The sequence below is a fragment of the Algibacter sp. 2305UL17-15 genome, from assembly GCF_040720935.1.
GTDB lineage: Bacteria > Bacteroidota > Bacteroidia > Flavobacteriales > Flavobacteriaceae > Jejuia.
Genome location: NZ_JBFDAE010000006.1, coordinates 57,672 through 173,014 on the forward strand (window position 1 = coordinate 57,672; position 115,343 = coordinate 173,014).

88 protein-coding genes and 1 tRNA gene (2 of these 89 cut by a window edge) are annotated in these 115,343 nt (G+C 34.7%); 40 read left to right on the forward strand and 49 right to left on the reverse strand.

Going from position 1 to position 115,343, the window contains the following annotated elements:
* From murG to mraZ, 9 genes are all read right to left on the reverse strand, one after another.
* Window positions 1–601, reverse strand: partial view of an undecaprenyldiphospho-muramoylpentapeptide beta-N-acetylglucosaminyltransferase gene (gene murG, locus ABXQ82_RS08040; protein ID WP_367057518.1) — the 5' portion only. 503 nt of this gene lie to the left of the window's left edge; the window shows 601 of its 1,104 coding nt (coding positions 1–601); the start codon lies at window positions 599–601; the stop codon falls past the left edge of the window.
* 55 nt (window positions 602–656) lie between these two features.
* On the reverse strand, window positions 657–1,850 hold the full coding sequence (locus ABXQ82_RS08045) for an FtsW/RodA/SpoVE family cell cycle protein (protein ID WP_367058019.1): 1,194 nt from the start codon (window positions 1,848–1,850) through the stop codon (window positions 657–659).
* Window positions 1,851–2,006: 156 nt separating this feature from the next.
* Complete coding sequence (gene murD, locus ABXQ82_RS08050; protein WP_367058022.1) at window positions 2,007–3,323, reverse strand: UDP-N-acetylmuramoyl-L-alanine--D-glutamate ligase; 1,317 nt, start codon at window positions 3,321–3,323, stop codon at window positions 2,007–2,009.
* Window positions 3,324–3,467: 144 nt separating this feature from the next.
* Window positions 3,468–4,703: a phospho-N-acetylmuramoyl-pentapeptide-transferase gene (gene mraY / locus ABXQ82_RS08055; RefSeq protein WP_367057521.1), complete on the reverse strand. Its 1,236-nt coding sequence runs from the start codon at window positions 4,701–4,703 to the stop codon at window positions 3,468–3,470.
* 169 nt (window positions 4,704–4,872) lie between these two features.
* Window positions 4,873–6,336 carry a UDP-N-acetylmuramoyl-L-alanyl-D-glutamate--2,6-diaminopimelate ligase gene (locus tag ABXQ82_RS08060; RefSeq protein WP_367057524.1) on the reverse strand — a complete coding sequence of 488 codons (1,464 nt, stop codon included), beginning with the start codon at window positions 6,334–6,336 and terminating at the stop codon, window positions 4,873–4,875.
* Window positions 6,333–8,288 (reverse strand): penicillin-binding protein, encoded by a 1,956-nt coding sequence (locus ABXQ82_RS08065; protein WP_367058024.1) that lies wholly within the window; start codon window positions 8,286–8,288, stop codon window positions 6,333–6,335. Before ABXQ82_RS08065 ends, ABXQ82_RS08060 begins: the two co-directional genes overlap by 4 nt.
* A gap of 72 nt (window positions 8,289–8,360) precedes the next feature.
* Window positions 8,361–8,681, reverse strand: coding sequence for an FtsL-like putative cell division protein (locus ABXQ82_RS08070; protein WP_367057527.1), 321 nt, complete (start codon window positions 8,679–8,681; stop codon window positions 8,361–8,363).
* A gap of 59 nt (window positions 8,682–8,740) precedes the next feature.
* Entirely contained in the window at window positions 8,741–9,646 is a 906-nt protein-coding gene (gene rsmH / locus ABXQ82_RS08075) for a 16S rRNA (cytosine(1402)-N(4))-methyltransferase RsmH (RefSeq protein ID WP_367057530.1), read from the reverse strand.
* Window positions 9,624–10,091 (reverse strand): division/cell wall cluster transcriptional repressor MraZ, encoded by a 468-nt coding sequence (gene mraZ, locus ABXQ82_RS08080; RefSeq protein ID WP_367057533.1) that lies wholly within the window; start codon window positions 10,089–10,091, stop codon window positions 9,624–9,626. Before mraZ ends, rsmH begins: the two co-directional genes overlap by 23 nt.
* A 304-nt stretch (window positions 10,092–10,395) precedes the next feature.
* On the opposite strand from mraZ, the gene ABXQ82_RS08085 reads away from it, so the two are divergent.
* From ABXQ82_RS08085 to ABXQ82_RS08095, 3 genes are all read left to right on the forward strand, one after another.
* On the forward strand, window positions 10,396–11,160 hold the full coding sequence (locus ABXQ82_RS08085) for an alpha/beta hydrolase (RefSeq protein ID WP_367057536.1): 765 nt from the start codon (window positions 10,396–10,398) through the stop codon (window positions 11,158–11,160).
* A gap of 80 nt (window positions 11,161–11,240) precedes the next feature.
* Window positions 11,241–11,840, forward strand: a complete 600-nt coding sequence (gene yihA / locus ABXQ82_RS08090) for a ribosome biogenesis GTP-binding protein YihA/YsxC (protein WP_367057539.1) — start codon at window positions 11,241–11,243, stop codon at window positions 11,838–11,840.
* Between the two features lie 273 nt (window positions 11,841–12,113).
* Entirely contained in the window at window positions 12,114–13,328 is a 1,215-nt protein-coding gene (locus tag ABXQ82_RS08095) for a tRNA modification GTPase (protein WP_367057542.1), read from the forward strand.
* 10 nt (window positions 13,329–13,338) lie between these two features.
* On the opposite strand, the gene ABXQ82_RS08100 is transcribed toward ABXQ82_RS08095, so the two are convergent.
* Together ABXQ82_RS08100 and ABXQ82_RS08105 are read right to left on the reverse strand one after the other, a co-directional pair.
* A complete protein-coding gene (locus tag ABXQ82_RS08100) occupies window positions 13,339–14,433 on the reverse strand; it encodes an ABC transporter permease (RefSeq protein WP_367057545.1) in 1,095 nt (364 codons plus the stop codon).
* 15 nt (window positions 14,434–14,448) lie between these two features.
* Window positions 14,449–16,584 (reverse strand): carboxy terminal-processing peptidase, encoded by a 2,136-nt coding sequence (locus ABXQ82_RS08105; RefSeq protein WP_367058027.1) that lies wholly within the window; start codon window positions 16,582–16,584, stop codon window positions 14,449–14,451.
* A gap of 173 nt (window positions 16,585–16,757) precedes the next feature.
* Between ABXQ82_RS08105 and surE the strand changes: the two genes are divergently transcribed.
* Genes surE through ABXQ82_RS08125 form a run of 4 tightly spaced genes read left to right on the forward strand, consistent with a single transcriptional unit; the run spans window position 16,758 to window position 19,536 of the window.
* The gene (surE, locus tag ABXQ82_RS08110) at window positions 16,758–17,552 is read left to right on the forward strand and encodes a 5'/3'-nucleotidase SurE (RefSeq protein ID WP_367057547.1); all 795 of its coding nucleotides are present in this window, start codon (window positions 16,758–16,760) and stop codon (window positions 17,550–17,552) included.
* The gene (locus ABXQ82_RS08115) at window positions 17,553–17,834 is read left to right on the forward strand and encodes a hypothetical protein (RefSeq protein ID WP_367057550.1); all 282 of its coding nucleotides are present in this window, start codon (window positions 17,553–17,555) and stop codon (window positions 17,832–17,834) included.
* A gap of 11 nt (window positions 17,835–17,845) precedes the next feature.
* Window positions 17,846–18,958: a lipid-A-disaccharide synthase gene (lpxB, locus tag ABXQ82_RS08120; RefSeq protein WP_367057553.1), complete on the forward strand. Its 1,113-nt coding sequence runs from the start codon at window positions 17,846–17,848 to the stop codon at window positions 18,956–18,958.
* Between the two features lie 8 nt (window positions 18,959–18,966).
* On the forward strand, window positions 18,967–19,536 hold the full coding sequence (locus tag ABXQ82_RS08125; protein WP_367057556.1) for a C40 family peptidase: 570 nt from the start codon (window positions 18,967–18,969) through the stop codon (window positions 19,534–19,536).
* A gap of 1 nt (window position 19,537) precedes the next feature.
* Here the strand turns inward: ABXQ82_RS08125 and ABXQ82_RS08130 are convergent, their stop codons facing one another.
* Window positions 19,538–21,685, reverse strand: a complete 2,148-nt coding sequence (locus ABXQ82_RS08130; protein ID WP_367057559.1) for a T9SS type B sorting domain-containing protein — start codon at window positions 21,683–21,685, stop codon at window positions 19,538–19,540.
* A gap of 133 nt (window positions 21,686–21,818) precedes the next feature.
* On the opposite strand from ABXQ82_RS08130, the gene ABXQ82_RS08135 reads away from it, so the two are divergent.
* A complete protein-coding gene (locus ABXQ82_RS08135) occupies window positions 21,819–23,858 on the forward strand; it encodes a ComEC/Rec2 family competence protein (RefSeq protein WP_367057561.1) in 2,040 nt (679 codons plus the stop codon).
* Between the two features lie 26 nt (window positions 23,859–23,884).
* On the opposite strand, the gene ABXQ82_RS08140 is transcribed toward ABXQ82_RS08135, so the two are convergent.
* From ABXQ82_RS08140 to ABXQ82_RS08155, 4 genes are all read right to left on the reverse strand, one after another.
* Window positions 23,885–24,433, reverse strand: coding sequence for a thioredoxin fold domain-containing protein (locus ABXQ82_RS08140; protein ID WP_367057564.1), 549 nt, complete (start codon window positions 24,431–24,433; stop codon window positions 23,885–23,887).
* 87 nt (window positions 24,434–24,520) lie between these two features.
* Window positions 24,521–26,290: a peptide MFS transporter gene (locus ABXQ82_RS08145; RefSeq protein WP_367057567.1), complete on the reverse strand. Its 1,770-nt coding sequence runs from the start codon at window positions 26,288–26,290 to the stop codon at window positions 24,521–24,523.
* An 11-nt stretch (window positions 26,291–26,301) separates the two neighbouring features.
* A complete protein-coding gene (locus ABXQ82_RS08150; RefSeq protein WP_367057570.1) occupies window positions 26,302–27,705 on the reverse strand; it encodes a peptide MFS transporter in 1,404 nt (467 codons plus the stop codon).
* A 34-nt stretch (window positions 27,706–27,739) separates the two neighbouring features.
* The gene (locus ABXQ82_RS08155) at window positions 27,740–29,956 is read right to left on the reverse strand and encodes a S9 family peptidase (RefSeq protein WP_367057573.1); all 2,217 of its coding nucleotides are present in this window, start codon (window positions 29,954–29,956) and stop codon (window positions 27,740–27,742) included.
* 239 nt (window positions 29,957–30,195) lie between these two features.
* On the opposite strand from ABXQ82_RS08155, the gene ABXQ82_RS08160 reads away from it, so the two are divergent.
* A complete protein-coding gene (locus ABXQ82_RS08160) occupies window positions 30,196–31,512 on the forward strand; it encodes a hydroxymethylglutaryl-CoA reductase, degradative (protein WP_367057576.1) in 1,317 nt (438 codons plus the stop codon).
* Window positions 31,513–31,582: 70 nt separating this feature from the next.
* The gene (locus ABXQ82_RS08165) at window positions 31,583–32,551 is read left to right on the forward strand and encodes a GYDIA family GHMP kinase (protein ID WP_367057579.1); all 969 of its coding nucleotides are present in this window, start codon (window positions 31,583–31,585) and stop codon (window positions 32,549–32,551) included.
* Between the two features lie 357 nt (window positions 32,552–32,908).
* Here ABXQ82_RS08165 and ABXQ82_RS08170 read toward each other — a convergent pair whose 3' ends face one another.
* The 7 genes from ABXQ82_RS08170 to ABXQ82_RS08200 form a co-directional block, all read right to left on the reverse strand.
* A complete protein-coding gene (locus ABXQ82_RS08170) occupies window positions 32,909–35,044 on the reverse strand; it encodes a peptidylprolyl isomerase (RefSeq protein WP_367057582.1) in 2,136 nt (711 codons plus the stop codon).
* A 193-nt stretch (window positions 35,045–35,237) separates the two neighbouring features.
* On the reverse strand, window positions 35,238–36,527 hold the full coding sequence (locus ABXQ82_RS08175) for a hemolysin family protein (protein WP_367057585.1): 1,290 nt from the start codon (window positions 36,525–36,527) through the stop codon (window positions 35,238–35,240).
* Entirely contained in the window at window positions 36,528–36,716 is a 189-nt protein-coding gene (locus ABXQ82_RS08180) for a hypothetical protein (protein ID WP_367057588.1), read from the reverse strand.
* Window positions 36,717–36,787: 71 nt separating this feature from the next.
* Window positions 36,788–37,339 (reverse strand): LPS export ABC transporter periplasmic protein LptC, encoded by a 552-nt coding sequence (lptC, locus tag ABXQ82_RS08185; protein WP_367057591.1) that lies wholly within the window; start codon window positions 37,337–37,339, stop codon window positions 36,788–36,790.
* 6 nt (window positions 37,340–37,345) lie between these two features.
* Window positions 37,346–38,719, reverse strand: a complete 1,374-nt coding sequence (locus tag ABXQ82_RS08190; RefSeq protein ID WP_367057594.1) for a tetratricopeptide repeat protein — start codon at window positions 38,717–38,719, stop codon at window positions 37,346–37,348.
* Window positions 38,720–38,737: 18 nt separating this feature from the next.
* The gene (locus ABXQ82_RS08195) at window positions 38,738–40,039 is read right to left on the reverse strand and encodes a hypothetical protein (protein WP_367057597.1); all 1,302 of its coding nucleotides are present in this window, start codon (window positions 40,037–40,039) and stop codon (window positions 38,738–38,740) included.
* Entirely contained in the window at window positions 40,039–40,767 is a 729-nt protein-coding gene (locus ABXQ82_RS08200) for a type III pantothenate kinase (protein ID WP_367057600.1), read from the reverse strand. The genes ABXQ82_RS08195 and ABXQ82_RS08200 overlap by 1 nt, the downstream gene beginning before the upstream one ends.
* A 154-nt stretch (window positions 40,768–40,921) precedes the next feature.
* On the opposite strand from ABXQ82_RS08200, the gene ABXQ82_RS08205 reads away from it, so the two are divergent.
* Window positions 40,922–40,994 (forward strand) — tRNA-Phe (locus ABXQ82_RS08205).
* Window positions 40,995–41,426: 432 nt separating this feature from the next.
* Here ABXQ82_RS08205 and ABXQ82_RS08210 read toward each other — a convergent pair.
* From ABXQ82_RS08210 to ABXQ82_RS08240, 7 genes are all read right to left on the reverse strand, one after another.
* On the reverse strand, window positions 41,427–42,473 hold the full coding sequence (locus ABXQ82_RS08210) for a glycosyl hydrolase 53 family protein (protein ID WP_367057603.1): 1,047 nt from the start codon (window positions 42,471–42,473) through the stop codon (window positions 41,427–41,429).
* Between the two features lie 64 nt (window positions 42,474–42,537).
* Window positions 42,538–44,868: a glycoside hydrolase family 2 TIM barrel-domain containing protein gene (locus tag ABXQ82_RS08215; protein ID WP_367057606.1), complete on the reverse strand. Its 2,331-nt coding sequence runs from the start codon at window positions 44,866–44,868 to the stop codon at window positions 42,538–42,540.
* Between the two features lie 111 nt (window positions 44,869–44,979).
* Window positions 44,980–45,648: a T9SS type A sorting domain-containing protein gene (locus ABXQ82_RS08220; protein ID WP_367057609.1), complete on the reverse strand. Its 669-nt coding sequence runs from the start codon at window positions 45,646–45,648 to the stop codon at window positions 44,980–44,982.
* A 201-nt stretch (window positions 45,649–45,849) separates the two neighbouring features.
* The gene (locus tag ABXQ82_RS08225) at window positions 45,850–48,294 is read right to left on the reverse strand and encodes a glycosyl hydrolase 53 family protein (RefSeq protein WP_367057612.1); all 2,445 of its coding nucleotides are present in this window, start codon (window positions 48,292–48,294) and stop codon (window positions 45,850–45,852) included.
* Window positions 48,295–48,317: 23 nt separating this feature from the next.
* Window positions 48,318–49,811: a RagB/SusD family nutrient uptake outer membrane protein gene (locus ABXQ82_RS08230; RefSeq protein WP_367057615.1), complete on the reverse strand. Its 1,494-nt coding sequence runs from the start codon at window positions 49,809–49,811 to the stop codon at window positions 48,318–48,320.
* Window positions 49,812–49,824: 13 nt separating this feature from the next.
* Complete coding sequence (locus ABXQ82_RS08235; RefSeq protein ID WP_367057618.1) at window positions 49,825–52,935, reverse strand: TonB-dependent receptor; 3,111 nt, start codon at window positions 52,933–52,935, stop codon at window positions 49,825–49,827.
* 159 nt (window positions 52,936–53,094) lie between these two features.
* Complete coding sequence (locus ABXQ82_RS08240; protein WP_367058029.1) at window positions 53,095–57,156, reverse strand: two-component regulator propeller domain-containing protein; 4,062 nt, start codon at window positions 57,154–57,156, stop codon at window positions 53,095–53,097.
* A 438-nt stretch (window positions 57,157–57,594) separates the two neighbouring features.
* Between ABXQ82_RS08240 and ABXQ82_RS08245 the strand changes: the two genes are divergently transcribed.
* The 20 genes from ABXQ82_RS08245 (at window position 57,595) to ABXQ82_RS08340 (ending at window position 80,778) form a co-directional block, all read left to right on the forward strand.
* Window positions 57,595–61,002 carry a HEAT repeat domain-containing protein gene (locus ABXQ82_RS08245; RefSeq protein WP_367057621.1) on the forward strand — a complete coding sequence of 1,136 codons (3,408 nt, stop codon included), beginning with the start codon at window positions 57,595–57,597 and terminating at the stop codon, window positions 61,000–61,002.
* 15 nt (window positions 61,003–61,017) lie between these two features.
* Complete coding sequence (locus ABXQ82_RS08250; protein ID WP_367057624.1) at window positions 61,018–62,025, forward strand: TRAP transporter substrate-binding protein; 1,008 nt, start codon at window positions 61,018–61,020, stop codon at window positions 62,023–62,025.
* Between the two features lie 3 nt (window positions 62,026–62,028).
* Window positions 62,029–62,493 carry a TRAP transporter small permease subunit gene (locus ABXQ82_RS08255; RefSeq protein WP_367057627.1) on the forward strand — a complete coding sequence of 155 codons (465 nt, stop codon included), beginning with the start codon at window positions 62,029–62,031 and terminating at the stop codon, window positions 62,491–62,493.
* Window positions 62,490–63,764, forward strand: coding sequence for a TRAP transporter large permease (locus ABXQ82_RS08260; RefSeq protein ID WP_367057631.1), 1,275 nt, complete (start codon window positions 62,490–62,492; stop codon window positions 63,762–63,764). Before ABXQ82_RS08255 ends, ABXQ82_RS08260 begins: the two co-directional genes overlap by 4 nt.
* Window positions 63,765–64,118: 354 nt before the next feature.
* Complete coding sequence (locus tag ABXQ82_RS08265; RefSeq protein WP_367057634.1) at window positions 64,119–65,933, forward strand: class I SAM-dependent DNA methyltransferase; 1,815 nt, start codon at window positions 64,119–64,121, stop codon at window positions 65,931–65,933.
* On the forward strand, window positions 65,933–66,925 hold the full coding sequence (locus tag ABXQ82_RS08270) for a PDDEXK nuclease domain-containing protein (RefSeq protein ID WP_367057637.1): 993 nt from the start codon (window positions 65,933–65,935) through the stop codon (window positions 66,923–66,925). Before ABXQ82_RS08265 ends, ABXQ82_RS08270 begins: the two co-directional genes overlap by 1 nt.
* Window positions 66,918–68,216: a restriction endonuclease subunit S gene (locus ABXQ82_RS08275; protein ID WP_367057640.1), complete on the forward strand. Its 1,299-nt coding sequence runs from the start codon at window positions 66,918–66,920 to the stop codon at window positions 68,214–68,216. The genes ABXQ82_RS08270 and ABXQ82_RS08275 overlap by 8 nt, the downstream gene beginning before the upstream one ends.
* An 84-nt stretch (window positions 68,217–68,300) precedes the next feature.
* Window positions 68,301–68,696, forward strand: coding sequence for a GxxExxY protein (locus ABXQ82_RS08280; protein ID WP_367057643.1), 396 nt, complete (start codon window positions 68,301–68,303; stop codon window positions 68,694–68,696).
* 16 nt (window positions 68,697–68,712) lie between these two features.
* The gene (locus ABXQ82_RS08285) at window positions 68,713–69,726 is read left to right on the forward strand and encodes a virulence RhuM family protein (RefSeq protein WP_367057646.1); all 1,014 of its coding nucleotides are present in this window, start codon (window positions 68,713–68,715) and stop codon (window positions 69,724–69,726) included.
* The gene (locus tag ABXQ82_RS08290; RefSeq protein ID WP_367057649.1) at window positions 69,719–72,736 is read left to right on the forward strand and encodes a type I restriction endonuclease; all 3,018 of its coding nucleotides are present in this window, start codon (window positions 69,719–69,721) and stop codon (window positions 72,734–72,736) included. Before ABXQ82_RS08285 ends, ABXQ82_RS08290 begins: the two co-directional genes overlap by 8 nt.
* A gap of 386 nt (window positions 72,737–73,122) precedes the next feature.
* The gene (locus tag ABXQ82_RS08295) at window positions 73,123–73,458 is read left to right on the forward strand and encodes an arsenosugar biosynthesis-associated peroxidase-like protein (RefSeq protein ID WP_367057652.1); all 336 of its coding nucleotides are present in this window, start codon (window positions 73,123–73,125) and stop codon (window positions 73,456–73,458) included.
* Window positions 73,459–73,512: 54 nt separating this feature from the next.
* Window positions 73,513–73,635: a hypothetical protein gene (locus ABXQ82_RS08300; RefSeq protein WP_367057655.1), complete on the forward strand. Its 123-nt coding sequence runs from the start codon at window positions 73,513–73,515 to the stop codon at window positions 73,633–73,635.
* 195 nt (window positions 73,636–73,830) lie between these two features.
* On the forward strand, window positions 73,831–74,895 hold the full coding sequence (gene arsS, locus ABXQ82_RS08305; protein ID WP_367057658.1) for an arsenosugar biosynthesis radical SAM (seleno)protein ArsS: 1,065 nt from the start codon (window positions 73,831–73,833) through the stop codon (window positions 74,893–74,895).
* Window positions 74,896–74,937: 42 nt separating this feature from the next.
* Window positions 74,938–75,432 (forward strand): rhodanese-like domain-containing protein, encoded by a 495-nt coding sequence (locus ABXQ82_RS08310; protein WP_367057661.1) that lies wholly within the window; start codon window positions 74,938–74,940, stop codon window positions 75,430–75,432.
* Entirely contained in the window at window positions 75,425–76,054 is a 630-nt protein-coding gene (locus tag ABXQ82_RS08315; protein WP_367057664.1) for a TIGR04282 family arsenosugar biosynthesis glycosyltransferase, read from the forward strand. Before ABXQ82_RS08310 ends, ABXQ82_RS08315 begins: the two co-directional genes overlap by 8 nt.
* Window positions 76,047–76,859: a purine-nucleoside phosphorylase gene (locus ABXQ82_RS08320; RefSeq protein WP_367057667.1), complete on the forward strand. Its 813-nt coding sequence runs from the start codon at window positions 76,047–76,049 to the stop codon at window positions 76,857–76,859. The genes ABXQ82_RS08315 and ABXQ82_RS08320 overlap by 8 nt, the downstream gene beginning before the upstream one ends.
* A 348-nt stretch (window positions 76,860–77,207) precedes the next feature.
* Entirely contained in the window at window positions 77,208–78,179 is a 972-nt protein-coding gene (gene arsM / locus ABXQ82_RS08325) for an arsenosugar biosynthesis arsenite methyltransferase ArsM (RefSeq protein WP_367057670.1), read from the forward strand.
* A 51-nt stretch (window positions 78,180–78,230) separates the two neighbouring features.
* Entirely contained in the window at window positions 78,231–79,115 is an 885-nt protein-coding gene (locus ABXQ82_RS08330; protein WP_367057673.1) for a sterol desaturase family protein, read from the forward strand.
* A 14-nt stretch (window positions 79,116–79,129) separates the two neighbouring features.
* On the forward strand, window positions 79,130–80,020 hold the full coding sequence (locus ABXQ82_RS08335; protein ID WP_367057676.1) for a DUF547 domain-containing protein: 891 nt from the start codon (window positions 79,130–79,132) through the stop codon (window positions 80,018–80,020).
* A 56-nt stretch (window positions 80,021–80,076) separates the two neighbouring features.
* Entirely contained in the window at window positions 80,077–80,778 is a 702-nt protein-coding gene (locus tag ABXQ82_RS08340) for a TIGR04283 family arsenosugar biosynthesis glycosyltransferase (RefSeq protein WP_367057679.1), read from the forward strand.
* Here ABXQ82_RS08340 and ABXQ82_RS08345 read toward each other — a convergent pair.
* Window positions 80,775–81,506: a metallophosphoesterase family protein gene (locus tag ABXQ82_RS08345; RefSeq protein WP_367057682.1), complete on the reverse strand. Its 732-nt coding sequence runs from the start codon at window positions 81,504–81,506 to the stop codon at window positions 80,775–80,777. The two genes, ABXQ82_RS08340 and ABXQ82_RS08345, sit on opposite strands and share 4 nt — an antisense overlap.
* A 173-nt stretch (window positions 81,507–81,679) precedes the next feature.
* Here ABXQ82_RS08345 and ABXQ82_RS08350 point away from each other — a divergent pair, with 173 nt between their 5' ends.
* Window positions 81,680–85,132 (forward strand): pyruvate carboxylase, encoded by a 3,453-nt coding sequence (locus ABXQ82_RS08350; RefSeq protein ID WP_367057685.1) that lies wholly within the window; start codon window positions 81,680–81,682, stop codon window positions 85,130–85,132.
* Window positions 85,133–85,183: 51 nt separating this feature from the next.
* Here ABXQ82_RS08350 and ABXQ82_RS08355 read toward each other — a convergent pair whose 3' ends face one another.
* From ABXQ82_RS08355 to ABXQ82_RS08375, 5 genes are all read right to left on the reverse strand, one after another.
* The gene (locus ABXQ82_RS08355; RefSeq protein ID WP_367057688.1) at window positions 85,184–86,443 is read right to left on the reverse strand and encodes a POTRA domain-containing protein; all 1,260 of its coding nucleotides are present in this window, start codon (window positions 86,441–86,443) and stop codon (window positions 85,184–85,186) included.
* A complete protein-coding gene (locus ABXQ82_RS08360; RefSeq protein ID WP_367057691.1) occupies window positions 86,440–87,171 on the reverse strand; it encodes a hypothetical protein in 732 nt (243 codons plus the stop codon). Before ABXQ82_RS08360 ends, ABXQ82_RS08355 begins: the two co-directional genes overlap by 4 nt.
* Complete coding sequence (locus ABXQ82_RS08365; RefSeq protein WP_367057694.1) at window positions 87,164–88,150, reverse strand: glycoside hydrolase; 987 nt, start codon at window positions 88,148–88,150, stop codon at window positions 87,164–87,166. The genes ABXQ82_RS08360 and ABXQ82_RS08365 overlap by 8 nt, the downstream gene beginning before the upstream one ends.
* Window positions 88,151–88,225: 75 nt before the next feature.
* Window positions 88,226–89,128: a hypothetical protein gene (locus tag ABXQ82_RS08370; protein WP_367057697.1), complete on the reverse strand. Its 903-nt coding sequence runs from the start codon at window positions 89,126–89,128 to the stop codon at window positions 88,226–88,228.
* 96 nt (window positions 89,129–89,224) lie between these two features.
* Complete coding sequence (locus ABXQ82_RS08375) at window positions 89,225–89,938, reverse strand: DUF547 domain-containing protein (RefSeq protein WP_367057700.1); 714 nt, start codon at window positions 89,936–89,938, stop codon at window positions 89,225–89,227.
* Between the two features lie 204 nt (window positions 89,939–90,142).
* On the opposite strand from ABXQ82_RS08375, the gene ABXQ82_RS08380 reads away from it, so the two are divergent.
* The 5 genes from ABXQ82_RS08380 to ABXQ82_RS08400 all read left to right on the forward strand — a co-directional run bounded on the left by ABXQ82_RS08380 (window position 90,143) and on the right by ABXQ82_RS08400 (window position 96,038).
* Window positions 90,143–91,507, forward strand: coding sequence for an FAD-dependent oxidoreductase (locus ABXQ82_RS08380; RefSeq protein WP_367057703.1), 1,365 nt, complete (start codon window positions 90,143–90,145; stop codon window positions 91,505–91,507).
* Window positions 91,508–91,517: 10 nt separating this feature from the next.
* Complete coding sequence (locus ABXQ82_RS08385) at window positions 91,518–93,140, forward strand: 4Fe-4S dicluster domain-containing protein (protein WP_367057706.1); 1,623 nt, start codon at window positions 91,518–91,520, stop codon at window positions 93,138–93,140.
* Window positions 93,141–93,385: 245 nt separating this feature from the next.
* Complete coding sequence (locus ABXQ82_RS08390) at window positions 93,386–93,862, forward strand: hypothetical protein (protein WP_367057709.1); 477 nt, start codon at window positions 93,386–93,388, stop codon at window positions 93,860–93,862.
* Window positions 93,859–94,548 carry a glycosyltransferase family 2 protein gene (locus tag ABXQ82_RS08395; protein ID WP_367057712.1) on the forward strand — a complete coding sequence of 230 codons (690 nt, stop codon included), beginning with the start codon at window positions 93,859–93,861 and terminating at the stop codon, window positions 94,546–94,548. Before ABXQ82_RS08390 ends, ABXQ82_RS08395 begins: the two co-directional genes overlap by 4 nt.
* Window positions 94,548–96,038: a cellulose synthase family protein gene (locus tag ABXQ82_RS08400; RefSeq protein ID WP_367057715.1), complete on the forward strand. Its 1,491-nt coding sequence runs from the start codon at window positions 94,548–94,550 to the stop codon at window positions 96,036–96,038. Before ABXQ82_RS08395 ends, ABXQ82_RS08400 begins: the two co-directional genes overlap by 1 nt.
* 10 nt (window positions 96,039–96,048) lie before the next feature.
* Here ABXQ82_RS08400 and ABXQ82_RS08405 read toward each other — a convergent pair whose 3' ends face one another.
* Together ABXQ82_RS08405 and tnpA are read right to left on the reverse strand one after the other, a co-directional pair.
* Entirely contained in the window at window positions 96,049–100,797 is a 4,749-nt protein-coding gene (locus ABXQ82_RS08405; RefSeq protein ID WP_367057718.1) for a RecQ family ATP-dependent DNA helicase, read from the reverse strand.
* A gap of 1,054 nt (window positions 100,798–101,851) precedes the next feature.
* On the reverse strand, window positions 101,852–102,316 hold the full coding sequence (tnpA, locus tag ABXQ82_RS08410) for an IS200/IS605 family transposase (RefSeq protein ID WP_367057721.1): 465 nt from the start codon (window positions 102,314–102,316) through the stop codon (window positions 101,852–101,854).
* Window positions 102,317–102,429: 113 nt separating this feature from the next.
* On the opposite strand from tnpA, the gene ABXQ82_RS08415 reads away from it, so the two are divergent.
* Window positions 102,430–103,926 (forward strand): mannosyltransferase, encoded by a 1,497-nt coding sequence (locus ABXQ82_RS08415; protein WP_367057724.1) that lies wholly within the window; start codon window positions 102,430–102,432, stop codon window positions 103,924–103,926.
* A gap of 35 nt (window positions 103,927–103,961) precedes the next feature.
* Here the strand turns inward: ABXQ82_RS08415 and ABXQ82_RS08420 are convergent, their stop codons facing one another.
* The 8 genes from ABXQ82_RS08420 to ABXQ82_RS08455 form a co-directional block, all read right to left on the reverse strand.
* A complete protein-coding gene (locus tag ABXQ82_RS08420) occupies window positions 103,962–104,342 on the reverse strand; it encodes a hypothetical protein (protein ID WP_367057727.1) in 381 nt (126 codons plus the stop codon).
* A gap of 174 nt (window positions 104,343–104,516) precedes the next feature.
* Window positions 104,517–104,738, reverse strand: coding sequence for a hypothetical protein (locus ABXQ82_RS08425; protein WP_367057730.1), 222 nt, complete (start codon window positions 104,736–104,738; stop codon window positions 104,517–104,519).
* A 20-nt stretch (window positions 104,739–104,758) separates the two neighbouring features.
* Complete coding sequence (locus ABXQ82_RS08430) at window positions 104,759–105,079, reverse strand: hypothetical protein (RefSeq protein ID WP_367057733.1); 321 nt, start codon at window positions 105,077–105,079, stop codon at window positions 104,759–104,761.
* A 45-nt stretch (window positions 105,080–105,124) separates the two neighbouring features.
* Window positions 105,125–106,651, reverse strand: coding sequence for a bifunctional GNAT family N-acetyltransferase/carbon-nitrogen hydrolase family protein (locus tag ABXQ82_RS08435; RefSeq protein WP_367057736.1), 1,527 nt, complete (start codon window positions 106,649–106,651; stop codon window positions 105,125–105,127).
* 2 nt (window positions 106,652–106,653) lie between these two features.
* Complete coding sequence (locus ABXQ82_RS08440) at window positions 106,654–107,631, reverse strand: deoxyhypusine synthase family protein (RefSeq protein WP_367057739.1); 978 nt, start codon at window positions 107,629–107,631, stop codon at window positions 106,654–106,656.
* Entirely contained in the window at window positions 107,618–108,553 is a 936-nt protein-coding gene (gene speB, locus ABXQ82_RS08445; protein ID WP_367057741.1) for an agmatinase, read from the reverse strand. Before speB ends, ABXQ82_RS08440 begins: the two co-directional genes overlap by 14 nt.
* A gap of 1 nt (window position 108,554) precedes the next feature.
* Window positions 108,555–110,024, reverse strand: a complete 1,470-nt coding sequence (locus ABXQ82_RS08450; RefSeq protein WP_367057743.1) for an arginine decarboxylase — start codon at window positions 110,022–110,024, stop codon at window positions 108,555–108,557.
* Between the two features lie 674 nt (window positions 110,025–110,698).
* A complete protein-coding gene (locus ABXQ82_RS08455) occupies window positions 110,699–111,130 on the reverse strand; it encodes a nuclear transport factor 2 family protein (protein WP_367057746.1) in 432 nt (143 codons plus the stop codon).
* 217 nt (window positions 111,131–111,347) lie between these two features.
* Between ABXQ82_RS08455 and ABXQ82_RS08460 the strand changes: the two genes are divergently transcribed.
* Window positions 111,348–111,626, forward strand: coding sequence for an STAS domain-containing protein (locus tag ABXQ82_RS08460; RefSeq protein ID WP_367057749.1), 279 nt, complete (start codon window positions 111,348–111,350; stop codon window positions 111,624–111,626).
* A gap of 143 nt (window positions 111,627–111,769) precedes the next feature.
* Complete coding sequence (locus ABXQ82_RS08465) at window positions 111,770–112,048, forward strand: STAS domain-containing protein (protein ID WP_367057752.1); 279 nt, start codon at window positions 111,770–111,772, stop codon at window positions 112,046–112,048.
* Here the strand turns inward: ABXQ82_RS08465 and ABXQ82_RS08470 are convergent, their stop codons facing one another.
* From ABXQ82_RS08470 to ABXQ82_RS08480, 3 genes are all read right to left on the reverse strand, one after another.
* Window positions 112,049–113,149: a DUF4407 domain-containing protein gene (locus tag ABXQ82_RS08470; protein WP_367057755.1), complete on the reverse strand. Its 1,101-nt coding sequence runs from the start codon at window positions 113,147–113,149 to the stop codon at window positions 112,049–112,051.
* Between the two features lie 144 nt (window positions 113,150–113,293).
* Window positions 113,294–114,034: a TlpA disulfide reductase family protein gene (locus ABXQ82_RS08475; RefSeq protein ID WP_367057758.1), complete on the reverse strand. Its 741-nt coding sequence runs from the start codon at window positions 114,032–114,034 to the stop codon at window positions 113,294–113,296.
* Window positions 114,035–114,044: 10 nt separating this feature from the next.
* Window positions 114,045–115,343: the 3' portion of a M56 family metallopeptidase gene (locus tag ABXQ82_RS08480; RefSeq protein ID WP_367057761.1), read on the reverse strand. 939 nt of this gene lie beyond the right edge of the window; the window shows 1,299 of its 2,238 coding nt (coding positions 940–2,238); its start codon lies off the right edge, out of view — the gene reads right to left on this strand; it ends in the stop codon at window positions 114,045–114,047.

Consider the following 115,343-nt stretch of genomic DNA (forward strand, 5'->3'; position numbering starts at 1 on the left):
CTAAAACCAACAACGTATATTTCCCATGTTTTAAATCGAAATGATTTTTAGCTTCAACTGTTTTTTCGTCAATGCTCAACAAATCTTGTCGTACAGGGTTTCCAGTAATTTTAATTTTTTCCTTTGGAAAAAACCGTTCTAATCCTTTATAAGCTACACATATTTTATGTGCTTTTTTTGACAATAATTTATTGGTAATTCCAGGATATGAATTTTGTTCTTGTATCAACGTTGGAATATTTTTTGAAGCTGCCACATATAGTAACGGTCCGCTTGCAAAACCACCAGTTCCAATGGCCACATCTGGCTTAAAAGATTTCACAATCTTACGGGCTTTCCAAAGACTACTTATCAATTTAAACGGAAACATTAAGTTTTTTAATGTCAAATTTCTTTGGATTCCAGTAATCCAAAGCCCTTTGATATCATATCCAGCTTGCGGTACTTTCTCCATCTCCATTCTATCTTTAGCACCGACAAACAAAAATTTAGCTTCAGGGTATTTTGACTTTAACGCATTGGCAATAGCAATCGCAGGATAGATATGACCACCAGTGCCACCTCCTGATAAAATGATGTTATATTGCTTTGATTCTGCCACTAATGCTACTTTATTATATTAATACCTACAAGGTTTTAAAAACCTCGCAGGATAATTATATTGCTTCCGAAAGGATTTCCAACGGATTGTCTTCATTTATCTCTTGTTCTTTTATTTCTTCTCTTCTTGCACTTACGCTTAATATGATTCCTAATGCTAAACAAGTCATCCAAATAGATGTTCCTCCACTACTTATAAGCGGTAATGTTTGCCCCGTTACCGGAAATAATTCTACTGCCACAGCCATATTTATTAATGCCTGAAATACAATAGGCAAACCAACACCTAATACCAACAATTTACCAAAAACCGAATCGGATTTTTGCGCCACAATAACCACTCTAAACAGCAACCATAAATACATAAGCATTATTAAGAACCCTCCAATTAAGCCATATTCTTCTATAATTATTGCAAAAATAAAATCGGATGATGATTGTGGTAAAAAGTTTTTCTGAACACTTTTACCAGGGCCTACACCATAAACACTTCCTGTTGCAATTGCTATTTTAGCTTTTTCTATTTGATAATCGGCTTCGGTATCTTCTCCGTTTGCGAAGTTTTTAATTCTATTTTCCCAAGTATTAACTTTTACCCTTAAAGGTCCATTCGTCATTTTAGCAACTAACACAAAGAATGTTAATGCTACCAATCCAGACCCTAATATTATTGCTAAATATTTTATGGGATAGCCGCCCAAAAATACCAACACCAAAACCATGGTAAATATGATGGCTGTGGTAGAAAAATTTGAAGGCAAAATCAATGCTAAAATTAGAAAAACAGGCATCCATAATGGCACTATTGAAGACTTAAACGTAATCTCTTTATCCTGCATTTTAGATAAATAACGCGCCACATACACCATTAAAACTACCGCTGCAAAGGTTGACGTTTGAAACGACATGTTCACAAACGGTATTTGAATCCATCTACTTGCACTTGCGCCCTCAACTGTTGTGCCTTGTAAAATTGTAATGGTCAATAACACCAATACAATAGGAATCATAACCAACGATAAGCCTCTAAAATAGCGATACGGAATTTTATGAACCCCATACATTATAAAAAACCCTAGCACCAAATGCACAAAATGTTTTATTAAAAGTGTAAACGTATTGCTCCCTCCAGCTTTATAAGCTAAATTGCTTGCAGCACTATAGACCGGTAAAAACGATAGAATAGCCAATAGTGCCACTATTGCCCAAATTAACCGGTCTCCTTTTATGTTTTTAAATATTTGCTGCATCCTATCTGTTCTTTCGGACATTTTAACTCACTAATTATTACTTTTTTTTGTTGATTCGTTGAATCTTAGATTTCCCGAAGGGAAGAATTTGCTATTTTAATTATTATTTAATTTCCACATCAGTTTCTTCCCTATGGGAAGATTAAGATGGGCTTTTTACAAATTTCTTACTGCATTTTTAAACTGACGTCCTCTATCTTCATAATTTTCAAACAAATCAAAACTTGCGCAAGCAGGAGATAACAATACATTATCGCCCGCCTCAGCAACTTTATAAGCAATTTTAACAGCTTCGCTCATAAATTGTGTTTCGATGATGATATCTACCATATTTCCAAATTCGTTCATTAACTTTTCGTTATCAACACCTAAACAAATAATAGCTTTTACTTTTTCGTTTACAAAAGGGAACAACTCCCTATAATCGTTGCCTTTATCAACACCTCCAACAATCCAAACCGTGGGCGCATCCATACTTTCCAAAGCATAATATGTAGCGTTTACGTTTGTAGCTTTAGAATCGTTTATATACTGTACTTTATTAATTTTAAGCACTTGCTCAAGTCTGTGTTCAACCCCTTGAAAGTTCTCTAAACTCTCACGAATGGTTTGCTTTCTTATTTTCAACAAATGGGCTACCGTTGAAGCGGCCATTGCGTTTTTAATATTGTGTTTCCCTTCTAAGGCTAAATTAGTAGTTGGCATAATTATCTGGTTATTATCTATCGTTATTATTAGTTTGTTGTTTTCAAAATAGGCACCGTTTTCAATCTTTTTTTCTAATGAAAATGGCAATACTGTGGCTTGAACGGGATTGGTTTTCAAATGATTAGTAATCACTTCATCATCTGCATCATAAATCAAATAATCATCTTTAGTTTGATTCATTGCTATTCTGAATTTAGATCTGATATAATTTTCAAATTGATAATCATATCTATCTAAATGATCTGGTGTAATGTTGAGCAATACTGCTATTTTCGGTTTAAAATCGACACTATCATCTAATTGAAAACTGCTGATTTCCAAAACGTAATTCTCATGATCCTTTTCAAGGATTTGTTTTGCAAAACTATCGCCGATGTTACCCGCCAAACCAACATTCAATGCACCCTTTAATATATGATGCGTCAAGGTTGCTGTGGTTGTTTTCCCGTTACTACCCGTAATTCCAATTAACGTTGCATCCGTAAATTTTGAAGCAAATTCAATTTCTGAAACAATTGCAATGCCTTTATTTCTAATTGCTTTTACCAAAGGCACCTTATCAGGAATCCCAGGGCTTTTCATCACAACATCGGCATTTAAAATTTTAGCTTCTGAATGTTGACCTTCCTCCCACTCAATCTCATTATGTATAAGAACTTCTTTATATGATGCTTTTATTTTCCCTTTATCGGAAACAAAAACAGTATAGCCTTTTGCTTTTCCTAAAAGTGCTGTACCCACTCCGCTTTCTCCACCGCCCAATATGACTAAAAAGCCTCCTCCAACTCCTCCAAAGGAGGAGCGCTTCTTACTCGGTTGCTTTTCTTTTGTATTCAATTACTCTTTCTTTTTAGGAGATTCCCGTCCCTGCCTGCCAGCAGGCAGATTCGCGGGAATGACAAAAATTTATTATCTAATTTTCAATGTTACTATTGTTATAATCGCCAATAGGATACCTACAATCCAAAAACGCGTTACTATCTTACTTTCGTGATAACCTAGTTTTTGATAATGGTGATGTAACGGCGACATTTTAAAAATGCGTCGCCCCTCGCCATATTTCTTTTTAGTGTATTTAAACCAACTTACCTGCATAACCACGGATAGATTTTCTGCTAAAAAAATACCACACAATAAAGGAATCAACCATTCTTTTCTAACTGCAATTGCAATAACAGCGATGATTCCTCCAATGGTTAAACTCCCTGTATCTCCCATAAACACTTGTGCTGGATATGTGTTATACCATAAGAAACCAATTAAAGCACCCACAAATGCAGCGATATAAATTGTAATTTCTTCTACCCTTGGGATGTACATGATATTGAGATAATCTGAAAAAATGATGTTACCAGAAACCCATGCAAAAATCCCCAAAGTGAGTACTATAATGGCAGAAGTTCCTGCTGCCAGCCCATCGATACCATCAGTAAGATTTGCACCGTTAGAAACTGCGGTGATTATAAAAATGACGGCTAGAATAAAAATTACCCACGCGTATTTTTCCAATTCTGGACTTATCCAAGTAATTAAGTCGGCATAATCAAACTCGTTCCCTTTTACAAATGGAATTGTTGTTTTGGTTGATTTCTCTTCAGGTTTAAATTCTTTTACACGAAAAGTATTTTGAAACATTACTTGTTCCTGTTGCGCAACTGGCAGCTCTTCTTTTATAGTTACTTCAGAATGAAAAAAGAAAGTAGCACCGACAATTACACCAAGCCCAATTTGCCCAAGTACTTTAAACCGACCTTTCAGACCATCCTTGTCGTTTCTAAATTTTTTAATATAATCGTCCAAAAACCCGATGATGCCCATCCAAATTGTAGTTACAATAAGCACTATGACATAGATATTATCAAGCTTTGCCAATAAGAATACAGGGATTAAAGTTGCTAGAATAATAATGAGCCCACCCATAGTTGGTGTACCTGCTTTTTCTACTTGTCCATCTAACCCTAAATCCCGTATGGTTTCACCCATTTGTTTTCTTTGCAGAAACCGAATAATGCGCTTTCCGTAAATTGTAGAAATCAACAACGACAGAATCATTGCCAAAGCAGCCCTAAATGTTAAGAACCCAAAAAGCGTAGCTCCAGGGAATTGGAATTGTTTTTCTAAATATTCAAATAGATAATAAAGCATTTATACTTTTATTTAATGAAATTCTTCGACAAGCTTCACTTACTACTTTCAATGAAAATATATTTCCATTTTAGTAATGCCCTGCATAAAATTATCATATTGTTTTTTACTTCCATCTTCGGTCTTCCGCCTTCCGTCTTCGGTCTTCGGACTTCGGTCTTCCAACTTCTCACTTTTGTAATTGTTTTAAAAATTCTTCTACTGTTTTATAATCATCAAAATCGAAACGCTCTCCTTTAATTTCCTGATAGGTTTCATGACCTTTTCCTGCTATTAAAATGATGTCGTTTGCCTCAGCTAATTGACAGGCTGTTTTTATAGCCTGTTTTCTATCTAATATTGTTAAGGTCTTTTTGAAATTTTGTGGGGCCACGCCTTTTTCAATGTCTTCTAAAATCGTTTCAGGCGATTCGCTTCTAGGATTATCACTTGTAAAAATGACTTTCGTACTTAATTCTGAAGCAATATGTCCCATTTTAGGACGCTTCGTTTTATCTCTATCGCCGCCACACCCTACAACCGTAATTAACGATTCGTTTTTGGTTCGAATACTATTTATCGTTTCCAAAACATTTCTCAATGCATCGGGGGTGTGTGCATAATCTACAATAGCAGTAATTTTTTCATCTGAAACCAAATATTGAAAACGCCCACTAACGCTTTTCAATTCACTTATTAAACGAAGAATCTCTACTTTTTCTAGTCCTAATAATTCCGCGGTAGCGTAAATCGCTAAAACATTATAAGCATTGAAATTTCCTATTAAACGCGTCCAAACTTCATTGCCACCAACTGATAACAACAAGCCACTAAATTCATTCTCTAAGATCTGCGCTTTATAATCTGCATAGCTTTTAAGCGCATAAGTGTATTTTTTTGCCACAGTATTTTGCAGCATCACTAATCCGTTTTTATCATCAGTATTTGACAATGCAAAAGCATGACGCCCTAAGCCATCAAAAAATGCTTTTTTAACATCTCTATATTCAGCAAACGTGTTATGATAATCTAAATGATCGTGAGAAAGATTTGTAAACACACCACCCTCGAAACGCAGACCTTCCGTTCTACTTTGATGAATGCCATGGGAACTCACTTCCATAAAGCAGAATTCCACACCAGCATCATTCATCATCTTCAAATACCTGTTTATGGTTATGGAATCCGGTGTGGTATGTGTTGCTTTATACTCAACATTATCCACCATTATTTTTACTGTTGAAAGCAATCCAACTTTATAACCTGCATTTTTAAAAAGTTGATACAATAATGTAGTAACCGTAGTTTTTCCGTTAGTTCCTGTTACACCAACAAGCTTCAAATTATCCGATGGGGAGTCGAAATAATTCGAAGCCATAATTGCTAGTGCTTTGTTTGAGTAGTCAACTTCTATATATGTTATATTATCTATTAAAGTATCAGGTAAAGCTTCGCATACAACTGCTGTTGCGCCTTTTTTTATAGCAACATCTATATAATCATGTCCGTCTGAAACCGTCCCTCGAATAGCCACAAACACATCATTAGCCACTATTTTTCGAGAATCGAAATCTATAGCATTTATAGCAGTATTTGTACTACCAACAACAGCGTTGATAGTCACTTTATACAATATGTCTTTTAATAACTTCACGAAATTTCTAAAACAACTTTTTGATTCTTTTTTATTTTTTGACCTTTAGGAACGGACTGTTTTTTAACAACACCCGAACCTTTAATCCCTACTTCTAACCCCATATTTTCTAACAATGCTACGGCATCCATTGCTGGTAAACCAATTACGTTTGGCATAATTGTTTTATAGGTTTGTGCGATATTGTAATAGCTTTCAAACTGCTCGGTAACCGCTGCGTTTTGCACTTCCAGGGACTCAACCTCATCTATTAAAGGTGTATCTGTAAATATTTTTTGCGCAATACTTTTGAATACTGGTCCTGATACATCTGCGCCGTAATACCCCACTTTTGTGCTTGGCTTATGAATCACTACGATACAAGAATATTTAGGGTTTTCAGTTGGAAAGTATCCTGCGAAAGATGACACATACTTTCTATCTTTTCGCCATTCTTCGTAATTCTGATAATCTGTTCTCGCAGTTCCAGTTTTTCCTGCCATTGAGAAATTTTCAGAATACATACGTTGTCCCGTACCCCTTACCACAATATTTTTTAATATTTCCCTAATTTCACTTAAAGTCTTTTCAGAACATATTTTTTTTCGGTTCAATGTTTCTTTTTCAAACACTTCAATTTCTTTATCAAACTCTTTTACAGCCTTTATAAATCTAGGTTTTAGCATTTCGCCATTATTCGCAATAGCGTTATAAAAGGTCAATGTTTGCAAAGGCGTCATTTGCAAGTTGTAACCATAAGCCATGGAAGGCAATGCATTTCTACTCCATATCGCATCTCCTGGTTTTGGTATAATTGGCTTTCCCTCTCCTATTAATGAAACTCCCAACGTTTTATCCAATCCCCAACTTTTAATTCGTTTAATAAATTTTTCAGGTTGATGAGAATAATTTTCATCAATTATAGTCGCCAAACCAATATTTGAAGACACCTCTAAAGCACGAGCAGCAGATATTTTTCCATGACCACGAGAATCGCTTATCGTTCTTCCGTAGAAACGCTTCGTCCCCATTTTAGTGTCCACAATAGTAGCGGTGTCTATAACCTTATCCTCCAAAGCAGCCATAAGTGCCATCACTTTAAAAGTCGATCCAGGCTCATGGGATTCTCCAACGGCATAATTCAATTTTTCATAATAGGTACCTTTTGAAGTTCTTCCTAAATTTGAAATAGCGCGAATCTCTCCGGTCTCCACCTCCATAACCACAACACATCCATGTTCAGCCTCATAATATTCCAACTGTTTCAAGAGCGCATGATGTGCAATATCCTGAATGTTTACATCAATAGTTGTATAGACATCAAACCCGTCTTGTGGCTCAATCTTGTTATTGTCGTTTATAGGTTTCCATTGGTTTTTCCCTATTTGCTGTTTTGCGTGTTTGCCATCTCTTCCCCGTAGATATTGAACACCGAACGCGCCATCTATTCCTGGGCGGGTTACATTTCCTTTTTCATCAACACGTTCATAGCCAATAGTACGTTGGGCAATGCCTCCCATTGGGTGCTCTCGTTTTGTTTTTTGCTCAACAATTAACCCACCTTTAAACGGACTGATATCCAACATTGGAAAAGTTCTGAACCTTAAATACTCAGAATAGCCTAAATTTTTTGCTAACGATAGGTATCTGTTATGATTTGCTCTAGCTTTTCGGATTTTTTTTTGATAATATGATGATGATTTTCTACCTGAAAATTTCGCCAAAGAATCGCAAAGCGGTTTCAAGTTGTCTTCAAAAATTTTAGCAGATGGTGTTAATGCATCCAAAAGGATATCATACTTTGGTATTGAAGTCGCCAATAAATTACCGTTAACAGAATATACATTCCCACGGTTTGCAGGGATGATAAAATCTTTTACAATGCGCTCGCTTGCCTTGGCACGATATTCATCACCTTGCACAAACTGGATATTACCCAATTTCACCATAACAGCGATACCGAATATAAACATACATCCCGCTATGAAATACAATCTAATTAATATGTTTTTCTCGCTTACTGCCAAGGTTGAGATTTAATTTTATTACTTATTATTTGATTTTACTTTTATCTTTTGCGGTGGGTTTACCGATGGCGCCAAACCTTCTTCTTTCATTTTTGCCACAACTGCCGACTCCATTTTTAAGCGCATTAATCTTGAACGTCCATCAACAAATGCAGATCGCATTTCTTTTACCTCATTGGTTAATCTTGCAATTTCATGTACTTTTTTATCCGCACTATGCGAACTTGCAATCATAACAATTGCCAAGGCAGAAATAAAAATGATGATGCGCCAGTTTTTAAACGAATCGTCACTTACTAGAAATGTTCCTTTTAATATGTTATAGATATTTTTTTTCATCTCCCCATTGTCCTTCGGACATTTCCCCAAAGGGGAAACATTGGTCTGTTTTATTTAAATTATAGCTTTTGCGCTACTCTAAGCTTTGCACTTCTGGCTCTATTGTTTAATTTTATTTCTTCATTTGACGGCACTATTAAACCATTTACTTTTTTTAGAGGCACTTCAAAATTCCCGTACATATCCCGTTCTGGCTCTCCCTCAAACAACCCGTTTCTTATAAAACGTTTTACCAATCTGTCTTCTAAGGAATGGTAGGAGATAACACTCAATCGTCCGTTTTGTTTTAACAACTCAGGTGTTTGTAACAAAAACTCCTTTAATGCTTCAATTTCTTGATTCACTTCAATTCGAATGGCTTGATATATTTGCGCCAAAATTTTATTTTCATGTCGTGGCGACAAAAACTTTTTCAGTACCTGTTTCAACTGATCACTAGTTACAATAGTTTCGTTTTGTCTATGCTCAACAATTAATCTTGCCATCGCCGGAGCAGCCCTTAACTCGCCATATTGAGACAACACCTCTTTTAATCGCTCCTCCTCATATTCGTTTACAACATGGAATGCAGATAGCTTATTTTGCTGATTCATCCGCATATCTAAATTTGCTTCGAATCGGGTAGAAAATCCACGTTCTGCAACATCAAATTGATGGGACGACACTCCAAAATCTGCCAAAATCCCATCAACTTCTTTAACGCCATGAAATCTTAAAAATCGTTTTGCGTATCTAAAATTCTCATTTATCAATACAAACCTGTCGTCATCTAAAGCATTTGCCAGTGCATCTTGATCTTGGTCGAAAGCAAACAATTTCCCGCTTTCTCCTAATCTGCTTAAAATCTCACGACTATGTCCACCACCACCAAAAGTGACATCCACATAAACACCATCAGGCTTTATATTTAGACCATCAACGGTTTCTTTTAACAATACCGGATTATGATACATCGTCTTCGTCATCTTGCCCCATTACTTCTTCTGCTAAATCTGCAAAATCTAATGTTGCGTCATCAATAGCTTGTTCGTATAATTCCTTATCCCAGATTTCGATAATATTTATCGACGGCGAGATTACAATGTCTTTTGAAATGTTCGCGAAAACAGTTAAATCCTTCGGGATTAACAATCTTCCATTTCCATCAACCTCAATAACTCTTGCACCAGCGCTAAATCGTCTTATGAAATCGTTATTTTTTTTCTTGAACCTGTTTAACTTGTTCATTTTCTGCATTAACAATTGCCATTCCGCCATAGGATACAATTCTAAACAGGTTTGAAACACAGAACGCCTCAACACAAAACCACTATCCAAAATAGGCAGCAACTGCTTTTTCATCCCAGCAGGTATCATCATCCGCCCTTTGGCGTCAACTTTACAACTGTATGTCCCTATTAATGAATGCACTATGCTGTTTTTTGATTTTGAGGTTTAAACACCAAATATATCGAAAATTTTACCACGATTTACCACTTATTACCACTTTTGTTAATAATTTTTCGATGAACGGTAATTTTTGGACAATTATTTTACGAATCAAATCTGGCTTTAAACTCATTATCAGTCAGTTAAAAAGTGGAATAAAATGTTATCAAGAGGTGTTAACAACATTCTTGGAAGCCTTCCGTAAATCGGAAAAAATTAAAAGTCTTGAAATATGAATGATTTAACTATATTTGTTTTGTTAGGAAAACAGATGAACTAAAGATTAATGGGGGAAAGTTTAAAAAAAGAAAAGAATTTCAGTTATATAGAAGTTGGCGAAGGAACACCTATAATCGTGTTGCACGGATTGATGGGTGGTTTGAGTAATTTTGATTCGGTTAAAAACTTTTTTAGCGCAAAAGGCTATAAAGTTATAATTCCCGAATTGCCTATTTACAGCATGTCGCTTTTAAAAACCAACGTTAAGAGTTTTGCAAAACACTTGCACGATTTTATTGAATTTAAAGGTCTTGAAGATGTTATTTTATTAGGAAACTCGCTGGGTGGGCATATTGCTTTATACCATACCAAACTATATCCTGAAAAAATTAAAGCCTTAGTAATTACAGGTAGTTCTGGACTTTATGAAAGCGCTATGGGTGGTGGCTACACAAAACGTAGCGATTACGATGTCATTAAGAAGAAAGCACAAGATGTTTTTTACGATCCTAAAGTTGCTTCCAAGGAAATTGTAGATGAAGTTTATAGTACGGTTAATGACCGTCATAAGTTGATAAAAACATTGGCTATCGCAAAAAGCGCGATACGGCATAATATGTCGAAAGATTTACCTAAAATGAAAACACCAACGTGTATTATTTGGGGTAAAAACGACAATGTTACACCTCCCGAAGTCGCTGTAGAATTCGATGAATTGTTACCTGATTCTGAATTGTTTTGGATTGATAAATGTGGACATGCGGCAATGATGGAGCACCCAGATGAGTTCAACCAGATTCTGGACGTTTGGTTGACAAAGCGCAATCTCTAAAAAATCAAATTCCAAATAACAAATCAAATTCCAAATAACAATGCCGATAGTTACCGGGACTAAATTCCAAGTTTTAAAAAATGCTAATAAAATCTGCTGAATTTTTAGTAAGCAATTCTGATGTAGAAAAATGCCCAAAAAGCGGTTTGCCGGAATATGCATTTATTGGGAGGAGTAATGTTGGAAAATCGTCTTTGATCAACATGTTAACCAACCGAAAAAGTCTCGCAAAAACTTCGGGCAGACCAGGAAAAACACAATTAATCAATCACTTTTTAATTAATAAAAACTGGCATCTTGTTGACCTACCTGGTTATGGTTATGCCCGTGTTTCTAAAAGCACCAAAAAGGTATTCCAAAAATTTATTACTCAGTATTTTGCACTTCGTGAACAATTGGTAACCGCCTTTGTTTTGGTAGATATTCGCCATAAACCGCAACCCATAGATTTAGAATTCATGCAATGGTTGGGCGAAAATGGTATTCCTTTTTCTATAATTTTCACTAAGGCCGATAAGCTAAAACCAAATGCTATAGAACGCCATGTTTTAGACTATAAAAATGTGCTTTTAGAGACGTGGGAAGAAATGCCCAATTATTTTGTGACGTCTTCTTCTAATGAGACTGGGAAGGAGGAGCTTTTGGGCTATATTGGGGAGTTGAATGCTAATATGAGATAGCGTTTATTTCTAAGAAGCAGACCTTACCTAACACAACTTTACTCCACTAACCTTTAACATCCAAAGCATCCCTAAGCTTGTTTCCAGTCAACATAAACGCCATGACCAAACCCGTACATTATAAGCCCATTTTCAAACTAAACTTTGCTGAAATACCGACAGCCTTAACCCTCTCAAAAAAATAACAAAAATTTTTCCAAGAAAGTTATTTCAGAATTATTTTCTATATGAATTTATACCTACATTGCGTCCGTAATCAACTACTATTTTTTTATGAAAAAATCGCTTATTCTTATTTTATTTATTTGTTTCACTTCTTTTATAAATGCACAAATTAACTTTGAGAAAGGTTATTTTATCAATAATCTCAACGAGAAAAAATCATGTTTAATTAAAAATGTTGACTGGAAACACAACCCAACTGAATTTGACTATAAATTTAGTGAAGGAGAAGACACCAAAACCATGCCTATAACACATGCCAAAGAATTTGGTGTTGACAATTTTTCTAAATTTATACGTGCAGAAGTTGATATAGATCAGTCCAGTAAATACACTCAATATTTAAGTCATACTCGAAAACCAGAGTTTAAAACGCAAACTGTATTTCTTAAAGTAGTACTTGAAGGCGAAAGCAATTTGTATTATTATGAAGCAGGAAATTTGGCTCGGTACTTTTTCAATTTAAGAAACACTAAAATTGAACCTTTAATTTACAAAAGCTATTTAAAAGAGCAAGCCGTAGCTGCTTACAATAATGGTTTTAGAATACAACTTATGAATGCACTTAAATGCAGTAGTATGAAAAAATCTGATTTTGAATACTTAAATTATGATTTTAATGGGTTAACCAAAGTTATTTTAAAATACAACACATGTATAGACCCTAATTATAAAATACTTAAAATTGAAAAACCCCACAAAAGTAATCTGAATATTTCTGTCAAGGCAGGATTAAGAAGCGGCACGTTTAAAGCACAAGAATTTCGTGGTGTATTAGACCCTGTTCATGATTTTGGCAACGACTCAAACTTAACTTTTGGAATTGAATTAGAACATGTTTTTGGTTTCAATCAAAATAAATGGGCCATTTCCATAGAACCAAGCTACCAATCATTCCAGTCAGAAATCACAGAAGCATCATCCACATCATCTTTCATAAACAAATTTGCAGTAGATTACAAATCGGTGGAAGTCCCGCTTGGAGTTAGACACTATATGTTTCTTAATCAAAACTCAAAATTGTCTTTAAGCGCATACTACATACTTGATTTCCCGTTGGACTCAGCCATAAATGTTCAAAGAGGTACAAGTAATTATGATGTAGAGATTGTTAAATCCACAAATTTAGCATTAGGATTCGGCTATAAGTATTTAGACAAATATAGTGTAGAGCTTAGATATAATGGAGACCGAAAAAATACCGGTCAGAACTGGCTTTCGAAATACAGTAGCATCTCCCTCATTTTTGGATATACAATTTTCTAGGATTTTAAATTTACCCTTTCACATCCAAAGCATCCCTCAATGCATTACCAATCAACATAAACGCCATGACCAAACTCATAATACATAGTCCGGGAATCATTGCTAAATAGGGTTTTCCGAGGATAATATAATTGTAATGGTCTTTAATCATTGCGCCCCAACTCGCCATTGGTGGCTGTGCACCAATACCCAGAAAACTCAGTCCGCTTTCTATTAAAATAGCAGCAGCAAAATTTGCCGCAGCAATAACGATTACGGGTGCCATAATATTGGGTAAAATATGTTTTGTGATAATTCTAAAATCGTTATAACCCAAAGCCCGAGCGGCAGTTACGTATTGCATTTCTTTAGTACTAATTATTTGTCCGCGTACCACTCTAGCCACCTCAACCCACATGGTTAAACCAACTGCAATAAACACTTGCCAAAAGCCTTTTCCTAAAGCCAAGGTTATAGCGATGACCAAAAGCAACGTTGGTATAGACCAGGTTACATTAATAATCCACATGATAACTGTATCTACTTTTCCGCCAAAATAGCCTGCCAAACTCCCCATTAAAATCCCGATGAACAATGAAATAAACACGGCCACAAACCCAATAAAAAAAGAAATTCTTGCGCCTACCAAAACCCTGCTCAACAAATCGCGCCCATATTTATCTGTACCAAATACAAATGATTTTTTTGTTATAAAATCTTCAACTGCATGATTAGGGAAACTGGATAATGGAATTGTTTTTCCAACACCTTTTAATCCATCGGCAGCATATTCCGTATAATTTAAAGTATCGTTTTCAATGTTATATTCTGAAATAGGAACTTCGGTATCTGTATTTTTAATTCCGAAGAATAACTTATCAAACACATTCTGCTCATTTTTTACTTGCGAAGGAATGGTTAGCATTGTAACACTAAACCCTGGAGATTTGGAATGAATAGACAAATGCATCTGGTTGGCGTACTGCGAATTATCGGGCGCAAACACATATGCAAATACAGAAACCAAACCAACCAAAACGATAAAATAAAAACTAAAAACGCCCCAAAAGTCTTTTTTAAACTTTTGGAGCGCCAGTTGTTTTAGCGAGTTTGAAGTGTTACTCATTAAACCTTAATCTTTTTAGTCTTTTACTTTAGCTACTTTTTTAATACCGTAAGCCATTTTTAAATCTTCGAGTACATTTACCGCTTCTTCTACATATACATCCTTACTCAAGCTTGTGTACCAACGTTCACGTTTTTCTTGTAAATTAGTGGTATCACTTTCAAACAATTGTCTTTCGTAAGCAGAAGGCTTAAACGTTAAATTTGTTTTATAATCTGAAATGGCATCAAAACGTTTAGATTCTTCTTCATTTACATCTAATTGTTTTTTGTACGTTTTATAATTTAATGAGAATACTGTTTCGTCAATTTTACTTTTCACCCATCTTGCATTGTCCTCAATCATCTTTAATTGATTGTTGGAACTCATGCGTTCTTTACTTTTGCTAATGGTTTTATCATAGTCAAAATAACTATCCCAAACGTTGTATGTAGCTGGATCTATTTCATCATATGGTAACGGGTTTTCTTTTTCCTTTTCGCCTATATCAATAAAACTAAAACGTCCTGGTACTTGAACATCACTTTTAACGCCTTCTAATTGTACTGAGCCTCCATTTATTCTATAGTATTTTTGAATCGTATAAGCTAAAGCCCCTAAATCCCCAGAGGTATTATTTCTAACTATATCATTTAGAGGAAAAACTGTCTGTACCGTACCTTTACCATAGGTTTGTTTACTACCAATAATGATAGCACGTTTATAATCTTGCATTGCAGCCGCCATGATTTCGGAAGCAGAAGCGGATAATTCGTTCACTAAAATCACCAAAGGACCATCCCAAGTAATCGATTTATCAGTATCGGCTAAGACCCGCTTTGGAGAACCTGTAGAACGGACTTGCACTACTGGTCCCTCTTTAATAAATAATCCTGCCATTTCCACTACCGCAGGCAAAGACCCTCCGCCATTATTTCGCAAATCGAGAATTAAACCTTCCATGCCTTCAGCTTTTAAGCGCTCAATTTCTTCGCGAACATCAATAGCTGCATTCAAGTTTTTGTAATCGTCAAAATCCACATAAAAACGTGGCAGATTAATAATTCCGAATTTTTTATCATCTTTCTCAACGACTGATGCTTTTGCATAGGTTTCGCCCAATTCCACAACATCCCTTACTATGGTAATATCCTTAATTGTGCCATCTACTTTCTTGATAGTTAGCGTCACTTTTGTACCTTTTGGCCCTTTTATATATTTAATAGCATCACTAATGCGCATCCCTACAATATCTACAGGTGTTTCTTCATCTTCCTGCTTCACTTTCAAAATAACATCTTCTACTTCAAGCAATTGACTTCTCCAGGCAGGACCTCCAGAAATTAACTCTACAATTTTAATATAGTCCATACGCTTTGTTAATCGCGCTCCTATGCCTTCTAACTTTCCAGACATTTGCGTATCGAAACCTTCCTTGTCCCGTGGCGCGAGGTAATAGGTATGAGGGTCGAATTCTTCAACGATAGCGTTTACATACATCGAAAACCATTCTTCTCTTGTTAAGTCATCGATACTATCGTTAAAATAAATATCTATAGATTTTAAAGTGGCTTCACGCGCTTCTTTTTCAATTTCAGCTTCGGTCTTCATAACATGAGATGCATCTTTTTCTTTAGCTATTTTCTCCTGCTCATAGATATCATCATAATTGGTAAGTGTGGAAAATTTCAACTGCTTTCTCCAACGCTCTTTCATTTGCTTTTTGCTGGTTACATAGTTACTTTTATCGTAATCTGTCTCATAAGTTTCATCGGCATTATAATCAAAAGGTTGCGACAACACTTCTTTATAAATGACCTTTGCTTCCTCAATACGTTTTAACATCCGCTCATGGACAACATTGAAAAATGTAATATCGAAAGTCTTTAATTGATCGTCGATATCTGTTTTATATTTTTCAAATTCTTTGTAATCCGAATGGTGGAAATAGCGTTTTACAGGATCTACACGTGTTAAATAACCATCAAACAATTCTGCTGAAAAGGCATCATTGAGTTCAATAGGATCAAAATGTCCTTGCTGTAAAACATAAGTAATTACTTGTATTAGGAGTTTATCCTTATCGGGGTTATCAAATGATTTTGAGGTAAAACTACATGACGCAAATGCCAATAAAAGCACTAGCAGTAAAACCTTATAATTCTTTTTCATCATATCCTTCATATCTTAAATAAAAGCTATTTAATTCGTTTATTAATCTACTAAATTACTGAAAAAACCGTGCCATTGAGCGTATGCGCTACTAATTTTTTGTTAAACCAAACAAAATAAAGCATTGCACAAGATTTTATGTATTTTAGCACTACTTAAAATCGCAGTAATTTATGTCGAAAAAACCATTGATTTTAGTCACAAATGACGATGGCATTACCGCTCCAGGTATTAGAACTTTAATTGAAGTGATGACTACCATTGGCGATGTGGTTGTTGTAGCACCTGACAGTCCGCAAAGCGGTCAAGGGCATGCTATAACGCTGGACTCTACATTATATGCAGAACAGGTTGAAGTTGCTTCTGGAACGCATTTGGAATATACCTGCTCTGGAACGCCTGCCGATTGTGTAAAATTGGCAGTTCGGGAGATTTTGGATAGACGCCCCGATATTTGTGTTTCTGGAATTAACCATGGTTCTAATTCGTCTATAAATGTGATTTATTCAGGGACTATGAGTGCTGCCATTGAAGCCGGTATTGAGGGCATTCCTGCTATTGGGTTTTCATTATTGAATTATAAATGGAGTGCGAACTTCGATGCCAGTAAAAACTATGTAAAAACTATAACCGAAAATGCATTAAAACACGGTTTACAAGAAGGTACTGTTCTAAATGTGAACATCCCGGATATCCCTAAAAAGGATATTAAAGGCATTAAAATTTGCCGACAAGCACGCGCTAATTGGGTAGAAAAATTTGACAAACGTAAAAGCCCACAAGGACGGGATTACTATTGGTTAACGGGGAAATTTGTTAATTTAGATGGTGGCGAAGACACCGATGAATGGGCACTTGAAAACAACTATGTATCGCTTGTTCCTGTTCAATTTGATTTAACAGCACACCATGCTATCCAAGAATTAAACACTTGGGATTTAAATGATACTGAAATAAATTCGGCATAGATGAAAAAAGAACTTGGAATAGGAATTTTAGTTGGCTTAATAGCCAACGCCATTGGTTTGTTTATTGCGACAACAATTTTAGGAAACGGAGACGACTTCACTACAGTTGTTAAAGCTGCTTATAACGAAGGTTTTTTAGGAAAACTGATTAGTATAGGTGCTATATTAAACCTTATCGCATTTTTTATTTTCATAAAAAAACGCCAAGATTATCGTGCAAGGGGCGTTTTGTTGATTACTGTTTTTATCGCCGTTTTCACATTTGTAATTAAACTATTTTGATTCATTTTTAAATGAAGTATTATATTCTTGCTGGAGAAGCATCTGGAGATTTACATGGCTCTAATTTGATGAAAGCTTTACTAAAAATTGATAGTAAAGCCGATATTAGATTTTGGGGTGGCGATTTAATGCAACACGCGGGCGGACACTTGGTAAAACATTATAAAGAACGTGCTTTTATGGGGTTTTCGGAAGTGATTATGAATCTTCGGAAGATTTTTAAATTGATTTCATTCTGTAAAAATGATATTGAAGATTTTAATCCAGACGTGGTTATTTTTATTGATAATTCTGGTTTTAATTTACGGATTGCAAAATGGGCAAAAGCAAAAGGGTTTAGAACAAACTATTATATTTCCCCACAAGTTTGGGCATCTAGAGCCAGCAGGGTAAAAGCTATAAAACGCGATATTGACGCCATGTTTGTGATTTTGCCTTTTGTAAAACAATTTTACAAAAAATACGATTATGATGTTACGTTTGTTGGACATCCACTTATTGATGCTATTGCAAACCGAAAACAGGTTGGGGAATTTAAATTTAGAGCAAAACATAAATTAACCGACAAACCTATTATTGCCTTATTACCCGGAAGCAGAAAACAGGAAATTACCAAAATGCTCTCTGTGATGTTAAGTTTAGTGGACGATTTTCCTGAATATCAGTTTGTAATTGCTGGAGCGCCCAGTCAGGATTATGAGTTTTATCAATCGTTTATAAAAAACCAAAACGTTAGTTTCATCTCAAATAAGACTTATGATTTACTGAGTGTTTCTTATGCAGCTTTGGTAACTTCCGGCACAGCGACTTTAGAAACCGCGTTGTTTAAAGTACCACAGGTTGTGTGTTATAAAGGAAGTTCTATTTCTTATCATATTGCAAAACGCATAATAACCCTTAAGTATATTTCGTTAGTAAATTTAGTTATGGACAAAGAAGTCGTAACTGAATTGATTCAAAATGATTTTAATAAAAAACGTTTGAAAAAAGAATTGGAATTAATTTTAGACGACGAAAAACGCAAAGGACTATTTCATGATTATTATGAATTAGAACAAAAACTTGGCGGGAAAGGTGCTAGTGAAAAAACTGCTAAATTGATTTATAATGCTCTAAAAGCATAGTTCTTTTTATGAAAAAGTGGCTCTTCTTAATTTTTTTAGTGATAAGTTTTAGCAACTGCAAATCTTCAAAACGCAGTAAACAGAAAAGAAACAAATCTGCAAAGGTCATTACCAAAAAATCGAAGGTTAAAAATGGTGCTACAGCTGAATTTCCAAGGACATCAGAAAACAAAAGCACAACAGTTTCAGCTTCTAAACCACAAAATATCATTAATTTCTCGAAGGAGTTCTTGGGCGTTCGTTATAAATGGGGCGGCACGACAAAAAGAGGCATGGACTGCTCTGGACTCATACATGAATCGTTCAAGGCGCATCAAGTTTACCTTCCACGGATTTCGAGGGACATGGCTAAAAAAGGTAAAAAAATAAAATTAAGGGAAACTCTTAAAGGCGATTTGCTGTTTTTTAAAACTGGAAAAAACCGCAGAAACGCCATCAATCATGTAGGTTTGGTTGTGGAAATAAAAAACGATGCTATTTATTTTATCCATGCAACAACTTCAAATGGCGTTATTATTTCGTCTTTAAATGAAAAGTATTGGCTATCGGCATTTACTGAAGCGCGTCGCGTTTTATAATCTACCGTTTTAATGTGAAATGTGACAAAAACGTTTTGGGCACTCCAGTTTTTAAGTCACGATATTCTACTTTAAACCAGTAATCGTCATTTGGCATCATACCTCCATTACTTATGCCATTCCAGCCAGAACCTGAGGTATTAATTTGTTTTAAGAGTTCGCCATGCCTATTAAATATGGATATTGTTGCATTTTGGTTCTTTAGAGCATCAATATTCCAATAGTCATTAAACCCATCATTATTGGGTGTAAAAAAAGACGAATATCCTAATATGCTTACAGATGATTGATCTGACCCACATCCATATTTATCACGTGCTTCGACAACATGTTCTCCTGGCCCAACCCCTGAAAATGTAGAACTATCTTGGTATGGGCCATTACCCAAGCTGTATTCATAATCCCCTATACCTTCTGCAATAATATGTATGGTTTGGTTTTTTTCGAAATCGTCGGATAAAAGCTCAATGCTTATTTTTGGTGGTTCCCCAATATGAACCTGTGTTGTTCTTGAAACCGTACAGTTGGAAATTTTGTCCGCAACGATCACTTCATAAATCCCAGATACCTTTGTTGCAATACTTGAACTTGTTTCATTCAATAAAGTCTCGTTTTCTAACTTCCATTCAAAATTATAATTCACTTCTGAAATATGAGTTTCAATCTCAGGAAAAGCATTTATAATAACTCCATCGTCATCCAAACACGCTATATATAAATCATCTAAAACCAGAGCGGGTAAAGCGTTAATGGATGCTCCGACACCAATATTAATGTTTACAAATTCGCTTTCAACACAATCAAACAGAGACACCATTTTTAACAAATAGCCATCGCTAGGCGGTAAATTATTAGGTAATACGCAATTGATACTTCCATTGGAATTTGAAGCAACGCTTCCAATTTCCACACCATTTACGAAGCTTCCAAACTCATCACTCAAAATTACTTTAAAATCTGTAGCAGTATTAAAATTAGAACTCAGGATATAATCCAAATTAAAATTGGCGCCATTACAAATGGATAACTTTGGCGAGGGCTCGATTAGCCCTATTCTTTTGAGTGAACTTTCATAAACACTACTATAAATAGCGTCATTATTTTGATAAACCACAACAACATCATCAGTTAGTGGGTTTCTCCCAATACTGTGGCTCTCCCCTTTTGCGACAACAATCGGGTTGCCAAAAGACTGTCCCTGATTAGAACTCACATTGATTAAAAGTTCGCCTTTATCATTTGAGTAACCGTCTATTAATGTACCTTCCGCATTAGCGTATAAAACCCTTGCCTCTGTTCCAACAGATTGAAGCGCAAAAGCAACGGTAGTGCTATTTCCTGTATTCACATCCATTTTGTATCCAGTACTTGCTGGATTTGAAACGCCACCACCTGCCACAAAAACGAATGTACCACAAGGACCATCACTTAAGGAATAACTTGAAAAATAGACTTGACCAGGAGGCGTTAAGCTTTTGGGTATAAGCGCAACATTTTCTTCATCTAACTGAAACATATAAAGATTTGGATCATCTGCAACTACAAACACACGACCTGACTTATCTACTTGAATATCAGTATAAACAAAATTAAACTCCGTTTCAATTTTTTTAAAATCTCCCAGCCCGTTATTGGAATTAAAATAAACAAATGAGCCACTTCTGGTAACAAGATAAATGCTCTTTCCTTGGGTTACCATATGAGCAGTTATATCTCCAACAGCCACTTCCCCTAAACTTTTTGGACTACTAAAATTTAAACCACCATCTGTGCTAATTGAGAGGAAAATTTGAGAATTGACAGCATCTACCCAAGACACAAAAACGTGTCCATTATCACTAACAGCAATTTCTGGATTGCCTAAATTTGACGTACCTACAGCAACACTAGACAAATAACTTTGACCATTATCCACACTTTTAGACATTCTAATATCCGATGGACTCAAATAGACCACATAGATATTGCCGTTTTGATCTATACCTACATTTCGTGTTGTACTCGCTGAACCTAATCTATTACTAGTAGAACCATTATCATTAACCTGCACATTAGAGTATAAAGGCGTTTGAGCATTAAAATGCAAAGAAATTAAAAGCAAAGCGATGCTATTGAAATTGCTTAGATTGAATATGTTTTTGAAAAACATCTTAGACTTACAGTTTTTTCTACAATATAAGTTAATTTAAAACCATTCTCAAGCAGTCCAAATAGACAATAACTAAACATCTTTATGTATGTCTTCAATATTTGAAATTGACAAATTAGTATATTAGCATAGCATGAAACTACTAAACTTCTCTATAATAAAGCTTACCGTTTTTTTAATAGTAGGCATCGTCATGGGGAGTTTTATTTTGATTGATCTGAATATTTCAATTGCGACATCCTCAGTATTATTAACGCTCTTATCAATCTTATTATTTGTTTCAAAAAAACAGTTTACTCAGTCTATTTGGTTTGGATCGATTGCTTTTTTAACCATGGTGAGTATCGGCATATTAACCGTAAACCTTCATAATGAAAAGAATTTCACTAACCATTATTTACACAATTTAGATTCTAAAAAAGACACCATTCAGACTATAACATTCCGTATTAGAGAAGTTTTAAAACCCGGGTATTATTCTGATAAATATATTATTGATGTTTTTGAAATGGGGAATAATAAAATCTCCGGGAAGTCTTTGTTAAACATCAAAAAAGACAGCACTTCACATTCATTACATGTTGACGAAATCTATGTTGTTAAAACTGAATTTAAAGATTTAAATCCCCCTTTAAATCCTGGGCAATTTGATTACAAAAATTATCTTGAAAAGAAATATATCTACCACCAACTCTTTGTTGACAACGCCAGTATTTTTAAAACGAACTCCAAGAAAACGACCATTTTCGGAATTGCCAATTCCATAAGAGATCATATAAATTCTAAGTTAAAAAAGTATGATTTTAAGCCCGATGAACTCGCAATAATCAATGCGCTTTTATTGGGGCAACGGCAAGATATAAGCGAAGATGTTTACGATAGCTACACCAATGCAGGCGCCATACATATTTTGGCGGTTTCAGGGCTGCATGTTGGAATTGTTCTCCTCATCTTAACTATTGTATTTAAACCGCTAGAAAAACTTAAACATGGGAGACTTATAAAAACCATAGTGTTGGTTAGTTTTTTATGGAGTTTTGCTGTAATCGCGGGGCTTTCAGCATCTGTAACACGTGCGGTTACTATGTTTAGTATTGTTGCTATTGGCATGAACCTTAAACGACCGACCAACATATACAATACCTTGGCAATTTCAATATTGGTCTTGTTACTGTTTAAACCGATGTTTTTATTTGATGTTGGTTTTCAATTGAGTTATCTGGCTGTTTTTGCTATTGTAATTATTGACCCAATTCTCTACAAACTTTGGCGACCAAAAAATTGGTTATTAGACAAATACTGGCATACGCTTACTATAACTATTGCTGCACAGTTTGGGATTATCCCTATAAGTCTCTTTTATTTCCATCAGTTTCCTGGATTATTTTTTATTTCCAATTTAGTAATTATCCCTCTTTTAGGGATGATACTTGGGTTAGGGATTCTTGTTATTTTACTGGCTGTTTTAAATATCCTTCCTAATGTATTAGCTTCAATTTTTGGAAGTATCATTGGTTATATGAATGATTTTGTGGGATGGGTATCCCATCAGGAATCTTTTTTGTTTAAGGATATTCCGTTTAGTTTTTTATACGTTTTAGTGTTTTATACGTTGATTATTTCATTTTTTAAAGTGTTCTTTAGAAGGAACTATAGAAACTTAAGATGGTTTCTGGTGGCTATAATTGTTGTACAATGTGCAGTTATTTATACTAACTATTCTAAACCAAATAAGCAGTTTATTGTATTTCATAAAAGTAGATATAGTTTGATTGGAAACACCATTAATAACACTATTGTAACTGCAAGTGATTTTGATAGCATTACAGCATCAAAAAACAATATTGTTAGAAATTATCAGGTTCTAAATAATATTGAAGGTGTTGAGAAAGAAAGTATTAAACCGGTTTACATTTTAAACAATAAGAAGCTGTTAATTGTAGATAGTTTAGGACTTTATAATTTAAAACAATTTAATCCAAATTATGTGCTTTTAAGACAATCGCCCAAAATAAACTTAAATAGATTGATTGATTCCATACAGCCAAAACAGATTATTGCAGATGGTAGTAATTATAAATCTTATGTTGAAAACTGGAGTGCCATTTGCGCAAAAAGAAAACTCCCTTTTCACCAAACCGGTAAAAAGGGAGCGTTTATTATTGAGTATTAAATTCCAATTGTATGCAACCTTATATTTTAACTTTTAAATTCATGTTTAAAAGCTTTACAATATTTGCTAAACTCTTCTTGGGTTTTAATCACTTTATGGTCATCATTTTTAAAGAGTTTTAAATATATCTCAAACTCAGTTGGTTTTCGATATCCACGAATAGGAGCAATCACATCAGCCTTTTCATCAAAAAACACTACAGTTGGATAAGCACTTACTTGTAGATACCGAGCTAATTGATGTGCTGAATTGCGCCTATTAGCTTTTGCAGGGTCATAGTTAGGATTGGAAAATGATTTATCCTTGTACTTAACCACATCATTGCCTTCGCCATTAAACTTAACAGCGTAATAGTTTTTATTTACATATTCGGCTACATCTGGATTTTGAAACGTGTTTTTATCCAACATTTTACATGGCCCACACCAAACAGTGTAAACATCCATCATAATTTTCTTTGGGTTCTTTTTTTGAAGCGCTAAAGCCTCATCTAAAGTTACCCATTTTATTTCCTGAGCGATACCACTAACCGATGTTAGTAGCGCGATTGTGACTATAAATACAATTTTTTTCATAACTTATTTGTTGCAAATGATATGCCGAACTTACAAAAAAAGCTTCTAAACAAGAGTTTTTTGGATATTTTTTAACGCTTTTTTCGATTAACGTACACCGTGCATTAGTTTTTTTAGCAACGGATGTAGAAGCAAAGAAACAATCCCTAAACCAATAGGTATAAGCGTAAAAATCAAAAAGAAAAAAGAAAGACCATGTTCTTCCGTGATTTTTTCAATATCTCCACCTACATAATGCGCAAGTTTGTTACCAATAGCTATGGCTAAGTAATAAACCCCAAACATAAAAGCTATCATTCGACTTGGAACTAATTTACTCAAATAAGATAATCCCATTGGAGACAAGCACATTTCGCCAAGTGTGTGGAATAAGTATGCAAATACTAACCACGCCATACTTAAACTTGCCGTTTGAGCTCCCAGAACAACATCTTTAGCTCCAAAAGCTAAAAAACCAAAACCAAGTCCTAGTAGTAAAAGTCCTAGAAAATACTTTACTGATGCTGGCGGATTGTATTTACTATCCCACCATTTTGTAAATAATGGCGCAAATATGATAATAAACAATGAATTTAGTATGGCAAACCATGTTATTGGTACTTCGGTTTCTGTAGATTGAAACTCAATATATACTTTGTACAACACAATTACCCATACAATAACAAAACTAAACCCTAAAATAATATTAGATAATCTAATTCTATTAAAAGTCTTTCTGAATAAACTTAACAAAACATAAGTAATAACCCCTAGAGGCACTATGGTAACAATCAAATCTACTATCTTAAAAATAGTAGCAGCATTACCTTCTAAAACCCTATTTGTGAAATCTCTAGTATATATTGGTAGAGATCCTGCTGCTTGCTCAAAAGCTGCCCAGAAAAAGATTGTGAAAATACAAAAAACTGAAAACGCAATCATTCTATCACGTTCAATGGCCGCATATCTTGGAATCCTAATTATTAAAAGCAGAACAAATGTAATGGCCGCTAAAAGCGCAAAAAACAAAGAATCAGTTAATCCAGCAATCGTAAAATTAAAAGTTTGAATATCGCCAATTTTACTAAGCGGATCATTAATTATAAAAACAATTGCTGATACCGTAAATATGCCAATTAATATATAATCCAGTAATGAAAAATGATTAAGCTTAACTGTTGTTTTATTGGTATTATTTGATACGTCTTCAATTTCTATTTCTTCTTTAACTTTAATTGGTTTGTCTCCAAGATTCCCAAAAAGTGGTTGCGCAAAATAAAACTGAAGCATCCCCAATAGCATAAAAACACCGGCTAATCCAAAACCAAAACTCCAACCAATTTTTTCACCAACCCATCCACAAAGCATAATACCTATAAAGGCACCTGCATTTACGCCCATATAAAAAATATTATAGGCGCCATCTTTCTTTTCATCATGCCCCTCATACATTTTAGAAATAATGGAAGTCATATTTGGCTTAAAAAAACCGTTCCCAATGATTAAAAAGGCTATACCTATATACAAAAAGGTAGGTGTTTCAATTGCCATGGAGGCGTGCCCTATTGTCATAAGAAGTGCGCCTATAACCACAGCCATTCGATAGCCAATTTTATTATCTGCTAACCATCCGCCTAATAATGGTGTTAAATAAACCAGCATGGCATAAGTTCCTAAAAGCGACAATGCAGCTGACGAACTCCATTCCCACCCCGGGTTATCACCCAAAAGCGATCCTGTTAGAAATATTACCAATATGGCGCGCATACCGTAATATGAAAAACGCTCCCACATCTCTGTAAAAAACAGAACGAATAAACCCGAAGGATGCCCTAAAACTTTATCTTTAAAAAATTGGTCAGTTGAGTTTTCTATCATAATTTCCAGTATTAGTTATCTGCTAATTCGAAGCCTTCAGCCTCCTCGTTCATTGTTCTTTCATTATCCTCAGCTCCATGTGTCAAGGTCTCCAATTTCTTTCTAAAGATCATGACCAGAATCCCGAAAAGGACACAAAAAACCGCAATTCCTGTAAATATGGTGTATTCACCCAAACTTTCAGAAGCTTCACCAAGCAAACCAGCCAATTTATTACCAAAACCAGTCATTGCAAAATATACACCCATCATTAAAGAAGCATATTTTAAGGGTGCTAATTTTGTGATATATGACAAGGCTACTGGAGAAATACATAATTCTCCAATCGTATGAAATAAATAAGCCAATACTAACCAATACATTGCAGATGCCCCATTGCTTTCATATTGTCCTGCAGCAGCTGTCATAAAAAAGAATCCTGTGCCCATTATTATCAAACCAACTATCATTTTAAATAATGATGTGGCCACCTTTCCTCTTAATTTTCTACGCGCCCAATAGGCAGCAACACTTGTGCCTAAAAAGATAATAAACATTGCATTTAAAGACTGAAACCAAGACGCTGGAATTTCATTCCCTATAAATGGTAAAGAAAAAGATAACAGTCTATTTGTTTTTTCCGAAGCATAAATATTCATTAATCCCCCAGCTTGTTCAAATGCTCCCCAAAAAACAATTACCAATAAAAAGGATATAAATAAAACCACAACCCTATCCTTTTCTACTTTGGTCAACGGTTTATTCATTGCAGCTTTTTCTTCTTTATCAATCGATGCACCTAAAAAATTGCCAACATGCTTTAAATGTTTTTGACCTAACACATATTGAATTAACCCTAACGCCATTCCTATTCCTGCTAAACCGAAGCCATAATGCCATCCATATACTTCTCCTACGGTACCTACTATCAAACTAGATAAAAAAGCGCCAACGTTTATTCCAATATAGAAAATTGTAAATCCTTTATCTCTACGTATATCCCCTTGTTTGTATAAGCCCCCAACCATAGTTGATATGTTTGGTTTTAACATCCCAACCCCTGCTATAATCAACCCTAAGCCAGTATAAAAAGCCCACATTTCCTCTATTGCCAAAACACTATGTCCAGCAACCAAAAGAATCCCGCCATATAATACCGATTTTTTTTGTCCTAAAAATTTATCAGCAATCCAACCTCCAGGAATTGATGCTACATAAACCAACATGGTGTACCAACCATAAAGTGCTAAGGCCTCTCCATTAGTCCATCCTAGCCCAGGATTAGCATCCGAAGTAGCTTGAACTAGATATAATACCAAAATTGCGCGCATTCCATAATAGGAAAAACGCTCCCACATTTCAGTAAAAAACAGAACATATAAGCCTACTGGGTGTCCAAATAGTTCTTTTTGCTTTGCAGTAATAGAATTTGCCATAAAATTTGATGATTAGTTAGTTGTCTATTATGTTTTATTCAACCTTTTTAATTTCTTTAGGTTGCTGAATTTTATCCCCGAGCGTTTGATGCATAAAGTTTGTCATTTTTTTATATAAATGAAGCCTTGTATTGCCGCCATAAATACTATGGTTTTTATCTGGATAGATCGCCCATTCGAACTGCTTATCAGCTTGCACTAAAGCCTCTACTAAACGCATGGTGTTTTGCACATGTACATTATCATCGGCCGAACCATGAATCAAAAGATAATCTCCTTTTAGTTTTTCGACATGGCTTATTGGCGAATTATCATCGTATCCACTTGGGTTTTCTTGAGGCATTCCTAAAAAACGCTCAGTATAAATAGAATCATAAAAACGCCAGCTTGTTACTGGTGCTACTGCAATTGCCATTTTAAAAACGTCATTTGCTTGAAACAAGCAATTACTACTTGTAAAACCCCCAAAACTCCACCCCCAAATACCTATTCTACTAGCATCAATAAAAGGTTCTGCTCTTAGTTTTTTAGCAACTGCAATTTGGTCTTCGACTTCATATTTTCCCAATTGACCATAAATAGCTTTTTTAAATTCAGCACCATTATGTGGTGTTCCACGGCCATCTGTACACACAATTATATAGCCTTTACTCGCCAAATAATAAAACCAATAATCATTACTTGTATTCCAACTATTCACAACTTTTTGGCGTCCTGCTCCCGAATATTGAAACATAAGTAAAGGATGTTTTTTTGATGCATCAAAATTCGCTGGTTTTATCATCCACATATTTAAGTCGTTTCCATTTACATGAATAGTACTAAACTCTTTTTTTGAGGTTTTATAATCTGAAAGTTTTTGAGATAATTTATCATTATCCTTGATACTTTTAATTAAATCTCCAGAGGAAGCATTATGCAACGTATATTCAGTAGGCGTAGATGCGCTTGAAAATGTATTTATAAAATAAGAGAAATCTGCACTAAACTCTGCTGCGTTTGTGCCATCGCTTTTTGTTAATCTTGTTTTATTTCTACCATTTAATTTTATACTATAAACAGCTCTATTTATGGAACCATTTTCGGTAGATTGATAGAAAATCCTATTATTCTTTGCATCGTAGCCATAATAATCAGTCACTTCCCAATTCCCTTTTGTAACTTGGTTTATTAATTTACCCGTTTTAGAATAATGGTAAATATGATTGTAACCATCTTTTTCACTTGTCCAAATAAAACTATTATCTTCTAAAAAGGTTAAATAATCAGTAATTTCAATATAGGCTTTATCTGTTTCTGAAAGCACCAAACTAGAGCTATTATTTTCAGCATTCACAAACCATACATCTAATTCGTTTTGTTTACGGTTCATAAAATGAGCACTTAGAATATCAGGATTATTGGTCCACTTTATCCTCGGAATATAAAATTCGTCATACCCTTTATCAACCTTGACATCTGTAAGCTTATCATTTTCTAAATTATAAATATGAAGCGATACTAAAGAGTTTGGCTCTCCCGCTTTTGGATATTTAAACACTTGCTGCGTTTGGTATAAACCTTGTCCATAAATATCCATAGAAAACTCTGGCACGTTGGTTTCATCAAATTTTATAAAGGCTATTTTATTACTATCGGCATTCCATTCAAAAGCCCTTACAAAAGCAAATTCTTCTTCATAGACCCAATCTGTAATTCCATTTATAATTTTATTTTTTTCACCATCAAAAGTGATTTGATTGATTTCATTTGAAGTTAAATCCTTTACATATAAATTATTATTGAAAGCAAAAGCAATTTTCTTTCCATCTGGGGAAAATGTGGGTTCTTGAATTTTTTCCTCAGAAATCAGCGTTAAAGAGGCATCATGAACATCATAAATATAATAATTGCCTAATTTAGAACGACGGTAAATGGACGCTTCGTTAGTTGCCAAAATCACTTGACGTTCATCATCACTAAATATATAATCCGTAAAATAAGGTAATGCATCAAGTTGAGCAGAACTCACTAAAGTTTCAACCTTTTTTAAAGTTTTATAATCATAAATATCAACTGAAGTAGAACGGGAAGCCCTATCAAAATTGAATACCGAATAACGCTGCCCGTCTTTCATGGAATGTAATACATCCATGCCTTCGGTTCTAAAAGCACCACTCCAGATATCTTCTAAAGTAATTTCTTTGGTTTGCGCTGTAATTGAAAAACAGATAAAAAAACAAACACAAAGGGAGAATTTTAAGTATTTCATACGACTAAATCTGTCTTATTAATGTTTAGTTTCAACTTCCACTTCTGTCCATTTTATTGAAATAATATTACAAATTAGAGATGTTTTGTCGAAAAAACTACTTATTTAATAAAGAGTTGTCAAGTTTACTAAAAATTATGTAATTAAACGAAACTATTAACACTTAAATAACGTCTTTTTTATAGCAGTTCAATTTTCAGACCAAGTGTAGTATCTTTGCATTTTAAAAGAATGCTATTATGGGCAAAACGATTTCTGGTTTTTCTAAACTCTCTAAATCTGAAAAAATTGATTGGATTGTTGATACCTATTTCTCAAATACAACCGATGCCAAACAGGTTTTAAAGCAGTATTGGCATACCGATGGGAAATTACAGCAATTGCATGACGAGTTTATTGAGAATACCATTAGCAATTACTATCTCCCTTTGGGTGTTGCGCCTAATTTTCTTATTAATGGCAAAATGCATACAATTCCAATGGCAATCGAGGAAAGCTCGGTGGTTGCTGCCGCTAGTAAATCGGCTAAATTTTGGCTGGATAGAGGTGGTTTTAAAGCTGAAGTAATCTCCACCAAAAAAGTAGGGCAGGTCCATTTTATGTTTCATGGCGAATTTGATGTCTTAGAGCGGTTTTTTAATACCGTAACGTCCAAACTTATTGAAGATGCCAAATCTCTAACCGAGAACATGGAAAAACGTGGTGGCGGTATTCTTGATATTGAACTTCGGAATAAAACTGAAGATCTAAAAGGCTACTATCAATTGCACGCGTCTTTTGAAACCCTGAACGCTATGGGCGCGAATTTTATAAATTCATGTTTAGAGCAGTTTGCGACAACGTTTAAACGTGAAGCCTTAAATTTTGAAGGGTTTTCAGATGAAGAACGGCATATAGAAATAGTGATGAGCATACTTTCTAACTATGTGCCTGAATGTTTGGTAAAAGTAGAGGTAAGTTGTCCTGTTGAAGATTTGACTGAAAACAAGAATATATCTGCTCAAGAATTTGCGAACAAATTTGTTCAAGCTATAAAAATTGCAGAGGTTGAGCCTTTTCGTGCGGTCACGCACAATAAAGGCATTATGAACGGGATCGATGCAGTTGTTTTGGCTACTGGAAATGATTTTAGGGCTGTTGAAGCGGGTGTACATGCGTACGCATCTAGAAACGGTCGGTATAGTAGTTTGTCTCATGCCGAAATAAACGATGATGTTTTTAGGTTTTGGATGGAAATTCCGTTGGCTTTAGGGACTGTTGGCGGACTTACAGGTTTGCATCCTTTGGTTAAATTATCTTTGGAACTATTGCACAAGCCTTCTGCCAAAGAATTGATGCAAATTGTTGCTGTTGCCGGTTTAGCTCAAAATTTTGCAGCGTTGCGTTCGTTGATAACCACGGGGATCCAACAGGGACATATGAAAATGCACTTGATGAATATATTAAATCAGTTTGAAGCGAATGATGCTGAAAAACTAACGTTGACAGAACATTTTAAAACGAATACCGTGACACATGTTGCTGTTGTTGCCGCTTTAAATAAGTTACGAAAGTAAAAAAAGAATGTTTCGCGCAAACCTGTCGGCCAGGCAAGGGGCGCAAAGTTTTACTCAAAAATCAAGGGCATTGAAAAAGTTTAGAAGTAACGGGAAATTATTATTAACTGGAGAATACGTGGTGCTTGATGGCGCATTATCTCTTGCAGTTCCAACAAAATACGGACAATCTTTAACTGTTGATAATATTGACGAAAGACAACTAATTTGGCAAAGTTTTGATGAAAAAAATGCTGTCTGGTTTGAACACGAGTATATATTCGAGGAAATTGCTTTTCCTTTTATTTATGAAACAAATATGGAGACCCATGACGGTGAAATTTCTAAAACACTCCTTAAAATACTGTTTAATGCATCAAGATTAAACAGGGATTTTTTTAACGAATATCTTGATGATTATGATGATGAAGAAGGAAAAAAAATATTAGGAAAGGGGTTCAAATTAAGTTCTAAATTAGAATTCCCAAGACATTGGGGACTGGGCAGTTCGTCAACCTTAATAAATAACATTGCGCAATGGCTTGATATTGACCCCTATCTCCTTTTAAGACAAACCTTTGGAGGTAGCGGTTATGATATCGCTTGCGCTCGAAACAATGAACCTATAACGTATCGTTTAGAAAAAGGCAAACCAACTGTTAATGTTGTTGATTTTAATCCTGTTTTTAAAGAACACCTTTATTTTGTGTATCTGAATAAAAAGCAAAACAGTCGCGATGGCATTGCGCATTACAAAGCGATAAAAACCGATTTAAAACCTGTTATTTCTGAAATTGATGCGATTACAAAACAACTCATTTCATGTGAAAGCTTAAACGAGTTCCAAAAATTAATAACGCAACACGAAACTATTATTTCAAAACTCACAAAACAGGATACGGTAAAATCACTTTACTTTAATGATTTTGAAGGCGCTATGAAAAGTTTAGGTGCTTGGGGCGGGGATTTTATTTTGGCGTGTTCTGAGGTAGATCCTACGGCTTATTTTAAGGGTAAAGGTTTTGATACTGTGATTGCTTATTGTGATATGGTGTTGTAAAAATAGTTCGTTAATATTTATTAAAAAATATTTTCAACAAAACCACCAACCATTTTTTTCCACATTACCTAAATATAGAATCACTTAAAGACACACCCCTTAATCCCCTCTTTTTAGAGGGGAAACTGTTGTGGAATAATATGAAGTATAAGCTTTTTTAAAGGCATGAGTTTCCCTCCTAATAAGGAGGGAGTAAGGGAGGTGTAAATTTATTTTCCTTAAATATGCACATCCTTTAATAGACACACCCCTTAACCCCCTCTTTTTAAAGGAAAACTGTTGTGTTAAAACATTTCATAAAAAGCAAAAGCCCCAGTAAAACTGAGGCTTTTAAATTGAGTTAGTTTTTTATTTTTACTATTGAATTTGAAGCTCAGCTCTATTATCTTCAATTTCTGCAGCTTCTTTTAAAGCCTCGTAAAGTTTAGAGTTTACAATGCTTGATTTTTGTTGTTCTATTCTATTGGCTGCGGCCTGGTAATTATCCAATTCTACCGCTGGTGTCACTTTAGTAACTTGCACCATATATACCCCATTATTTCCTGCAATTAATTTTGAAGTTTCGCCTTCTTTTAAAGCAAATGCAGCTCCAACCACCAATGGCTCTCTACCGCCTCCGGAAATTGTTGGGTTTTTCATGTTTATTGCCGGTGCAGTTCTTACCGTAACATTTTCAGCAGCAGCTACCTCTTCTAATGTGGATGCTGTAATACGTGATTTTATGAGTTCAGCTTTACGCTCTTTTCTTATTTTTGGTAATACTGTTGCAGAAGCATCTTCAACAGACATTAAGCCTTCTTTATGTTTTGCAACCAATTGTACAATGGCATAACCATTAGGAATGGTATAGCGTTTTATATCCCCAACTTCCGTTTCATCTTCAAACGCCCAACGCACTATTTGTCTTTGACTCCCAATACCGGGGATTGTTTCGTCTAAGGCTTTAATACCATTAACCGGACGCACATTTAAGTTCTTTTCTTTTGCAACCGCTTCAAAATCTTTATTCGCAGCAGAGATTTCAAAATTGGAAGCATCTCTAAATATGGCATTGATCGTTTCCTCAGAAGGCTCTATTTTTCTAGCAATCGTTCCTAATTTAATTGCTTTACTTTTATTCTTTTGCCCTTCAACTTCAATAATATGAAATCCGAAATCTGTTTTAACAACTCCTAAATCGCCTTCTTTACCTTCAAATTCAAAATCATTGAATTCTGGTACCATAGTGCCGTAAGGATGCCAATCGTAACGCCCGCCTTTTGCCACACTTCCTTGATCTGAAGAAAACTCTGTTACAAATTCAGGAAACTTGGATGTGTTTCTTTTAAGCACACTTAATAAACTATCCGACAATGATTTTGCTTGCTCTTCAGTTCTGGTTACATCAGGTCCCGCACTAGCAGCTCCTATAAAAGGAATTAAAATGTGTCTTACTTTTGCAGAATCTGGAATTTGCTTGGTCTCGATAACTTTTGACAACTTATAGAAACCATTATCTTTATAAGGCCCAAAAACTTCGCCTTCATTTAAGTTATAGATATCATCGGCAAATTCTTTAGGCAAGCTAGATTTAAACACAAACCGATCTTCAAACGGTACATCTGAATCTGCTATTAAATTAATATAGCTTTCGTTATTTTTCACCTCTGAAAAAGGTTTTATAGTATCTGTAGTTCCACTAGATTGATTGTATTCCGTTTTACCAGTTTTAAAACCTTCCAAAACAGCTTTTAGTGCATTTTCATCAGCAACCGTGGCTTCTTCTTTAAACTCAACATATTTAATATCTCGGGAAGCCTCAACTTCAAACTCATTTTTATGTGCTTTGATATATGCGGCAATATCAGATTTACTGACAGCTATTGTACTATCTGCAATAGTGCTGTAAGGAATTTGCACAAACTTGATATCTACTTTATTCCCTTCAAGCTTATGCTCTAATTCCCCTTCGGAAAGGGTACCCACCAAACCAGCTTTAACAAGATTGAAATAGTTTTGTTGCAATGCATTCGCAGCAACTTGTTTTTCATAGTTTACCCAACCAGCATAAGCTTCGGCAGACGTGTTCTTTAAATTTGCGATGTATTCGTTTAACTTTCCTTCATCAAACAAGCCAGCTTCATTTAAAAACTCCGGGCTTCCAGCTAAGGCTGTTTTTAACAAATCGCGCATTTGATCTTTCTCTACTGAAATCCCTAATTTTTCATATTCGGAAGATAATACAGACTCTCTCAACTCGCGGTTCCACACCATATTCATTACTTGCGTGTTGGTAGCATCTGGTCCCATTTGGCGTTGTGCCGCTTCTACCTTTTGTAAAAAGTCATTACGCGTAATATCTTTCCCGTTAATAGTAGCCACAATATGCTGTGATTTATTAAAAAGCGCATCTCTGTTATCAAAAAGGCTTGATAATATAAAAGCGAATAATGCTAAAGCAATAACAATTATAAGAACAAATGTTTTTTGTCTAATTTTATTTAAAACTGCCATGTGTATTTAAAATTTTAAACCTTTAAAAGGTTTTTGTTAGTTGATGTGTCAAAATTTTAATGCCAAACTTCTGTAAAAAGCTTTTGCATTGTAAGTTGACGAAAATATCGTGCGCGAAAGTACCATTTTCTATTTAATAATGAAAGTAGAAATACCCATTAATTCATAGAATAAACTATAGATACATTTTTGATTAATCTTCGGTGGTAATTTTTAGTTCCACCAAATCGATTTTTGTATTGGAAACTTCCAAAATAGTAAACTGAAAAGTATCCATATTAATCACTTCTCCTTGTTGGGGAATCTCTTCGGTATGATTGACAATTAAACCACCCAGCGTTTCATAATTCTCATCTTCAGGTAAGTTAATCTTGTATGTTTCGTTAATATAATCTACCTCTAAACGCCCTGAAAATTCGAATGTTCCATCGTCAATTTTCTGTTCGTTCAAAACAACGTTATCATGTTCATCTTCAATTTCCCCAAAAAGTTCTTCAACAATATCCTCAACGGTCATAATCCCCGAAGTCCCTCCATATTCATCTAAAACAACGGCTATACTTTTTCTCCTTTTAATCAAACTATTCAACACATCGCTTATTAAAACAGTACCTGGAACAAATTCCACGGGCAATAAAATAGATTTTATGGTTTTAGGCTTTTTGAATAACTCAAAGGAATGTACGTAGCCTAAAATATCATCCATAGAATCTTTATATACTATTATTTTAGAGCAGCCGGTTTCAGTAAATAAAGCGTTTAAAGATTTGACACTATCATTGATTTCAACCGCAATAATTTCGGTTCTGGGCACCATAACCTCTCTGGCTTTTACTTCTGAGAACTCTAATGCGTTTTGAAAGATTTGAATTTCTGAATCTACCTCATCATGGGCTTCAACAGATTCCATTTGCTCACTAATATAATTCCCTAACTCCACTTTTGTAAATGCCAGTTGAATGGTATCTCCTTCTGTTTTAAAGAAATATTTGAGTACCAAATCTGAAATCCAAATCACAAAATCTGACACAAAAGTGAATAGCGCATAAAATATATAAGCTGGAATCGCCAAAAATTTCATCAATGAATTAGCGTAAATTTGAAAGAACACTTTAGGTAAAAACTCCGCAGTAATTAAAATTATTAATGTTGAAATTATGGTTTGGGACAGCAAACTTAAATCGTCTAACATGTAATTTAAAAATACAGAATTAGAAGGTAGCATGGATTGAAACCAATTTACCAATACATCTCCCATAAAAAACCCATAAATTACCAGAGCTATATTGTTACCAATTAGCATTGTGGTAATAAACTTAGAAGGTTTAGCAGTTAATTTACCTAGTACTTTCGCTAGAATGCCTTCTTGCTTTTTTTCTATTTCAATATGAATTTTATTAGAGGACACATAGGCAATCTCCATACCTGAAAAAAACGCCGAAAGTATCAAGGAAACAACAATTATAACAACTGAGAGTGTCATTTATTTGTCTTTATTTTCGAATTTCTTATTGAAATTTTTTCTAAAGAAGAACATAAAAATAGCTGTTGCCCCCAATAAAATTGAAGGATAAGCTATTTCTCCATTGTTCATGTATTTTGTAATGGCATCGTACAAAAATAAAGCTCCAAATACCAAATAGACGTATTGAAAAAACTTTGAGTATCGCATAATTTAAATTGAAATATGTTGCAAAGATACTTAAAATTGAAGTCTTGCATAAGAATAATTATGAAGTATAATTATTCTTTTAAAGTAATAATACCCGTTATTTCCAATACCTCGGCATTGGTAAACCCTTTATTGGAATCGAAGCCATTACCATGTATTAAATCTTGACCGGTTCTAAACTTTACAGGTTTGTTCGTAAACACCCATTCTGTAGCTTGGTCAAAATACAACTGTTCTGCATAAAGCGTATCGTTACTATGTGTTGTGATTTTTACATTACCTTGTAAATCTATAATATCAGTTTTACTATAAATAATGGCATAGTCTGAAACGATGACACTTTTTTTTCCATCTTCAAAAAGCTCCAAATTTACACCATCAAGAAATTCATTGTATGGAAATTTTCTATTGGCATAATCAAGCATTTTAGCGCTTTTCAATATGGCCTTTACCTTTCCAGAATCGGTATATTTTAGATGAATGTTTTCGGCAACACCAATAGGTTCATTCTCTGAAATTCCTATTTTCTGAACCTCTTTAAAGTTGTTTTTACATGAAAAAAACATAGTCAGAGCAAAAGCTATGACTATGTTTTTATAAGTATATGTAATGAATTTCCTCATATTGTTTTAAGGCACAACAACTGATGCTCCAATCCAGCAACCAATTTTTATGGTTTGACCAGAATTACCTTCTGTAAATATTTCAGCCTTTGTAGGTGCTTTAGACTCATAGCTTGCTGCAGACTGTGCTGCCGCTTTAGTTAATGTAGGATCTACACGCGATGCTTTTCTCGCTTCTTGTGCTGCTAACCAGTAAACTGCTCTTTTGGTAAAGTTACTATCGCCACAGTTTTTAGCACTATCATTATACATATCTGCAATTGCTAAATGAGGTCTTCCGTTAGAAGGATTCAATTTTAAAGCATCTCTAAAATATCCTCTTGCTTGACCGAATCTACCTTTCTTTTTAAGTATTGATCCAATTCTATAAGCCAATTTTCCTTTTTTGAACGTATCTGTTTCTAAATCATAAGATTGTTGTAAATAACTCTCTGCCTCAGAAGTCTTTCCGTTTTTAAGTAAAATCGTGGCTACGAAGTATTTTGTATCTGCAGATGGTGCAGTTTCATCGTAAGATTTCACTAACTTCTCATATAAAGGATCTTCTGTACATTCTTTATGATACATTCTACTAACGGCACGTTTTAACCAAACAGCATCAGATGCATGAGCATCAAAATCTTTTTGATACAATGGAATTAAGTTTTCACAATTCGCTCTAATACCTAATTCCCCATCAACGCTACCAGCAATCTGGTCATAAGCTTTCAAATAACTTTCGTAGTATTTCTTGTAGCTTCCTTCTCTTTTGGTTAATGGCGTTCCAGCATCTTCTTTGGCTATTAATTTATTCAGTTTTTCAGAATAATTTTTAACTTCATCTTCTATTTTTTCAACTACATCGTCATATTTATTAAATAAATCCTTAGCTGGTTTTTTACCTGCATCAAATAACTTTACCATCAAAGAGAAGTAAGTATATAAACTCTTAGGATTGGTGAAGTTTTCTTTATCATTTATATAAGCTGCATCATAACAGGCATATAATTCTTCGTTAGTCTTACCTAAAAGCTCTCTATTATCATACATTAATTGGCACGCCTTAGCATCATATTCCCCTCTAGCTGTTTTGCTTGAAAAGAACTCAACTCTTTTTCCCCATAAGTCCAATAAATCTTCAATAAAAGCTTTTTTCTCAGCCCCTGAAGAATTATCAATTTTATGGTCTAATATTTTTTCTCCATCACTATAAATTGCGATATTGAATTTTGGGCATTGGTTTCTTACTGCCATCCATGGCTCGTAAGCTGCATCGTAATTTTTAGCTTTTGCATATTCGTGGAATATGGAAAGCTTAGTCATACACTCTTCATTTTGCTGTGCAAAACCTATACCTACGCCTATAAATAATGCAAATAATAATGTAATTTTTGTCTTCATGATAATAATGTTATGCTGTTAATCATATTTTCGTTTGTTGAACCATCTATCGTTCAAAGATAAACTAATCTGAAAATTAATAAAATTCTCTTGTATTAAATCACTATTAGTTGTACCTCTTCTACCAATTTCAAATCCTAAATTTGCGTTAGAGCCAAAATCTCCAACTGGTATTCCTACTCCAAAAGACATGCCAAACTCTTTTATGGACTCATTTTCAATATTTAAACCTGTTTTCTCAACCCTGAGACCTGCTCTGTAAACCACACGTTTGAAGTAACTTGAAAATGAATTGTACTCTGGAATATAAAATCCACCCAACGAAAACCTAGAGCCATCTTCATAATTAGTAACAGAGGTATCGTATAAAGGGTTCTCAAAATTACTGGTTTTTTGCGATTCAAATTCTGTACCAACAAACCATTTACGACGTTCACCAAGACCAAAACCGAACGAAAATTTTGAAGGCAACACCAAATCGGTCTCCAATAAGCCCTGGCTTTCCAGATCTACATCTGTTGTATTTCTAACACTTATTTGTCCCGATACAACCCTTACTGTAGAAAATGAACGTTGATTTTGTGATGTTATTTTACTCTCTGGTGTAAATGTTATCCCAGAAACTAGTTCCAAACTTTCGTTTAACATCGCTTTATATGATAGTCCTAAATTGACATTCAACCCACTTAAGTCGGAACGATTATTTTCCCTGGATTGTGCCACCAATGGTAAACCATCACTATCAAATCTAAATTCTATCGCACTATTTTGTATGTTTCCGAAGTTATAATTGGCATCAATACCAATACTTAAATTCTTATTCACCAAATAGCCTAAACCAAAATAGACCTTATTTAACCCTCCTTGACCGTTAAAACGATTTGTTGTAGCCCCATCATCATTAGTGGTTTCTAACTTATATCCAACCGCTGTGTAAGGCATAATACCTATCCCAACACCAAACTTTCCAAGAGGAAGCGCCAGTGCTAAATAATCAAATGTACTTGAAGAAACGTTGCCCTCACTAGTATTGCTTTTTAAATTCGTACTGGAATAACTACCTCCTACCGCATACTTAACGGGTCTGCTTTCATTATTGAACATTAAAAGATTTTCTCCTGCAAAAGACGCAGGATTACGAAGGTTTACATGGATGCTATCGCTGTAAATACTCAAACCACCCATACTCCTATTCTCAACTGTTCCCTTAAATTTTAAACTTCCAATGCCGTAGAAGGAATATGGAGACGCTGTACCCTCTTGGGCATAACAGGTAATCGTAAAAATAGCAACAAAAACTACTAAAAGTTTTTTTATCATTAGTTTGAATTAAATTCCAAAATATAATTTAGACCTTCTAAAAGAAAATTTGAGTTGGCAAATATGCTACTTTTTAATTGTTCTGACAAGAAATTAGTATCACCGCCTGTTAAAATAACTGTTAAATCTGAATATTCTTCTAGATACGCTTTAATAAACCCATCTATTTCATTTACAACACCATTAACCACCCCGGAATGGATGGAACTTTCTGTTGTAGTTCCAATAACATCCTTTGGTTTATCTGTATCTAACAACGGTAAATTTGCCGTTAAATTATTCAGGGATTTGTAACGCATTCTAATACCTGGGGAAATGGCACCACCTAGATATTCGTTTTCATTTGTTATAAAATCATAGGTTATACAAGTGCCTGCATCAATAATTAGAACATTATTTTCGGGATAATGGTAGGCCGAGGCACTTACCAGAGCAATTCTATCTATACCCAATGTTTTTGGGGTACCGTAATTGTTTTTATAAGGCACTTTAGTTTTATGGGTAAGTTCGAGTAAATCGAATCTCTTTTCCAAGTATTTAATAGCGCCTTTTTCAAGTTTGCCGACTGAAGAAACAATGGCTCTTTTTAAATTTGGATACTCTTTTCTTAGTTCATTTATGGTGTAGGTGAGTTTTTCAAGTTCCACAGCTTTTTTGAAAATAAGCTTATCTCGAAGAAAGACGGCTAATTTCACATAAGTATTACCTACATCAACTATTAAATTCATCCTAATTGTAAAAGTGTAAATCTACAAAACCGTAAGAATTAAAATCTTAAATATTTTATAATAATTGAATTGAAATTAATCCATTCTTTTTTCTAATTTTATTTTGGCAATAACAAAATTGCATATATATTTGCATCCGCTTAATTAAGCAATTGGTGCCTTAGCTCAGTTGGTAGAGCAAAGGACTGAAAATCCTTGTGTCCCTGGTTCGATTCCTGGAGGCACCACTTCAAAAAGCGAACCCTTGACTGTCTGTTGACTTTCAAGGGTTTTTTATTAGCACTCTTGAACACACCTCAATTCAATAGTAATAAAACTTCACCCAAATCTCTTTTTTATTTAAGACCATTGTTGTCCGATAAAAGACAAAAGACCCTTCCGAAAAAATTTAAGATAACAACTTAGTGAATATCTGAATAGCTTTTCTATTTCTCCTTTGTTTCTTAAACCACCATATTTATTTAGGCTTAAAAGATAAAAACTATCGATTTTTGAATGGTTAATAATTTTTCAAATAAAAAATCATTTATTAATTCCAAAATTCATTATCATAAGCAATCAAAAATAAAATATCTATTTTATGCTTGTTTCTCAAATACAAACCAATCATAACGACTAAAAGAACTTAGCTAGATTAGGAACTATTTTTTCATTGTTAATCAATGCCTCACATACTTATCAAAAACAGTTATAACTGGCATTATATTTCCATCCTCATCAAAGAATGTCCGCGACTCAAAGCCTCTTTTTGGTGCGGCAGGCTCCCACCAAAACACGCCTTTCCCCCTTCCATTGGGCACATTTAAGATGATAGTGTTAACCTCTTCCAGAAATTGCTTTTGGCCTTCTGGCGTTTCTGGAAATGGCGCTTTTTTGTTTTTATATTCCTGTAATCGGTAATTGTATGCGGCCTCTACCACTATAACATCTTTATCATATTCCTTTGATGCAAAATGTAAACATTCGCGTAAATCTAACAGGCTACCATGCCACCAAGGGTAATACGACTGACCAATAACATCGTATTCAATTCCATAGTTTTTAATTTTATCGAAGAAGTATTTTGTAAAATTCTTATCACCGCCTTTGTCAATGTGTATCATTACTTCGGGACAAGGACCATTACCGCAACTTGCATTTACTCCATTTATACCAGCTTTTAATAGGACTGCCAAATTATCCCAATTTTCAGGCAGTTTGCCAATGGGCCACAGCATACCGTTACTGATTTCATTTCCTACCTGAACCATATCCGGGAATACCCCTGCCTTTTTAAATGCAATCATAGTGGAAAGCGTATATTCGTAAACTAACTGCGCTAATTCGGTAAGTGGTTTCCCTTCCCAGGCTTTTGGTGTAAATTGTTTTCCGGGGTCTGCCCAAACGTCAGAATAATGATAATCCAATAAAAACTTAAACCCTTGCGCTTTGGCTTCTTTTGCCAGGGCAATGGTATATTCTAGATTATTTGGAAGCTTATAGTCCTCATTTAATTCCGGACTATGAAACAACCTTAAACGTATCCAATTATAGCCATGGTCTTTGAATATTTCAATACACGGTTTTGGTTTTCCGTTTTCTTTAAAAGCAAATCCGCTGTCCTCTGCTTCCTTTACAAAAGAAAGGTCGGCCCCTATCATGTAATCTTGTGAATTGGATACATTGAACAGCATTAAAATAAAAATGATCTTAACTAAATTTTTCATTGTTGAATACTTATTTGTGTTCGATTTTTATAAACCATTTGAAAACTTTTTTTTTAAAATGAAATCAATTTTGTGCATATATAGAATCTTTTTCAAAACTGGCGGTCACCTTAATGCCATCCGTACTTTTTCCGGCTTTAAGTAAAATACTGGCAATGCCTGCTTCACAGTTTACGGGATTTTCCCCGATTAGCTCTGCATCACCTTCTAATTTGAACAAAATTTTATCAGAAAAACTAGGTACCAATGTTTCATTTTCGTCTACCACAGAGGCATAAACAAATATGAGGTCGTTACTACCAGCCTCAAGCTCATACCCGCTAATATCTTTTGAAACTATAATTTTAGCAGGAGCTTCCGGTGTCTGCCTTACATCTGATGTTACCAATTTATCTCCCAAATATGCTTTGGCTTCTAAAGTCCCAGATTCAAATTTTGGTAGATGGAACGTAAATGGTGGATGGTTCAAATTATTGGATATACTATTATTATCTGGTTTTTGACGTCCCATACTTTTACTATTTAAAAAAAGTTCTATCTCGTCACAATTACTGAAAACGCGAACTTCCAAAGGACTGGTTTTCTCCCAGTTATTGGCTATATGAACCATTGGTTTTCCAAAGGGGTCGTCTGCATCCCTTTGACTTTTGTAGAAGTAATAAACTGGTTTGGGCAATCTGAAGATATCCATAACACCTGAGGCTTCCAAGTCATCAGCATAGCCTCGATTATAATCGTACATCACCCAATAACCATCGGCAAAGGCAGGTGTACTTAAATTATCATTATGGGCCTCCTGAGCGTTAGTCGCTTGTTGAAGTAAACGCTTTTCGCCAGCATTTCGCAACTGCCTACTGGATCTGTCCTCTTGCAATAAATTTTGCCAACTATTTTGGTTTAACCCAGCATTCATGGCATAATACTCCCAATCTCCATATTCTGAAACATTGTAAGGTTTTTTAAGGGTAGAGTCGTAGTGCTTTAGGCGATGTTGACGTGCCTGGAGGTAAATATCGTATCCATAGGACTGCCATCCGGCGGTAAAACATTGATCTCCCGGATATTCTTCATGGGCTATTTTGGTTAAAGTATCAATAAATTTCTCGGGCATCCATGATTCGTTCAACGATACTTCCCATGCCAATACTGAAGCGTGGTTTCTATCTCTTCGTATTAAGTCTTTTGCAGTTTGAAATACGTGCTTCTGAAATTTTATATCATCACTATAATACTGCCACCCCAAAATGGCATCGATGGTTACTAACCCCAATTCATCACAGGCCCTCATGAACGATGGACTTTGTGGATAATGTGAGAGCCTAACATAATCAAAACCCGCTTCCTTTATTTTTTTTGCATCCCGGTAATTTGCATTATCAGAGAGGGCATAACCTATATATGGATATTCCTGATGTCTATTTACGCCCCTTAAAAATGTTTTTTCTCCGTTTAGATATAAATCCTGCCCAATAAACTTAACGTTCTTAATTCCTATGGTTGTCATGGCTTCATCCATCAAAATACCATTAGAAATTATTTCAGTTTTTAACTGATAAAGATTAGGGCTTTTTGGCGACCATAAATCGGGGTTTTCTACTTCTAAATTGGCTGTAACCTCCTTATCACCAGTTCCTTTTATGGTATGTGCTGTACTTGTAACTGATGTTACTAAGCTGTCTTTATAGAATAGTGTATTACGAACCATAAATTGGGCTTCGCTTTTATTTGAGTTTTTTATGTGTGTTTGAATATGGATTTTTGCGCTTTCTTTTGACACCTCTGGATACCTAACAAAAATACCGCCACTAGCTGTTTTGTTGGCATGTATGGGGTCCGTAATATGTAGTTTGTTTTTGGCAATTAACCATACGTTTCTATAAATACCCCCGTAGGTGTTGAAATCTAAGACTTTTAATGGTTTAGGCCCTGTTATTGGGTTGTCATTATTATTGAGCCTTACAGCTATGGTATTTTCCTTATCGAAAATAGCTACGTCAGTAAAATCGACTACAAAGGGCAAATACCCCCCATGATGTTCCATTAATTTTTCGCCATTGATCCAAACCTCTGCAATATTCATAGCGCCCTCAAAGTTTAGAAACAATGTCTTGTTTTTCATGTCGTCTGAAAGCCTGAATTTTTTGCGATACCAACAGATGCCTTGCCATTGGTCGTTTACAATTTTAGGTTCTATTTTAGGCGTGTGGGGCAGTTGTACTTTTTCCCAATTATTGGTATCAACATTTACTTGAGAAAACGATACATCATTTTTATCATCCTGCAAAATTTTAAAAACCCAGCCGTCATTAAATTTTTGCTTGTCTATTAATGTGTTTTGCTCGCTACAACTTACTATTAACAGAAATGATACAATTAGATATCCAATTTTTCCCATGACTAATTCTTTAATGTATTACCAATTTACAATTTGTTTAAAAAAGGGAACTTTTAATTACTCAGCTCCCTTTTTAACTTCAACTAAATAAACCAAAACAATTTTTATGTTTTATTTTTTCACGAACTTTATATTACTGACCGTACTCCCATCTTTTATCAAAAGAAGATATATTCCAGATGAAAGCGCAGATGTATCTACATAACCGCTATGGAAATTTGTAGCATCGTAAACAGTTTTTCCAAGTAAGTTTTTAATTTTGATATCACGCGCCTTATGTCCCGGTCCAATAATATTTAATCTATCTGAAACGGGGTTTGGATAAACTTTCACCTTATTAAGTTCGTTGTTTTCAATACTAAGTGTGCCCTCGGCCGCTAAAGTCATAGCTGGGTAATCTCCTGCCAACCATCCGGCCCAGGCTTCTGCGTTAAGCTCTACCTTTAATTCGTAGTACTGTCCTCCAGTTAAATCTGCACTTGGCGTAACGCCAGCAGGCACCGTAACAACGGCTGATGTAGGCACATCGGTTCCACTAGTCCCTACAGGGTTAATGGTTGTTTCTGCAATGGTGGCGGCCCAACTTCCATCAGAGTTTTTTAACTCCAAGCCTATGTAAATAATATCATTGGCATTGGACGTTGTGTATTCCATATTCACGGTAAAATCACTATTAACCTCCGTTGGATTAGTAACTAACGAGGTTACCGTTATCGATTGCGCCATTAAACCACATACTGAAATAATGGCCATACTTAAAAATAGTAATGTTTTTTTCATGATTTTAAGTTTTAAAATGTTAATAATTGATGTTTGATAACATTAGCAGGTCAAGATTGGTATATTTAGCATTTGGGAATGCAATCCTTACTTGTTTTTGCCCCTGTTTGCAATGGATGGATAGCCTTTTTTTTTATTCAACTTTAAAAGAGAAAGGGAGTTTTAGGAGCGCCACTCCCCTTCGCTAAAAAATCCAGTCAACTACGGTTCTAGGGTTATGGTTTTATCATTGCCATCAATAGTGAGTGTATAAAGTCCTGTCGCACCATTGAATACAAAGTTTTTATCGGCCGCATCTTGCTCAGAAAAATCTGGGTCTATGGTATAACCTTCTCCAGCATAAAAGGCATAGTTATTATTGGTATCCCAAGTGCCAAAGGTTTGGAAAAAGCGGAATAAACCGCCATTGCTCAAGGCTATTTCGGCTGTCCAAACGTTTTCTGAAACCTGCGGGAATTCTACGGTATCGTCATTGAAGCCCCAACCTCCCGGAACAGCGTCTCCCACAGCCCAAAGTGATGGCAACGCTTCAAATTCTTCCAAGGTTATTTTTTTGGAATTTGCATTAATGGTTAAAGTATAAAGCCCGGGGGTACCTATGAACCTGAAGTTTTCATCACCAGTTCCATCATTTTCGAAATTGGCATCTATATCAAACCCTTCAGCTAGATAATAAGCGTAGTTATTATTGGTATCCCATGTTCCGAAAGTTTGGAAAAAACGGAATACTCCGGCATTTAATTCAAGGTTTGCTTTCCAAACCCCACTAAAAGTCTGTTTGAATTCTACGGTATCATCATTAAAGCCCCAGCCTCCCGGAACAGCATCTCCTACGGCCCAAAGCGAGGGAAATGGCCCTGAACCCGATAAGGTAATGGTTTTATCAAGGTCATTTATTTCTAAAACATATTCACCGGTGTTTCCGATAAATCTGAAGTTTTGATCGCCATCACCAGCGTTTATCAAATTAGCATCAATAGTATAACCCTGATCAGCAAAATATGCATAATTCAAGCTACTGCTCCAGTCATCTTTTACCGTAAAAAACCTAAATGTACCGGGTGAAAGGTTTACGGTAGCCTTTCTAACGCCAAAGATTGGGGACTCTATTAAAGTAGCCTCATCAAAGTTCCATCCCCCGGGCAAGGCATCGCCCAATGCATAATAGGGATCTGATATAACGGGGGTTAAAACTATAGTTTTTTCTTGGTGGTTTATCTCTAAATTATAAAGCCCAGGGGTGCCTTCAAAAACAAAATTATCATCGCCATCAGCTACTCCCTTGAGCTTGGGGTCTATGGCATAACCTCTATTTATAAAATATTGATAGCCTAAACCAGATGCCCAGTCGCCTTCAGTTTGAAAAAACCTGAAATTGTTTTCTGCCAAATTAACTTCAATAGTGTTTGAAGTGCCATCACATGGAATTTCGATCGCATTATCCCAATTCCATAAGGCATCGGGCACACCGTCTCCCAATGCCCAAATACTTGAGCAGGTGGTATCTGGCACATAATCCTCATTAAAAATATTCATTCCTAAAGTAGTGTTGCCATCATTGTCGAATAATGTAGCGTTGTCCCAATGTGATCCGGCATCAGCAAAAAGGGTCCCGCATCCGGTGGACACCCAAGCCGGTTCCCAATACACCAAACCAAAACCGTTGCCTTCTTTTATTTCTCGCTTTAAGTCCAAAAGAAATTCCAACTGCCCTTTTTGGGTTGCGGGGTACACCGTTTTTTCCAGTATATTGTTGGCTCCATCGGCATTTTCGGTTGTAAAAGGATATGCTGTTTCTACAATCATTACCTTTTTGTTGTAACTGGATCCTAAAGTTACAATGGCATCTGACACATCCGATACTTGATAATCTGACCATTTAGGATAATATGAAACTCCTATCCAATCGTAATTAACTATACCATTTTCATTTGCTTTTTCAAACCACCATAAAGCATTTTCAGGTTGTGCTATATGCAACATGATCTGGACTCTGGCATCGTGTTTTTTTGAGATATCCCTAACAGCTTGAATCCCTTTATTTATTAGAAACGTATTCCGATCCCAATCGATATCTACAGAGCCTGCTTCCCTATTAAGAATGTTCGTGTTTATTTCATTACCAACCTGAACAATTTCAGGAAGCAAATCCTTTGATGCCAAATTATCCAAAGTTTCATAGGTGTAATTATATAATCTTTCCCCTAAAGCTTCAGTATCATCTACAACATCCAACCAAGCTGATGGGATTACTTGGTCATCTGGGTCTGCCCAAGTATCGGAATAATGAAAATCCAGTAACACATCCATTCCTTCGGCTTTAGAACTGCTAATGGTTTTCTCAACATCTTCTATATTTGAGTATGCTGTCCATGCTGATGGTTCGTTCCAAAGACGGACTCTAACCAAATTATTACCTGCATCACTAAATATTTTATAAGGGTTTGCTTCATTGCCCGCAAAATCTTTATAAGTTGCCCCACAGTCCAACATTTCATTTACATACGAAAGGTCGGAGCCGTTGTAAAACTTTTGCTCAAATGAGTTCTCTAAATTTATATCGGGAGTTTCAGTATTAATAACTTCATAGGTTTCGCAACCAACACTCATTGAAATAAGTAAACTGAAAGCTAAATATTTAATCATCTGTTTCATCTGTTTGTTTTTTTTTAGTAACCTGGGTTTTGTTCAATAATGCCATTTCCTTCAAGTATCACATCTGATGGAATTGGAAAAAGAATGTGTTTTGGACTGGCGCTAGTTGCTCCTCGTTCTATTGCTTTTTCGATGAACTTACCATGACGTATCAAATCCTGCCTTCTGTGGCCTTCACCAAATAATTCACGCCCTCTTTCATCTAGGATCGCATTCCTAAACTCTTCTTTTGATAAACCGGCAAGTGGCGCAACACCCGCTCTATCTCGAACTTGGTTTACATATTGGTAGGCGTCTGATGGCCCTCTTTGTTCGTTGATGGCCTCGGCTACCGATAGAAGCACGTCTGCATAGCGGTAAATTACCCAATCAATTGCATAATCGGGCCCATTGCCTTCTATGCTTGTATATTTAAGTGGAATAGCTCCTCTTAACCCATTATTCCTATCTACTAATTCCCCGCCACTATTTGTATATTCCGAAATGATGGTATTGGTCCTAAGGTCTCCGCTCTCAAACTTATCATAAAACTCCCAGGGCATGGAATATCCGTACCATCCTCCGCCACGTTCTATTAATCTATCGCCTGCAAAACCTTGGGCATAACCTCCGGGAAATAGATGTTGCATGTACCAATTTGGCACCGCATCATTGCTGACGATAGCATAGATCAATTCGCTATTTGATGGGGTTGTGAATATATTCTGGTAATCGGGTTGCAAAGCATAGGCTCCCGTATTTATAAGCGCTTTACCGGTTTCCTCTGCCTTGGCCCACTCTTTCTTGTGCATATACAGTTTGAGGAGCAACATTCTGGACAAGCCTTTTGGCGCTCTGCCCCAATCTCCTGTACCATTGTATTTTTCAGGTAGCTCTTCCGTATTAATGGCATCCACCAAATCTTGTTCAATAACACCAATATATGTTTCATCTGGCCATCTTGGAATGATATCGGTATCACTCAAAGTTTCAGGGTTAATTTTTGCATTTACAGGGCCGAAAAAGTCATAAAGAATGTACATTAACCATGCTCTTAATGTTTTCGCCTCTGCCAAGTATCTATTTTTGATTAAATCGTTTACTGAGGATTTTTCAATTTTATCAATAATATCTGTTGCTCTGGCTACGTATCTTATTCTAGAATAAGCCGAAGCACCTGTTCCCGAAAATGTGGCTGGTCCCCATGTAAAATTCAATATATCGGCATCCCAATCGTTCCAGAGTTCATCGGTAGTAAGCATGCTTCTCATTAAATACGTTCTGTTGTTGGCATTATATAAGTTAGCATACCAAATGCCTACCCCTGGGTCTTCCGCGCCCCAATCAATTGAAAAGGAGCTGTATAATGCAACAAGAGCTGCATTGAAGTCTTTTTCTGTTTCAAAGAAATTTTCAGCGGTCAAATCACTAAACACTTTTGATTCTAATTCATCCTCACAGCTTGAAACAATTATAAAAATTGACAATATAGCTGTTAAAATCAATCGGCTTTTGAACTTATTTTTCATATCATTTATTTTTTTAAAATTGTATATCTATTCCAAGAGTTGATGACAATGCTTGCGGATAGGGGTTGGTAGTATCCATTTCTGGGTCCAGTCCATCATAGTTAGTGAATAACGCTACATTTTGTAAATCCACAAAAAACCGCAACTTATTGAAAGGCAATTTAGACCCATCGGCTATTGGAAGATTATAGGCTAGATTTATATTCTTAATCCTGAGGAAACTCGTTTTTTCCAATAAAAAATCCGTATTCCCCGCAGGGTTATTTCCGCTATATGGGTTAGAAGCAATTCCTGGCAAAAAACCATCAGGATTATCAAAGGACCATATATCCTTTACGCTTGTTAGGGTATTTGAAGGTGTGGAATTCGAAATTCTGAAAGAATCCGGATAAAAACCAAAACCTCTTGGTACTCCGGCGTTACCATAGGCAAATGCGGTTAACGTGAAGTTTTTATATCTAAAGTTAGTACCAACGCCAAAATTAACCCTTGGCCCCCAAGTGCCCAGTTTTACGACGTCCTTAACATCTAAAATACCATCATCATTTTGGTCCACAAACCTAACATTGCCCGGAAATGCCCCAGCCATATGGTTAGGGACTTCTTCTAGGGATCTGATGATCCCATCGGTTTCCCAGCCATAAAAATCCCCTAATTGGTCATTCTCTCCTACATACTCCGGAAGTGTTACATTAGGATTTCGCTCAACCCATTCAGACCTACTCGTTGAAAAGGTAAAGTTGGTGCTCCACTCAAAATTGTTTGTTAAAATATTAGTTGTATTTAAGGCTATGTCGATACCTCTAGCCTTCGTAGAACCTACATTTGTAACTACTCTTCCTACTGCGTTATTGGAAGGCAAAGGATCAAAGTCTATTAAATCTTTAGCCTTTTTCTCATATAGTTCAATAGTACCGCTTATTCTATCGTTAAAAAAACCAAAATCTACACCGATATCGATACTGCTATTTGTTTCCCATTTAAAATCAGGGTTTTCAACTTGAGAAAGGACAACTCCCGGTTGTACGGTATTACCAAATGTAAATTCCCCACTTATGCCATACAGCTGAAATGCGTTATTTGCCAAAACCACATTCCCTACTTCTCCATATCCTACCCTAAGCTTCAAATTTGATACTTTTGAGTTTTCCAAAAATGGTTCTTCACTAATTCTCCATGCCGCAGAAATTCCGGGGAAAACGCCCCATTTATTATTCTCGGCAAAATTACTGGCGCCATCGCGCCTTACCACGCCATTTAAGATATACTTTCCGTTTATCGTATAATTGATTCTGGCAAATTGGGAAAGCCTCGTAGTTTCAAATCTGAACGAGTTCTGTTTATTGCGAAGCAACTGGTCGGCAATACCCACATTGTCTGCTCCCAAGGCATCCGTAAAAAACCCAACGGCCTGAAGACCAAAACCATCTCCCAATGTTTTATACACACCTGCCCCCAAGACTGCGGATAGCGTACTATTTTCAAAAGATTTTGAATATGAGAAATACGCCTCGCCTGTATAAGCATCATTTCTATTGGTTGCCAATTGCGCAACACCATCGGGCAATTGTGCATTTTCAACAATGGAAGGCATGAAAAATTTTCTGGTCGATGTGGTTCTGTCCATGCTTCCCACCATAGTTAGGGTTAGTTCATCAAGTAGGGTAACATCAAGTTTTGGCGTTATTGAAAATCTATTGGTTCTTAATTTGTCCTCAATTTCAAAAAAGGCAAAAGGGTTTGTTATCAAGTTATTGTAAGTTCTGGAATAACTGCCATCTGGTTCCCTTGGAGCAATATTGGGCGCAAAAGCATAAGCCGCCTGAAGCATGTTGAATTTTTCACTACCTCCAGAATTGGCTCCGGTAGAGGCATTGTTGCTATTAATCTGGCTTAAGTTTGTCTTTACATTAAGGTTAAATCGTTCCCCAAGTTTCTGGGTTATATTAAACCTAGCCGTATATCGCTGAAAATCAGAATTCTTTAAAACCGCATCATTATCGTAATAGTTAAAAGAGGAGAAAATCTTAGTGTTTTCGCTACCACTATTGATAGAGAGGTTATGTTCTTGAATAAAACCAGTTCTGATCAAACCATTTACATAATCTGTTCCAGACCCTGCATTGTTGATATCACTTTGAGTAAAAAAGGGCGTAAACCCGTCACCGGGAGCATTCTGAGGGCCATAAGGCGCATACTTGTTATCAAAAAGATACCTATCAAAAGCCAGTCGGTTGTGCTGTCTCATAAAATCCTCAGCATCTAAAAATTCTAGATAATCCTTTGGAGTTTGGGCACTTGTTGAAACTCTATAGTCAACCGTGGTTTTTCCCGCCTTTCCTTTTTTGGTTGTTATGAAAATAACCCCGTTTGCGGCGGCCGAACCATAAATTGCGGTTGTACTGGCGTCTTTAATTACATCTACGGATTCAATATCCGCTGGATTTATTGTTGATAAGGGACTTCTATCTATGCCTCCAAAAAAACCTAAATCTGAGGAATCCAACCCCGGTTCTGGCGAATTGTTTATGATGGGCACGCCATCTACAACATAAAGTGGTTCTCCACTTCCTCTAGGTGAAATATCTGCTCGTATATTCGCACTTACCCTTGCTCCGGGTTGGGCTGTGCTTAATCCTAAATTTAAGCCCGCAACGCGACCCTGTAGCATTTGGTCAACAGAGGTATTGGCCACCTGCTGGATATCCGCCACTTTAATATTGGCCACAGCACCCGTTGTTTCTTTGATACTTGAAGTTCCATATCCTATTACTACCACTTCATCAAGCTGAGAAATATCCTCTTCAAGAAAAATGGTTATCGTTTCATTATTTTTTATTGTGATGTCTTGAGACTTAAAACCTAAATAGGAAACTTGAAGCACATCTCCAATATTGGCGTTAATTGTAAAATTACCATCAAAGTCTGAATTAGTTCCATTGGTAGTGCCTTTAACTATAATATTGACACCAGGAACAGGTTGATTGGTTTTTGAATCAAGCACTTTGCCGTTAACGTCTATGCCTTGTGCATAAAACATTAAGGGATTTAAGATTGCGATTGCAAATAAGAGACATTTGAGGGGTAATGCTCCCAACAAATAATTACGTTGATTTTCGTTCATTCTTAAAAAGTTTAATTATAGTGTTAGTTGACCAAAAAAATTGATTTCTGGTTTAATGCTAAATAACCAAACAATATTGATGTAGTGGGGATATGAAGTCGTTTAATACAGGGGTAATTATTCGTTTACGCGGCCTTAAGAGGGTTTATAAAGCAGATTTTATTTGGATAGATACTCAGAAGGGTTATTGCCAAAACGTTTTTTGAAGAGTTTACTAAAATATTTTCTATCGGAGTATCCAACATGATAGCAAGCATCCAAAACCGAAAAATTGTGTTCTTCTATGAGTTTTTTAGCCGTTTTTAACCTGAAGTCCCTAACAAATTCAACATAGGTCATATTTGTTAAGCTTTTAATTTTTTTATAAACAACAGAATGGCTCATGGCCAACTCTCCACAAACAAAATTCACGTTTAAATCTTTGGAACTTAAATTATCCTCAAGAATCTGAATTAATTTTGACATGAAAGCTTCGTCAGATTTATTAAGGTTGAGCCTACTTATAGGAATCAATTCTTTTTTCCAGAACTTTTCGTGCAACAATTTTCTGGTTTTAAGGATGCCTTTTATTCTTGTTTTTAGCAGTAGTTCGTTAAAAGGCTTAGTGATATATTCATCAGCTCCAATATCAAATCCTTCAATCTTGTGGGCAAACGAAGCACGGGCCGTTAAAAGCAAAACGGGAATATGACTTGTACGCATGTCTGTTTTTAATGCTTTTGTAAGGGCAATACCATCCATAACCGGCATCATGATGTCACTAATAATTAGATCGATAGGACTGCTATAAGTAATTTCTAACGCTTCTTCTCCGTTCAATGCTTTAATAATTTCATACTCTTCATTTAAAATTTCAGTAATATATTCAAGAATTTCAATATTGTCATCAACAACGAGCAAAGTTTGCTTTTTTGAGTTTAAACTTTTTTCTCTTGATTGTATTGGTTGCCCAACGTTATCAATTTGTAAAGAATTAATTTTTACGTTGTCATTTTCGTCTTCAATAATCGAATAAGTATCAAAATGTTCTTTCCCTTTTTTTAATATTATATTAATCTCTGTTCCTTCGTTCTTTTTACTGTTTATTATAATTTCCCCACCATGCAATTCTACTATTTCTTTTGAAATGGTCAAGCCCAGGCCAAAGCCATTACTTTTGACGTCGTGCTTACTTTGGTAAAAGCGATTAAAAATTTTATCAAGCTGATTTTTAGCTATCCCAACGCCTCTGTCCTTTATTTGTAATTGAATGGATTGCTCCATTTCCAATATTGAAAACTCAATAGTTCCAGCTGTTTTAGAAAATTTGAATGCATTGGATAATAAATTGTAAAACACTTTTTCCAATTGATGCTTATCGTACCAAATCAAAACTTTATCGGCGTTGGTTTTAAAGACAAAGTCAATACCCTTGTCCAAGGCCATTTCCTTAAAGGACAAATAGATTTCTTCACAGAATTCAACAAGGTTTTCCCTAACCAAATGAAGCTTTATTTTATCGTGCTCCAACCGTCGATAATCGAGTAATTCATTGACCAAATCCACCAATTTATCTCCATTTTTTTTAATGGTATCAAATGGATTCCTCAAATCGTTTTTAAACAGCTCTTTTCTATCAAGCAATCTATTAATGGCACCAGATATTAAAGTAACTGGAGTCCTAATATCATGTGATATATTAGTAAAAAATTGCTGTTTTAGGTCATATAGTTCTATATCCTTTTCATGGGTTAATTTTTCTAGTTTCAAATTACTTTTTAAATTCTCCCAAGCAACAGTATATTTCCTAAACAGATAAAGCACAAATAGAAACACTAAAATATAAGCTAGAATTGCCCACCATTGCATCCAAAAAGGTTTTAAAATTTCAATATTTATAGAAGAATAATTATCTCCCCAATCACCACCAAATGCCTTGCTTTTAACTTTGAAAACATATCTTCCCGGAAACAAGTTTGTGTAAGTTACGGTCCTGTCTGTTCCAATTTGTCTCCAATCTTTATCAAACCCCTCCATTTGGATAGCATATTCAGATTGATCGGAAAATGGAAATTGTAATGCGGCAAACTCAAAAGTCAATACGTTTAAATCATGTTTAAGAATAATACTTTCTGTGGAGGTGATATTTTTGGTAATGATTTCATTGGCCCCAATAGCTAGCTCTTCATTAAACAGCTTGAAATTTGTGATTTTAACTTCTGGTTGCGTATTCTCATTTGATATATTTTTAGGATTGAAACGTAAAACACCATCGGACCTTCCAAAATAGAGCAAACCATCATCATCCTTAAAAACTGAATTAATACGATATGACCCGGCCAGACTTGGAAAATTTGTAAAGTTTTCACTTAAATAATCATATTTGTAAATTCCATTTTCAGTACTAAACCATATGTTCCCTGCATTGTCCTCTTCAATAGCAACTTCAGACTGCCCGTTTATGACTTCATTATCATCAAAGTTTTTAAATGACCTCTTATCCAAACTAAAACAATTGATTTTTCCTTCGGAATCCCCTATCCAAATATTGTTTCTTGAGTCCTTTAAAAGACTTAAAATGTTATTACCAATACTATTATTTGACTGATTAACGCTATTTAATCGTTTTGCTTTCCTTGTTTTGACATCGAAAAGATTAATTCCTCCTCCATAAGTTCCTAACCAAAGCGTATCTCCTGTCTTTATCATAGCTACTATATTGTCGCTACTTATTGAAGTACTATCATTTATATTTTCCCGAAATGCCGTGAACTCGTTTTTAACTCTATCAAAGTAGTTTAGCCCTCCTCCCCATGAAGCAATCCATAAATTATTATTGTCTTCAATTATACTTCGCACGTCATTAAAACTTATGGATTTGGAGTTTTTTGGATCGTGCTTATAAGCATTGAATGTTTCGGTTTTAGGATTGAATTTAATTACACCATTAGCATATGTTCCTAGCCATAGCAACTCTTTTTCGTCTCGATAGATACATTGAATATAATCTCCACCAATATCTCTATTGAATTTTTTACTGAATTGTTTAACCAAATTCGTTTCGGTATCGAAAACGGTCAACCCCAATCCATCTGAGCCCAAATACAATTTATTTTCATTTTTATAAATTGATAGTACAGGAATAGGATTTAGTCCACTAATGTCGCTTGGTATCAGTTCATAATTATTTTTCTGGCTCAATACATTTATCCCGTTCCAAGCTGTGCCTATCCATATATTATCTTCATCATCCTCGATAATGGTATAAACTGCATTGCCCGATAGTGATGAATACACCCCTGGTTTATGGTTATAATTTATAACTTTAGGTGAATGACCCTCGATATGTTCAACTCTTATTATTCCGTTTCCATCTGTGCCTATCCACAAATTATTCTGTTTATCTGTATATAATGACCGTACAATTTTTATTTCCCTCTTTAATTTTAAAGCGTCATTAAAAAAATTTGAGAATTTACCAGTTTTTATATCAAACCTCAATAACCCACTTCCGCTAGTTCCTACAAGCAATGTCTCATCGTTCAGCTTAGAAATGGTATGAATAAAATCTTCAAAAATCCTATCGTCAGACTCAAAATGATTGAAGGTTTTGTCTGCAATTAAAAATTTGTTCAAACCTCCACCAAAAGTTCCAATCCATAAATTGCCATCATCACTTTCATATATACTGGTTACAATATTTTGGCCTCTTGAATCATTTCCTCGCGATTGGTGGTAGGGAATAAAGACATTCGATGCTTCGGCAAATAAACACAATCCGTCTTCTGAACCTATCCATAGATTTCCCTTTGAATCTTCAAAAAGTTTATATAGCTGGTTTGAGGGCAATGAGGTGAGATTGTTTACATCTTTTTTATAAACTATAAAATCATCGTTTAAATAATCATATAAGTTCAAACCACCACCTAAGGTTGCAATCCAAATTCTCCCCTTTTTATCAAGTAGGACATCACTAATATTATTTGATTCCAGTGAGCTATTATTGCTATTGTATATTTTGAACTCTTTGCCGTCATATCTATTCAGCCCATTCCCTGTACCGATCCAGACAAAACCTTTTTCTTCCTTAATTATACCTGTAATTCTATTGCTTGAAAGTCCATTGGTTTGGTCAATTCTTTTGAATATAGCCTGTGTTTGGCCATATACCTGCTGGAAGTATATAATTGTTAAAAGAAAAACAATTAGTCTAATATCTAATATTTTATTGATTATATACATCACTAATTCAAAAACTTAAGAAAGGAAAATTACTGTTAAATTCATAAAAACACAAAATATAGTCAAGACTGATATTTTAACAGGGGTCATATTTCATTTTATTCAGGGGTACTCACAAAGAATTTGATCTCTAAATTTAGCCTTAATATATCATGATTTCGGTTGATTTTTATTTTGACCTTAAATATACTCTTGAATATTCATGAGTATAAAGAAATACATAACTCCACTTATAGAATAAAGACAATATATATATAGCAGGTGTAGATAGTTAGCTATATAGAGATATCACAAAAATACCACTTGACAAAAACTTAACAAATCGACATAACTGTACCACAAAAGTTCTTTTTCACTCTTAACTTCATCAAACTTTTTCCTAACCAAACAGGAAATCCCTATTTTAGAACTTTAAATCCTTTTTAGTATCTTCTATTTATGAAAGTTAAGTTTGCAATACTTCTGTCTCTATTATTCGTTTTTTCATGTAAATCAGAACCAAAAAAACCAAAAGAAACTCCACTAGTTAAAATTGAAGATGCTACAACCATAAAAGAGCGCGCCTTAGAAACAAGAAAAAACGTAAGCGCAACATTAGCCGATGGGCTAACTCTAACTTTATGGGCTTCAGACTCTCTAGCACCAGACCCTGTAGGCATGGATATCGACGATTTTGGAAACATTTATTTAACCAGAACCAATCGTCAGAAGAATTCAGAATTTGATATTAGAGGCTACCCCAGTTGGATGACGCCTTCCATAACACTACAAACTGTTGAAGATAGACGCCAATTTCTGCGTGAAACGTTTGCAACCGAATTAAGTGATAAAAACACATGGCTAAAAGATTTAAACAACGATTCCATTCACGATTGGCGTGATTTAGCGTTCGAAAAAGAAGAAGTCTGGAAGCTTGAAGATAGAGATAATGATGGACTTGCCGATATTTCTACTAGAGTTTTAAATGATTTTAACAATGAAGTAGATGATGTTGCAGGTGCCATTTTAGTTAAAGATGAAAACTTGTATGTGGGCATTGCTCCAAACATGTGGAAACTCGAAGACACAAATGATGACGGTATTTTCGATGAAAAGAAATCGCTAGCCACTGGATTTCAAGTGCACATTGGATTTGGCGGACATGGTATGTCTGGCGCCATTGAAGGCCCTGATGGAAAAATATATTGGGGCATCGGCGATATTGGCGCTAATGTAACCGACAATGCTGGCAAAAATCACAAATACTCAAATCAAGGCGTGATTGTACGCTGTAATCCTGACGGCAGTAATTTTGAAGTTTTTGCTCATGGTTTAAGAAACACACATGAATTTGTGTTTGATGCCTACGGAAATATAATTACTTCTGACAATGATGGTGATCATGCTGGAGAATCCGAACGCTTAATCTATGTCGTTGAAGGTGCTGATGCTGGTTGGCGTATCAATTGGCAATTTGGAAAATATACCGACCCAAAGAACAACACTTATAAAGTCTGGATGGACGAGGAATTACATAAACCGAGATGGGAAGGTCAGGCATCACACATTATTCCGCCATTGGCGAGTTTTCATAGTGGACCGACCGGTATGGCGTTTAACCCGGGAACTGCTTTAGGGAAAGATTGGTTAAATAAGTTCTTTTTGGTGCAATTCTCTGGAACTCCTAGTCGGTCTCATATTTGGTGTTTCGATTTAAAACCAAAAGGCGCAAGTTTTGAATTGAATACAGATACGTCTATTTTGAATGGTGTTTTACCAACGGGTTTAAGATTTGGACCAGATGGCGCGTTATATTTAGCCGATTGGATTAGCGGATGGAATACCAAAAACTACGGCAGGGTCTGGAAATTGGATGTTTCAGAAGATAAAAATGATCTCGCTAAAGAACGCCAAGAAACAGAACGCCTAATGACTTTTAATTATGAAGATGCTTCCAAAGACAAATTGGTAGATCTCCTAAGTTACCCAGATATGCGCATTCGTAAAAAAGCACAATTTGAATTGGTAGATCGCTCAGGATATAAAACACTTCAAAAGGTTTTAAATGAAAACAAAAATCAGTTTGCAAGAATCCATGCTATTTGGGGCATTGGGCAACTTGCAGATAAAAACCCTAAAAAAGCTACTCCTTTAGTCGATTTATTATCTAATAACGATCCTGAAATCATCGCCCAAGCGGTAAAAATTATTGGAGATGTAAAATACAATAAAGCTTCAGAAAAACTAGTTCCTTTATTACAGCATCAAAATGCGAGAGTCCAATTTTTCGCAGCCCAAGCTTTAGGTCGTCTTAAATACAAACCAGCGGTTCAACCCATCTTGGAAATGCTTGCTAAAAACAATGATGAGGATCTATATCTAAGACACGCTGGTGTTTTGGCACTTTCCAGAATTAGGGAAGTTGCCCCTATCGCGGCACTTTATAACAACTCAAATAAAAGTTTAAGATTAGCTGCGGTACTTGTATTAAGGCACATGCAAAGCCCTGAAATCAGTAATTTTTTAAATGATGAAGACGAACATATAGTAACCGACGTTGCAAGAGCCATCAATGATGATTGGTCCATTGAAGCAGCGCTTCCAGATTTGGCAAAATTGTTGCTTTCAGAAAAATATACCGATAACGAACCACTTTTAAGACGCAGTATTAATGCGGCTTTAAGAGTTGGAACGGAAGAAGCCTTGGATGACCTCATCACATTTGCGAAAAGACAAGAGGCAGCAAATGTTTTAAGGGGCGAAGCTTTGGCAACCATTGCCACTTGGCACAATCCTTCGCCTTTAGATCGTGTTGATGGTCGCTTCCGCGGAAACGTAACCCGGGACATTCACACCGTAAAACAAAAGATTGAAAATGAAATTCCGAATTTCCTAAAAGACCGTAATCCAGATATTCTTGTTGGGATTTCAGATGTTTTGAGAAGTCTTCAAATCGAGTCGCATAATGCTTCATTATTCAACATCTTAAAAACCAATAAATCTCCTAAAGCACGTCAATCTGCACTTGAAGCACTCGCTGCCTTGAATTTTAACACTATCGAAAATGCGATTAAAATAGGAATGAAAGACAAGGATCAAGATGTACGATCGGTAGCCATAAACTCATTACAACGTTTACAAATTTCAAAAGAAAATTTACCGAGTATTGTAACGCCTATCTTCAAATATGGTTCTGTTGGCGATCAACAAAGTATTTTAAAAACATTGCGCAATTTGCCCATTGAAAACACAACATCAATTTTACAGAATTTGCTAAAAAAATCTAAAAACAAATCACTTTCAAAAAGTGTGCTATTAGATTTGTATGAAACCGTAGAAAATTCAAAATCGGAAGCATTAATTTCAGAATTAAATAAAATCAAAGACACAACCAGCATTTTAAGTTCCTATAAAGAAGCACTCTATGGGGGCAATCACAGAAAGGGGTTTGGTATTTTTAATTATAGTGCTACTGCTCAATGCGTAAGGTGTCATTCAGTTAACGGCGCAGGTGGTGATGTGGGCCCGCCGTTGGATACTATTGGAAATCAATTGTCTAGAGAACAGCTTTTAGAAGCCCTTGTAGATCCAAGCGCGCGATTGGCCCCTGGTTATGGCAACGTTATCTTAACGCTTGATAATGACCAAACCGTAGTTGGAATTTTAGAAGAAGAATCCAAAAACGAACTCACTTTAAGAACCTCAGAGGTAGAACCACTAATTGTTCCTATTTCAAGAATTAAAAATCGCGAAAATGTGATATCTTCAATGCCACCAATGGGAGAATTGCTGGGAAAAAGAGCCATTCGGGATTTAATTACCTATTTATCGTCTTTAAAGAAGGAGAACATAACTACAACACATTGATAATTTAAGATATAAATGAACAAAATATCAAAAACAGGCCTACTTTTAAAAACCCATGTATTGGGCTGCGTCTTAATTGTGCTCTGTTTTTTAGTGCTTACCAATTGCAAAACAAAGGAAGAAGACACTTATCTCTTTCGAGCAAGTTTAATTGTTACAGAAAACCATACGTGGTTTAAAGCCTTCGAATATTTTGGAGAAATTTTAGAGGAACGTTCTGACGGCAGAATGAAAGTTCAGGTCTATCCTTCTGAACAACTGGCCAAAGAAATTGAAGCCATTCGGTTAATTCAAGCTGAAGTTATCGATATGACCGTTACAGGTTCTATGCTCAACAATTGGTTTGAATTGGCTGCTTTTTGTGAATTACCGTTCTTTTTTAAAGACACCATCGAAGCTCGAAATTTTATCCATGGAAAAGTTGGAAAAGAAATGGAACGCCAAATGATTGAAGTTACAGGATTGCGTCCCGTAGGTTATTTTCAAAGAGGCCCGCGACATTTAACCTCCAACAGACCTATTAAACATCCTGATGATTTACAGGGACTTATTGTGCGTGTTCCGAATGTGCCATCATTTGTTACGGCATGGAGTGCTTTAGGGGCAAAACCGACGCCAATGGCGTTTTCAGAAGTGTTTACATCTTTACAACAAGGGACTATTGAAGCCCAAGAAAACCCGTTTGATTTGATTAAAAACGCAGGGTTTTATGAAGTCCAGAAATACATCAACCTAACAGAACATGTGATTAGTTGGGGCTATCCCGTGATAGGCGAAACCCAATTCCAAAAACTCCCTGACGATTTAAAAGTGATATTTTTAGAAGCCGCAAAAGATATGCAAGCTTATGAACGCCGTCTTTTTACAGACAACGAAAAAAACATAAAAGACGAACTTTCGGCAAAAGGCATGGAATTTATAGAAGTGGATAAAGAAGCCTTTATTAAAAAGAGTGAAGATGCTATTTACAGCAGTTTGTCGCCCGAAATGAAAGCTGTTTATAAAGAACTGAAAAACGAATAATTTATGTTGAAAAAACACATTGAAAAAATCTTGAAGCTGGGAACCATCTGGAGTGTATTCCTATTGATTGGTTCTGTTTTATTGCAGATTTTCGCCCGTTTCTTTTTAGCTCAAGCACCATCTTGGACGGAAGAAGTTTCTCGTTTGTGCTTTATTTTCTCCGTAGCTTTTGCAAGTCCTTTAGCTTTAAAGTCAAATTACTACATTCATTTAGATGTGTTTTTTAATATGTTCAGCAACATCTGGAAAAGACGCATAAATACCCTAATTCTAATCTGCGTTTTTATTCTGTTTTTCGTTTTAGCCTTTGCTTCCATAAAATTTGTTGTTATGGGGTTTACTGAAAACTCCCCAAGTATGGGCATTAAAATGGGAATTGCATTTTCTAGTATGTTGATATTAGGAATTACAATGTGCTACTTTATTGGATTAAAACTCATCAAACACCTTAAAAAACCACAACCATGATATTAGTTCTCTTTATTGTTTTTGTCGTTTGTTTGGTATTGCGTTTTCCAATTGCATTCTCGTTAGGGCTGTCGTGTTTTGTGTATATTATTTTAAATGGAATTCCTTTGGTTGTGATTCCTATGAAACTTTATTCTGGCATTGATGTCTTTGTATTATTAAGTATTCCAGGATTTATCATGGCAGGTAATTTGATGAATTATGGCGGACTCACAGAAAAAATAGTCAATTTTTGCAATCATTTAATGGGACATATCACAGGGGGGTTATCATTGGTAAATATTGGCGCTTCTATGTTATTTGCAGGTATTTCCGGGACTGCGGTTTCCGATACGGCAAGCATGGGATCGATTATGATTCCAGCCATGAAAAAAGAAGGTTATGATGCCGATTTTTCATGTGCGGTAACTGCTGCGTCATCCACCATGGGCCCAATAATCCCTCCCAGCATCCCCATGATTATTGCAGCAACATTAAGCGGATTATCCGTTGGAAGATTATTTCTTGCTGGCGCGCTTCCAGGGTTATTATTAGGTGGCGGATTAATGGCAACCGCCTATTTTATCTCAAAACGAAAGAAATACCCAAAACACAAAAAGAGCAGTTTAAAGCAAGTACTCTATAGTTTTAAAGACACGTTTTGGTCGTTGTTAATGACCTTTATTATTCTCTTCGGAATTATTGGTGGTGTCTTCACGCCCACCGAAGCTTCCATTATCGCCGTAATTTATGCCTTATTAATTGGCACATTCGTTTATAAAAAACTGAACTTTAAAAAAGTGCAAATTATCGTATTGGATTCCATGAAAACCTCAGCATCCTTAATGCTCTTGGTAGGTTTCGCCAATTTATTCGGGTGGATTTTAATTACCGAACAAGTACCTCAACTCATTTCCTCTGAAATATTGGGAATTTCCACAAACAAATACATGGTGCTTCTTATGATAAATATCCTCCTTATTTTTGTAGGCACGTTTATGGAAACCATTGCAGCATTACTCATCCTGTTTCCTATTCTACTAAAATTAGCCATTTCGGTAGATATAGATCCTATTCATTTTGCGGTTATTGCGGTATTGAATTTAATCATTGGTTTGACCACACCACCCGTTGGCGTTTGTTTATTTATTGCATCAAGTATTGGTAAAGTATCCATTGCTAAAGTTAGCAAAGCAGGGTTTCCTTTTTTACTCGTTAGCTTTGTGGTACTTGCTCTGGTAACGCTATTTCCTAGTATTTCATTGATGTTGCCTAGTTGGTTTTTGGATTGAATTAAAAGAACTTAAATCTCTGTCGCTTGCTTTACAAATGGTAAATTAGTGCAACATCTTATACTGTCTATTTCGACAATAAGTCAACGTGGAAGGCATACTTGAGAAATTGTTGCAAGCATGCGATTAACCATATTGAAAATGAATACCAACATAAACCGTTTGCACCTAAAATTGTGAAGACTAGTTTGAAAGTCAGGGAGCGTACAAGAGCTTTTTAATGATTGAGACTTAACTTCTTTATTTTGTCGGAAAAATTAGCGAAATTCGTTTAATCATTGCTTGTATAAAAGCTGAAAAAAGAACTATTTTTACCCAACGCTCAAAGTGAGGAAGAAAAAGAATAAAAACTAAATGAATTTAGACACACAAAGCTTACAACCTATTATAAATTTTATCTGGACTGTTGCAGATGATGTATTGATCAACAAATACCTTGAAAATCAGTATCAAGACGTTATTTTACCAATGACCGTTTTACGACGACTGGATTTGGCACTTGAAAAAAGCAAAGACAAAGTTCTAAAAACGCACAACGACTTTAAATCCAAAATGGATAACCTTGATGGATTGTTAACAAGTGCAGCGCACGGTTCTGGATTGGCATTTTACAACACGTCGCCATACACCATGAAAAAGTTGTTGGACGATCCAAAAAATATCGATAGCAATTTTTTAGATTACCTCAATGGCTATTCAGAAAATGTACAAGACATTATTTCTAAATTCAAATTCAGAAATCAATTAGAAACGCTTGAAAATGGTGGTATTACATTTTCACTCATCGAAAAATTCTGCAACCCAAAGGTAGAATTGAGGCCTGAAAAAATATCGCCTATGGCCATGGGTTATATGTTTGAGGATTTGATACGTAGATTTAACGAAAAAACAAACGCTGCTGCTGGACGTCACTTTACACCCAGGGAAATTATTGAATTAATGACGCATTTGGTGTATTTACCTGTAAAAGACCAAATACAAAACGGCACTTTTTTGGTTTATGACCCTTGTGCTGGTTCTGGCGCCATGTTGACCCAATCTAAAAAATACGCCACCAATCCAGAAGGAGAAATAAAATCGAAAGCAACCTTCCATTTATACGGACAAGAGAATACGGGCGAAATGTATGCCACTTGTAAATCTGATATGTTGCTTAAAAACGAAGACCCAGATAAAATAAAATTTGGTTCTACACTAAGCGAATACGGTTTTGACCCCAACTTAAAATTCAATTTTATGCTAACCAACCCGCCTTATGGCACCAGTTGGAAACAAGATATTGAAAACCTTAATGTAGGCTCTGGGAAAAAAATTGAAATCAACGACCTACGTTTTAATTTACCCATTAAAAACTTTAAAGGCGAACTAGAAGAAAAATGTTTGACTTCTCGTAGTAACGACGGGCAGTTAATGTTTATGCTACACATGCTGTCAAAAATGAAAGACCCAAAAGATGGAGGAAGCCGTATTGCTTCTGTACATAATGGTTCTGCCCTATTTACTGGCGATGCAGGAAGTGGCGAAAGTGGCATACGCCAATACATTTTAGAAAACGATTTGTTAGAATGTATCATACAATTGCCCAACGATATGTTTTACAATACAGGTATTGCTACTTATATCTGGATATTAAGCAATGTAAAAGAAGACAAACGAAAAGGAAAAGTACAGTTGATAAATGCTTCTGGAAAGGAGTTTTTTACTAAAATGCGTAAATCTTTGGGAAGCAAACGCCATCAACTAACACGAGAACATATCTTAAAAATACAAGAACTGTATTTTGCTTTTGATAATGCGGACGAAACTTACAGTAAAGTTTTTGACAATGAAGATTTTGGTTTTTATCAAATAACTACGCATCAACCCGAAAGAAACGAAAAAGGCAACATTATCAAAGATAGTAAAGGCAAACCAAAAGCCGATAAAGAATTGAAAGACTCTGAAAATGTGCCTTTAAAAGAAAGTATAGACGAGTATTTTGCTCGTGAAGTATTGCCTTTTGCTAAAAATGCTTGGTACGACAAAAAGAAAATGAAAGTGGGTTATGAAATTGCCTTCAACAAATACTTTTATCAATATGAAGCCTTACGCCCATTAAGCGATATAGCAGCAGATATTTTAGCTTTAGAATATGAAACAGAAAACTTACTTAAAGAAATTGTGGAATAATGGAATTACAGGAACAATTTTCTTATGTTTTTAAACTAATTAATCAAGCAAAGCTAAAAGCATACCAGGCTGTAAACAAAGAACTTGTGAGCCTATATTGGGCAATTGGCAAATACGTGAGCCAGCAAGTAGAAACCAAAGTTTGGGGTGAGGCTGTAGTAAAAGAATTAGCAATCTTTATAGGAAAAACAGAACCTAATTTAAAAGGTTTTTCAAGCCAAAATATATGGCGAATGAAACAGTTTTATGAAACCTACAAAGACAATGAAAAACTCTCGGCACTGACGAGAGAAATAAGCTGGACACATAATACCATTATTTTTTCTTCTTGTAAAACCATTGAAGAAAGGGAATTTTATACTCGAATGAGCATAAAAGAAAAATGGTCGTCTAGAGAGCTACAAAGACAGATAAATACAAGCACATTTGAGCGCGTGATGTTAGCAGACTCAAAACTCTCGGCACAGACGAGAGAATTGCCACAAGATATTAGCAAAACATTTAAAGACACTTATGTGCTAGAGTTGCTACAATTACCAAACTTGCATAAAGAACACGATTTAAGAAATGCTATTGCTCAAAATATTACCAAATTTTTACTAGAATTTGGAAGAGATTTTGCCTTTATGGGGCAAGAGTATCCTGTGCAAGTGGGCAATCAAGATTTTGCTATTGATTTGTTGTTTTACAACAGAACGCTTAATTGTATGGTAGCTTTAGAATTAAAAATTGAAAAATTTAAACCCGCCCATTTAGGGCAACTGAATTTTTATTTAGAAGCCTTAGACCGTGATATACGTAAGCCAAATGAAAACCCAAGCATTGGTATTTTACTATGTAAAGGAAAAGACGATGCGGTAGTAGAATATGCTATGAGCAGAAACCTTTCGCCAACTTTAGTAGCAGAATACCAAACCCAATTGCCCAATAAAAAAGTACTACAAGCCAAATGGGAAGAAATATTGAACACCATAACACCAAACAATGAATAAATACCCTAAATACAAAAATAGTGGCATTGCTTGGCTGGGAGAAATTCCGGAGCATTGGGAAATTCGAAGAATAAAATACGTTTTTAAAGAATTGAATAATAGAAGCGAAACTGGAAAAGAAGATTTACTTTCAGTTTCTCAATATACTGGTGTTACAAAAAAATCAGATAAAGTTGCAGAAGGCGAAAGCATTTCAAATGCAAAAACATTAGAAGGTTATAAAATTGTTGAAAAAGGCGATTTAGTAATAAATATAATGCTTGCTTGGAATGGAAGTTTAGGGATTTCAAAATATAATGGAATTGTAAGTCCAGCTTACTGCGTTTATAGAAACCATATTGGAAATGAAAGGTATTTTGGTTATTTGTTTAAAACAAAAAATGGACAACAAGAATTCAAAAAGCAATCTACTGGAATTATTGATAGTAGGTTAAGGATGTATACAGACAGTTTTTTTGACATTAAAACAGCCCTTCCACCAAAAAAAGAACAAATAAAAATAGCCCACTTCCTAGACTACAAAATCGAGAAAATAAACCGTTTTATCAAAAAGAAAAAGCAATTGATAAAACTACTTAATGAGCAAAAAACTGCTATTATAAATCAAGCAGTTACCAAAGGTTTAGACCCAAATGCACAATTGAAAGATTCTGGTATAGAATGGTTGGGGGATATTCCTGTTCATTGGAAGGTTAAGAAGCTAAAATACGGCACTAACATTTTACGAGGAAAGTTCACACCAAGACCAAGAAATGACCCAAAATTCTATGATGGAGACTATCCATTTATCCAAACTGGCAATATTACTTCTACAGGTAAATACATTGAAACTTACAACCAAACATTAAATGAATTAGGGAAAAATGTTTCGAAAGAATTCCCCATAAACACCGTTGTAATGAGTGTTGCAGCTAATATTGCGGATGTTGCAATTCTGAATTTTAAAGCTTGTTTTCCAGATAGTGTAATTGGTTTTTATCCTTTTGAAGGTACAGATACTGATTTTCTATTTTACCAATTAAAAAATTTAAGAGCTGAATTTTATAAAATTGCTATTAAAAGTACTCAATATAACTTGAATGTGGATAGAGTAAAAAATGTGAAGATTTTTCTTCCTCCTTTTCTCGAACAACAAGCGATTGTAAAATATATAGAAAATGAATTAGGATTAATAGACAAAACCATCTCCACCATCCAAAAAGAAATCACATTAGTAGAAGAATACAAAACCGCATTAATAGCAGAAGCCGTTACAGGCAAAATAGATGTTAGAAAATGGTCTGAACCGTGATTTTAAGGATTAACACAATTACCTTGATTTTTTAATCAGGTAATCAAGAAAATTAGATGTAATAAAGGTTCAAGACAAAAAGAAATGAAACATAAAGAACTGACATATAAAATTATAGGCTGTGCAATGGAGGTCCACAAACATTTGGGCAATGGTTTCCAAGAAGTGGTCTATCAAAGAGCATTGGCAATTGAAATGAAAATGCAGGGCATAGAGTTTAGTCGCGAACACGAAATGAATTTAAGTTACAAAGGATATAACATTGGCACAAGACGAGTAGATTTTTTTGTAGAAGAAAAAATTATGGTAGAAATAAAAGCCGTCATAAATCTTGAAGATGTGCATTTGGCCCAGGCAATGAATTATGTAGAAGCATATAATTTAGAAATTGGACTACTCATCAATTTTGGTTCAAGGAGTTTGCAACATAAACGGGTGCACAATAATTCAAAATCAAGTAATCAAGAAAATCAAAACTAATCAAGGTTCAAGACAAATGAGTGAATTAGAAAAAATACCCAATTTTGTTATTTTCAAAACAGGAAAAGGTAAAGTAAATATAGAGGTCTATTTTAAAGACGATACGTTATGGCTTACTCAAAAATTAATTTGTGAATTATTTGAAAAATCAAAATCTACTATAAGTGAGCATTTTAAGAATATTTTTGCAGATGGAGAGTTGAAAGAAAATGAAGTTGTTCGGGAATTCCGAACAACTGCTAAAGACGGTAAAAATTATACTACCAAATATTACAATTTAAGAGCAGTAACTGCTATTGGTTATCGTGTAAACTCATCCAGAGCCATAGAATTTAGAAAATGGGCAACGGAAATATTGCACGAATTCATCATTAAAGGTTTTGCCATGGATGACGAACGTCTGAAACAAATGAAACATTTTGGTCAGGACTATTTTGATGAACTATTAGAACGTATTAGGGAGATACGTTTAAGTGAAAGACGTTTTTATCAAAAAATAACCGACATCTACGCTCTTTCAGCAGATTACAACAAAGATGCTTTTATAACTAAAAACTTTTTTGCAACTACTCAAAATAAATTGCATTGGGCAATACAAGGTAAAACAGCTGCCGAAATTATCTACACACAAGCAGATGCAAAAAAAATAGCAATGGGTTTAAAAACTTGGAAAAATGCACCTGACGGTAAAATATTAAAAAGTGATGTAGGTATTGCTAAAAATTACTTAGAAAAAGAACATTTAAAACAGTTACAAAGGTTAGTAACTGCGTATTTAGATTTGGCAGAAAACAGAGCTGAAAGAGGTATTGTGATGAATATGAAAGATTGGGTGGTTTTTTTAGATAAGTTTTTAGAATTATCCGATTACCCTCTATTATTAGATAAAGGAAAAATATCGGCATTAGAAGCTAAACTAAAAGCAGAAAGCGAATATGATGTTTTTAGAATAGAGCAAGACAGAAATTATTTATCAGATTTTGATAAAATGACTAAAAATCTCCCTAATAAAAAAAGCGGTAATGAGTAAAACCACCAATACAAAAGAAAATGGCTTTGAAACCCATATTGTTGATTACCTAGTTGACAGCAATAACTATGTAGAAAGAGCAAATAAAAATTATGATAATAGTAATTGTATTGATGCAGCTATGTTGTTTCAATTTTTAGAAACAACACAAGCCAAAGCATTAGATAAATTAAAACATTACCATAAAGACTTATACAAACAAAAAATTGTAAAACGCCTAAACGACCAAATAAAACAAAAAGGTATTATTGCAGTATTGCGAAAAGGCATTGTAGATGGTTTTACAGATACCAAGCTTCGCTTGTTTTATGATAAACCAGTTTCGGCATATAACCAAAAGGCAGATACCTTGTACCAAGCCAATATTTTTTCGGCTATGCGCCAAGTGTATTTTTCGCCGCAAAATAAAAAATCGCTAGATATTGTAACCTTTATCAATGGTTTACCAATTATCAGTTTTGAGTTAAAAAACGAACTCACTAAACAAAATGTTGAACACGCCATAAAACAATACAAAACCGACAGAGACCCAAACGAAGAACTATTCCGTTTTGGTCGCTTGGTGGTCAATTTTGCTGTTGACACAGAAGAAGTTTGGATGTGTACCGAATTAAAAGGGCAAAGTTCCTTCTTTTTACCGTTCAATAAAGGCTATAAAAACGGAGCTGGAAATCCGCCAAAAGACGGTATTAAAACCGATTATTTGTGGAAAGACGTATTAACAAAAGATAGTTTAACGAATATCATTCAAAACTATTCACAAATAATTTCCGAAGAAATAGAATATGTAGATGCTAAAGGCAAAAAGCGAATTAAGAAAGTAAAGAAACTGATTTTTCCAAGATTTCATCAATTAACAGCCGTCCGTAATATTTTAGTTGATGCACAAGAAAAAGGTGCTGGACAAAAATATTTAATTCAACATTCAGCAGGTTCAGGAAAAAGTAATTCCATTTCTTGGTTGGCGCATCAATTGGTTGGATTGCATAACAAAGCAGGCGATAAAACCATTTTTGATACAGTTATTGTAATCACAGACCGTAGAGTTTTAGACAAACAAATTAGAGATAACATTAAACAATACCAACAAGTAAAAGGTGTTGTTCAAGCCATCACAGAAGGCAGTAAACAATTAAAAACAGCTTTAGAAGAAGGCAAAAAAATTATTATAACCACCATTCAAAAATTCCCTCACATTGTTGAGGAAATCGGGGATTTACCAGGGAATAATTTCGGAATCATCATAGATGAAGCGCATAGTAGTTTGAGCGGGCAAATGGCGCGTAAGCTTAACGAAACATTAGCGAAAGTTTCAGATGAAGAAAAACTACAATCTGACCTTGAAAATTATGATGAAAACGAAAATGATGACGTCACAGGAGAAGATTTAATTAGAGCACTCATTAAGTCTAGAAAACTGTTGGACAATGCAAGTTATTTCGCCTTTACTGCAACACCAAAAAACAAGACTTTAGAGCTTTTTGGAGTGCCTTATCAAGACGATGGAAAAACCAAATTTAGAGCGTTTCATTTGTATTCAATGAAACAAGCCATTGAAGAAGGTTTTATTAAAGATGTGTTACAGAATTACACCACTTATCAGAGTTATTACGCTTTATTAAAACGTATAGAAGATGACCCAGAGTACGACAAAAAGAAAGCACAAAAGAAACTAAAAGCGTATGTAGAAAGTCACGAACACGCCATAAAAAAGAAAGCTATTTTAATGATTAACCAGTTTTTGGAACATCTAAATAAAAAAGTTGGCGGAAAGGCAAAAGCGATGATGGTTACTAGTAGTCGTGCAAATGCTGTAAAATACAAAAAGGCTTTTGATCACTATTTGGCAGCCATTAATAGCCCATACAAAGCAGTTGTTGGTTTTTCTGGAGAAATTGATGGCGAAACAGAAAGCAGTTTAAACGGTTTTCCGAGTGCTAAAATTCCAGATGAATTTGAGAAAAACGACTATCGCTTTTTATTGGTCGCCAATAAATTTCAGACAGGTTTTGACCAACCTTTACTGCACACCATGTTTGTAGATAAAAAATTAGGTGGTGTAAATGCTGTTCAAACACTATCACGTTTAAATAGAAGTCATCCACTAAAGAAAGACACGTTTGTTTTAGATTTTGCCAATACCGCAGAAGATATTGAAAGCGCTTTTAAACCCTATTTTGAAAGTACCATTTTAGGAGAAGAAACAGACCCAAATAAACTGTTTGATTTGCAAGATGCTTTAGACAATTATCAAGTGTACAACAGAGAGCAAGTTTCAGCATTTTCAAACAAAATACTCGACAATGTTCCTGTTGACCAATTACATGCTTTATTGGATGAATCAAGCGCTGTTTTTAGAAATGATTTAGAAGAAGAACAACAAGCAGATTTTAGAGCAAAAGTTAAAACGTATGTGCGCTTGTATATTTTCCTTTCTCAAATAGTGGAATTTGAAAACGCGTATTTGGAAAGGCTTTATATTTTCCTCAATCACTTACAAAACAAATTAGGTGGAGATACTTCTGAAGATTTTGCACAAGGTATTTTGGACACTATTGATATGGATAGTTACCGATTGCAATTGGAATCGACTACACATGTTGTTTTGGAACAAGGAGAAGATTTGAAACCAATTCCAACCGAAATGCGCGGAGGCGTAAACGACCCAGAAATTGACCGACTTTCCAGTATTCTTCAAACCTTTAATGATCGTTACGGAACTGAATTTGAAGACACAGATAAAGTCCGTAAAATGGCTGTAGATATTGCAGAAGGCGTTATGAATAATCAAGAAATGAAAAATTCAATGGAATATTCAGATGAACAGAACGCAAAAATAACGAATGACAAAGTTGTCGCAGATGAAATGCTAAAACATATAAATTCGAATTTCAATTTTTACAAGCACTATTCTGACAATAAGGAATTTAAAGAAGATGTGAATAATATGATTTTCGGACTAGTTAAGGAAATGTTGAGAGCTGGAGTTAGTGGAAATACCAATCCGTAAACCATAAACATGTTCAATTTACGCCAGTCTAATCTCTAACCTATAGTTGCGAAGGTGTTCTATTTCACTACCATTAAGCACAAATTCGCACATATTCCAATCTAGATATCAATTGAAGAGCCTATAAAATTCCAAAACACCGTGTAAGCTCCCTTAATTAGGACTGTTCAAATTTCTAATATTATCAAATTCATTATTTTTAGTTGATTAAAAAGTTTGAATTCTGAAAAGTTAAAATTCACAACTAGTTTTCAATAAAACCCTCAAAGCCTCCATCCAATCCCACGAAAAATTCAAGCCCAAAATTGTGCATCAATAATGTTAAGTCCCGTTAATTTTAGCGACATACTAACCTAGATGTTTATATTTACACTAAATTTTTTGAAATGCAAAAAACATATTACGATCCATCAGATCTACGGAAATTTGGAAATATCACAGAATGGAGCGAGGAACTAGGCACGAAGTTCTTTGACTATTACACTAAGGTTTTTGAAGAAGGCGCATTAACCGCACGCGAAAAATCATTAATCGCTCTAGCAGTTTCACATACCGAACAATGCCCCTATTGTATTGACGCTTATACAAAAGACACTCTACAGCGTGGTGTTACCAAAGAAGAAATGATGGAAGCCATTCATGTTGGTGCTGCCATAAAAAGCGGCGCAACTTTGGTACATGGTGTACAAATGATGAACAAGGTTAATAAATTGGATGGATAAAAAAAGCCCCTCCTAGCCTCCCCATAGGGGGAGGAACCGCACACTTCTATAAGTTTGGAGTTTGGAGTTTGGAGTTTGGAGTTTGGAGTTTGGAGTTTGGAGTTTGGAGTTTGGAGTTTGGAGTTTGGAGTTTGGAGTTTGGAGTTTGGAGTTTGGAGTTTGGAGTTTGGAGTTTAAAAAGTTGAAAAACTGATTTGTTAAATAAAAATAAATTTAGTAGAAAGTCAACACCCTAGTCAATTCGGAGAACTGATTGCCAAGGCGTAGAATAGATGCAGAAAAGACTCAAAAAAGGGGAAAAACCCACCCCTAACCCCTCCGAGGAGGGGAACTCGCTACTGAAATTAATTAATAGGTGTCTCAAATATTAGTATGACAAAAGTAAAAACACAATCTTTACATAAACGCGAAAGCGATTTAGCAAATAGTAACAGGCAATTGGAAATTTTATCGAATGGTATTTTTCAAAGTGGGGAATTACCAACGTTTAAAACTAAAATTGCTGAAACCAATGAGTTTCCGCTAAAAGCGAAGAAGTTAGAGATACTTCAAATAAATGTTGGTTATATGTGTAACCAAGTGTGCGAACATTGCCATGTAGATGCTGGTCCAGACCGACAAGAGATCATGACACGCGACACTATGCAACAATGTCTGGAAGTCATAAAAAACACAGGTGCTCACACCTTGGATTTAACAGGTGGCGCTCCAGAAATGAACCCAGATTTCAGATGGTTTGTGGAAGAAGCAGCCAAAGCAGGGATTCAAGATTTTATAGTCCGTTCTAACCTTACCATTATTAGAGCGAATAAAAAATATTACGATTTACCCGAATTTTTCAAAAAACACAATGTACATGTAGTGAGTTCCATGCCACATTGGACCAAAGGAAAAACCGATAAACAACGTGGCGACGGTGTTTTTGATACATCCATAAAGGCCTTACAAGAACTAAATGCTATTGGTTACGGGATGCCAGATAGTGATTTGCGGTTGGATTTGGTATATAACCCATCAGGTGCTTTTTTACCGGGGGACCAAGCGTCTATGGAAAAAGATTTTAAAAAGGCATTACTGGAAGATTTTAATATTCAATTTCATAATTTGTTTGCGATTACCAATCTGCCCATTGCGAGGTTTCTGGATTATTTAATTGCTTCGGAAAATTATGAAGATTATATGTATGCATTGGTTGAAGCTTATAATCCTTCGGCAGTAGAAAGCGTAATGTGTACCAATACACTTTCTGTAAGTTGGGACGGTTATTTATACGATTGTGATTTTAACCAGATGCTGGAATTGCCTGTAAACAGCAAAGTGAAGCACATTTCAGAATATAATGAAGATTTGTTAGAGGGCAGAAACATTGTAATTTCGCAACATTGTTACGGCTGTACCGCTGGCGCAGGGAGTAGTTGCCAAGGGAGTGTGGCATAACAAAAAAAGGGCTTTAATTTCCCATAGGGGAAAACTCAACGTATGAAAAAAGTTATCATTTACATATTAATGGGGATTTCAATTTCAGGTTTTTCACAGAAAAAACTTGAAAAAATGTTAAAACGCCAAAACACAGAAAGCATTCCATACATTTCGATAGATTCACTTAAACATCAAAAAGAAGCTGTTATTTTATTAGATTCCCGAGAGGAAAAAGAATTTAAAACAAGTCATTTAAAAGATGCTATTTGCGTAGGCTATGATTTTTTCAACTTAGATTCAATTCAACAAAAATTACCGCGTAAAGATTCTAAAATTGTGGTGTATTGTTCTTTAGGTATTCGCTCTGAAGATATTGCAGAAAAACTCAAAAAAGCAGGCTATACCAATGTATTCAATTTATATGGTGGTATTTTTGAATGGAAAAATAATGATTTTGAAGTGGTAAATTCAGAAGAAAAAACAACAGATTCTATTCATACTTTCTCAAGAGAGTGGAGCAAATGGTTAAAGAAAGGCATAAAAGTATATGACTAAAGAACTCGTCATCGTTTTTGTAAAGAATATAAAACTTGGAAAAGTAAAAACCCGACTTGCCAAAACTATTGGTAATCAAGGCGCTTTTGAAGTATATAGCGAATTGGTCAAGATTACCGAAAAAGCCACAACTGAAATAGAAGCAGATAAACGCATCTATTTTTCGGATGCTATCTTGGACACAAAGTGGAATGGTTTTGAAAAATTTATTCAAGAAGGCGAGGATTTGGGCATCCGAATGAAAAATGCTTTTATAAAAGGTTTTGCTGATGGTTATGAACGTATTGTTTTAATAGGCTCTGATTTACCAGATATCAATGCAACCCATATTAATAACGGACTTAAAGCATTACATCATTCTGAAACCGTTTTTGGACCAGCTGTTGATGGTGGTTATTACCTCATCGGACTTTCAAAAGTTTATGATTGTATTTTCGATAATAAACCATGGAGTCAATCTAGTTTACTGGAAGAAACACTTCAGCAATTGGAAAAAAATAATATCTCATTTAAAACACTCGAAACTTTAAATGACATTGATACGTTTGAAGATTTAGAAGCTTCGGAATTTTATAAATCAAACATTAAATTACAAGAAAAAATAAAACAATTGAATGATTAAATTTATTGAAGAAACTGTTGATTACCTTAAAAATAAAGGTTTTGAAAACCCAGAAATTGGTATCATTTTAGGAACAGGTTTAGGACAACTTATCAACGAGGTTGAAATCATAAAAGAAGTAAGTTATAACCACATTCCAAACTTCCCCACAGCTACGGTTGAGTTTCATAAAGGCAAACTTATTTATGGCATTTTAGCAGGCAAAAAAGTAATAGTAATGCAAGGACGTTTTCATTTATATGAAGGTTATACACTTCAAGACGTTACCTATCCAGTTCGGATTATGGAAAAATTGGGAATTTCAACATTACTGGTTTCCAATGCTTCAGGAGCAATAAATCTGAATTTTAAAAAAGGAGAATTAATGCTGATTGAAGACCATATAAATCTTCAAGGAGGTTCGCCATTGGCTTTTAAAGGTGTTGCACAATTGGGAGAACGCTTTACAGACATGAGTGCGCCTTACGATGCAGAAATTAATTCGAAATTCAAAAGTATTGCAAGAGCAAATAACATGACGCTACACGAAGGTGTTTATGTAAGTGTTGTTGGGCCGCAATTAGAAACACGCGCAGAATACAGAATGTTAAAACTAATGGGCGCCGATGCAGTAGGCATGAGTACCGTTCCAGAAATTATTGTGGCAAATCATTTGAATTTAAAAGTAGCCGCGGTGTCAGTTTTAACAGATGAATGCGACCCAGATAACTTATCGCCTGTTGATATAAGCGAAATTATCGCCATGGCTGGAAAAGCAGAACCGAATATGGTAACGCTTTTTAGGGAATTGATTGGAACGATTTAAAATGAGTAGACAGTTTTTAATCGGTGGGAAATAGAAAGAGTTTAGAAGAAAACTAATTGGGAAATAAAAATAAATCTAATAGAAAGTCAACACCCAAGTCAATTCGCAGAATTGATTGCCAAGGCGCTGAATAGGTGAATAAAAGCTCCGAAAACAGGAGAACGCAGTTCGACGCGGAGTTTTCAAATCGGTTATTATTCCGGTTTTTTGGAATAATAAATTCCTCAACTTGGTCTTGACTACCTGCCTGCGGCAAGCAGGTTTGGTTCGTCCCGATAGCTATCGGGATGAACATGAAAGAATATTATTAATTTTAAAAAAGATTCCTGCCTTCGCAGGAATAAAAAAATGAGCACATACCTAGAAACAACCCACGACGTATATAAAGAAGCAGCCTTAACCCCGGACGTTGGTTTATGCTGCACCACAAACCCTATTTGGGAATTACCGGGATTAAAAATACCAAAAATCATGCAAGAGATGAATTACGGATGTGGTTCAACGGTGCATGCCAGGGATTTAACCAATAACCCAAAAATGCTATATGTGGGCGTTGGTGGCGGTATGGAATTATTACAATTTTCGTATTTCAATCGGCAAAAAGGAGGCGTTATTGGTGTTGATGTTGTAGATGAAATGCTTGAAGCCTCACGTAAAAACTTTTTGGAAGCTGAAGCTCAAAACGATTGGTTCAAAAGCGAGTTTGTAGATCTCAAAAAAGGAGATGCCTTGCACTTACCAGTTGCAGATAATAGCATTGATGTGGCTGCTCAAAATTGTCTATTCAATATTTTTAAAGCTGAAGATTTGAAAAAGGCCATAGACGAAATGTACCGTGTTTTAAAACCTCATGGTAAATTGGTAATGAGCGACCCAACTTGTGAGCAACCTATGAATGACACATTACGTAACGACGAACGTTTACGTGCCTTGTGTTTAAGCGGGAGTTTACCAATTTCAGAATACGTAAAAGCTTTAACTGATGCTGGTTTTGGAACTATTGAAATTAGAGCCAGAAAACCTTATAGAATTTTAGACCCAAAACATTATCCAACAGATGAATTAATCTATATTGAATCTATTGAGGTTGCCGCCATAAAAGACCCAATGCCAGAAGATGGCCCGTGTGTTTTTACTGGAAAGGCAGCTATCTATTATGGTTCTGAAACTTATTTTGATGATAAAAAAGGGCATGTTTTGGTTAAAAATCAACCCTTAGCCATTTGTGATAAAACTGCTGGAGCTATAGCAACACTTGGTAGAGACGATATTTTTATTAGCGAATCTACTTTTCATTATGATGGTGGCGGCTGTTGTTAAGTCTATAGACCTGACAGGTTTTAAAAACCAGTCAGGTCTAAAATCCCAATCATGGAAAAATACCTAGACATCATAAAAAACTCCTATTCTGGATATTGGAATTACCTCAAACACGAGTTAATAGACCTAAACCATTGGGATAACTATTTTTATGGTTTAATCATTATTTCACTTGCAGTTTGGTTGCTGGAAATTCTATTTCCGTGGCGAAAAAATCAATCCATTTTTAGAAAAGATTTTTGGCTGGACACGTTTTACATGTTCTTTAATTTCTTTCTATTGAATCTTATTGTTTTAATTGCGCTTTCAAATACTGCCGCAGAATTTCTAAATGACATTTTAAAAACCGTTGGATTATCGCTTAGCGATCTTCAATTGTACGATTCGAATGATTTACCAAAATGGTTAGGCCTATTTATTTTCTTTTTAGTGAACGACTTTATACAATGGAATACGCATCGCTTATTGCATCGTGTGCCTCTTTTATGGAACTTTCATAAAGTGCACCATTCTGTTAAAGAAATGGGGTTTGCAGCACACTTACGTTACCATTGGATGGAGCCTGTGGTTTATAATTCATTACGCTACATCCCTTTGGCATTACTCGCTAATTATAAAGCACAAGATGTCGCTATTGTTTATTTTTTCAGCATTGCAATTGGCCATTTAAACCATGCTAATCTAGGTTGGAACTACGGCATTTTAAAATATGTTCTCAACAATCCGGAGATGCATATTTGGCATCATGCCAAAGAATTACCAAAACATGTTAGGTTTGGTGTTAATTACGGACTAACACTCAGTATTTGGGATTATATTTTTAAAACAAATTATATTCCGCACAGCGGAAAGGATATAGAGTTAGGATTTGAAAACGACGAACAGTTCCCAAAAAGTTTTATACTTCAAGAATTATATCCGCTACATAAAAAATAGCACAAACGCGTCAAATGAAACACCTACAACTTCTTTTTATGTCACTTTTAATATGTGCTTGTTCTGGATCAAAACCTGCCATTGAAAGCACTCAAAAAAACACTTCTGAAACTACAACCACTTCTGAAACTACAACCATAGTAACAGATAGCATTATCAAAAATGTTGAAATTAATGATACACTCCCAAATACACCTAAAAAAACAGACACTACCAATGTTATCATTTGCGGCCCTACCAAACCAATTGAAGATGCCATGCAAAAACCGCATCATGACGGTTTTGATAAATTACTGAAAGCATATGTTTCAGATGAAGGCTTAGTTAATTATGCAGACTTAAAAAAAAGACACATAAATCTACAAGAATATATGACATACTTGAGCACTAATACACCTCATAAAAGTTGGACTAAAAATGAAAAATTAGCCTATTGGATAAACGCCTACAATGCCTTCACCATAGATTTAATCCTGCGCCACTACCCCATAAAAAGCATCAAAGACATTAAAGACCCTTGGAAACAACGCCATTGGAAACTAGGCGAAAAATGGTATAATTTAGAAGATATTGAGCATGAAATTCTGCGTAAAATGAATGAACCACGCATTCATTTCGCTATTGTTTGCGCTTCTTATTCCTGTCCGAAATTGCAAAACGAGGCTTTTCAAGCATTAAATTTAGAAGCACAATTAACCAAAGCCACCAAAGATTTTTTAAATGATCCAGAAAGAAATTCCATATCTCAAAATAATTTAGAACTTTCTAAAATATTCCAATGGTTTGCCAAGGATTTTAAACAAGATGGATCGCTTATCGATTTTCTGAACAAATATTCTGAAATCAATATATCAAAAAACGCAAAAAAACGTTTTAAAGATTACAATTGGGATTTGAATGAATAAAACAACCAGACCTGACAGGTTTTAAAAACCTCTTATGTTTGTATTCAATACTAAAGATGAAACAACAAATATCCATAATAATACCCACGTTGAATGAGGCAGAAACTATTACGCATCTGCTCAATTATCTTATAGAAAATTCTTCAAAAGAAAACATCAAAGACATTATTGTTGTTGATGGCGGTAGTAATGATGGCACGCAACAATTAGCATCGCAGATAAAAAACATCACACTTTTAAATTCTGAAAAAGGACGTGCCAAACAACTAAATTACGGCGCAAAATATGCAGAAGGAAATATTCTTTATTTTTTGCATGCCGATTCTTTTCCTCCTAAAAATTTTGATACATTAATTATTTCAGAAGTTCTAAACGGAAACGAAGCTGGATGTTTCAGAATGAAATTTGACAGCAACCATTGGTGGTTAAAATTGGCAGGTTGGTTAACTATATTACCTTGGAAATCTTGTAGAGGTGGTGACCAAAGTCAGTTTATTACAACATCACTTTTTAAAGAAATAGAAGGTTACAACGAACAGTTTTCAATTTATGAAGACAATGATTTAATTGAAAAATTGTATGCCAGAAAACAATTTGTTGTGATTCAAAAATGGTTAACGACCTCCGCTAGATGTTATGAGAAATACGGTATTTGGAGAACGCAATATTATTTTTGGCGCATTCATTTAAAAAGCAGACTGGGCGCATCTCCAAGAGAGCTTACATCTTATTACAAAAACAATCTCATCAAAACCTAAGCCTTATTCCGCCCTGTTTCATCAGGATATAAATCTTTTACAACATCCGTTTGAAACACCTCTTTAGTATCAATATTAATTCCTGAAAGTCTGCCATAAAAAGCAGCACCAGTATCAATATTCCAAACATTAATAGCCTGCATTGGAACATCAACTCCAAAATTAATCGTTGGTGTATGGCCTATATAAATCTCTTTGTAGTGTTTTAATCTATTAGGGTAAATTGCCGAATCTTTTTGAATACCTTTATCCATAGTCAGAGCCATTTCCCAGAGTGTTCTATCAAAGTACAATGTTGTTTCAAACACCTCTCTTTCAACACCGTGCATCGATGTAAAACCTGCATGTAGAAACAAGCGATTTTCAGCATCAATATAGTACATTTTCAAACGTTCGAAAAACTCTAAATGCTTTGTTTTTTCTTCAGATGAAACCCCTTCATAGCTCTCTATAGTTGCTTTACCACCATGCATATACCAAGTTGGATTGACTTCATCATCCCGCAACCAATCTTCACACCAAACATCATGGTTTCCCTTTATAAATATGCAATTTATTTGTTCTGAAAGTTCTATTAAAAATTGAATGACCTGAGCAGATTCACTCCAACCATCAACATAATCGCCCATAAAAATCAAAGTGTCTCCATCTTTGACTTCCATTTTATTCAACAACTGAACTAAGGCTTTTAAACCGCCATGAATATCTCCTATTGCAAAAGTGCGCATACCTAATTTATTTTGAGCAAAACTAATAGATTTTGTTAAAAAAGAAACAAACAACTCAAATTTATCGACATTGATGTAATAATAGCAACAACTTATTGAACGAAAACCCTAATTATAAATAAATGTTAGTTACTTTTAGATGAAACTTATTCAGCCACTAAAAAACCATCATTTTGAAAATAAAAAAAGTACTTGTAGCCAATAGAGGAGAAATTGCCATCAGAATTTTTAGAGCCTGTACCGAAATCAATGTGAAAACCGTATGTATCTATACGTTTGAGGACAGATATTCATTACACCGATACAAAGCCGACGAATCCTACCAAATAGGCGAAGACAACGAGCCTTTAAAGCCCTATTTAAATAGTGATGCGATTATAAAAGTAGCTCTTGAAAATGGTGTAGATGCCATTCATCCTGGTTACGGGTTTTTATCTGAAAATGCCGATTTCGCCCAAGCTTGTGAGGATAATGGCATTATTTTTATTGGGCCAAAAGTATCTGTTTTAAAATCCCTTGGCGATAAAATTACGGCTAAAAAAGTGGCTTTGGACAATGATATTCCCATTATCCGAAGTAATGAAAAACCTTTAAAAAATATTGACGTTGCCCTTTCGGAAGCAGAAAAAATCGGCTACCCTATTATGCTTAAAGCGGCATCTGGCGGTGGTGGTCGTGGTATGCGCGTGATTAGAAAAGCCGATGAATTAAAGGGTGCTTTTAATGAAAGTAAACGTGAAGCTTTAAACGCATTTGGAGACGATACCGTATTTCTTGAAAAATTCGTTGAAAACCCAAAACATATTGAAATACAGATTGTTGCCGATAGTTTTGGCAATACCGTGCATCTTTTTGAAAGGGATTGTTCCGTACAGAGACGCTATCAAAAAGTGATAGAATTTGCGCCTTCTTATGGACTAAAAGATGAAACTAAACAGGCTTTATACAATTATGCCATTAAAATATGTAAGGCAGTAAACTATAATAATATTGGAACGGTTGAGTTTTTGGTGGACGATGACGATTCTATTTATTTCATAGAGGTCAACCCTAGGGTTCAAGTAGAGCATACCGTAACCGAAGTGATTACGAATATAGATTTAATAAAAACCCAATTGTTTATTGCTGGTGGCTATAAATTATCGGATGAGCAAATAAAAATCCCCAGTCAAGACGCTATTAAAATAAATGGTTATGCGTTGCAATGTCGGATTACTACTGAAGATCCCCAAAACGATTTTAAACCAGATTATGGCACGGTTTCAGCATACCGAAGTGCTTCCGGATTTGGAATCCGTTTGGATGCAGGAAGTATTTATCAAGGTGCTAAAATTTCACCTTTTTTTGATTCTATGTTGGTTAAAGTTACCGCAAACAGCAGGACTTTGGATGGAGCGAGCAGAAAAATACGTCGGGCTTTAGCGGAATTCAGAATTAGGGGTGTAAAAACCAACATGCCATTTCTTGACAATATTTTAAAACATGATACTTTCAGACAAGGAAAAGTGACCGTGAATTTCATTAAGGCCAATCCGGATTTATTTATCTTTAAAGCCCCAAGAAATAGAGCTACAAAACTCATTACGTATTTAGGCGATGTTGTTGTAAACGGAAATCCTGATGTAAAAAAGATAGACCCAACCAAAACATTCGTAAAACCTAAAGTTCCCAAATTTGATGGGGATGCAAAATATCCTGAAGGCACTAAAGATTTGCTGACCAAATTAGGGCCGGAAAAATTTTCGGAATGGTTAAAAAATGAAAAGAAAGTTCATTTTACAGATACCACCATGCGAGATGCCCACCAAAGTTTATTGGCAACCCGTATGCGTACGTTCGATATGCTGAAAGTTGCAGAAGGTTACTCAAAAAACCATCCTGATATCTTCAGTATGGAAGTTTGGGGAGGGGCAACCTTTGATGTGTGCTTGCGTTTTCTTCAGGAAAATCCATGGGAAAGACTCCGATTGTTGCGCAAAGCGATGCCCAATTTATTGCTGCAAATGCTAATAAGAGGTTCTAACGGGGTGGGTTACAAAGCCTATTCTGATAATTTAATTGGCGAATTTGTGGAACAATCTTGGAAAAACGGTGTTGATGTATTCAGGATTTTTGATTCGCTTAACTGGATGAAATCCTTAGGGCCTTGTATTGAACATGTACGCACAAGAACCCAAGGCCTGGCGGAAGGCTCCATATGTTATACAAACGATATTCTAAATCCAGAAAACAAAAAATACAATCTGAAATACTATGTGGATCTTGCCAAAGAAATTGAAGGTGCAGGTGCCCATATTTTAGGTGTAAAAGATATGGCGGGCTTATTAAAACCTTATGCGGCTTTTGAATTGATTTCGGCATTAAAATCTGAACTTAATATTCCTATTCATTTGCATACCCATGATACGTCTTCCATACAGTCTGCAACTTATTTAAAAGCTATCGAAGCTGGAGTTGATGTGGTTGATGTCGCTCTCGGCGGATTATCTGGTTTAACGTCCCAACCTAATTTTAACTCGGTTGTAGAAATGCTAAAATTTCAAGATCGGGCAAGCACTATAAATATTGATTCTTTAAATGAATATTCCAATTATTGGGAAGCGGTTAGAGACTATTATTATCCTTTTGAATCAGGTTTAAAAGCCGGTTCTGGAGAAGTGTTTCAGCATGAAATCCCTGGTGGGCAATATTCAAATTTAAAACCCCAAGCTAGAGCTTTAGGTCTGGAAGAGCGTTTTCATGAAATCACCAGGATGTATGGCGATGTCAATACCCTTTTTGGAGATATTGTAAAAGTAACACCAAGTAGTAAAGTGGTTGGCGATATGGCGCAGTATCTGGTCAGTAACAACTTAACCATACAAGATGTTTTGGAAAGGGGCGATACTATTTCTTTCCCACAATCGGTAGTCGATTTTTTTAAAGGCGATTTAGGACAGCCCGTTGGTGGTTTCCCAAAAGCACTTCAAAAGCTTATTTTAAAAGACCAAGAACCTTATACTGATAGACCAAACGCACACATGCCACCGCTGGATATTGACACCGAATATGAGGCTTTCAAAAAAATATTTGAACACGATTTAAGTCGAAAAATAGATTACACCGATTTTTTATCCTATCAACTCTACCCTAAAGTGTTTACAGACGCCTTCAATCAGCATTTAAAATATGACAACCTGATGAATTTGCCAACGAAAAACTTCTTCTACGGCATGGAAATAGGCGAAGAAATTATCGTTGAATTGGATAGAGGTAAAAATATTCTTGTGACCTTGGAATCTATTGGAACACCTAATATTGATGGAATGGTTACTGTTTATTTTAAGATAAACGGACAAGGCAGAAGTGTGGAAATTAAGGACACTTCCATAAAAGTTGACAAGGTTGAAAACGTAAAAGCTGATAAAACTGACGACCATCAAATTGGCGCGCCATTACAGGGTATGTTATCTACTATTTTGGTAAAAAAGGGAGAAAAAGTAACCAAAAACCAACCGTTATTTATTATTGAAGCCATGAAAATGGAAACAACAATTACAGCCAATACTGATGCAACCGTAAAGAAAATTGTTTTAAAAACAGGGTTTATGGTGAATTCAGAAGATTTGGTTATTGTATTGGAGTAATTAGAAATCTTAATACATCCTCGGATAACATTATTCGAGGATTTAATATAGCTAAAAATACTGCCCAATACCGAATACAAGACCTTTGGTAGCACCTTCTGTAATACCATACCCATAATCAATTCTAAATATAGCGTTGTATATTTTTTTATGTATAAAACGCAAGCCTAAACCTGGATACACTTTTACATTGTCTTTTTTACTGAAATCGCCAAAATCACCTCCCGGGTTTCGCCATGTACCTGCATCAATAAAGGCATTGCCCTGAAGCACAAACCAATATTTTTCGTAGAGTGTGTGGCGGTATTCTGTGTTTAAAACAATAACCCCTGTACCTCTATCTATGGTGTTTCCAACACCTCGAACATTTAAATTATTATCTACTGAAAAGGGTGCAAAAGGTGTTTCATCATTTGATGATAAGCCCATGCGCAATCTACTTGCCCAATTCCCTTTTTCGCCAATGCGTCTGAAATAAAAAAAGTCGTTCCAACCGATAAAAAAATCTGGGAGCATATCGTTTGTAGAAGTTACATACTGAAAATTAAAAATACTTCTGAAACCTGATATGTATTGATATGAATAATCGAGGTTATTAAATTCATAAATCCCTTTAGCGAGCCATTTATGCACATTTAATTCAGGTCTGTTATTTATATTATCCCCTTTAAATCTGTAATCTTCTACAAAGTAATTTACGCCTAATTCAAAACGGTTATTATAATCGATTCGGTACAACCCCAAAATTTCCATGGATTCATTATTGTATTTGTAGCTTGCCGTTTCACCTTCAAAAAAAACAGGTTCTTGGGTGGTTAAATCTTGATAATTAACAGCAAGTCCTAAATAACGGGAAAACAAAAAAGGTGCTCTAAAGTTAATGGCATAAGAATCATAAATATCCTTTTGATAAAAACCTCCGAATGCTATATTTCTCCCAAACGTATTGAATTCGTAAAGTCCTATTCTGTATGCAAATTCATCATCATCGGTGGTATAAAAATTTACCGATGGGATGAGCGTGAAATTTTCTTCGATGTTGTAAAAAATATTATATTGATTCCCTTCTGCAGGAAAAACTTGGTAAGATGCATGAGATACTGAGGGCAATCTTTTGAGGAGTTTCATGTCTTCTTCAATTAACAAAGAATCCAAAACATCGCCAGATTTAAGAGAGGCTATTTTTTTTACGAAAGAAGATTTTAATTTTTTATTGCCTTGAATTTTCACATCGTCAACCATATTTTCCTGAGAGAATATTGATGAGGCAAAAAAGGCAACTAAAATAAAAACTAAATATCTTTTAATCATTGTGCTTCAAACGATTTTAAAACAACCCAATTTACCCAATTATCTAGACTTACATCCATTAAAGTGAAATTATAATCTTCAGTTTGAATTAAGGGCGGTGGTGTTTTGGTGGTAATATTCAACACCACATTGCTCGTATTGTAATATTGAAAATGGCTGTCATAGGTATAAGTCCCGGACAATAAATTATCTTGAGCATCTGAAATGACTTGAAAATAAATAGCATTACCACCTATGGCATTAGCTTCCCATGTAAAATTTGGCATTCCTGAAATGGATTGATCTATAGTAACTGCATCTGTCCAAACCGTTGGTTTCGAAATGTGTTTAGACCTAATTGGGTTTGAAATTTTTATTTCACCATCCAATTCAAAAGTGACTATAATCCATTTTTCATGAGTTGAAGATTGGGTAAATTTCCCTAAATAGCCATTAAAAAAAGGATCACTTTTAGGAAACATTTGTTTATAATTTGAATACTCTTCATGATTCACTTGAGCGTTTTCGGTTTCATAAAATCGAATATTTGTAGCACCTTCCTCTGGATAATAAAACGTCAATATTTCTCCTGTATCTTTATCGCTGGCTGCACAGGCTATTACGCCTCCTTTTTCAATCGTTTTGTTTGAAGTATAGGAATCTAAAGTTATCATAAGATTATCATCAGTATCCGTTGCACATGAGCATACAAACAAAATGCAACCTAGTATGTATTTTAATTTATTCATTTGAGCTTGTTCTATAATGCTTACGTAATAAAGCTTCAACCGGTTTGTTTTGGGGTGTAAACATGGTGTTTTTCTCGCCCCCTACTTCATCGTGATTGATAAACCATTTCCAAAGAAACCCTCCCGCAAACCAATCTTCTTTCCAAAAGATTTCAAATAAAGCTTGGGTGGCATTGGCTTGTCCTTCTAAGTTAACCTGATTCATACGTCTATCGCTTATCCATGGTTGCTTTCCTGTATAATCTACACTTCTATAACCAAATTCAGTAAATAAAATAGGTTTATCATAGGTTTCAGACGCATTCATAATCACGTTTTTATGATTTCCCCATCCTTTTAAACATGCTTCTAAAGTTGGAGTTTTACTATCGCTTACCGGGAAATAGGCATCAATCCCGATATAATCTAGTTGTCTCCAAAATGGCGTACGTTTAAACTCGTCCCAATTGGCGGCATAGGTCAATTTGCCTTTATAAATAGCTTTTATTTTCAGGATTAAGTCTTGCCAATAGGCTGCTCTATGATTTATAAATCGTTCTAATTCTGTGCCTATACAAAAAATTTCAACCTCCATTTCTTGAGCCAATTTAGCGTATTCTAAAATAAATTTTAAATACGAATCTTCCAAGGTGTTCCAGTCCGTTTCATTTTTCATTTCTAAATATCCCGTAAACTCCCCATGCCATATCCAAATTTGGGGTTTCAACATAATCTTTATCTTTTTCTTGCGCAGCTCCTCTATATATTGTTTTGTTCCTGTTCTGGTTTCTCCAAACCATTGACGTTGCGTATTAAAAACAATCTCTGGATGCGACAAATCTTTAATAAATCCGAAAGGCATAATGGCTGCATAATTCGCGTTAACGTTTACAACTGGATGTATATGTTTATCAGAAACGGCCTCTCTTGAAGCTACAAAACTAATTCCATTGATTTTTTCAGTTTGTGTATTACAAGACTGAAAATTGAGTAATAGCATAAAAAAAAGGAGTTTAAAGAGCTTCATTGATTTAGCTTTTAAACTCCTAATTTACTATTTAATCTGATAATTCTACTAAAACAATGCTCTTAACCCGATATTAAATGTTTGCCCTAATCCAGTTGCTTTACCTCTAAAAAAGTTTGAATATAAAAACTCAATGTTTAATTCATTTGTTAGTTGGTATTTTGCGCCACCACCAAGTATTGTTGCATTTTGGTTAAAATCGTTCTCCCCTAGATCATTTCCTCCAAAAGAAATCAGTTGAATGTGTTGAACTAAACCTAACACCGTAAATTTTGAACTTGGAAAATAACTTAAAAAAGCACCAGGCGTTAAACGTAAACTATTGTATGCAAAACTTGCTTTTTCCCCAAAATTATACTCCGTATTTAATTCTGTAAATATTTGCCAATCTCCGCCAGCAAAACTGTGGTCGTAGAAAAACCTATTCTGAAATATAAAACCATCTTGATCCAAAAATACACCTTCTTCACTTTCGTTATCCACTAAAGGGATGTGAAATGCCGTTTGAATGGTAAAATTACCAACACTTTTAATTGGATTAAACTTTACTGCTGGAGCAAAGGAAGTGAAACCAGAACGTGCAGTACCTCTTTCTCCATCAAAAGAAAACACATCGAGAGCTTTTCTTCCTCCAATCGCATTAGAACGAATCTCAAATAATAATCCAACATTAAATGTATTACTATCAGATACACCTGTAAATATATCTACTGACGACGTGAAAAATGAGTTTCTGGGTATATCTCTTTTTTGTGTTCCTTCTTGGTTTCCAAATAAATCTTTAGTTTCAGTATATAAATTATTAAACCACTTGATATCCCATTGCCCTTTCTTCAATAATTTTGAAGGCGTGTAGGTTTGAATATTACTCTTTTGTTGGTCTTCATCTTCTTGGGAAAACCCTGTAAATGTTATGGCGGTAAAAACTAGTAGTGCTATTGTTTTTTTCATAATTCGGTTTGGTTTTTCATTCCCTTGAATCCCGAAGCTTCATGAGGAATCTTAGTTTGGTTCGATTTTTAAAAGACTCCTGCCTCCGCAGGAATTTTACTGCTTATTAATAGTCCAATCATAAGGAAAGTAACTCAGTTTATATTTCCCTTCTAATTTTTCTGTTCTGTACTTGTTTATAAAATCGATTTCATCTGTTCCCTTCGTTTTAAAATCGCCTTTATACCAGCTCATAATTTGGGATACTTGTACACGTTTTTTCTTTTCATTCACTCTTATAAAATCACCATTAATCGCTTTTTTAGTTTGAGTTTCCAGTTGTTCATCTAAAGTGTTTGGAAGATAGGCTTGACTTATTAATGGCGGACACCCAAGTGCGCCACACACCAACACAAAATGAAATCGTGCATCATTAAACTGCCCTCTTAATAGTTTATGTTCTATATCATTTAAAGTAATTTTTTTACCTCCTAGATTATGTGTTGTTTTATCAAAAAAACCTGCAATATCCATTGGCGATTTAGTGGGATAGTTGTCTATTAGTCCTTTTATAACAGATAAGTTATACGTATTAATCCAAAAGGCCTGATAGTTTTCAGCATCGTTTTTATCAACTGAAATCCCTTCCGCTATTTTTAAAATCTCGTTAAGTTCTTGCGGATTTTCATGGATTTTAGAATATGCCACTTTTCCGTTTGATACATTGGCTTTAAAAAACGCGTCGGCTTTATTAAAAAACGCATTTAAATCTTGTGCTTGCGTATAAAAACTTCCTAATAAAACAGTTGCTATTACTATGATTTTTTTCATCACTAATTAATTTAAATTTCAAATTACTGAACCCTAAGTCTGCATAACACCAATAAACTTTCAAAAAAATCAAAAGATTTTTCACGTCTTATAGCTTTACAATTCCTTACAAAAGGTAATCAATTTAAACTTGTTCTAAATTAAATAGCCGAACTTAAGTTCTTATCTTTAACTTCGACCTATTACCTCAACAACCAAAAGAATATGGAACACATCGTTATTATAGGAAACGGAATTTCCGGCGTAACCGCTGCCAGGCATATTAGAAAACTGTCCAATACTGAAATAAATTCAGCACAGGGAAAAAAAATTACCATTGTTTCTGCTGAAACCGATTATTTCTTCTCGCGTACTGCATTGATGTACGTATATATGGGTCATATGAAGTTTGAGCACACGCAACCCTACGAAAATTGGTTCTGGAAGAAAAACAGGATTGAACTTAAAAAAGGGTTTGTAAAACAGATTGAAACGGCATCTAAAACACTTCATTTCGCAGATGGCGATAGGTTAAAATATGATAAATTGATTATCGCAACTGGAAGCAAACCGAACAAATTTGGTTGGCCAGGGCAAGATTTAAAAGGCGTTATGGGCATGTACCACAAACAGGATTTAGATAATCTTGAAACATATGCGCCAGATAATAAAGTATGTAAACGAGCTGTAATAGTTGGTGGTGGATTAATTGGTATTGAATTGGCAGAAATGCTACATTCCAGACATATTCCTGTAACGTTTTTGGTAAGAGAAACCAGTTTTTGGAATGGTGTTTTGCCAAAAGGCGAAAGCGACATGATTAACCGAGAAATAAGAAGGGCTGGTATAGATTTGCGCTTGTCTTCAAATTTAAAAGAGATTGTTGCAGATGAAAACGGACAAGTAAAATCGGTAATTGTTCAAGAAACTGGCGAGGAAATTCCGTGTAATGTGGTTGGGTTAACTGCTGGTGTGTCGCCTAATATTGATTTTATAAAAGATTCTGAAATTGAAACTGATCGTGGTGTAAAAGTAAATCGTTACTTAGAAACTAATATTCCAGATGTATATGCCATTGGCGATTGCGCAGAGCAACACGAAGGTATAGACCAACGCAGACCGATTGAAGCGGTTTGGTACACAGGCAGAATGATGGGCGAAACGGTGGCACAAACCATTTGTGGCAATCGCATAAAATACAAACCCGGGCATTGGTTTAATTCCGCAAAATTTATTGATATAGAATACCAAACTTATGGGTGGGTTTGGGCAGAAGCTAAAGCACATGAAGCTCGCTTTTATTGGGAACATGAAAGTGGCACAAAATGTATTCATATTAATTATGATAAAAATACGCGTGAATTTATTGGTATAAACACCTTCGGCATACGAATGAGACACGAGTTTTTTGACACAATGCTTACTGAAAAACAATCTGTAGAACATGTTCTGGAACATTTAGCCGATGCTAATTTTGATCCAGAATTCTATAAACTTCACGAGAAGGAAATTGTTTCAAAATTCAACCAACAAAACAATACCAATATTCAGCTTAAAAAGAAAAGTTGGAAACGCATATTCGCTTCATAAAAAGACAAACATGAAAGTAATAAAACATATAGGATTAGGGTTATTTATCATTGGCTTAAGCATTTTTACAGGAAGTTTATTTACAGGGAACTTCAGCTTAACCGAAAGCGAATTGAATGCGTTTATAGATTCCAAAGGCTATAAAAGTGAGCTTATAAAAGCGGAACTTAAAAAAGCTACCGTTACCGAAGAAGACTTAAATATTTTTCAATTTTCCAGTCGGGTCCGAAAGGCTTTTAAAACATCAAACGATCATTATGACGCATTGATTGCGAAGTACAACGCTGAAAAAAACTGGGATAAAAAAGGGGAACAATACCAGTATAAAATTTACGGAAAGCCCCATACGTTGAGTTATGAAATTGCAAAAATAGCAGGATCAGGGTTTGTAAAGGAAAATGCTGGAGTCATGTGGTGGCTTACGTTTGGTTTGGCCATTATTGGTGCATTGTTATTTATTTTCCCCAATCTAGTTCTGCTCGGAAAACCTGGAATTAAAAATAATGGCATTTACCATAAAGCAAGCACCAATCGTGGATGGATTGCGTGGTTAGTGCTGGTATATTTGGTCTTATTTTACCTTGCGCTTTATTTCTATGCAGATTATGTTGTAAACTGGACGTTTATTTTAGACCCGATTAGTGAATTCCTAAACGGCGGTCCCGCAAGCCAATGGTTTGTATATGGGTTTTTATACTGTGTGGTTATGCTAGTTATGGCGGTGCGTATGTATATTAAATATAGGCATAACAAATACCAAATCATTCGTACCACATCGGTGTTGTTTTTTCAGATTGTATTTGCGTTTCTAATTCCAGAAATTATGATCAGTTTGAACATGCCTGGATACGATTTTAAAAACGCCTTCCCGTTAGATTACGATTTCTTTTTTGAATGGAATCTGGACAGTCTTCGTGATAGTGGCGCCATAGGTTTATTCATACTGGTTTGGGGTATTGTTTTAACCCTGGTTATCGTACCTGTAATGGTGTATTTCTTCGGAAAACGATGGTACTGTTCTTGGGTGTGCGGATGTGGTGGCTTAGCCGAAACATTGGGCGACCCCTACAGACAACATTCCGATAAAAGTTTGAATGCTTGGAAATTGGAGCGTTGGTTAGTCCACTCTGTTTTATTGTTTTCCTTGGTCATGACATTGGTAACACTTTATTGTTATTTCAGCGGCACCCAATCCTTTTTAGGCATTAAATCTCAATGGATAAAGGATACTTATAGTTTCTTGATCGGTGCTTGGTTTGCGGGTGTTATTGGCACAGGGTTTTATCCTATTTTCGGGAATCGTGTGTGGTGTCGTTTTGGTTGTCCGTTAGCAGCATATTTAGGTATAGTACAGCGTTTTAAATCACGTTTTAGGATTACTACAAATGGCGGACAATGTATTTCCTGTGGCAACTGTTCCACCTACTGTGAAATGGGAATTGATGTTCGCGCTTATGCTCAAAAAGGCGAAAATATTATACGCGCCAGTTGTGTAGGTTGTGGTGTTTGTGCTGCGGTGTGCCCTAGAGGGGTTTTAAAATTGGAGAATGGGCCATTAGAAGGACGCATCAATCCAACTGATGTTTTACTGGGGAATGATGTGGATTTGATGGATTTAGTGAATAGGGAATAAGTTTTCAGTCGCAGTCTCAGTTTTCAGTTGAGCAACTTTGTGGAGCTATTTCGCAGAGTTGATCAGAAGGACACAGAATTTCGCAGAGAAAGAAGACACGTCCTGAAGCGTCGGGATCACGGGTTTGCACGGATTAAAATATAATGCTACTGAAAACTGAGACTCGACTGCGACTGAGAATGCGACTGCGACTGAGACTGAGACTGAGACTGAGACTGAGACTGCTGTGTAACAAAATATTTAAAATGAAACACTTAATCTTCATAATAGCAATAATCATAAGTTTTAACGCTTCCGTGGAACAGAAATACCAAAAAGAATTTTACGAAAACGGGAACATTAAAGCTGAAGGATGGATCGAAAACGGTATTAAAATAAAATACTGGACGTTTTATTATTCTAACGGAAAGATAAAAAAAGAAGGTCATTTTAAAAATGGGCAACCTATAAAATATTGGTACTTTTACCGCGAAAATGGCACAAAGGAAAGTGAGGGGCATTTCGTTGATGGTAAAAAAAATGACTGGTGGTTATTTTATGACGATATGGAAAAAGTAAACCATAAATGTCAATTAAAAGACAATATGAAAAATGGTTATTGTTTAATGTACCAAAATGAAAAACTAGTGGCAGCAAGTCGTTACAAAGCTGGAAAACGATTAAAAAAATGGACCAATTTCAGGTCTTTCAGAAAAGAAAACAACCTTAAAGATTTAAAATGACCAAAATAAACGTCATCATTCCAGCCTATAATGAAGCCGATTCTATTGCGAGCGTTATCAAAGATATTCCTGATATTGTGGATGAAATTATTGTAGTAAGCAATAATTCTAACGATGCCACAGAAGAAAATGCAAAAAAAGCGGGTGCAACTGTTTTAACAGAAAAAAACAGAGGTTATGGCTACGCCTGTTTAAAAGGTATGGATTATGTCGCTCAAAAAACCATCACTCCAGATATCATCGTTTTTTTAGATGGGGATTATAGCGACTACCCCGAAGAACTCACTAAAATAGTCGCTCCAATACTAAACGATGATATAGATTTTGTAATTGGTGCTAGAATAAAACGACTACGTCAAGAGGGTTCTATGACCGTTCCGCAAATATTTGGCAACTGGTTAGCAACCTCCTTAATGAAATTATTTTTTGGCGCAAAATTTTCAGACTTAGGTCCTTTTAGAGCCATTAAATACGATAAACTCTTGGCACTCAACATGGAAGACAAAACCTATGGCTGGACCGTAGAAATGCAATTAAAAGCCATTAAGCAAAAACTAACATATACCGAAGTGCCAGTAAACTATAGAAACAGAATAGGTGTCTCTAAAGTTTCAGGAACGGCAAAAGGTGCTATATTTGCAGGCATAAAAATATTGAGTTGGATTTTCAAATACAGTTTTAAATAATGTATCTAGATAGCGTTATAATAGTAGTTTATACCATTGCACTCTTGCTTATTTTCCTATACGCTTTAGCACAGTTAAATCTGCTATTCAACTATTTAAACTCTAAAAAGAATACTGATAAATGCCAGAAATTCGATTTATCCAAACCTAATGAAATCCCCTATGTAACCATACAGCTTCCCGTTTTTAACGAAATGTATGTTATGGAGCGCTTGTTAGATAATATCGCAGAAATTGACTATCCTAAAGACAAGTTAGAAATTCAAGTTTTAGACGATTCTACAGATGAAACCGTAGAAAGCACAAAGCAACACGTAGAAAAACTAGCAGCCACAGGTTTAGATATAAAACACATCACCAGAACTATAAGAACCGGATTTAAAGCAGGCGCATTAAAAGAAGGTTTAGCAGATGCCAAAGGCGAGTATATCGCTATTTTCGATTCCGATTTTCTACCTCAAAAAGATTGGTTAAAACGAACCATCCCCTATTTTAAGAATGAAGAAATTGGAGTTGTTCAAACCCGCTGGGGACACATTAACCGTAATTATTCCTTACTCACAAAAATTCAAGCCTTCGCACTCGATGCACATTTTACACTAGAGCAAGTAGGCCGGAATAGTAAAGGGCATTTCATAAACTTTAATGGTACCGCAGGTATTTGGCGCAAAGAATGCATTATAGATGCAGGAAATTGGGAAGGCGACACACTCACAGAAGATTTAGATTTGAGTTACCGAGCGCAATTAAAAAACTGGAAGTTTAAATACCTAGAAGATGTAGAAACCCCTGCCGAATTACCCATCGTTATAAGCGCAGCACGTTCACAACAATTCAGGTGGAATAAGGGAGGTGCCGAAAATTTCCGTAAAATGATGTGGCGCGTATTGAAAAGCGAAAATATTTCGGCAAAAACAAAAGTACACGGTCTGCTCCATTTACTTAATAGCACCATGTTTTTAAACATTCTTATCGTTGCTGTTTTAAGTATCCCAATGCTGTACATCAAGAACGAATATTTACATTTAAAACCCTACTTCATCGTGATGAGCTTCTTTGTTCTAAGCACCGTGATTTTCTTTGTATGTTACTGGGTCATGTACCGAAACATATACGGTGGTGGCATAAAAAACTTCATGAATTATATCGGCATGTTTTTCGTGTTCTTTTCTATAGCAATGGGCTTTTCGCTACATAATTCCATTGCCGTTCTAGAAGGACATTTGGGTAAAAAAAGTGAATTTGTACGCACCCCAAAATTCAATATTAGTAAGTATAAAGACAATTTTAAAAACAATAAATACATCAAAAAAACGGTATCTGTCCACGTTATTTTTGAAGGTTTACTAATGGCATATTTTGGCTTCGGAATGTATAGCGCATTTGTCGTTGGCGATCAAGGTGGCGATTTTGGACTGTTCCCTTTTCACTTGATGCTTTTTATGGGGTTTGGATATGTGTTTTTTAAGTCTTTGTTGTCGAAGGTGTGACAAGAATAACTTACTTCTTAAACTTCAATCTTGGCAAAATTATCTTATATTCTTTCTCTTCTTCAACATCATACCAGTATACTATATACTCTACATTTGCAGCCCTTAATTGATAATTATCTTTTAAAAAGACATTGTATTTTTTATTAATAAACCCTCTTGAAAAGAAAAGCACATTTCCTCCATTTATATTAGCTAAACCTAAAGCTGTACCATTCGGAAATTCTTTTGTGTCTCTTTTAAGAATATCTCCAGATTTTAGGTTTTTGATTCTATTTAATGCATGAATATATTTTTGAGAACCTAAATTGATGTCTTTATGCCCTAATATTAATTCAAAATATTTTGGTTGTTCGGTTTTGCCTTCAAAATTTATTGTTTCCAGTTTGTCTGTTTTGAAGTCGTTAAAGAAATTTGAATTGCAATGTATTTGCAAACTTTTTTTGGCTCTTGAGCAACCAACATATAGCACTCGTTTAGATTCTATAGTATTAAAATTAAAGTCCTCTAACAGAAGATAAACATGATCAAATTCTTTGCCTTTGGCTTTATGCATTGTTGAAATAACTATTACATTGGCATCAGCATTTACGGCATCTTCCATTTTTAGCTCTCGAATGTATTCGTACCAATCAATTAAATATTTTTGATTTTTATACTCTAATTCAAACTTATCGATGATGCTTATACAGGTTTTTAGGTGCATGCTAGACGCATGCTTTTCCTTAAAATTTTGTCTGGCTTTTTCCCATATACTGTTGAAAATGATTCCTGTTTCATTGGTTTCCTGTTTAATAAATTCAGTAAAAGACCTTAATTCAAAAAGTTGATCAAGTCTAAAACCTTCTAAACCTGTAATTAATTTTGTTTTTTGCCCAGCATCTTTTAGGAAAGTACTGAGCATTAAAGCTTGTTTGTTTGTCCTTGTTAAAATTGCTCTAGTGCCTGAATAATCATCTAAAATCACTTGTTCAACCAGAGATTCTTCTAAATAAGAACCATTGTATTTAATTAATTTTATTTTAGATGAAACTTCCTTTTTATGAGACTCTAAGTTTTGACTTTTTAAGCGTTTTGGTATTCTTTTGAGGAGTTCATTATTAAACTCCACTATAGACAAACTGCTCCTATAATTTTTTATCAACGAATATTGTGTGGCATTATATTTATGCTTAAACGCTAGCATATTTTTATTTGAAGAACCTCTAAAGCCATAAATATTCTGGTCGTCATCCCCAACAGCAATAACTCTTATGTTTTCTGCTTTTTTGATTATCGTCTGTATTAATTCCCATTCCACTTGATTTACATCTTGAAATTCATCTAAAAGTAATACGCTTTTATTTATAATTGATGAAATATCAATATCTTCACTTTTAATGGCGGCAATACAATCTTGAATTACATTTTCTGATTTCTTTAAATCTCCTAATTGCCCCAATAGTTGAAAACAAAAACCATGAAAAGTTGTTATTTTAATAAGTCCAGAGTGCTCTGGAACAAGTTTTCTAGCTCTCGCTCTAAACTCCAAGGATGCAGCTTTGGAGAATGTTAACATTAAAAATTGTTCAGGTTTTATGTCTTCTAACAGTAATAAACTAGCTATTTTATGTACGAGTACCTTGGTTTTTCCACTACCTGGCCCCGCTAACACCAGTATATTTTCAGACCTTCCGTCGTTAACAATTCGTGCCTGAAACGTATCTAAATCCCCTATAATTTCTTTATGTCGCTTGGGTGTTAATGGTGTACCAATCTCTTTTTTTCGTCTTGGAAAATACTTAGCTAAAAATTCTTCGTAAGGCAGACTAAAATAATCGTTTACATAAGAAAGTGCCGATTCATAATTTTGCATTTTCTTTTTAGCATATTCACCAACAATATGAATTTGTTCCGTTCTATGATGATAATGCTCATCCATTTTTTTGAAATTCTCGATGGTAAATCGAGGTATAGAACTATTAATATCTTCAATATTCAATCTATTATAAAACACCATAAAGCCGCCTTCTAGCTTTATAGATTTTATCTGATTCAGGAACAATAAAGCTTTTTCGTAACGTTTGATATCTTCCTCTTTAATGTTACCAAAAAGTTGATTGGAATTTTTCAATTCTAACATTGAAAAAGAAACTGGTAAATCTTTCTTTTCATCCAAAGACTTATTTGCTTTTTGTTTTGGCTGAAGGTTTTCTAGAATTTCATAAATATCTATAGACAATTCGTGCCGCCATTCCATATCACTTTTTAAATCGACCCCTTCTTTAATCTTTATCTGGTAAAGGTCATTTTCCCTATCAGTACGTCTTTTTTGAATAAAACTCCTTATTTCCCAATAGTTAAGAATATTCTTGATGGCATCAACCGAAGTGTTTTCAATACCATTATCAATTAAATTCTGATTTAACTGTCTCATTGATATTTTTATATTCGATTTTAAAATATCTCTAAGACCAGTTTCAATTTTAAGATAACGTTCTAGTATTTTTTTTGAATTATTTTTTGATTGCGTAATATCTATAAAAGCAGTTAAATCTCTAGCATCTCCAAGAATTTTTAAATCTCTTAAAGTTTCTATGACCTCTCTTACTTGTCGAAGTTTTAACCCTGTTATATCAGCTAAATAATCGACTCTACATTCGTCATCTTTAATAATACGCTGTAATACTCTAGAACAATTTTGTACTAATGTTTCTGGCAATTCTTTTTGTTGATGTATTTTTTCAAGAGCCTTTTTAATATTTGGCACCATCAAGCTATTGGCAAAAACTCTTGAAGAATTTTGTTTGCGTTTTAAAAAGCCTTGATCTTCCAGAGCCGCAATAGATGTTTTAACTTTAGTTTCCAACTCCATTATTTCGGTATCCCAACCTGCTTTTTGGGCAATTTCAAGGGCAGAATTGCTAATACTTTTTGTTTTTCTATATTTTGATAAATATTTAAGTCCTTGCCAAATTTGTTGAATTTCCTTTTGGTTTATTTTAGTTTGTTGCAACAAAAGAAAGTGTTTGTTCAAATCATCTTCATTAAATAAAATGTAACATTTTGCTTGGATTTTCTCATCCCTTCCTGCCCTACCTGCCTCTTGCACATAATTTTCCAAAGAATCGGATATATTATAATGAATAACAGCCTTAACATCATCTTTATCAACTCCCATACCAAATGCCGAAGTCGCCACAATAATTTCTTTGTCATTATTCATGAAAGCATCCATTCTTTCTTTTTTATCATCTTTATCCAACTTGCCATGAAAATATGTGGCCCCAAAACCTGCTTTTTCCAATACTTCACTTATCTCTTCTACTTTTTTTGTTCTTGAAGCATAAATTATTGCAGGTTTTTCACAACGTCCCAAAAGAGAAAGTAACGTTGTCATTTTATTGCTAGAATCTTCAACTTGAATTACTTCGTATTTTAAATTTTTTCTACCAATTCTTGTAATATATTCATCTAATTCAATATCCAATTTTGATTTAAAATATGATTTGATATCTTCTATAACTTGAGGTTTTGCAGTTGCTGTGAAACACGACACAGGAATATTTTCATACATTCTTTCTTCCTGGATACTTCTAATAAAATCTGCTATATATAAATAATCTACTCTAAAATCTTGTCCCCAAGAAGAAAAGCAATGTGCTTCATCTATAACAAACCTAGCGACAGAACGCTGTTTTATAATTCTGTGAATTGTAGGCGAACGCAACGATTCTGGCGATAAATAAAGCAATTGGATATCGCCATTCTCAACGCGTTCAATGGCTTCTTGACGCTCTAGTGGAGACAATAAACCGTTAATAGCAACCGCTTTGGTAATGACAAAACGTTTTTCAAGATTTTCAACTTGGTCTTTCATTAAAGAGACCAAAGGCGAAATAACTATAGTAAGTTGACGTGTCAATGTACCTTTCATTAAGGCGGGCAACTGAAACGTCAGCGATTTGCCTCCTCCTGTTGGAAATACTGCAACAAATGATTTTGAAGACAAACCTGCTTGAACTGTTTTTTGTTGCAGACTAACTTCTTCATATTCATCAAACCTTCTAAAATCTTCATAGCCAAAATAGCGTTGCAATGCTTTTCTAGGATTTAAATTTTTATCACAGTAAGCACAATTAGTATCATTACAATAACTAAACCTTAAGCTATCTAAAACCTTTTGTGTTTTAGGATACGATTTATGAACCCAATAAGCTAATACAGATTTATCTTCTTTGGTGTTTATTAACGAAAAAGCATAGGCCAATTCTATAGGTTTATCTCTTGAAATTTGCAATATGTCAGAATTTTTGCATATTTTATCTTCAAATAACTTTTCAATTTCAGGGCTGGTATTTAATGTCTTCGATTGGTAATTCATTAGTTCTAAAAAACCTTTATGGGAACTTGAACCAGAAAGTAAATAGGCATATATTTCTTGAATATTCGTATCTAACTCATTGAATTTATTGAGTTCATCAATTAATAATTGTTTAGTCAATTTACAATCAGACAAAGGATTGTTGTAATCACTATCATTAACTATTTTGTAGCCTTTCACTAATTTATGATAAGGATTATCACTAAATAAAATTGGAGACCATAATAATGTATCTATAATTTTCTTGTTTCTGAAAATTTCGTCCCCTAAAACTCTTTCAATTATGGGTATATCATGTTGAACAATATTATGTCCACATATATATTCAACTTTTTTTATCCAATTTTCAATATTTAGAACTTTTTTTTCATGTAACTCTAGACCGTTAAAAAGCACTCCAAGGTCTTCTATATGACCTTGCTTGTTTGTTTCAATATCTATATATAGAATTTTACTAAGTATGTTATTCTATTAAAATATTTGCACAGAATTCAATTAAACCTTTAAAAATTAATATGTTATACATTAATCACTTTGTTTTTTTAAATAGTCATCTAATTTCATAAGCTTAACCCTTTCTTAGCGTTTAAATACTCTAGAGGCTTTATTCAACCATAATATTGCCTATAATTGTTATTAACAGACCTGTTTTTAATTTCTGTTTATCCGAAGGGATTACATATTTATAGATTGAATTTAAGCTTGTTTGTTCGACCCTGAAAGGGTCGTATTAAACATATCGCTATTTTGTTTTCTATACCTATTTGAATCTTTGGGATTCTTTTTTATTATATCCATTCAAATAAACAATCTTCTTTTATCCTTTTTTATCCCAAAGGGATGACATCCTTGTAGATTTAATTGGTGTTTATTTATACGACCCTGTCAGGGTCGCATTAAACATATCCTTTTGGCTATACATATTTGAACCCTCCGGGTTCTCTTTTATTCCTGAACCTATGATATGCTTTGTGTTATCCCAAAGGGATTAAATATTTATAGATAAAATTGATATTCTTTTGTCAGACCCCGAAAGTATTAAATATATCGCTATTTTGATTTTATATATATATATTTGAATCTTTCGGATTCTTTTTTACTATATCCATTCAAATAAACAATCTTCTTTTATCCTTTTTTATCCCAAAGGGATGACTTCTTTATAGATTTAATTGGTGTTTATTTATTCGACCCTGTCAGGGTCGCATTAAACATATCCTTTTGGCTATAGATATATGAACCCTCTGGGTTCTCTTTTATTCCTGAACCTATGATTTGCTCTGTGCTATCCCAAAGGGATTAAATATTTATACATAAAATTGATATTCTCTTGTTAGGCCCCCAAAGGCCGCATTGAACATATCGCTATTTTGATTTTCTATACATATTTGAATCTTTCGGATTCTTTTCTAACCAATTATATACCTATTTGAATCCGCAGGATTCTTCTCTATTCAATCCATTCAAACAAATAATCATCTTTATGTTCAATTTGAAACTTTTCTAAAAAATCTTTGTACTCCTCTTTGAACAATTTTGTTCTATGATGTTCTTTTTGATTGTTTATATAAGCAATTACATTATCTAATGCTGAATGGCTATATGAAAACGCACCATAACCCGCTTGCCAAGAAAAAGAATATCTTGAAAACTTCTTTTCCATAATAAACTTATTGGATGATTTTTTTATTTCCCTGACTAAATCTGACAAACAACAACTCGGTTTCAAGCTTATTAAAATATGAATATGATCGGGCATGCCATTTATTGCTAACATTTTTTGCCCTTTATTTTGAACAATGCCTGTAATATATTTGTATAACTCGTCTTCCCAATCAGATTTAATTAGACTATTTCTGCCTTTAACAGCAAAAACTACCTGAATATAAATTTGAGAAAATGTTCCTGCTCCCATAATTTTTAAATACCTCTTTTATTTCAGCTAAACGAATTTAGCCAATTTTAGCTGCAAACCCAAGTAAGTAAAATCATTTACTTAAGACAAACAAATAATTATATATTTACCACATGCTTTTAAACCCAGCTTTTCTAAAACTTAATAAAACGCCGTTATTGTTGGCTTTATCAAGCATCATATTCTATTGGGCATTTGCATACGATTTAGTGAGAACCGATTATGCAAAACTCATTATGCTTTATGCTGCGTTGTTTGTTTTGTTCTATAAACTGGTGCAGCGTTTTAAGAGTAACACCTCATTTTTAACCTATCTAGCTTTCGGGTTTCGGGCCATTTTTATCCTAGCCACCCCCAATTTATCCCAAGATTTTTACCGCTTTATTTGGGACGGACGGATGATTTTGGAAGGGTTTAACCCTTATTTATATACTGTGGAATCTTTTATAAATCAAGATCAATTTCCTGTTGCCCAAACTTTAGAACTTCGGGAAGGCATGGGCGACTTAAATGCAAGCCATTTTACGAATTACCCTCCTATCAATCAACTCTGTTTTGTAATTGCTGGATTATTTGCGGGTAAAAGTATATTAGGCTCCGTAGTCGTGATGCGCCTGCTTATTATTGCTGCTGATTTTGGAACGCTCCATTTTGGCAAAAAGCTTTTAGAGAAACTGAAAATTCCAGCTCATAACATCTTTTGGTATATCCTCAATCCGTTTATTATTATTGAATTGACTGGAAATCTTCATTTTGAAGGTGTGATGATTTTCTTTTTAATTTGGAGTTTGTATTTGTTGCTTGTTGGAAAATGGTATTGGGCTGCAATTGTTTTGGCGCTATCAATTTCTGTGAAACTGATTCCTTTGATATTTTTACCTTTGTTTTGGCAATGGTTTGTTTCGGGAAGATTAGCAAAATCAACAAAAACACCCCTAAAGTCCCCTCAAGGGGACAATGATGACGGCATTGCGAACCGTGTGGCTTCTTCACCTAAGAATGAGATTGCTTCGTCGCTTACTCCTCGCAATGACGTCATGAAGGGAATGACTAAGCTAATTGGATTTTACAGCATTCTAATATTTACCACTCTGCTCCTTTTTGCGCCTTTTTATTCCTCTGAATTTATAAATAATTACTCAAAAACTGTGGCGCTATGGTTTCAGAATTTTGAGTTTAATGGTAGTTTATACTATATAGCCAGAGAAATCGGGTACACCTTTAGGGGCTATAACGAAATTGCTATAATTGGAAAAACAACTCCAATTATCGTTATCCTTTTTGTTTTGATTTTAACCTTCTTTAGAAACAACAAAACACCAATTGAGCTCATAACGGCGATGTTATTGGTACTATCGTTTTACTATTTCACAACTACAACTGTTCATCCTTGGTATGTGGCTACGCTTTTAATATTATCTGTATTTACAAAATACAAGTTTCCCTTGGTTTGGAGTTTTATGATTATTTTGAGTTATCTGGCGTATATAAACCTCAATAAAGCCGATAAATCTGAAAACCTATGGATTATTGCACTAGAATATATGGTTGTTTACGGTGTGTTTATTTGGGAAGTATTCATAAAAAAGGCTCCCAAATTGGAAGCCTAAATTTTATTTAAAAAAGTTAAATTCAGTATTACAACCTATAACTTCTCTAACATAGTTATTGTGTTTACTTCATCTTCGTCTTCGTTACCATGTTCATCTTTTGAAACCTTAACATCTCTATTAAAAGTAATTTTGAATTTAGTATTTACAAAAGCATCAGAATTCAAATCAAAAGTCTTTAACACAGCATCTTCTACTTTTTGAAATGTAAGCGTATGCTCTTCCCCTTCTTTATCGGTTGTTATAAAATTATAACCATAGTCCTCTTTACCATCAAAAGTGGCATAAACTATAAACCCTTCCTGAACTAGAGCATCCGAAATAATTTCATCAGTATTTTCAGTAGATTTAAAACTTGAAAGGGATAACAGGCATAGAACCAGTCCACTTAATACAATAATTTTTTTAGTTTTCATCTGTTTATTTTTATTTTTTTAATTCGACATATGTAACCATGATGAGAAAAATAATCATTCTCTTTTAAGCCTAATGATTATTTTTAATCATCTTGGTTTCATCTTATTATGTGTTATTTTAGATTCTATTTAATTCAAAAAACATGCCATTATAAATATACATAAAACATTTTACTAAAGAGGTTTCAAGCTTTCTACTCTGTAGATAGGCTCATCATCAGTTCCGTCTTCAATAAACGTAATTCTGAAATCTTTATCAATTAAGCTTTCGTCATTTTTTAAATCAAATTGTTTTAAAACGCGAGGGTGCACTTCTTCAAAAGCCAGTTCTTCGCCATTTTCAAACCAAAAATTGTAATAACCGTCTTTGTAGGATTTAAAAGCGGCTGTTCTCATAATATTAAAATATAAAGTTATTAATCTTCTTCTGAATCTTCGTCCACTATATCTGGAGGTTGTACTGCCTCTGGATCATCATCTTCAAAATCTTCATAATCATCAACATCATAATTTTCCATGGTCACTTCTAGTTTGGTACTTACTTTCACCAAATACTTCGTGTCTTCAGTAATCACTTCAACAGCCTCAATCAACTCATTATGCTGATTTTTGAAGGATATAATTTGATCATCATCATAACCATCAGGGTATTTTGCAACTAATAATGCTAAGATTTCTGGCGTTAACTTTTTGAAATCTACAATTACGCGTTTCAAATTATCATTTCTATGTTTCATTTTATGGGTAAAAAAGTTAGTTTAAGTTAAAGATACTATTTCTGATTATTTAACACGAATAACATCATAAAAATCTTTTCTTCTGTCCTTTAAATTTTTAACGGCGCCGAACGAATGGAGTTCTCTTAACAAACTCAAATCGACATCGGCAACCAATATCATTTCTGTATTTGGTGTCGCCTCTGCCTTAATGCCGCTGCTAGGAAACGAGAAATCACATGGCGTAAAAACCGCCGATTGTGCATATTGAATGTCCATATTATTCACGTTTGGCAAATTGCCCACACTACCTGCTATGGCGACATAACACTCATTTTCTATAGCTCTTGCTTGCGCACAAAGTCTAACACGAGAATAGCCGTTTTGGGTATCGGTTAAAAAGGGAACGAAGAGGATATCCATACCTTCATCTGACAGCAATCGTGATAATTCTGGAAACTCTGAATCATAACAAATTAAAATCCCGATTTTACCACAATCGGTATCATAGGTTTGTAATGTATTACCTCGTTGCATACCCCAAACTTTAGCTTCATCTGGTGTCACGTGAATTTTCTCGTAACGCTCAAAACTCCCGTCTCTTCTGCATAAATAACCTACATTATATAATTTATCATCTACCACTTCTGGCATACTTCCGGAAATAATATTGATGTTATAGGAGATGGCCAACTGTTTTAATTTTTCAACAATAGTCTGCGTGTGTTCCGCTAATTTTCTAATGGCCTGAGATTCATGCAAATGATTAAACTCTGCCATTAAAGGGGCATTAAAAAACTCTGGAAACACCGCAAAATCTGATCTATAGGCAGCCACACTATCTATAAAATACTCCACTTGTTGCATTAAATCTTCCAAGGTATTATACGGGCGCATTTGCCATTGTATCAAACCAAGCCTTACAACTGTTTTTACTGAAGCTGCTTTTTTACTAGGTTTGGTGTAATAAATATTATCCCATTCCATTAAAACTGCATATTCGTTTGATGCCGTATCGCCTTCTAAATAATTTTTCATCACACGTACCGGATGAAAATCATTTGAAATTTGAAAATTCAAAACAGGGTCGTGAATTTCTTTACGCTTTACTTTTTCAATGTATTCTTTTGGTGAAAACTGTTTGTTTTTATGATAGTTTGGCATTCTACCTCCAAACACAATGCTCTTTAAATTTAGATTTTCGCAAAGCTCTTTTCTATAATCATAAAGTCGTCGTCCAAGGCGCAAACCACGGTATTCTGGTTTTATAAAAACATCAATACCATATAATACATCGCCTTCGGGATCGTGATTTTTAAATGATTCACCTGAAATAATATCAGCATAGGTATGATTATCGTCTAACTTATCATAATCTACAATAAGCGACAAGGCACAACCTGCCAAATTTCCATCAATTTTAATAACCACTTGCCCTTCTGGAAACATGGTGGTTAATTTCTGGATGTGATCTTTTTTCCAATAGGAATCAAGGACACCACCGTAAGACTCTAAAGTTGCTGCTTTTAATTCCTCAAAATCACCAACTGTGAGGTACTTTAATTCTATATTTTCAATTTTTTTTATGTCCATGATTATTGACCGAGAAGATAAGCAAAAATTAAAGGCGCAACAATAGTTGCATCACTTTCAACAATAAATTTTGGTGTATTGATATCTAATTTTCCCCAAGTGATTTTTTCATTTGGGACTGCGCCTGAATACGAACCGTAACTGGTTGTTGAATCTGAAATCTGACAAAAATAACTCCAAAACGGTGTGTCTGTACGTTCCATATCTTGATACAGCATTGGCACTACGCATATTGGGAAATCGCCAGCAATGCCACCTCCTATTTGAAAAAAGCCTATGCCTTTTGATGAATTATCGGTGTACCAATCTGCTAAAAACGTCATATACTCAATACCAGATTTCATGGTGCTTGCTTTTAATTCGCCTTTTAAAACGTAGCTTGCAAAAATATTTCCCATCGTACTATCTTCCCATCCAGGGCAAACTATAGGTAGGTTTTTTTCCGCTGCAGCGTACATCCAGGAATCTTTTATATCAATTTCATAATACTGCTCTAAAACACCAGACAATAGCATTTTGTACATATATTCATGTGGTAAATAGCGTTCGCCTTTAGCTTCGGCATCTTTCCAGATTTTATGAATATGTTCTTGCAATCTACGGAATGCTTCGTGTTCTGGAATACAAGTATCCGTCACACGGTTTAATCCTTTTTCCAACAAATCCCACTCTTCCTGTGGGGTTAAATCGCGATAATTAGGCATACGTTTGTAATGTGAATGTGCCACCAAATTCATGATATCTTCCTCTAAGTTCGCACCTGTACATGAAATGATATGCACTTTATCCTGACGGATCATTTCCGCAAAACTCTTACCTAATTCCGCTGTACTCATGGCGCCCGCTAAAGATACCAGCATTTTTGCACCATTATCTAATTGCGCTTCATACCCTTTTGCCGCATCCACTAAAGCGGCTGCATTAAAGTGTAAATAATGTGTTTCTATAAATTGAGAAATTGGGCCTTTAGTAGTTGTCATCGTCAGTAAATTTTAAAGTGTTCTTTTTTTGTTCTGTTTTTTGAAATGCATTATCGTATTCGTCTGCTGCATCATCATTCATAAACTTATAGCTTAACATTTTATAATATAATTTAGCCGCTAAAAAGTCTGAGGATTTTTCTTTTTTATTCGGGCAAAGCTCCACAATATCAAATCCTACTACATTTTTCTCTTCAAATACCTGTTTCAAGAATTCTAATGTTTCATACCATAATAAACCGCCTGGTTCTGGAGTTCCCGTACTGGGTAAAATTGAAGGATCGAATGCATCTAAATCAAACGTGATAAATACATTATCGGTCATTTGATCGATAGCCGAATCCATCCATGTATCATCTACAGCCATATCGTGGGCGAAATAGGTTTTCTCCATGTCCATAACCGTTTTTTCCATGATATCCATAGAACGAATCCCAACTTGAATTAAATTGGTGTTTTGGCTCGCTTCATAAACCGCACAAGCGTGATTGCAAGTAGAACCTTCATATGCCTTACGCAAATCTGCATGTGCATCAATATGCAACACCGTCAAACTTGGAAACATCTCGTTAAATGCACGAATAGTTCCAATAGAAATAGAATGTTCGCCACCAAAAACAGTTACAAACTTATTCTTCTTGATGTATTTTTTCGTGGCTTTATGTACCGCATCAACCATAGTTTCTGGCGATGCATTTTCCATAACGGCATCAGCTAAAAACACACCTTGTTGATACACTTCCGTATCGGTTTCGATATCATAAAGCTCCATGTTTTCCGAAGCTTCTAAAAAAGCTTGAGGCCCTTTATCAGATCCTTTTTGCCATGTGCTTGTACCATCATAAGGCACAGGGATTAAAACAATTTTGGCTTGTTCTAATTTTGCTAATTCTTCTGGAATTCCAGCGTATGTAGTCTTCATTTTATTGATTATCGTAATTGTTATGCACTAGGTGTAATGCGCCATTTAAAGGTTTTACTGAATCATGCTCAGGTTTAGAATCGTAACCTAAAATCTTAAGTAAGTCTTCACTTTTTTGTTGTTCAGCAAATAATTCTGTGGTGATGTTTCCATCGGCATCCCTATCAATTAAAATATGCTTTGGCGACGGAATTAAACAATGCTGCAATCCGCCAAATCCACCAATGGTTTCTTGGTAAGCTCCTGTATTAAAAAAGCCGATATATAATGGTTTCTCCTTATTATATTTTGGCATATAAATAGCATTCATGTGCTGCTCGCTGTTGTAATAATCATCACTATCGCAAGTTAAACCACCCAATAAAACACGCTCATAACTATCTTGCCAACGGTTTACCGCCAACATGATAAAACGTTTATTAATCGCCCAAGTATCTGGTAAGGTTGTAATGAACGATGAGTTTATCATGTTCCATTTTTCACGATCGTTTTGTTGTTTTTGGTACAACACTTCGTAAATAGCACCACCACTTTCACCAACGGTAAAACTTCCAAATTCCGTAAAAATATTTGGGACATCAACGCCCTCTTCTTCACAAGTCAGTTTTATTTGATTGATAATTTCATCAACCATATACTCGTAATCAAACTCAAAAGCCAATGAATTTTTTATGGGGAAACCTCCGCCAATATTTAAACTATCGAGCGTTGGACAAATCTTTTTTAAACTCGTATAAACTTTCAAGCATTTTAAAAGCTCGTTCCAATAATAAGCATTATCACGAATACCTGTATTAATAAAAAAGTGCAACATTTTAAGTTCAACCTTTTCATTATTCGCAATCTGATTCTTGTAAAAAGGCACAATATTCTTGTAGCCAATTCCTAAACGAGAGGTGTAGAATTCAAATTTTGGTTCTTCCTCAGAAGCTATACGAATTCCAACATTGAACTTCCCATCAATTTCTTGTGATAGTAAGTCAATTTCCTCGTAATTATCAATAATAGGAATCGCATTTTTATGTCCATTATTAATCAAACGGGCAATATTTGTGATGTACTGTGCACGCTTAAAACCGTTGCTAATTACAAACGTATCATTGGTAATTTTCCCTTCGGCCTTTAAACGCTCCACAATATCAATATCAAAAGCCGAAGAGGTTTCAATATGGATGTCGTTCTTTAAAGCCGTATCTAAAACATGCTTAAAATGTGAGCTTTTTGTGCAATAACAGTAATTGTAATCCCCTTGGTAATCGTGTTTTTTTATCGCGTTTGCAAACCACGTTTTCGCCTTATTTATATTGTTGGATATTTGCGGCAAATACGTAAATTTTAGCGGTGCGCCATACTGTTTTGTTAATTGCATTAAATCAATGTCGTGAAAATGCAACTGCCCCTTATCAACTTTAAATTCCTCTTGCGGAAATTCATAAGTCTGATTGATTAAATCAAAATATTTTGTATTCAATGTATTGTTTTTTTTAATAAAAGTTAAAGATGTAATTGGTGTATTAACTACACGTTAAGCCAATAAAAAAATAACAATATCAAATACGGAATTCCTTCTCGGTAGTAGGCACAAAGGCATATTCATGCTGTATGGCATGTATAGGAGACACGGAAGTTAGCTTTAAAATTCGGTCGCTTAATCTGTAAGCTGCTTTTGAATATGACTTCCTAATTTTCAAAAGCCCGAACATAGAAACAGGTTTCAAAGTGTGTTCAGCTAAAAGCGGCGCAAATGTAATTTATTTTTTAACACACCAAACATTTTCGGGATTTTTTTTTGAATTATTTTTTTGATGCCTGCCTACCTGCCAGATTACCACCCCGAAATGTCGGGAGGTTGGGCCAGACATATAATGATATTGACGGATAGGAAAATCAACCTTGTTATTTACAACATAGAAGTCTCAACAGGTACTATAATACTGCTCTAAGTTTTAGTGTTATATAAAATAGGAACTAAGACATCTCGAGCAAGAAAATCGATGTCTGTAATTGATGAATTGCAGAAGATTAAAGTAGTTTCAAGTAATCTATTTCTAAATACTCCAAATGGGTTTAAATCCATGGAGGATAAGGTTATTATAAACCATAAAGAAATTATCAGAAAAAATCAAGAACACCAAGCGGTATCTTTTAAACAGAAGTATCTGCGATAATCTTCCATTGTCCATTAATTTTTTTAAACACCAACATAAAAATACCATCGGCATTACCAATATCTCTTTTAATGTGAAATTCGCCCAAAACATAATACGAATCAGTTGAAATTTTGGTAATGGCATTAATTTTAAAACTTAATTTACCAGTATAAGCAGCGGTTGGGTAATAGGTTAAATAGTGGTCCAGAGTGTTTTCCCAACCATAGGTTACACCTTTATTTCCATAAAACGCCAAAGAATCGCTTTTCCAATAACCTTCCATATATTTTTCAATATCATTTTCAGACCAGGCAATGCGCTGCTTTTTTAAGACTTTATGAATAGCTTTTATATCATCACTTTCAGAGGTTTGGGCAAACGTGGTATTTAGTGCGAGAAAACAGAGGATTACAATTAATTTTTTCATTATAGTAGGTTTTAAAAAAAATATTTCAAGGTAAAAGTAATCAAATTTAGTGTTTAAAATGTTACTTACCGATGAAATTGACACTCAAATATTTTTCAACCAAAGTATAATTCTATTTGTCGAAAAAAAACATGTTATTTTATTTAACCTTTTATATTTACATCATAATCAGACTATTAATAGCCCAAATTTATTGTCGAACTAAAAATTATTTATCATGGATTTAAGAATTACGAGTTGTAACAACTTCTTCAAGTTAAAAGGAAACCTCAACAAAAACAATGTTGCTATTTTCCAAACAGAATTTAAAAAAGCGTTTAAAAAGTTTAAAAATCTTACTATTAGTGTTGAAGGTTTAGAAAGCGTTGACCGTTTTGGTGTAAAGGCATTGGCAGACCTACATTCAAATTCTTTAAAAAACAACATACAATTAGCCATAGTGGGTTTAGGCTGTAAAGAGCTTTACGACCATTTTAGAACTAACGAAGCAGCGTAGTTTTAACTCTTTTTGATGGTATCAAATCTTAACAAGATTGAATTTATTTTAACAAATTGTGCGAAATGTAAAATATTTTTGTATGTTAGCGGTCTAAATAATCGATGAAAAACCAAATTAATCGATGAAAAACCAAATTTAACATGAAACTTAACATTACCATTTGTAATAATTTTTACAACCTCAGCGGGGTTTTAAATAGCGATACTTCAACATTGTTGGAGCAAGAAATTTATAGTGCTTATACTAAGTTTGATAAACTTACTATAAATATCGAAAACCTTAAATCTATAGATTCTAAAGGTTTAGATGTTCTTGCTAAGTTACATTACCAAGCGGCAAAAGATCAAAAAGAATTTTCAATTATTGGTTTAGGTTGTAAAGAAATTTACGATCATTTTGAATCAAGCGAAGCAGCATAATTATAAAGCAGTTTTCTGCTTTTTGTAAAACGCATCGGCTTGCAATTGCATCAATTCGCGAGCCTTTTTGTGTTTGTATGCATATAGCTCATCATCATTTTCAATGTTGGTGTAAACTTTGTCATTGATTGTGTTTTCTGTATCAACCAATGCTACTCTTTGGTTTTTGTTTTGGAGAATAACACTTTTAACAATATCTTCTTGGTCTTCGAGGTTAAAATCGTAGCTGCCTTTTGGCGCTAATAATTTGGCAAAAATCGGAGCGGTTTCTATGGCTAAAAACAATAGAAAAATAAAGAAAGAAGGTAACCAGGGTAATTTATCCAGAGCGCTTATCCGCGCCATTAAACCATCAAAATTATTGATTATAGGTTGGGAAGTTATTACTTGCATATTGTAATCGCCTTTTAGATCTGCAATTTTTGTTTCAGCGGCTTGAATCTTTGCACGGTTTTCATTTTTGAGAGCTTGTAAATCTCCCAAAGCAGCGTCGTGTTTTTCTCTTTTTTCTTTATAAACAGGTCCTTTTCCTAACAGTTTAGTGCCGGCGGTTCCTTCTGCTTCAGAAATATAGGTGCTGTATAAATTATTAACTTCAGTTTCCTTATTGATAATTTCATTTTGTAGTGTGTTAATTTCAGCGTTTAAAGTTTCAATCTCGGGTGTGAATTGTTGAGCTATTTGATTTTTGTTAGACAAAGTCATTGTGTTTTTTTCTTCCAATAAAACCTGATTGATTTCTTTTTCGAAAATTTTAAGTTCCAATGGTTTTGCAATAACAATAGCGATGATGATTGCTAAAATTAGTCTTGGCGACGCTTGTAAAATTTCATTTAGAACATTCCCTGTTTTTTTAATGGTAGAAACGATATAGCGGTCCAAATTAAAGATGAGTAAACCCCAAATTAATCCGAAAATAATAGAATAAAACAAATTATCAAAAACCGTATAAAGTGCATAGCTACCTGCAATAAATGCCATAACGGCTGTAAAAAACACAGTCGCCCCAATGCCTGCATATTTGTTTTGTTCTCCTGGAGAGCAGTTGTCTAAAATAGAAGTATCTGCACCAGAGCAGATGATGAAAAAGTGCTTTAACATGATGGATTGTTTTTTGATTGACTGACTATTAGAACGCTAAAGCGGGTGGTTTGTTACAAATAATTGATAAAAAAGACCTGTCAGTCCCGACACTTCGGGATTAAAACCTGACAGGTCTAGTAATAAAATTATAGTTTGTCTGTGCTAAAGAAGTTTTTTTATTAACCTTTCAAACTCATCTCCTGTTCCTAGTTTCATTACGCCATTTTGTTTAAAGTAGGGAATACCGCGCTCAATATATTTGATTTCTCCGAGTTTATCAATGAAAATATTTTTTGGATACCCGAGAATACCAATGTCGTTAATATATTTACGAGCGTTCACTAAATGTACATAATTAAATGTATGTGTTTTTAAAAATTGAGTTACCGTCTCTTTATTGTCTGGGGTTATTCCTATGAAATTAACTTGATCTGAATATTTTTTGACCAATTTGTTTAAAACAGGTATTTCTTCAATACAAGGTTTACATCTTGTAAACCAAAAATTTATAATTGTCGGTTTATTTTTTAAATCTGATAAAGACATGTTTTTACCATCAATAGTTTGTAAATTGAAATTAGGCAATTCTTTATTGAGATAGCTATAAATTTTTTCTTCTGGGCGTCTAGAACCATTGGGGTTGCGTTTAATCCTAATGTCTAATTTATATGTTTTTATAATTGAATCGTGAGAAATAATACTATCAATTAATCTTTCATTAATGGTAACCTCTCCGTGCTTTTCTTTAAGCTGACTTGCAATATTCTTTTTATAATCTTCATAGTTGTCTTGGGTAAAAATTCTATCCGAATTATTGGTTTTATAGTATGTTTGAGCTTGGACCGATTTTGTACTACAAATTACTAGAAAAACTATTTTTAGTATTAAAATGTACTGTTTCATGTTCTGTTTTTTATAATTTTTTATGTTTTGTGTCAGTTCTTATAGTGTCTATAGTAATTTTTGTTGTTTGTCTATAGTTATAGATTATATCTTCATTCGATCTAATATTAATTTTTTTCTGGATTGTATCATTAATTTTATCTTTAATCGGAGAAACAGAATCAGCAGTAATAAAAGAAACAATAAGTTTAGATTTTTCGATTTCACTTTTAAGATCGGCTAAATATTGTTCAGTAGCATGCCCTTTAATTTTAACTTTGACAAATAATTTATATTTAATTTGAAAATTATCTCCTTTATTGGCATATTTGGTAGCCATTAATTGATTTTTAATGTCAATAATTTTTTGAGAAAGATGGTTGAATTCAACTTTTTGGTTATCCACAAATATTTGTCTGTCCTCATTTATAAGAATACTTATTTGATGATTATTTGAGGTGTGTATTGGTTTTTGAGTTTTTTTAGAAACTCTTAAGCCATATTTTTTTACATGTTCTAATGTCTTAGGATGAAAATAAGGAAATACTTCGGAACTTGCTTTTTCCTCTTTTGTCATAGCTTTATAGAGATCGAACATTCTTTGTATTTCTCTAATTTTATGGGTTCTCTCTTTTAAACTCTGATTGTTGTACTTTTTAGCTAGTGTATTGTATTCGATTGCTCTTTCTGGAAAATCACTTTTTTTAGATTTAATTATAGAATTTATATTTGGTATTTCTGGTGCTTTTAAAAGGTTTGCTTTTTCTAAAGTTTCAACCTCTAACATTCTATAAAACTCATCTAGTTGCCATTTTAAAATTTTTAATTCTGAATTATCAGGCCTATCAGAATTTAAAAATACTTTAATTTCATTTTTGTACTTTGATAATAATTGTTGGTAAGTTCTTAATCGATAATCTTCAAGATTCTTTTTATGTCCTTTTTCTGTGTTCAACATGTATCGTTTTGATTCATAAGTTCCTTTGTTTGGATCACTATCTATGGCGAAACTATTAGAGTAGCTATAAATAGCCTGTCGATTATAATTATTTAATTCCTCTTTTCTTATATATTCTCCATCAATAAAAAACACCAAGTCTGTAGAGTTTTTCCAGCTATCAAATTCTGCTTGAGTTGGATGATTTGGAGTTGGTTTTATTTCAGAAGATTTGAAAAATTTACTAAAACGAGCATTGACCAATCTTCTTTGTTCATAAGTCATAAGGCTAAAAATTGCCATAAGCCTACTACTTTGACTATGCCCTATTCTATCATCTTCATTATATTTTTCCATGAAATCATTATATTCTTGCATCATAGCTTCAGTAGC

Bases quoted from the DNA above. Each gene is read 5' to 3' on its own strand.
- ABXQ82_RS08045 (WP_367058019.1), bottom strand. From the start codon at position 1,850: ATGCAGCAAATATTTAAAAACATAAAAGGAGACCGGTTAATTTGGGCA.
- mraY (WP_367057521.1), bottom strand. From the start codon at position 4,703: ATGCTTTATTATCTATTTGAATATTTAGAAAAACAATTCCAATTCCCT.
- ABXQ82_RS08065 (WP_367058024.1), bottom strand. From the start codon at position 8,288: ATGTTTATATTCGGTATCGCTGTTATGGTGAAATTGGGTAATATCCAG.
- ABXQ82_RS08070 (WP_367057527.1), bottom strand. From the start codon at position 8,681: ATGAAAAAAAATATCTATAACATATTAAAAGGAACATTTCTAGTAAGT.
- rsmH (WP_367057530.1), bottom strand. From the start codon at position 9,646: ATGACGAAGACGATGTATCATAATCCGGTATTGTTAAAAGAAACCGTT.
- ABXQ82_RS08085 (WP_367057536.1), top strand. From the start codon at position 10,396: ATGGGGGAAAGTTTAAAAAAAGAAAAGAATTTCAGTTATATAGAAGTT.
- yihA (WP_367057539.1), top strand. From the start codon at position 11,241: ATGCTAATAAAATCTGCTGAATTTTTAGTAAGCAATTCTGATGTAGAA.
- ABXQ82_RS08095 (WP_367057542.1), top strand. From the start codon at position 12,114: ATGAAAAAATCGCTTATTCTTATTTTATTTATTTGTTTCACTTCTTTT.
- ABXQ82_RS08100 (WP_367057545.1), bottom strand. From the start codon at position 14,433: ATGAGTAACACTTCAAACTCGCTAAAACAACTGGCGCTCCAAAAGTTT.
- ABXQ82_RS08105 (WP_367058027.1), bottom strand. From the start codon at position 16,584: ATGAAAAAGAATTATAAGGTTTTACTGCTAGTGCTTTTATTGGCATTT.
- surE (WP_367057547.1), top strand. From the start codon at position 16,758: ATGTCGAAAAAACCATTGATTTTAGTCACAAATGACGATGGCATTACC.
- ABXQ82_RS08115 (WP_367057550.1), top strand. From the start codon at position 17,553: ATGAAAAAAGAACTTGGAATAGGAATTTTAGTTGGCTTAATAGCCAAC.
- lpxB (WP_367057553.1), top strand. From the start codon at position 17,846: ATGAAGTATTATATTCTTGCTGGAGAAGCATCTGGAGATTTACATGGC.
- ABXQ82_RS08125 (WP_367057556.1), top strand. From the start codon at position 18,967: ATGAAAAAGTGGCTCTTCTTAATTTTTTTAGTGATAAGTTTTAGCAAC.
- ABXQ82_RS08130 (WP_367057559.1), bottom strand. From the start codon at position 21,685: ATGTTTTTCAAAAACATATTCAATCTAAGCAATTTCAATAGCATCGCT.
- ABXQ82_RS08135 (WP_367057561.1), top strand. From the start codon at position 21,819: ATGAAACTACTAAACTTCTCTATAATAAAGCTTACCGTTTTTTTAATA.
- ABXQ82_RS08140 (WP_367057564.1), bottom strand. From the start codon at position 24,433: ATGAAAAAAATTGTATTTATAGTCACAATCGCGCTACTAACATCGGTT.
- ABXQ82_RS08145 (WP_367057567.1), bottom strand. From the start codon at position 26,290: ATGATAGAAAACTCAACTGACCAATTTTTTAAAGATAAAGTTTTAGGG.
- ABXQ82_RS08150 (WP_367057570.1), bottom strand. From the start codon at position 27,705: ATGGCAAATTCTATTACTGCAAAGCAAAAAGAACTATTTGGACACCCA.
- ABXQ82_RS08155 (WP_367057573.1), bottom strand. From the start codon at position 29,956: ATGAAATACTTAAAATTCTCCCTTTGTGTTTGTTTTTTTATCTGTTTT.
- ABXQ82_RS08160 (WP_367057576.1), top strand. From the start codon at position 30,196: ATGGGCAAAACGATTTCTGGTTTTTCTAAACTCTCTAAATCTGAAAAA.
- ABXQ82_RS08170 (WP_367057582.1), bottom strand. From the start codon at position 35,044: ATGGCAGTTTTAAATAAAATTAGACAAAAAACATTTGTTCTTATAATT.
- ABXQ82_RS08175 (WP_367057585.1), bottom strand. From the start codon at position 36,527: ATGACACTCTCAGTTGTTATAATTGTTGTTTCCTTGATACTTTCGGCG.
- ABXQ82_RS08180 (WP_367057588.1), bottom strand. From the start codon at position 36,716: ATGCGATACTCAAAGTTTTTTCAATACGTCTATTTGGTATTTGGAGCT.
- lptC (WP_367057591.1), bottom strand. From the start codon at position 37,339: ATGAGGAAATTCATTACATATACTTATAAAAACATAGTCATAGCTTTT.
- ABXQ82_RS08190 (WP_367057594.1), bottom strand. From the start codon at position 38,719: ATGAAGACAAAAATTACATTATTATTTGCATTATTTATAGGCGTAGGT.
- ABXQ82_RS08195 (WP_367057597.1), bottom strand. From the start codon at position 40,039: ATGATAAAAAAACTTTTAGTAGTTTTTGTTGCTATTTTTACGATTACC.
- ABXQ82_RS08200 (WP_367057600.1), bottom strand. From the start codon at position 40,767: ATGAATTTAATAGTTGATGTAGGTAATACTTATGTGAAATTAGCCGTC.
- ABXQ82_RS08210 (WP_367057603.1), bottom strand. From the start codon at position 42,473: ATGAAAAATTTAGTTAAGATCATTTTTATTTTAATGCTGTTCAATGTA.
- ABXQ82_RS08215 (WP_367057606.1), bottom strand. From the start codon at position 44,868: ATGGGAAAAATTGGATATCTAATTGTATCATTTCTGTTAATAGTAAGT.
- ABXQ82_RS08220 (WP_367057609.1), bottom strand. From the start codon at position 45,648: ATGAAAAAAACATTACTATTTTTAAGTATGGCCATTATTTCAGTATGT.
- ABXQ82_RS08225 (WP_367057612.1), bottom strand. From the start codon at position 48,294: ATGATTAAATATTTAGCTTTCAGTTTACTTATTTCAATGAGTGTTGGT.
- ABXQ82_RS08230 (WP_367057615.1), bottom strand. From the start codon at position 49,811: ATGAAAAATAAGTTCAAAAGCCGATTGATTTTAACAGCTATATTGTCA.
- ABXQ82_RS08235 (WP_367057618.1), bottom strand. From the start codon at position 52,935: ATGAACGAAAATCAACGTAATTATTTGTTGGGAGCATTACCCCTCAAA.
- ABXQ82_RS08240 (WP_367058029.1), bottom strand. From the start codon at position 57,156: ATGTATATAATCAATAAAATATTAGATATTAGACTAATTGTTTTTCTT.
- ABXQ82_RS08245 (WP_367057621.1), top strand. From the start codon at position 57,595: ATGAAAGTTAAGTTTGCAATACTTCTGTCTCTATTATTCGTTTTTTCA.
- ABXQ82_RS08250 (WP_367057624.1), top strand. From the start codon at position 61,018: ATGAACAAAATATCAAAAACAGGCCTACTTTTAAAAACCCATGTATTG.
- ABXQ82_RS08255 (WP_367057627.1), top strand. From the start codon at position 62,029: ATGTTGAAAAAACACATTGAAAAAATCTTGAAGCTGGGAACCATCTGG.
- ABXQ82_RS08260 (WP_367057631.1), top strand. From the start codon at position 62,490: ATGATATTAGTTCTCTTTATTGTTTTTGTCGTTTGTTTGGTATTGCGT.
- ABXQ82_RS08265 (WP_367057634.1), top strand. From the start codon at position 64,119: ATGAATTTAGACACACAAAGCTTACAACCTATTATAAATTTTATCTGG.
- ABXQ82_RS08270 (WP_367057637.1), top strand. From the start codon at position 65,933: ATGGAATTACAGGAACAATTTTCTTATGTTTTTAAACTAATTAATCAA.
- ABXQ82_RS08275 (WP_367057640.1), top strand. From the start codon at position 66,918: ATGAATAAATACCCTAAATACAAAAATAGTGGCATTGCTTGGCTGGGA.
- ABXQ82_RS08280 (WP_367057643.1), top strand. From the start codon at position 68,301: ATGAAACATAAAGAACTGACATATAAAATTATAGGCTGTGCAATGGAG.
- ABXQ82_RS08285 (WP_367057646.1), top strand. From the start codon at position 68,713: ATGAGTGAATTAGAAAAAATACCCAATTTTGTTATTTTCAAAACAGGA.
- ABXQ82_RS08290 (WP_367057649.1), top strand. From the start codon at position 69,719: ATGAGTAAAACCACCAATACAAAAGAAAATGGCTTTGAAACCCATATT.
- ABXQ82_RS08295 (WP_367057652.1), top strand. From the start codon at position 73,123: ATGCAAAAAACATATTACGATCCATCAGATCTACGGAAATTTGGAAAT.
- arsS (WP_367057658.1), top strand. From the start codon at position 73,831: ATGACAAAAGTAAAAACACAATCTTTACATAAACGCGAAAGCGATTTA.
- ABXQ82_RS08310 (WP_367057661.1), top strand. From the start codon at position 74,938: ATGAAAAAAGTTATCATTTACATATTAATGGGGATTTCAATTTCAGGT.
- ABXQ82_RS08315 (WP_367057664.1), top strand. From the start codon at position 75,425: ATGACTAAAGAACTCGTCATCGTTTTTGTAAAGAATATAAAACTTGGA.
- ABXQ82_RS08320 (WP_367057667.1), top strand. From the start codon at position 76,047: ATGATTAAATTTATTGAAGAAACTGTTGATTACCTTAAAAATAAAGGT.
- arsM (WP_367057670.1), top strand. From the start codon at position 77,208: ATGAGCACATACCTAGAAACAACCCACGACGTATATAAAGAAGCAGCC.
- ABXQ82_RS08330 (WP_367057673.1), top strand. From the start codon at position 78,231: ATGGAAAAATACCTAGACATCATAAAAAACTCCTATTCTGGATATTGG.
- ABXQ82_RS08335 (WP_367057676.1), top strand. From the start codon at position 79,130: ATGAAACACCTACAACTTCTTTTTATGTCACTTTTAATATGTGCTTGT.
- ABXQ82_RS08340 (WP_367057679.1), top strand. From the start codon at position 80,077: ATGAAACAACAAATATCCATAATAATACCCACGTTGAATGAGGCAGAA.
- ABXQ82_RS08345 (WP_367057682.1), bottom strand. From the start codon at position 81,506: ATGCGCACTTTTGCAATAGGAGATATTCATGGCGGTTTAAAAGCCTTA.
- ABXQ82_RS08355 (WP_367057688.1), bottom strand. From the start codon at position 86,443: ATGATTAAAAGATATTTAGTTTTTATTTTAGTTGCCTTTTTTGCCTCA.
- ABXQ82_RS08360 (WP_367057691.1), bottom strand. From the start codon at position 87,171: ATGAATAAATTAAAATACATACTAGGTTGCATTTTGTTTGTATGCTCA.
- ABXQ82_RS08365 (WP_367057694.1), bottom strand. From the start codon at position 88,150: ATGCTATTACTCAATTTTCAGTCTTGTAATACACAAACTGAAAAAATC.
- ABXQ82_RS08370 (WP_367057697.1), bottom strand. From the start codon at position 89,128: ATGAAAAAAACAATAGCACTACTAGTTTTTACCGCCATAACATTTACA.
- ABXQ82_RS08375 (WP_367057700.1), bottom strand. From the start codon at position 89,938: ATGAAAAAAATCATAGTAATAGCAACTGTTTTATTAGGAAGTTTTTAT.
- ABXQ82_RS08380 (WP_367057703.1), top strand. From the start codon at position 90,143: ATGGAACACATCGTTATTATAGGAAACGGAATTTCCGGCGTAACCGCT.
- ABXQ82_RS08385 (WP_367057706.1), top strand. From the start codon at position 91,518: ATGAAAGTAATAAAACATATAGGATTAGGGTTATTTATCATTGGCTTA.
- ABXQ82_RS08390 (WP_367057709.1), top strand. From the start codon at position 93,386: ATGAAACACTTAATCTTCATAATAGCAATAATCATAAGTTTTAACGCT.
- ABXQ82_RS08395 (WP_367057712.1), top strand. From the start codon at position 93,859: ATGACCAAAATAAACGTCATCATTCCAGCCTATAATGAAGCCGATTCT.
- ABXQ82_RS08400 (WP_367057715.1), top strand. From the start codon at position 94,548: ATGTATCTAGATAGCGTTATAATAGTAGTTTATACCATTGCACTCTTG.
- tnpA (WP_367057721.1), bottom strand. From the start codon at position 102,316: ATGGGAGCAGGAACATTTTCTCAAATTTATATTCAGGTAGTTTTTGCT.
- ABXQ82_RS08415 (WP_367057724.1), top strand. From the start codon at position 102,430: ATGCTTTTAAACCCAGCTTTTCTAAAACTTAATAAAACGCCGTTATTG.
- ABXQ82_RS08420 (WP_367057727.1), bottom strand. From the start codon at position 104,342: ATGAAAACTAAAAAAATTATTGTATTAAGTGGACTGGTTCTATGCCTG.
- ABXQ82_RS08425 (WP_367057730.1), bottom strand. From the start codon at position 104,738: ATGAGAACAGCCGCTTTTAAATCCTACAAAGACGGTTATTACAATTTT.
- ABXQ82_RS08430 (WP_367057733.1), bottom strand. From the start codon at position 105,079: ATGAAACATAGAAATGATAATTTGAAACGCGTAATTGTAGATTTCAAA.
- ABXQ82_RS08435 (WP_367057736.1), bottom strand. From the start codon at position 106,651: ATGGACATAAAAAAAATTGAAAATATAGAATTAAAGTACCTCACAGTT.
- ABXQ82_RS08440 (WP_367057739.1), bottom strand. From the start codon at position 107,631: ATGACAACTACTAAAGGCCCAATTTCTCAATTTATAGAAACACATTAT.
- speB (WP_367057741.1), bottom strand. From the start codon at position 108,553: ATGAAGACTACATACGCTGGAATTCCAGAAGAATTAGCAAAATTAGAA.
- ABXQ82_RS08455 (WP_367057746.1), bottom strand. From the start codon at position 111,130: ATGAAAAAATTAATTGTAATCCTCTGTTTTCTCGCACTAAATACCACG.
- ABXQ82_RS08460 (WP_367057749.1), top strand. From the start codon at position 111,348: ATGGATTTAAGAATTACGAGTTGTAACAACTTCTTCAAGTTAAAAGGA.
- ABXQ82_RS08465 (WP_367057752.1), top strand. From the start codon at position 111,770: ATGAAACTTAACATTACCATTTGTAATAATTTTTACAACCTCAGCGGG.
- ABXQ82_RS08470 (WP_367057755.1), bottom strand. From the start codon at position 113,149: ATGTTAAAGCACTTTTTCATCATCTGCTCTGGTGCAGATACTTCTATT.
- ABXQ82_RS08475 (WP_367057758.1), bottom strand. From the start codon at position 114,034: ATGAAACAGTACATTTTAATACTAAAAATAGTTTTTCTAGTAATTTGT.